At 56.6% G+C, this 115,343-nt stretch carries 93 protein-coding genes and 1 pseudogene (2 of these 94 running past the window's edge); 46 read left to right on the top strand and 48 right to left on the bottom strand.

Annotated elements, in window-relative coordinates:
• From cyoB to ACSPHG_RS18415, 5 genes are all read left to right on the top strand, one after another.
• Nucleotides 1–434, top strand: the 3' end of a protein-coding gene (gene cyoB / locus ACSPHG_RS18395; RefSeq protein ID WP_435954917.1) for a cytochrome o ubiquinol oxidase subunit I. 1,558 nt of this gene lie to the left of the window's left edge; 434 of the gene's 1,992 nt are visible here — the last part of the coding sequence; its start codon lies off the left edge, out of view; it ends in the stop codon at nucleotides 432–434.
• Nucleotides 424–1,038, top strand: a complete 615-nt coding sequence (locus tag ACSPHG_RS18400) for a cytochrome o ubiquinol oxidase subunit III (RefSeq protein WP_435954918.1) — start codon at nucleotides 424–426, stop codon at nucleotides 1,036–1,038. Before cyoB ends, ACSPHG_RS18400 begins: the two co-directional genes overlap by 11 nt.
• Nucleotides 1,038–1,367: a cytochrome o ubiquinol oxidase subunit IV gene (locus ACSPHG_RS18405; RefSeq protein WP_435954919.1), complete on the top strand. Its 330-nt coding sequence runs from the start codon at nucleotides 1,038–1,040 to the stop codon at nucleotides 1,365–1,367. Before ACSPHG_RS18400 ends, ACSPHG_RS18405 begins: the two co-directional genes overlap by 1 nt.
• Before the next feature lie 11 nt (nucleotides 1,368–1,378).
• Entirely contained in the window at nucleotides 1,379–2,266 is an 888-nt protein-coding gene (gene cyoE / locus ACSPHG_RS18410; RefSeq protein ID WP_435954920.1) for a heme o synthase, read from the top strand.
• Nucleotides 2,267–2,413: 147 nt separating this feature from the next.
• Nucleotides 2,414–3,781 (top strand): MFS transporter, encoded by a 1,368-nt coding sequence (locus ACSPHG_RS18415; protein ID WP_435954921.1) that lies wholly within the window; start codon nucleotides 2,414–2,416, stop codon nucleotides 3,779–3,781.
• Between the two features lie 80 nt (nucleotides 3,782–3,861).
• Here the strand turns inward: ACSPHG_RS18415 and ACSPHG_RS18420 are convergent, their stop codons facing one another.
• Nucleotides 3,862–4,353, bottom strand: a complete 492-nt coding sequence (locus ACSPHG_RS18420; RefSeq protein ID WP_034457969.1) for a YajQ family cyclic di-GMP-binding protein — start codon at nucleotides 4,351–4,353, stop codon at nucleotides 3,862–3,864.
• Nucleotides 4,354–4,491: 138 nt separating this feature from the next.
• On the opposite strand from ACSPHG_RS18420, the gene panE reads away from it, so the two are divergent.
• Nucleotides 4,492–5,406: a 2-dehydropantoate 2-reductase gene (gene panE, locus ACSPHG_RS18425; RefSeq protein ID WP_435954922.1), complete on the top strand. Its 915-nt coding sequence runs from the start codon at nucleotides 4,492–4,494 to the stop codon at nucleotides 5,404–5,406.
• Complete coding sequence (gene yajL / locus ACSPHG_RS18430) at nucleotides 5,366–5,962, top strand: protein deglycase YajL (RefSeq protein WP_435954923.1); 597 nt, start codon at nucleotides 5,366–5,368, stop codon at nucleotides 5,960–5,962. Before panE ends, yajL begins: the two co-directional genes overlap by 41 nt.
• 84 nt (nucleotides 5,963–6,046) lie before the next feature.
• On the opposite strand, the gene thiI is transcribed toward yajL, so the two are convergent.
• Entirely contained in the window at nucleotides 6,047–7,495 is a 1,449-nt protein-coding gene (gene thiI, locus ACSPHG_RS18435) for a tRNA uracil 4-sulfurtransferase ThiI (protein WP_435956059.1), read from the bottom strand.
• Nucleotides 7,496–7,710: 215 nt separating this feature from the next.
• On the opposite strand from thiI, the gene xseB reads away from it, so the two are divergent.
• The 4 genes from xseB to ACSPHG_RS18455 all read left to right on the top strand — a co-directional run bounded on the left by xseB (nucleotide 7,711) and on the right by ACSPHG_RS18455 (nucleotide 11,817).
• Nucleotides 7,711–7,953: an exodeoxyribonuclease VII small subunit gene (gene xseB, locus ACSPHG_RS18440; protein WP_435954924.1), complete on the top strand. Its 243-nt coding sequence runs from the start codon at nucleotides 7,711–7,713 to the stop codon at nucleotides 7,951–7,953.
• Nucleotides 7,954–7,955: 2 nt separating this feature from the next.
• Nucleotides 7,956–8,855 carry a (2E,6E)-farnesyl diphosphate synthase gene (gene ispA / locus ACSPHG_RS18445; RefSeq protein ID WP_435954925.1) on the top strand — a complete coding sequence of 300 codons (900 nt, stop codon included), beginning with the start codon at nucleotides 7,956–7,958 and terminating at the stop codon, nucleotides 8,853–8,855.
• Nucleotides 8,856–8,925: 70 nt separating this feature from the next.
• Complete coding sequence (dxs, locus tag ACSPHG_RS18450; protein WP_435954926.1) at nucleotides 8,926–10,788, top strand: 1-deoxy-D-xylulose-5-phosphate synthase; 1,863 nt, start codon at nucleotides 8,926–8,928, stop codon at nucleotides 10,786–10,788.
• 54 nt (nucleotides 10,789–10,842) lie between these two features.
• Nucleotides 10,843–11,817, top strand: coding sequence for an aldo/keto reductase (locus tag ACSPHG_RS18455; protein ID WP_435954927.1), 975 nt, complete (start codon nucleotides 10,843–10,845; stop codon nucleotides 11,815–11,817).
• Between the two features lie 29 nt (nucleotides 11,818–11,846).
• Here ACSPHG_RS18455 and pgpA read toward each other — a convergent pair whose 3' ends face one another.
• The 6 genes from pgpA to nrdR form a co-directional block, all read right to left on the bottom strand.
• The gene (gene pgpA / locus ACSPHG_RS18460) at nucleotides 11,847–12,362 is read right to left on the bottom strand and encodes a phosphatidylglycerophosphatase A (protein ID WP_435954928.1); all 516 of its coding nucleotides are present in this window, start codon (nucleotides 12,360–12,362) and stop codon (nucleotides 11,847–11,849) included.
• Nucleotides 12,340–13,317, bottom strand: a complete 978-nt coding sequence (gene thiL / locus ACSPHG_RS18465) for a thiamine-phosphate kinase (protein ID WP_435954929.1) — start codon at nucleotides 13,315–13,317, stop codon at nucleotides 12,340–12,342. Before thiL ends, pgpA begins: the two co-directional genes overlap by 23 nt.
• Nucleotides 13,318–13,431: 114 nt before the next feature.
• On the bottom strand, nucleotides 13,432–13,851 hold the full coding sequence (nusB, locus tag ACSPHG_RS18470) for a transcription antitermination factor NusB (RefSeq protein WP_167612083.1): 420 nt from the start codon (nucleotides 13,849–13,851) through the stop codon (nucleotides 13,432–13,434).
• Nucleotides 13,852–13,872: 21 nt separating this feature from the next.
• Nucleotides 13,873–14,343: a 6,7-dimethyl-8-ribityllumazine synthase gene (gene ribH / locus ACSPHG_RS18475; protein ID WP_271122595.1), complete on the bottom strand. Its 471-nt coding sequence runs from the start codon at nucleotides 14,341–14,343 to the stop codon at nucleotides 13,873–13,875.
• An 85-nt stretch (nucleotides 14,344–14,428) separates the two neighbouring features.
• Complete coding sequence (ribD, locus tag ACSPHG_RS18480) at nucleotides 14,429–15,538, bottom strand: bifunctional diaminohydroxyphosphoribosylaminopyrimidine deaminase/5-amino-6-(5-phosphoribosylamino)uracil reductase RibD (RefSeq protein ID WP_435954930.1); 1,110 nt, start codon at nucleotides 15,536–15,538, stop codon at nucleotides 14,429–14,431.
• 5 nt (nucleotides 15,539–15,543) lie between these two features.
• Entirely contained in the window at nucleotides 15,544–15,993 is a 450-nt protein-coding gene (gene nrdR, locus ACSPHG_RS18485) for a transcriptional regulator NrdR (protein ID WP_064516598.1), read from the bottom strand.
• Between the two features lie 152 nt (nucleotides 15,994–16,145).
• On the opposite strand from nrdR, the gene ACSPHG_RS18490 reads away from it, so the two are divergent.
• A complete protein-coding gene (locus ACSPHG_RS18490; protein ID WP_435954931.1) occupies nucleotides 16,146–16,682 on the top strand; it encodes a SadB/YajI family lipoprotein in 537 nt (178 codons plus the stop codon).
• 403 nt (nucleotides 16,683–17,085) lie between these two features.
• The gene (locus ACSPHG_RS18495) at nucleotides 17,086–17,970 is read left to right on the top strand and encodes a nucleoside-specific channel-forming protein Tsx (RefSeq protein ID WP_435954932.1); all 885 of its coding nucleotides are present in this window, start codon (nucleotides 17,086–17,088) and stop codon (nucleotides 17,968–17,970) included.
• Nucleotides 17,971–18,162: 192 nt separating this feature from the next.
• On the opposite strand, the gene secF is transcribed toward ACSPHG_RS18495, so the two are convergent.
• The 5 genes from secF to queA all read right to left on the bottom strand — a co-directional run bounded on the left by secF (nucleotide 18,163) and on the right by queA (nucleotide 23,650).
• Entirely contained in the window at nucleotides 18,163–19,134 is a 972-nt protein-coding gene (gene secF / locus ACSPHG_RS18500; RefSeq protein ID WP_435954933.1) for a protein translocase subunit SecF, read from the bottom strand.
• 10 nt (nucleotides 19,135–19,144) lie between these two features.
• Nucleotides 19,145–20,992, bottom strand: a complete 1,848-nt coding sequence (gene secD, locus ACSPHG_RS18505; RefSeq protein ID WP_435954934.1) for a protein translocase subunit SecD — start codon at nucleotides 20,990–20,992, stop codon at nucleotides 19,145–19,147.
• A 26-nt stretch (nucleotides 20,993–21,018) separates the two neighbouring features.
• Entirely contained in the window at nucleotides 21,019–21,351 is a 333-nt protein-coding gene (gene yajC / locus ACSPHG_RS18510; protein ID WP_435954935.1) for a preprotein translocase subunit YajC, read from the bottom strand.
• A gap of 21 nt (nucleotides 21,352–21,372) precedes the next feature.
• Nucleotides 21,373–22,500 carry a tRNA guanosine(34) transglycosylase Tgt gene (tgt, locus tag ACSPHG_RS18515; protein ID WP_435954936.1) on the bottom strand — a complete coding sequence of 376 codons (1,128 nt, stop codon included), beginning with the start codon at nucleotides 22,498–22,500 and terminating at the stop codon, nucleotides 21,373–21,375.
• A 79-nt stretch (nucleotides 22,501–22,579) separates the two neighbouring features.
• Nucleotides 22,580–23,650: a tRNA preQ1(34) S-adenosylmethionine ribosyltransferase-isomerase QueA gene (queA, locus tag ACSPHG_RS18520; protein ID WP_435954937.1), complete on the bottom strand. Its 1,071-nt coding sequence runs from the start codon at nucleotides 23,648–23,650 to the stop codon at nucleotides 22,580–22,582.
• A 103-nt stretch (nucleotides 23,651–23,753) separates the two neighbouring features.
• Here queA and acpH point away from each other — a divergent pair, with 103 nt between their 5' ends.
• Both acpH and ACSPHG_RS18530 read left to right on the top strand, forming a co-directional pair.
• Nucleotides 23,754–24,335 carry an ACP phosphodiesterase gene (acpH, locus tag ACSPHG_RS18525; RefSeq protein WP_435954938.1) on the top strand — a complete coding sequence of 194 codons (582 nt, stop codon included), beginning with the start codon at nucleotides 23,754–23,756 and terminating at the stop codon, nucleotides 24,333–24,335.
• 201 nt (nucleotides 24,336–24,536) lie between these two features.
• Complete coding sequence (locus ACSPHG_RS18530; protein WP_167612035.1) at nucleotides 24,537–25,139, top strand: peroxiredoxin C; 603 nt, start codon at nucleotides 24,537–24,539, stop codon at nucleotides 25,137–25,139.
• A gap of 136 nt (nucleotides 25,140–25,275) precedes the next feature.
• Here ACSPHG_RS18530 and malZ read toward each other — a convergent pair whose 3' ends face one another.
• Nucleotides 25,276–27,093 (bottom strand): maltodextrin glucosidase, encoded by a 1,818-nt coding sequence (gene malZ / locus ACSPHG_RS18535; RefSeq protein WP_435954939.1) that lies wholly within the window; start codon nucleotides 27,091–27,093, stop codon nucleotides 25,276–25,278.
• Nucleotides 27,094–27,915: 822 nt separating this feature from the next.
• Between malZ and ACSPHG_RS18540 the strand changes: the two genes are divergently transcribed.
• The 6 genes from ACSPHG_RS18540 (at nucleotide 27,916) to ACSPHG_RS18565 (ending at nucleotide 50,520) form a co-directional block, all read left to right on the top strand.
• Nucleotides 27,916–28,725 carry a hypothetical protein gene (locus ACSPHG_RS18540; protein WP_435954940.1) on the top strand — a complete coding sequence of 270 codons (810 nt, stop codon included), beginning with the start codon at nucleotides 27,916–27,918 and terminating at the stop codon, nucleotides 28,723–28,725.
• A gap of 1 nt (nucleotide 28,726) precedes the next feature.
• Nucleotides 28,727–29,983: a hypothetical protein gene (locus ACSPHG_RS18545; protein ID WP_435954941.1), complete on the top strand. Its 1,257-nt coding sequence runs from the start codon at nucleotides 28,727–28,729 to the stop codon at nucleotides 29,981–29,983.
• Nucleotides 29,984–29,985: 2 nt separating this feature from the next.
• Nucleotides 29,986–31,326, top strand: a complete 1,341-nt coding sequence (locus tag ACSPHG_RS18550) for a TolC family protein (protein WP_435954942.1) — start codon at nucleotides 29,986–29,988, stop codon at nucleotides 31,324–31,326.
• Nucleotides 31,323–32,594 carry a beta-barrel domain-containing protein gene (locus ACSPHG_RS18555; protein ID WP_435954943.1) on the top strand — a complete coding sequence of 424 codons (1,272 nt, stop codon included), beginning with the start codon at nucleotides 31,323–31,325 and terminating at the stop codon, nucleotides 32,592–32,594. The genes ACSPHG_RS18550 and ACSPHG_RS18555 overlap by 4 nt, the downstream gene beginning before the upstream one ends.
• Before the next feature lie 18 nt (nucleotides 32,595–32,612).
• On the top strand, nucleotides 32,613–48,344 hold the full coding sequence (locus tag ACSPHG_RS18560) for an Ig-like domain-containing protein (protein WP_435954944.1): 15,732 nt from the start codon (nucleotides 32,613–32,615) through the stop codon (nucleotides 48,342–48,344).
• 67 nt (nucleotides 48,345–48,411) lie between these two features.
• Nucleotides 48,412–50,520, top strand: coding sequence for a peptidase domain-containing ABC transporter (locus tag ACSPHG_RS18565; RefSeq protein WP_435954945.1), 2,109 nt, complete (start codon nucleotides 48,412–48,414; stop codon nucleotides 50,518–50,520).
• Nucleotides 50,521–50,712: 192 nt separating this feature from the next.
• Here ACSPHG_RS18565 and proY read toward each other — a convergent pair whose 3' ends face one another.
• From proY to phoB, 4 genes are all read right to left on the bottom strand, one after another.
• Nucleotides 50,713–52,083 carry a proline-specific permease ProY gene (proY, locus tag ACSPHG_RS18570; RefSeq protein ID WP_435954946.1) on the bottom strand — a complete coding sequence of 457 codons (1,371 nt, stop codon included), beginning with the start codon at nucleotides 52,081–52,083 and terminating at the stop codon, nucleotides 50,713–50,715.
• A 69-nt stretch (nucleotides 52,084–52,152) separates the two neighbouring features.
• A complete protein-coding gene (gene brnQ / locus ACSPHG_RS18575) occupies nucleotides 52,153–53,475 on the bottom strand; it encodes a branched-chain amino acid transporter carrier protein BrnQ (RefSeq protein ID WP_435954947.1) in 1,323 nt (440 codons plus the stop codon).
• Nucleotides 53,476–54,187: 712 nt separating this feature from the next.
• Nucleotides 54,188–55,480 (bottom strand): phosphate regulon sensor histidine kinase PhoR, encoded by a 1,293-nt coding sequence (gene phoR, locus ACSPHG_RS18580; RefSeq protein WP_435954948.1) that lies wholly within the window; start codon nucleotides 55,478–55,480, stop codon nucleotides 54,188–54,190.
• Nucleotides 55,481–55,502: 22 nt separating this feature from the next.
• Nucleotides 55,503–56,192 (bottom strand): phosphate response regulator transcription factor PhoB, encoded by a 690-nt coding sequence (gene phoB / locus ACSPHG_RS18585; protein ID WP_435954949.1) that lies wholly within the window; start codon nucleotides 56,190–56,192, stop codon nucleotides 55,503–55,505.
• Between the two features lie 185 nt (nucleotides 56,193–56,377).
• Between phoB and sbcD the strand changes: the two genes are divergently transcribed.
• Both sbcD and sbcC read left to right on the top strand, forming a co-directional pair.
• Nucleotides 56,378–57,595, top strand: coding sequence for an exonuclease subunit SbcD (gene sbcD / locus ACSPHG_RS18590; protein ID WP_435954950.1), 1,218 nt, complete (start codon nucleotides 56,378–56,380; stop codon nucleotides 57,593–57,595).
• Complete coding sequence (gene sbcC, locus ACSPHG_RS18595) at nucleotides 57,592–60,747, top strand: exonuclease subunit SbcC (protein WP_435954951.1); 3,156 nt, start codon at nucleotides 57,592–57,594, stop codon at nucleotides 60,745–60,747. Before sbcD ends, sbcC begins: the two co-directional genes overlap by 4 nt.
• 95 nt (nucleotides 60,748–60,842) lie before the next feature.
• Here sbcC and mak read toward each other — a convergent pair whose 3' ends face one another.
• On the bottom strand, nucleotides 60,843–61,754 hold the full coding sequence (mak, locus tag ACSPHG_RS18600) for a fructokinase (RefSeq protein WP_435954952.1): 912 nt from the start codon (nucleotides 61,752–61,754) through the stop codon (nucleotides 60,843–60,845).
• A 126-nt stretch (nucleotides 61,755–61,880) separates the two neighbouring features.
• Here mak and rdgC point away from each other — a divergent pair, with 126 nt between their 5' ends.
• Entirely contained in the window at nucleotides 61,881–62,792 is a 912-nt protein-coding gene (rdgC, locus tag ACSPHG_RS18605; protein WP_435954953.1) for a recombination-associated protein RdgC, read from the top strand.
• Between the two features lie 78 nt (nucleotides 62,793–62,870).
• Here rdgC and ppnP read toward each other — a convergent pair whose 3' ends face one another.
• The 4 genes from ppnP to aroL all read right to left on the bottom strand — a co-directional run bounded on the left by ppnP (nucleotide 62,871) and on the right by aroL (nucleotide 64,967).
• Complete coding sequence (gene ppnP, locus ACSPHG_RS18610; RefSeq protein ID WP_435954954.1) at nucleotides 62,871–63,164, bottom strand: pyrimidine/purine nucleoside phosphorylase; 294 nt, start codon at nucleotides 63,162–63,164, stop codon at nucleotides 62,871–62,873.
• Nucleotides 63,165–63,245: 81 nt separating this feature from the next.
• Nucleotides 63,246–63,923, bottom strand: coding sequence for an AroM family protein (locus tag ACSPHG_RS18615; protein WP_435954955.1), 678 nt, complete (start codon nucleotides 63,921–63,923; stop codon nucleotides 63,246–63,248).
• Between the two features lie 283 nt (nucleotides 63,924–64,206).
• Nucleotides 64,207–64,398, bottom strand: coding sequence for a YaiA family protein (locus tag ACSPHG_RS18620; protein ID WP_435954956.1), 192 nt, complete (start codon nucleotides 64,396–64,398; stop codon nucleotides 64,207–64,209).
• Nucleotides 64,399–64,442: 44 nt separating this feature from the next.
• Entirely contained in the window at nucleotides 64,443–64,967 is a 525-nt protein-coding gene (gene aroL, locus ACSPHG_RS18625; protein ID WP_435954957.1) for a shikimate kinase AroL, read from the bottom strand.
• A gap of 350 nt (nucleotides 64,968–65,317) precedes the next feature.
• Between aroL and ACSPHG_RS18630 the strand changes: the two genes are divergently transcribed.
• Nucleotides 65,318–66,016 (top strand): DUF2076 domain-containing protein, encoded by a 699-nt coding sequence (locus ACSPHG_RS18630; protein WP_435954958.1) that lies wholly within the window; start codon nucleotides 65,318–65,320, stop codon nucleotides 66,014–66,016.
• On the opposite strand, the gene ACSPHG_RS18635 is transcribed toward ACSPHG_RS18630, so the two are convergent.
• The 3 genes from ACSPHG_RS18635 to ACSPHG_RS18645 are packed head-to-tail and all read right to left on the bottom strand — an operon-like array spanning nucleotide 66,013 to nucleotide 67,455.
• A complete protein-coding gene (locus ACSPHG_RS18635) occupies nucleotides 66,013–66,474 on the bottom strand; it encodes a YaiI/YqxD family protein (protein ID WP_435954959.1) in 462 nt (153 codons plus the stop codon). The two genes, ACSPHG_RS18630 and ACSPHG_RS18635, sit on opposite strands and share 4 nt — an antisense overlap.
• A complete protein-coding gene (locus ACSPHG_RS18640) occupies nucleotides 66,474–66,929 on the bottom strand; it encodes a DUF421 domain-containing protein (RefSeq protein WP_435954960.1) in 456 nt (151 codons plus the stop codon). Before ACSPHG_RS18640 ends, ACSPHG_RS18635 begins: the two co-directional genes overlap by 1 nt.
• A gap of 10 nt (nucleotides 66,930–66,939) precedes the next feature.
• Nucleotides 66,940–67,455 carry a hypothetical protein gene (locus tag ACSPHG_RS18645; protein WP_435954961.1) on the bottom strand — a complete coding sequence of 172 codons (516 nt, stop codon included), beginning with the start codon at nucleotides 67,453–67,455 and terminating at the stop codon, nucleotides 66,940–66,942.
• 95 nt (nucleotides 67,456–67,550) lie between these two features.
• Here ACSPHG_RS18645 and proC point away from each other — a divergent pair, with 95 nt between their 5' ends.
• The gene (proC, locus tag ACSPHG_RS18650) at nucleotides 67,551–68,360 is read left to right on the top strand and encodes a pyrroline-5-carboxylate reductase (RefSeq protein ID WP_435954962.1); all 810 of its coding nucleotides are present in this window, start codon (nucleotides 67,551–67,553) and stop codon (nucleotides 68,358–68,360) included.
• A gap of 152 nt (nucleotides 68,361–68,512) precedes the next feature.
• On the opposite strand, the gene adrA is transcribed toward proC, so the two are convergent.
• The 6 genes from adrA to ACSPHG_RS18680 all read right to left on the bottom strand — a co-directional run bounded on the left by adrA (nucleotide 68,513) and on the right by ACSPHG_RS18680 (nucleotide 74,169).
• The gene (gene adrA / locus ACSPHG_RS18655; RefSeq protein ID WP_435954963.1) at nucleotides 68,513–69,631 is read right to left on the bottom strand and encodes a diguanylate cyclase AdrA; all 1,119 of its coding nucleotides are present in this window, start codon (nucleotides 69,629–69,631) and stop codon (nucleotides 68,513–68,515) included.
• A gap of 99 nt (nucleotides 69,632–69,730) precedes the next feature.
• Complete coding sequence (locus ACSPHG_RS18660; RefSeq protein ID WP_435954964.1) at nucleotides 69,731–70,039, bottom strand: PsiF family protein; 309 nt, start codon at nucleotides 70,037–70,039, stop codon at nucleotides 69,731–69,733.
• 106 nt (nucleotides 70,040–70,145) lie between these two features.
• Nucleotides 70,146–71,612 (bottom strand): alkaline phosphatase, encoded by a 1,467-nt coding sequence (phoA, locus tag ACSPHG_RS18665; RefSeq protein WP_435954965.1) that lies wholly within the window; start codon nucleotides 71,610–71,612, stop codon nucleotides 70,146–70,148.
• A gap of 39 nt (nucleotides 71,613–71,651) precedes the next feature.
• Nucleotides 71,652–71,912, bottom strand: a complete 261-nt coding sequence (iraP, locus tag ACSPHG_RS18670; protein WP_435954966.1) for an anti-adapter protein IraP — start codon at nucleotides 71,910–71,912, stop codon at nucleotides 71,652–71,654.
• 268 nt (nucleotides 71,913–72,180) lie between these two features.
• A complete protein-coding gene (locus ACSPHG_RS18675) occupies nucleotides 72,181–73,398 on the bottom strand; it encodes a multidrug efflux MFS transporter (protein ID WP_435954967.1) in 1,218 nt (405 codons plus the stop codon).
• A gap of 72 nt (nucleotides 73,399–73,470) precedes the next feature.
• A complete protein-coding gene (locus tag ACSPHG_RS18680; RefSeq protein WP_435954968.1) occupies nucleotides 73,471–74,169 on the bottom strand; it encodes an extensin-like domain-containing protein in 699 nt (232 codons plus the stop codon).
• A 133-nt stretch (nucleotides 74,170–74,302) separates the two neighbouring features.
• Between ACSPHG_RS18680 and ddlA the strand changes: the two genes are divergently transcribed.
• Complete coding sequence (gene ddlA, locus ACSPHG_RS18685; RefSeq protein ID WP_435954969.1) at nucleotides 74,303–75,403, top strand: D-alanine--D-alanine ligase; 1,101 nt, start codon at nucleotides 74,303–74,305, stop codon at nucleotides 75,401–75,403.
• A 3-nt stretch (nucleotides 75,404–75,406) separates the two neighbouring features.
• Here ddlA and ACSPHG_RS18690 read toward each other — a convergent pair whose 3' ends face one another.
• Nucleotides 75,407–75,640 (bottom strand): DUF2754 family protein, encoded by a 234-nt coding sequence (locus ACSPHG_RS18690; protein WP_435954970.1) that lies wholly within the window; start codon nucleotides 75,638–75,640, stop codon nucleotides 75,407–75,409.
• Between the two features lie 269 nt (nucleotides 75,641–75,909).
• Here ACSPHG_RS18690 and ACSPHG_RS18695 point away from each other — a divergent pair, with 269 nt between their 5' ends.
• Entirely contained in the window at nucleotides 75,910–76,239 is a 330-nt protein-coding gene (locus ACSPHG_RS18695) for a DUF2755 family protein (RefSeq protein WP_435954971.1), read from the top strand.
• Between the two features lie 70 nt (nucleotides 76,240–76,309).
• Here the strand turns inward: ACSPHG_RS18695 and tolA are convergent, their stop codons facing one another.
• Together tolA and ACSPHG_RS18705 are read right to left on the bottom strand one after the other, a co-directional pair.
• Nucleotides 76,310–76,690: a cell envelope integrity protein TolA gene (gene tolA / locus ACSPHG_RS18700; protein ID WP_435954972.1), complete on the bottom strand. Its 381-nt coding sequence runs from the start codon at nucleotides 76,688–76,690 to the stop codon at nucleotides 76,310–76,312.
• A gap of 102 nt (nucleotides 76,691–76,792) precedes the next feature.
• Nucleotides 76,793–77,902: a DUF1615 domain-containing protein gene (locus ACSPHG_RS18705; RefSeq protein ID WP_435954973.1), complete on the bottom strand. Its 1,110-nt coding sequence runs from the start codon at nucleotides 77,900–77,902 to the stop codon at nucleotides 76,793–76,795.
• A 135-nt stretch (nucleotides 77,903–78,037) separates the two neighbouring features.
• Between ACSPHG_RS18705 and ACSPHG_RS18710 the strand changes: the two genes are divergently transcribed.
• The 3 genes from ACSPHG_RS18710 to ACSPHG_RS18720 are packed head-to-tail and all read left to right on the top strand — an operon-like array spanning nucleotide 78,038 to nucleotide 81,241.
• Entirely contained in the window at nucleotides 78,038–78,493 is a 456-nt protein-coding gene (locus ACSPHG_RS18710) for a MarR family transcriptional regulator (protein ID WP_435954974.1), read from the top strand.
• 23 nt (nucleotides 78,494–78,516) lie between these two features.
• On the top strand, nucleotides 78,517–79,695 hold the full coding sequence (locus tag ACSPHG_RS18715; protein WP_435954975.1) for an HlyD family secretion protein: 1,179 nt from the start codon (nucleotides 78,517–78,519) through the stop codon (nucleotides 79,693–79,695).
• Nucleotides 79,696–79,705: 10 nt separating this feature from the next.
• The gene (locus ACSPHG_RS18720) at nucleotides 79,706–81,241 is read left to right on the top strand and encodes a DHA2 family efflux MFS transporter permease subunit (RefSeq protein WP_435954976.1); all 1,536 of its coding nucleotides are present in this window, start codon (nucleotides 79,706–79,708) and stop codon (nucleotides 81,239–81,241) included.
• Between the two features lie 139 nt (nucleotides 81,242–81,380).
• Here the strand turns inward: ACSPHG_RS18720 and sbmA are convergent, their stop codons facing one another.
• The gene (gene sbmA, locus ACSPHG_RS18725; RefSeq protein WP_435954977.1) at nucleotides 81,381–82,598 is read right to left on the bottom strand and encodes a peptide antibiotic transporter SbmA; all 1,218 of its coding nucleotides are present in this window, start codon (nucleotides 82,596–82,598) and stop codon (nucleotides 81,381–81,383) included.
• 180 nt (nucleotides 82,599–82,778) lie between these two features.
• Nucleotides 82,779–83,705 carry a kdo(2)-lipid IV(A) palmitoleoyltransferase gene (lpxP, locus tag ACSPHG_RS18730; RefSeq protein WP_435954978.1) on the bottom strand — a complete coding sequence of 309 codons (927 nt, stop codon included), beginning with the start codon at nucleotides 83,703–83,705 and terminating at the stop codon, nucleotides 82,779–82,781.
• 315 nt (nucleotides 83,706–84,020) lie between these two features.
• Between lpxP and ACSPHG_RS18735 the strand changes: the two genes are divergently transcribed.
• Nucleotides 84,021–84,308: a hypothetical protein gene (locus ACSPHG_RS18735; RefSeq protein ID WP_435954979.1), complete on the top strand. Its 288-nt coding sequence runs from the start codon at nucleotides 84,021–84,023 to the stop codon at nucleotides 84,306–84,308.
• Nucleotides 84,309–84,470: 162 nt separating this feature from the next.
• Nucleotides 84,471–85,631 carry a D-alanyl-D-alanine-carboxypeptidase/endopeptidase AmpH gene (gene ampH / locus ACSPHG_RS18740; protein WP_435954980.1) on the top strand — a complete coding sequence of 387 codons (1,161 nt, stop codon included), beginning with the start codon at nucleotides 84,471–84,473 and terminating at the stop codon, nucleotides 85,629–85,631.
• A gap of 37 nt (nucleotides 85,632–85,668) precedes the next feature.
• Here ampH and ACSPHG_RS18745 read toward each other — a convergent pair whose 3' ends face one another.
• Entirely contained in the window at nucleotides 85,669–86,289 is a 621-nt protein-coding gene (locus ACSPHG_RS18745; protein ID WP_435954981.1) for a helix-turn-helix domain-containing protein, read from the bottom strand.
• Between the two features lie 122 nt (nucleotides 86,290–86,411).
• The gene (locus ACSPHG_RS18750) at nucleotides 86,412–89,207 is read right to left on the bottom strand and encodes an autotransporter YaiT-related protein (RefSeq protein ID WP_435954982.1); all 2,796 of its coding nucleotides are present in this window, start codon (nucleotides 89,205–89,207) and stop codon (nucleotides 86,412–86,414) included.
• A gap of 498 nt (nucleotides 89,208–89,705) precedes the next feature.
• Here ACSPHG_RS18750 and ACSPHG_RS18755 point away from each other — a divergent pair, with 498 nt between their 5' ends.
• The 3 genes from ACSPHG_RS18755 (at nucleotide 89,706) to dcuR (ending at nucleotide 93,671) form a co-directional block, all read left to right on the top strand.
• A complete protein-coding gene (locus ACSPHG_RS18755) occupies nucleotides 89,706–90,986 on the top strand; it encodes a DUF445 domain-containing protein (RefSeq protein ID WP_435954983.1) in 1,281 nt (426 codons plus the stop codon).
• 346 nt (nucleotides 90,987–91,332) lie between these two features.
• Entirely contained in the window at nucleotides 91,333–92,955 is a 1,623-nt protein-coding gene (locus ACSPHG_RS18760) for a sensor histidine kinase (RefSeq protein WP_435954984.1), read from the top strand.
• The gene (gene dcuR / locus ACSPHG_RS18765; protein WP_435954985.1) at nucleotides 92,952–93,671 is read left to right on the top strand and encodes a two-component system response regulator DcuR; all 720 of its coding nucleotides are present in this window, start codon (nucleotides 92,952–92,954) and stop codon (nucleotides 93,669–93,671) included. Before ACSPHG_RS18760 ends, dcuR begins: the two co-directional genes overlap by 4 nt.
• Here the strand turns inward: dcuR and ACSPHG_RS18770 are convergent.
• Entirely contained in the window at nucleotides 93,652–94,620 is a 969-nt protein-coding gene (locus ACSPHG_RS18770) for an FAD:protein FMN transferase (RefSeq protein ID WP_435954986.1), read from the bottom strand. The genes dcuR and ACSPHG_RS18770 overlap by 20 nt on opposite strands.
• Nucleotides 94,621–95,035: 415 nt before the next feature.
• A complete protein-coding gene (locus ACSPHG_RS18775) occupies nucleotides 95,036–97,813 on the bottom strand; it encodes a flavocytochrome c (protein WP_435954987.1) in 2,778 nt (925 codons plus the stop codon).
• A 629-nt stretch (nucleotides 97,814–98,442) separates the two neighbouring features.
• Here ACSPHG_RS18775 and ACSPHG_RS18780 point away from each other — a divergent pair.
• Together ACSPHG_RS18780 and fumA are read left to right on the top strand one after the other, a co-directional pair.
• The gene (locus ACSPHG_RS18780; RefSeq protein WP_435954988.1) at nucleotides 98,443–99,954 is read left to right on the top strand and encodes a DASS family sodium-coupled anion symporter; all 1,512 of its coding nucleotides are present in this window, start codon (nucleotides 98,443–98,445) and stop codon (nucleotides 99,952–99,954) included.
• Between the two features lie 55 nt (nucleotides 99,955–100,009).
• Nucleotides 100,010–101,659, top strand: a complete 1,650-nt coding sequence (fumA, locus tag ACSPHG_RS18785; protein WP_435954990.1) for a class I fumarate hydratase FumA — start codon at nucleotides 100,010–100,012, stop codon at nucleotides 101,657–101,659.
• 63 nt (nucleotides 101,660–101,722) lie between these two features.
• On the opposite strand, the gene ACSPHG_RS18790 is transcribed toward fumA, so the two are convergent.
• The 3 genes from ACSPHG_RS18790 to ACSPHG_RS18800 form a co-directional block, all read right to left on the bottom strand.
• Nucleotides 101,723–102,802 (bottom strand): YncE family protein, encoded by a 1,080-nt coding sequence (locus ACSPHG_RS18790; protein WP_435954991.1) that lies wholly within the window; start codon nucleotides 102,800–102,802, stop codon nucleotides 101,723–101,725.
• A gap of 238 nt (nucleotides 102,803–103,040) precedes the next feature.
• Nucleotides 103,041–103,685, bottom strand: a complete 645-nt coding sequence (zinT, locus tag ACSPHG_RS18795) for a metal-binding protein ZinT (RefSeq protein ID WP_435954992.1) — start codon at nucleotides 103,683–103,685, stop codon at nucleotides 103,041–103,043.
• A gap of 99 nt (nucleotides 103,686–103,784) precedes the next feature.
• A complete protein-coding gene (locus ACSPHG_RS18800; RefSeq protein ID WP_435954993.1) occupies nucleotides 103,785–105,203 on the bottom strand; it encodes an MFS transporter in 1,419 nt (472 codons plus the stop codon).
• A gap of 289 nt (nucleotides 105,204–105,492) precedes the next feature.
• Here ACSPHG_RS18800 and ACSPHG_RS18805 point away from each other — a divergent pair, with 289 nt between their 5' ends.
• Nucleotides 105,493–106,407, top strand: a complete 915-nt coding sequence (locus ACSPHG_RS18805; protein WP_435954994.1) for a LysR family transcriptional regulator — start codon at nucleotides 105,493–105,495, stop codon at nucleotides 106,405–106,407.
• Here ACSPHG_RS18805 and ACSPHG_RS18810 read toward each other — a convergent pair.
• Together ACSPHG_RS18810 and ACSPHG_RS18815 are read right to left on the bottom strand one after the other, a co-directional pair.
• On the bottom strand, nucleotides 106,391–106,984 hold the full coding sequence (locus ACSPHG_RS18810) for an L-threonylcarbamoyladenylate synthase (protein WP_435954995.1): 594 nt from the start codon (nucleotides 106,982–106,984) through the stop codon (nucleotides 106,391–106,393). The two genes, ACSPHG_RS18805 and ACSPHG_RS18810, sit on opposite strands and share 17 nt — an antisense overlap.
• A gap of 36 nt (nucleotides 106,985–107,020) precedes the next feature.
• Nucleotides 107,021–107,800, bottom strand: a complete 780-nt coding sequence (locus ACSPHG_RS18815) for an L-threonylcarbamoyladenylate synthase (protein ID WP_435954996.1) — start codon at nucleotides 107,798–107,800, stop codon at nucleotides 107,021–107,023.
• A gap of 233 nt (nucleotides 107,801–108,033) precedes the next feature.
• Here ACSPHG_RS18815 and ACSPHG_RS18820 point away from each other — a divergent pair, with 233 nt between their 5' ends.
• The 7 genes from ACSPHG_RS18820 (at nucleotide 108,034) to ACSPHG_RS18850 (ending at nucleotide 114,682) form a co-directional block, all read left to right on the top strand.
• The gene (locus ACSPHG_RS18820; RefSeq protein WP_435954997.1) at nucleotides 108,034–108,516 is read left to right on the top strand and encodes a YbhB/YbcL family Raf kinase inhibitor-like protein; all 483 of its coding nucleotides are present in this window, start codon (nucleotides 108,034–108,036) and stop codon (nucleotides 108,514–108,516) included.
• Nucleotides 108,517–108,526: 10 nt separating this feature from the next.
• Entirely contained in the window at nucleotides 108,527–109,756 is a 1,230-nt protein-coding gene (locus tag ACSPHG_RS18825) for an HlyD family secretion protein (RefSeq protein ID WP_435954998.1), read from the top strand.
• A gap of 12 nt (nucleotides 109,757–109,768) precedes the next feature.
• A complete protein-coding gene (locus tag ACSPHG_RS18830) occupies nucleotides 109,769–110,371 on the top strand; it encodes an L-threonylcarbamoyladenylate synthase (RefSeq protein ID WP_435954999.1) in 603 nt (200 codons plus the stop codon).
• Complete coding sequence (locus ACSPHG_RS18835; protein ID WP_435955000.1) at nucleotides 110,365–111,570, top strand: MFS transporter; 1,206 nt, start codon at nucleotides 110,365–110,367, stop codon at nucleotides 111,568–111,570. Before ACSPHG_RS18830 ends, ACSPHG_RS18835 begins: the two co-directional genes overlap by 7 nt.
• A 128-nt stretch (nucleotides 111,571–111,698) precedes the next feature.
• Nucleotides 111,699–113,051: a 3-isopropylmalate dehydratase large subunit gene (locus tag ACSPHG_RS18840; RefSeq protein ID WP_435955001.1), complete on the top strand. Its 1,353-nt coding sequence runs from the start codon at nucleotides 111,699–111,701 to the stop codon at nucleotides 113,049–113,051.
• Nucleotides 113,044–113,583 (top strand): LeuD/DmdB family oxidoreductase small subunit, encoded by a 540-nt coding sequence (locus ACSPHG_RS18845; RefSeq protein ID WP_435955002.1) that lies wholly within the window; start codon nucleotides 113,044–113,046, stop codon nucleotides 113,581–113,583. Before ACSPHG_RS18840 ends, ACSPHG_RS18845 begins: the two co-directional genes overlap by 8 nt.
• 88 nt (nucleotides 113,584–113,671) lie before the next feature.
• A complete protein-coding gene (locus tag ACSPHG_RS18850; RefSeq protein WP_435955003.1) occupies nucleotides 113,672–114,682 on the top strand; it encodes a taurine catabolism dioxygenase TauD in 1,011 nt (336 codons plus the stop codon).
• Between the two features lie 104 nt (nucleotides 114,683–114,786).
• Here the strand turns inward: ACSPHG_RS18850 and ACSPHG_RS18855 are convergent.
• Nucleotides 114,787–114,891, bottom strand: a pseudogene (locus tag ACSPHG_RS18855) (type VI secretion protein ImpA); the annotation flags it as partial.
• Between the two features lie 10 nt (nucleotides 114,892–114,901).
• Nucleotides 114,902–115,343, bottom strand: the 3' portion of a protein-coding gene (locus ACSPHG_RS18860; protein ID WP_435955004.1) for a type VI secretion protein ImpA. It continues 623 nt past the right edge of the window; 442 of the gene's 1,065 nt are visible here — the last part of the coding sequence; its start codon lies off the right edge, out of view; the stop codon is at nucleotides 114,902–114,904.

Genomic DNA, 115,343 nt, shown 5'->3' on the forward strand with positions numbered 1-115,343 from the left:
TTCGTGACCGTGAGCAGAACCGCGATCTGACCGGTGACCCATGGGGTGGCCGTACGCTGGAGTGGGCAACTTCTTCTCCACCGCCGTTCTACAACTTTGCTCATCTGCCAGAAGTTCACGAACGTGATGCTTTCTGGGAAATGAAAGAGAAAGGCGAAGCGTATAAGCAGCCAACTCATTACGAAGAAATCCACATGCCGCGTAACAGCGCTGCGGGCATCATCATTGCCGCATTCGCTACGGTATTTGGCTTCGCAATGATCTGGCACATCTGGTGGATGGCGATTATCGGCTTTGCCGGCATGATCGTGACCTGGATTGCGAAAAGCTTCGACGAAGATGTGGATTACTACGTTCCGGTTGCGGAAGTCGAAAAACTGGAAAACCAGCATTTCGATGAAATTACCAAAGCAGGGCTGAAAAATGTCAACTGAAACTCTGACACAGACACACGCCCACGCCGCTGAGCATGGGCACCACGATGCGGGAACCAATAAGGTCTTTGGTTTCTGGATCTACCTGATGAGCGACTGCATTCTTTTCTGTTGCTTGTTTGCTACCTATGCCGTTCTGGTGAACGGCACTGCCGGCGGTCCGGCAGGGAAAGACATTTTCGAACTGCCGTTTGTGCTGGTCGAAACTGCCCTGCTGCTGTTCAGCTCCATCACTTACGGCATGGCGATCATCGCCATGAACAAAGGCAACAAAAGCCAGGTTATCTCCTGGCTGGCGCTGACCTTCCTGTTCGGTGCGGGCTTCGTCGGGATGGAAATCTATGAATTCCATCATCTGATCGCTGAAGGCTTCGGGCCGGATCGCAGCGGCTTCCTGTCAGGGTTCTTTGCTCTGGTAGGCACCCACGGTCTGCACGTGACTTCCGGTCTGGTGTGGATGGCGTTCATGATGATTCACGTGGCGCGTCGCGGTTTGACTAACACCAACCGCGCTCGCCTGATGTGCCTGAGCCTGTTCTGGCACTTCCTGGACGTAGTTTGGATCTGCGTATTCTCGGTCGTTTATCTGATGGGGGCGATGTAATGAGTCATTCAACTGAACACAGCGGCGCCCACCACGGTAGCGTTAAAACCTATATGACCGGTTTTATCCTGTCTATCATCCTGACGGCTATCCCGTTCTGGATGGTCATGTCAGGTACCGCCTCCCACGCCACTATTCTGGGCGTGGTGCTGGTTACCGCAGTCGTACAGATTCTGGTGCACCTCGTGTGCTTCCTGCATCTGAACACCTCGTCGAGTGAGCGTTGGAACCTGGTGGCCTTCGCCTTTACGGTGCTGATTATTGCCATTCTGGTGGTCGGCTCGATCTGGATTATGTGGAACCTCAACCAGAACATGATGGTTCACTAAGAGCGACGTGTATGATTAAGCAATACCTGCAAGTAACAAAACCAGGAATTATTTTCGGTAATTTAATTTCTGTCATTGGGGGATTTTTACTGGCCTCGAAGGGCAGTATTGATTATCCCCTGTTTCTCTACACCCTGGTGGGGGTGTCGCTGGTGGTGGCATCAGGTTGTGTTTACAACAACTTCATCGACCGCGATATCGACCGCAAGATGGAGAGAACCAGGAATCGGGTGCTGGTTAAAGGCCTGATCTCGCCGAAATCCTCGCTGGTATACGCCACCTTGTTGGGTATTGCTGGTTTCATGCTGCTGTGGTTTGGCGCGAATCCGTTAGCCATGTGGCTTGGCGTGATGGGCTTTGTGGTTTATGTCGGCATCTACAGCCTGTACATGAAGCGCAAATCCGTTTACGGCACGCTGATTGGCAGCCTGTCCGGCGCGGCTCCTCCGGTTATCGGCTACTGCGCCGTCACCAACGAGTTCGACGCCGGTGCCCTGATCCTGCTGGCTATCTTTAGCCTGTGGCAGATGCCGCACTCCTATGCGATTGCCATCTTCCGCTTTAAAGATTACCAGGCCGCCAACATTCCGGTGTTGCCGGTGGTTAAAGGGATTTCGGTCGCAAAAAACCATATCACCGTGTACATCATCGCCTTCGCCGTTGCCACGCTGATGCTGTCCCTGGGCGGCTACGCTGGCTACAAATACCTGATTGTCGCCGCCGCCGTAAGCGTGTGGTGGCTGGGTATGGCGCTGAAGGGCTACAAGGTGGAAGACGATAAGGTCTGGGCGCGCAAGCTGTTCGTCTTTTCTATCGTCGCCATCACCTCGCTTTCCGTGATGATGTCCGTCGATTTCATGGTGCCAGATTCACACAATCTGCTGACCTACGTCTGGTAGGTTGATAAAGGCATAAAAGGGCGCGTTCGCGCCCTTTTTTATTAGTATCATCAATAATTCCGCGCTGTAATATTTATTAAATAACCAGACGTTTACCCTCCCCTCCCTACGCACTACACTATGTCCGGTTTTTCATCTGAGGTGGTAATGAACGATTACAAAATGACGCCCGTCGAGCTACGTGCGACGTGGGGTTTAGGCACGGTGTTTTCACTGCGCATGCTCGGCATGTTTATGGTGCTGCCGGTTCTTACCACTTACGGAATGGCGCTACAGGGCGCAAGCGAAGCGCTGATTGGCCTGGCAATTGGCATCTATGGCCTGGCGCAGGCGATTTTTCAGATCCCCTTTGGCCTCGTTTCTGACCGCATTGGCCGCAAGCCGCTTATCATCGGCGGATTACTCATTTTCGTACTCGGCAGCGTCATTGCAGCGCTCTCGACTTCCATCTATGGCGTTATCCTTGGCCGCGCGCTACAGGGTTCCGGGGCAATTGCCGCCGCCGTAATGGCATTACTTTCCGACTTAACCCGCGAACAAAACCGCACCAAAGCAATGGCGTTTATCGGCGTCAGCTTTGGCGTAACCTTCGCCATCGCCATGGTGCTCGGCCCGATCGTCACCCATTCACTCGGCCTGAACGCGCTGTTCTGGATGATTGCGGTTCTGGCCGCCTCCGGCATTTTGATTACCCTTTGGGTGGTGCCGAACACCGATAACCACGTGCTTAACCGCGAATCCGGCATGGTAAAAGGCTGCTTCCGCAAGGTTATCGTCGAGCCAAAACTGCTGAAGCTGAACTTTGGCATTATGTGTCTGCACATCATGCTGATGTCCACCTTCGTTGCCCTGCCGGGCCAGCTTGAACAGGCGGGATTCCCCGCCGCGCAGCACTGGAAAATCTATCTTTGCACCATGCTGATAGCCTTTGCCTCCGTTGTGCCTTTCATTATCTATGCCGAAGTGAAGCGCCGCATGAAGCGGGTATTTGTCGGCTGCGTGGCGCTGCTGCTGATTGCCGAAATCGTGCTGTGGGGCTCAGGCCCGCACTTCTGGGAGCTGGTCATCGGCGTGCAGCTGTTCTTCCTCGCCTTTAACCTGATGGAAGCTATCCTGCCGTCGCTTATCAGCAAAGAGTCCCCCGCGGGCTACAAAGGCACGGCGATGGGGATTTATTCCACCAGCCAGTTTATCGGCGTGGCCATCGGCGGCTCGCTGGGCGGCTGGCTCGACGGGATGTTTGATTCACAAACGGTATTTTTAGCGGGCGCGCTGCTGGCGATGGTCTGGCTGCTGGTGAGTTCCACCATGAAAGAGCCGCCGTACGTGACCAGCCTGCGCATTGAACTACCTGAAAATGCAGCAAACGATGCGCAGCTTAAGGCGAGACTGCTCGCGGCTCCGGGCGTGAGCGACGCGAATATCATCGCGCAGGAGCGCAGCGCCTACGTGAAGATCGACAGTAAGTTAACGAACAGATTTGAAGTAGAGCAGTTGGTGAAAGGAAAGCTGTAAAAGGCGGATGGCGCTGGGCTAACCCGCCCTACATTTGATACCTGGGGTGGATAAGCGTTGAGCGCCATCCACCCGCATGATCAGTCGCGGAAGTTCTTGAACTGGAACGGCTGTCCCAAATCACCGCCACGAACCAGCGCCATTGCGGCCTGCAGATCGTCACGAGATTTCCCCGTTACGCGCAGCTCTTCGCCCTGGATTTGCACCTGAACCTTCGCCTTGCTGTCTTTAATCAGCTTAACGATTTTCTTGGCGATGGCGGATTCGATGCCCTGCTTGAGCTTCGCTTCCACGCTCCAGGTTTTACCGCTGTGCACGAACTCTTCCGGCACGTCGATGGAAGCGCCTTCGATACCGCGCTTGAGCAGCTTGGCACGAAGAATATCCAGCAGTTGGTTAACCTGGAAATCGGATTCGCTGGCAACTTTAATAGACTGATTTTTCTCATTCAGCTCAAAAGTGGCCGGCACGTTGCGGAAGTCGAAACGAGTTGCAACCTCACGTTCCGCGTTTTCAATCGCGTTACGGACTTCCTGGATATCAATTTCAGACACGATGTCAAAAGATGGCATGTTTTCTTCTCCCTCTCTTTTTTGTTGCGTTGCATAATACCCGCTGGGCCGCGCAAAACAACCCGTTAAAGCACGAGAGAGCCCTATATAATATAGATTAAGCAAAACATCTGCGCAGTTTGCAGGTGGGGAGGCAAAATGAAAATCACCGTATTGGGTTGCGGTGCGCTAGGCCAACTGTGGCTGGCATCACTTTATAAGCAGGGACATGAAGTCCAGGGCTGGCTACGGGTGCCGCAGCCTTTCTGCCATGTCAATCTGGTGGAAACGAACGGCAGCGTCTTTAACGAATCCCTCACCGCTAACGATCCTGAGTTTCTTGCCAGCAGCGATATGCTGCTGGTTACGCTGAAGGCCTGGCAGGTTTCCGTGGCGGTTAAAACGCTGGCCGCGTCGCTGCCCGCCTCAAGCCCGATACTCCTGCTGCATAACGGCATGGGGACGCTGGAAGAACTTACCTCGCTTCACCAGCCGTTGCTTCTGGGCGTGACAACTCACGCCGCAAAGCGCGACGGTAACGTCATCGTACACGTGGCAAATGGCACCACCCACATAGGGCCGGGTAACGCGGCGGGTAGCGATTTCAGCGGGCTGGCGGATATCCTGCACCACGCCCTGCCGGACGTCGCCTGGCACGACAATATTATTCCGGCGAGCTGGAAAAAACTCGCGGTTAACTGCGTGGTCAATCCGCTGACCGCCCTTTATAACTGCCCAAACGGCGAGCTGAAGCACCATCACGACGAAGTGGTCAGCATTTGCAACGAGGTGGCGCTGGTGATGGAGCGCGACGGGCACCACACCTCGTCAGAAAGCCTTCTCTACTACGTAGACCAGGTTATCGACAGCACGGCGGCGAACATTTCGTCGATGCTGCAGGACGTGCGCGTACAGCGCCACACTGAAATAGACTATATCACCGGGTATTTACTACAGCGCGCGCGGGCCCACGGCCTTGCGGTGCCGTTCAATAGCCGCCTGTATGAGCTGATTAAGCGTAAGGAGAATGAATATGAGCGCTCAAGCTCTGGTCTGTCTGGCTCCTGGGACTGAGGAGATGGAAGCCGTTACCACCATTGATTTGTTGGTACGCGGCGGCATCAGGGTCACTACGGCAAGCGTCGCAAGCAGCGGCGAGCTTACGGTGACCTGTTCGCGGGGCGTAAAACTGGTTGCCGACGCGCCGCTGGTTGAAGTCGCCGACGGGGATTTCGATATAATCGTCCTGCCCGGCGGCTTAAAGGGCGCGGAATGCTTCCGCGACAGCCCGCTGCTGGTGGAAACCGTACGTCAGTTTCATCTGTCCGGGCGCATCGTTGCCACCATCTGCGCCGCGGCGGGCACGGTGCTGGTGCCGCACGAACTCTTCCCGATCGGCAATATGACCGGCTACCCGGGCTTAAAAGACAGCATTCCGGAAGATCAGTGGCAGGATAAGCGCGTCGTCTGGGATCCGCGGGTGAATTTACTTACCAGTCAGGGGCCGGGCACGGCGATAGATTTTGGCCTGAAAATTATCGATCTGCTGGTCGGGCGCGAGAAAGCGCACGAGGTGTCGCAGCAGCTGGTAATGGCGGCGGGGATTTATAGCTACAGGGATTATCAGTAGAGATAGCGTCGGGTAGCGGCTTGCGCCTTACCCGACCTACGGCATTTCGTAGGGTGGATAACTTGCGCCATCCACCTTCCGACTTTAAGCGCGGTAAACCTTCACGTTATTAAAGCCCTGCTCGCGCAGATACAGCGCCTGCAGGCGGCTCATCACACCACGCTCGCACCACAGCAGGTAGGTTTTGCTCTGATCGAGATCGCCAAACTTAGTGCTCAGCTTGTAGAACGGCAGCGAGGCAACCGTCACGCCTTCTGGCTTGAACGGCTTCTCATCCTGCTCGTCGATAGAGCGGATATCCAGCAGCACGTCGTTCGGGCCAAATTCGCCTACCGTTTCGACTTCAGTAACCACTTCTTTAGTCTGGGTCGCGATATCGCGGATATCGATGTTGGTCGCTTCTTCGATAACCTTATCGAGGATAGAGAAATCGAAGTTAGCTTCTTCCGCCTCAATCTTCGCCTTCACCGCCTTCACGGTTGGGCTTTTTGAGATCACGCCGCAGTATTCCGGCATGGTACGGGCGAAGTCAGCGGTGCCGATTTCGCGTGCCAGATCGATAATGTGCTCTTTGTCGTGGGAGATCAGCGGGCGCAGAATCAGGGTATCGGAAACATTATCGATAAGGCGCAGGTTGGTCAGCGTCTGGCTGGAAACCTGGCCCAGCGCTTCACCCGTAACCAGCGCCTGCACGCCGTAACGCTCGGCCACGCGGGACGCCGCGCGAACAAACATACGTTTGAGCACCACGCCCATCTGGCCGTCTTCGACTTTCTCGAGGATTTCGCCAACCACCGGCTCGAAGTTAATCGCCACAAAGCGCACGCGGTGGGAGCTGCCGAAGCGGCTCCACAGGTAATGCGCCACCTGCTTCACGCCGATTTCGTGAGCCGCGCCGCCGAGGTTAAAGAAGCAGTAATGCACGCGGCAGCCGCGGCGCATCAGCATATAGCTGGAAACGCCGGAGTCGAAGCCGCCGGAAATCAGCGACAGCACGTCTTCCTGGGTGCCGATTGGGAAACCACCGATACCTTCATAGCGGCCTTTAACCAGCAGCAGGCGATCGTTTTCGATCTCCAGATTTACCGTTACTTCCGGGTGGGTCAGCTTCACGCGCGCGGACTCGATATGCTGGTTTAAACCGCCGCCAACATAGCGTTCCACTTCAATAGAGCTAAACTCATGCTTACCGCGACGCTTAACGCGCACGCAGAAAGTTTTGCCTTCCAGCCGATCGCGATAGAGTTCCAGCGCCTGTTCGAAAATGTTGTGCAGGTCGGTATAGGGCACATCTTCGACTTCAAGAATATGGTGGATGCCCGGAATACGGGTTAAGGCTTCGCGGATAGCGATACGCTTGCCTTCATCTTTGGCGCGAACTTCGATATTGTCCCAGTGGCGAACGACCGCCAGGTCTTCATCGTAGTGTTTTAAAACGTTACGAATGTTCCCGGTGAGCATCTTAATAAAGCGTATGCGCACAGATTGGCTCTTGATGGTGATTTCCGGGAACAATTTAATGATAAACTTCATGGCGCTCATGATTTGTTGGTGAGCCATGCATGAGATGAATCATGCGGGCTGGAAGACTTAAAGATTTGCAGAAGCGTGCGCCCCTACATCCGAGGCGCGAAAGTATATCACTAACGCCTGCTAACCGACATGCCCATGCTTGCTTACTTGCTTATACGATTGAGTCCGCTACCATGGCGGCGTCGCACAATCATTTATTAGAGTCAGACATTCATATGCCGAAAAAAACCGAAGTCCCCGCCAGCTTTGAAACCGCGCTTGTGGAACTTGAGCAGATTGTCACTCGTCTGGAAGGCGGCGAGCTGCCTTTAGAAGACGCGTTAAATGAGTTTGAACGCGGGGTGCAGCTGGCCCGCCAGGGTCAGGTAAAGCTGCAGCAGGCCGAACAGCGCGTGCAGATCCTGCTTAGCGATAACGAAGACGCACCGCTCAAGTCATTCACGCCGGACGCCGAGTAAAAATGGATTTAAATCACGAACTTCAGGCCCATGCTGAGCGGGCCAACGACGCTCTGCTGCGCTTCTTAACGCCGCTACCGTTTCAGAACAGTCCACTGGTTCAGGCGATGCATTACGGCGCATTATTGGGCGGTAAACGCCTGCGTCCGTTCCTGGTTTACGCGACCGGGAAAATGTTCGCCGTGAACGACGTTGCGCTGGACGCGCCTGCTGCGGCAGTTGAATGTATCCACGCCTACTCGCTGATCCACGACGATCTTCCCGCCATGGACGATGACGATTTACGCCGCGGGCAGCCGACCTGTCACGTCAAATACGGCGAAGCGACGGCGATTCTTGCCGGTGACGCCCTGCAAACGCTGGCGTTCTCTATACTGAGTGATGCGCCAATGCCCGGCGTGGCAATAACCGACCGCCTGGCGATGGTAAAAGAACTCGCTACCTCAAGCGGCGTAGCGGGTATCTGTATTGGACAGGCTCTGGACCTCGATGGCGAAGATAAGCAGCTGGATCTTGCGGCGCTTGAGCAAATTCACCGCCATAAAACCGGCGTATTGATCCGTGCCGCCGTTCGCCTTGGCGCATTAAGCGCGGGTGAAGCAGGCCGCAAAGCGTTACCCCTGCTCGACCGCTACGCCGAAAGCATTGGTCTGGCCTATCAGGTGCAGGACGATATTCTCGATGTGATTGGCGATACTGCGACGCTCGGCAAACGTAAAGGTGTCGACGCCAGCCACGGTAAAAGCACCTACCCGGCGCTGCTCGGGCTGGAAAATGCCAAAACAAAAGCGTGGGATCTCTATCAGGAATCTCTCCAGGCGCTGGACGAACTTGCAAGCCAGTCGTTAGACACAACGACACTGAAAGCGTTAGCGAGCTATATCATCCAGCGCGATAAATAATATTAATTTAGCCTTCGCATCCGCGCTGCGTGCAGCCGAAGCCAGAAGGATAAAAATGAGTTTCTAATTGATGAGCTTTGATATTGCCAAATACCCGACCCTTGCACTGGTAGACTCCACCCAGGAGCTGCGCCTGCTGCCTAAAGAAAGCTTACCGAAGCTGTGCGACGAGCTGCGTCGTTACCTGCTCGACAGCGTGAGCCGCTCCAGCGGGCACTTTGCCTCCGGGCTTGGCACGGTTGAACTGACCGTGGCGCTGCACTATGTCTATAACACGCCGTTCGATCAGCTGGTCTGGGACGTTGGCCATCAGGCTTATCCGCATAAAATCCTGACCGGACGCCGCGATCGCATCGGCACCATCCGTCAGAAAGACGGCCTGCACCCGTTCCCGTGGCGTGCAGAAAGCGAATATGACGTGCTGAGCGTAGGCCACTCTTCTACCTCTATCAGCGCGGGTATCGGGATTGCCGTAGCGGCGGGTAAAGAAGGCAAAGATCGCCGCACGGTTTGCGTGATCGGCGACGGCGCAATTACCGCAGGCATGGCGTTTGAAGCGATGAACCACGCCGGGGATATTCGCCCCGATATGCTGGTGGTGCTTAACGACAATGAAATGTCGATCTCCGAAAACGTCGGCGCGCTCAACAACCATCTGGCGCAAATCCTTTCCGGCAAACTTTACTCGACCCTGCGCGAAGGCGGCAAAAAGGTCTTTTCCGGCGTGCCGCCGATCAAAGAGCTGCTTAAGCGTACCGAAGAACACATCAAAGGCATGGTCGTGCCGGGCACCTTGTTTGAAGAGCTGGGCTTCAACTATATCGGGCCGGTAGACGGCCACGACGTCGTTGGTCTGGTCAACACGCTGAAAAACATGCGCAGCCTGACCGGCCCACAGTTCCTGCACGTGATGACCAAAAAGGGCCGCGGCTACGCGCCCGCTGAAAAAGATCCGATCAGCTTCCACGCGGTGCCAAAATTCGATCCGAAGAGCGGAACGCTGCCGAAAAGCGCGGGCGGCCTGCCGAGCTACTCAAAAATCTTCGGCAACTGGCTGTGTGAAACCGCAGCCCACGACGAAAAACTGATGGCCGTGACGCCAGCCATGCGCGAAGGCTCCGGTATGGTGGAGTTCTCGCGCCAGTATCCGCAGCAGTATTTCGACGTAGCCATCGCCGAGCAGCACGCGGTGACCTTCGCCGCAGGCCTTGCGATCGGTGGCTACAAGCCGGTTGTCGCTATTTATTCGACCTTCCTGCAGCGCGCGTACGATCAGGTCATTCACGACGTGGCGATCCAAAAGCTACCGGTGCTGTTCGCCATTGACCGCGCGGGCATCGTCGGGGCCGACGGGCAAACCCACCAAGGCGCCTTCGACCTCTCCTTCCTGCGCTGCATACCGGACATGGTCATCATGACGCCAAGCGACGAGAACGAATGTCGCCTGATGCTCCATACGGGCTATCACTATAATGACGGCCCAAGCGCGGTGCGCTACCCGCGCGGCAACGGTACGGGTGCCGAAATGCAGCCGCTGGCATCGCTGCCGATTGGCAAAGGCGTGAAAAAGCGTGAAGGCGAGAAAATCGCGCTGCTGAACTTCGGCACCCTGCTGGAAGAAGCCACCGCGGTGGCCGAAGCGATGAACGCAACGCTTGTTGATATGCGCTTCGTGAAGCCGCTCGACGAGTCGCTGATTCTGGAGCTGGCCGCCAGCCACGATTCGCTGGTCACCATCGAAGAGAACGCCATAATGGGCGGCGCGGGCAGCGGAGTTAACGAAGTGCTGATGGCGCATCGCAAAGCCGTTCCCGTCCTCAACGTTGGGCTGCCCGATTTCTTTATTCCGCAGGGCACCCAGGAAGAGGCGCGCGAGGCGATTGGCCTTGATGCCGCAGGCATGGAAGCGAAGATCCGCGCCTGGCTTAACTAACCCCCTCCTCCACTCCTGCTATGCTTAAAGCATCTAAATAGCAGGAGTGGAACCATGCAATACAACACGTTAGGAAAAACAGACCTCAGGGTTTCCCGCCTTTGCCTGGGCTGTATGACCTTTGGCGAGCCAGACCGGGGCAAACACGCCTGGACGCTTCCCGAAGAGAGCAGCCGCCTCATCATCAAGCACGCCGTCGATAACGGCATTAATTTCTTTGATACCGCCAACAGCTATTCCGACGGTAGCAGCGAAGAGATTGTCGGGCGCGCGCTGAAAGACTTCACCCGCCGCGAAGACGTGGTTATCGCCACCAAGGTCTATCACCAGGTGGGCGACCTGCCGGAAGGCCTGTCGCGCGCGCAGATCCTGCGCTCCATCGATGACAGCCTGAAAAGGCTTGGCACCGACTATGTTGACCTGCTGCAAATCCACCGCTGGGACTACAACACGCCGATAGAAGAAACGCTGGAAGCGCTGAACGACGTGGTTAAAGCGGGGAAAGCGCGCTACATCGGCGCGTCGTCGATGCACAGCGAACAGTTTGCCGAGGCGCTGGCGTTACAGGATCGGCACGGCTGGGCGCGGTTTGCCACCATGCAGGATCACTACAATCTGATCTACCGCGAAGAAGAGCTGGGCATGCTGCCGCTCTGCTATCGCGAAGGCGTTGCCGTGATCCCGTGGAGCCCGCTGGCCCGCGGCAAGCTGACCCGCCCGTGGGGCGATACCACGGCGCGCTCGGTGTCCGACGAGTTCGGCAAAACGCTCTATGAGGGAAGCAGGGATAACGACGCGGTGATTGCCGAGCGGCTGGCGAACGTCGCCGCAGACAGAGGCGTATCGCGCGCTCAGGTTGCGCTGGCCTGGCTGCTAAGCAAGCCGGGCATTGCCGCGCCGATAATCGGCACCTCGCGCCAGGAGCAGCTGGATGACCTGCTGGGCGCGGTGGATTTAACGCTCAGGCCCGAAGAAATCGCCGAGCTGGAAACGCCCTACCAGCCGCACCAGGTTGTGGGATTCAAATAAGCAAAATGCCCTCGTTTGAGGGCGTTTTTTTAAATCAAACCTATTGGCCAGTGGTGGCCTACCAGGTAAATAATCCCCGCCGAAAACACCCCGGCGACGATATCATCCACCATGATCCCCATCCCGCCGTGAACGTTGCGGTCAAACCAGCGGATCGGCCACGGCTTCCAGATATCAAGGATGCGGAAAATCAGGAAGCCTGCGGCAACCCAGCGCCAGTCATTGATCGGCAGCGCCATCAGCGTAATCCACATGCCGATAAACTCGTCCCACACGATGCTGCCGTGGTCGTGAACGCCCATGTCGCGCGCGGTCTGATGGCACAGATAAACGCCGATACAGATGCCCAGCATCACCACCATGGAATAGAGCTGCCACGGCAGGAATGTCATGAGATACCAGAACGGGATCGCCACAAGCGAGCCTGCCGTTCCCGGCATGATTGGGCTTAGGCCGCTGCCGAAGCCGGTCGCCAGCAGATGCCACGGATTGAGCAGGTTAAGGCGGCTTTTTGCCACATCCTTAGAGCGAGGCAAAATGGTCATATCCTTTTAAATCAACGGTAACAGGCTTGCCGTTCTCGAAGAATTGCAGCCCTTCAGAAGCCGGGCCAACCTGCCCGATGCAGGTAAACGGCACGCCCAGATTGCCGATGGCGACGTCTAACGCGCCGCGATTGAGCTCCGGAACCGTGAAGCAAAGCTCGTAGTCTTCGCCGCCGGAAAGCGCCCATTTCAACGCCTGTTCAGGCGAGACGTTTTCACGCATCGCGTCGGAATAAGGCAGAGAATCCAGAGTGATGCGCGCCCCGCAGTCGCTGGCTTTCAGGATGTGTCCGAGATCGGAAACCAGGCCGTCGGAAAGATCGATAGCGCTGCTCGCCAGGTCTCGTAACGCCTGACCGTGCAGCACGCGCGGTTTTGGCCTCAGATGGCGCTTCACCAGATAGTCTGCCTGCTGCGCGTTCGCCACCTTCAGCCGATCCTGCAAAATCGCAAGGCCTGCGGCGCTATCGCCCGGCGTACCGGTGATATAAATCCAGTCGCCGGCGCGGGCACCGCTGCGCTTCAGCGCGCGTCCTGCCGGAACCAAACCGTGAATACCCAGCGTCATCGACAGCGGCCCACGCGTGGTATCGCCGCCAATCAGCTGCATATCGTAGTAATCAAGCTGTTCAAAGAGACTGTCGCTAAAGGCTTCAAGCCAAGACTCGTCGACTTCCGGGAGGGTGATGGCTAGCGTTAACCAGCTGGGATCGGCGCCCATGGCGGCCAAATCGCTTAAGTTAACAGCCAGTGCTTTGTAGCCCAGATCGCGCGGATCGATGTCCGGCAGGAAGTGAATACCCGAAACGAGCGTGTCGGTGCTTATCGCCAGCAGCTGTTTATCAGCTACCGTCAGCAGCGCGCAGTCGTCGCCAATACCGGTTTCAACATCTCGACGGGCGCTTCGTACGCGATCGAAATAACGGGCAATTAAGGAAAACTCACCGCATGCCATGCGTTATGCCTCTGAATATACCTATCATCCTTCAAGTTGAAGGGGTGTTGGCTGCAACTCGAATGCTAAAGGGTAAAAAATAAAGAACAGGCCGGGATTAACCGGCCAGAGAGATTACTTTCTGTGGGGACGGATCTGCGGAGCGGCTTTATCGAGTACACCGTTGACGAACTTGTGGCTATCTTCGGCACCGAAGGTTTTCGCCAGATCGATGGCTTCGTTAATCGCCACTTTGTACGGCACATCATCACGTTTTGACAGTTCAAACAGTGCGATACGCAGAACCGCTTTTTCTACCTGGCCCAGCTCTTCAAGCTGACGTGACAGGTAAGGCTTCATCAGCCCATCCAGATACGCGCTGTTAGTAGCCACCCCGCTCAGCAGTTCGCGGAAATAGTTAACGTCAACGTCTTTGACGTCTTGTTCCGCCAGGAACTGGTATTCGACATCGGCGATGTCGTTGCGAGATAACTGCCAGGAGTAAAGCGCCTGAACGGCACACTCACGGGCACGGCGACGAGCAGCAGGTTTCACAGATTTCCCCTTACAAAAAAATCAGGCCTTAATGGCCTTCAATACATTAATCATTTCAAGCGCGGTCAGTGCAGCTTCTGCACCTTTGTTACCAGCTTTTGTGCCAGCGCGTTCGATTGCTTGTTCAATACTTTCGGTGGTCAGCACGCCGAAGGCCACTGGAATCCCAGTTTCCTGCGCGACGTGAGCCAGGCCGTTGCTGGCACCGCCGGCAACGTATTCGAAGTGAGCAGTGCCACCGCGAATAACCGTACCCAGCGCAATAACCGCGTCGTAACGCTTGGTTTTTGCCAGCGCGTCGGCGGCAAGCGGCAGCTCATAAGCACCCGGAACCCAGACGACGGTAATGTTTTCATCTTTAACCTGGCCGATACGCTTCAGGGCGTCGATAGCACCTTCCAGCAGGCTGTCATTGATGAAGTTGTTAAAACGCGCGATGGTGATGGCGACGCGAGCGTCTGGAGTAGCAACGGCTGCTTCAATAATGTTCATAATCTTCCTTTACGGGTTCTGTTTAGCCCCGCAGGGGGGCGGATTTTATCATAATCTTTCGGCGACTGCTTACGTTTTACAGGGTCTAATAAAGCGGCGTCAAATGCAGGCACAGATCCGGCCCAACCTGCCGTACGGTGCTGAATGTAAACTCGGGCGCGTCGGCTAATTTATCAAGCCCCGGCAGGTTGCACAGGCCGCGCGCATCGTTGCCTAACAGCTTAGGGGCGACGTAGACGATAAGCTCATCGACCAGCCCCGCCTGGAGCAGCGCGCCGCCAAGCGTTGCGCCCGCTTCCACCCACACGGAGTTAACCTGGCGTTTGCCGAGCAGCATCATCATCACCACTAAATCCAGGTGACCGTTGTGCTCAGGCACGATGAACTGCTCCACGCCTTGCGGCCAGGTGTGTTCATCTGCGCGGCGGCGGGCAAGCCAGGTTTCCCCCGGCTGCGAGACAAGCTTATGCTGCGGCGTGACGCGGTTTTGGCTATCGATAATAATGCGCGTTGGCTGGCGTAGGTTCTCTTCGGCGTAGATTTCCCGCGTGGTGCTATCTAATTCATTCCAGCGAACCGTCAGCGAAGGATCGTCCGCCAGCACGGTTGCGCTGCTGCTGAGGATGGCGGCGCTTTGCGCCCGCAGACGCTGCACGTCGCGGCGGGATTCGGGAGAGGTAATCCACTGGCTTTCGCCGTTTGACAGTGCGGTGCGGCCATCAAGCGAGGCACCCAGCTTAAGCTGGATGTACGGGAAGCCGGTGCGCATGCGCTTGAGGAAGCCGCGATTCAGGGCTTCCGCCTCGTCCATCATCAGCCCGTGGCTTACGTCGATGCCCGCCTGCTGCAGGCGGTACAACCCACGCCCGGCAACCTGCGGATTCGGGTCCTGCATCGCCGCAACAACGCGCGTTACGCCTGCGGCGATTAAGGCATCGCAGCACGGCGGCGTGCGCCCGTGATGGCTGCAAGGCTCGAGCGTAACGTAGGCGGTTGCGCCACGCGCCTTTTCACCCGCCATACGCAGCGCGTGAACTTCCGCATGCGGTTCGCCCGCCCGGAAGTGATACCCCTCGCCCACGATCTCGCCATCTTTAGCAATCACGCACCCGACATTAGGATTTGGCATGGTGGTAAAGCGGCCGCGTTTGGCAAGCTGCATCGCGCGGGCCATGAATTTTTCGTCAAGCGACATCAGGGTCAGTCCTGTAAGCGGGCGATTTCTTCGCCAAATTCGCGGATATCTTCAAAGCTGCGGTAAACGGAGGCAAAGCGGATATAGGCCACTTTATCGAGCTTTTTAAGCTGTTCCATCACCAGATTGCCGATCATTTTGCTCGGCACTTCGCGCTCGCCGGTGCCGCGCAGCTGCGATTTGATGTGGTTGACCGCCATTTCTACGTCGTCAGAGCTTACCGGCCGTTTCTCCAGCGCTTTCAGAATACCGCTGCGCAGCTTGTCTTCATTGAAGGGTTCGCGAACGTCGTTGCTCTTCACCACGCGCGGCATCACAAGTTCGGCCACTTCAAAGGTCGTGAAGCGTTCGTGGCAAACCAGGCACTGCCGGCGGCGACGCACGGAAGATCCTTCGCCAACAAGACGGGAGTCGATCACTTTGGTGTCTACTGCGAAACAGAATGGGCAATGCATGGCGCGTCCTGTGGGATTATACAATTGGGCAACAGTTTACCGCGAAGTTACGGGAGTACAAAGGTAACGACTGGCGTAAGCGGTGAAATATGACTTTTTCTCCGCAAAGAGCTACGCTTAACAAAGGATTATCGTGTAAGGAATTACAAGCCATGACAAAGACTTACCTAAGATTTTTCCTGGTAGGCAGCCTGATGAGCCTCACCGCATGCGCCCAGCAAACCGAAGTGCGCCAGATGCGACACGAGGTGGGTTCTCTGAACCAGGAAATGATGAAGCTTAGCGACCAGACGGTGAAGCTCACCCAGCAGAACGCGCTGAACGCCAAATCCACTACCGGCGTTTATCTGCTGCCGGGCTCCAATACGCCAGCGCGCCTGAACAGCCAGATCGGCAATTTGCAGATGTCATTGAGCAACGTCGCAGCGGAGGCTAACGGCACGCGGGCCACGCTGACGATTAAAGGCGAGTCCAACGAGCCGCTCCCGGCGTTTACGGGGAAAGTGGAATGGGGCCAGATCCAGGGCACCACGGACAGCTTCCAGGAAGTCAACGTGCAAACACAGCAGATCGACGCTCCGGCCAGCATTCTGGCGCCGAGCGATGTCACCCTTCCTTTGCGCCTGTCGGGAATTACGCCAGACCAGCTCGGTTTTATACGGATTCACGATATTCAGCCTGTGCAGTAATAAACCGCATTAGCGCCGTCTGCCACAAAATGCCGGACGGCGCTGGCACTTATCCGACCCGCCCCAGCCAAAGCATGCTGTTACATATTCCCGCACCTTTCGCTAAGCAATTTATCATTTCCTTCTCTTATCGCACTTCGTGACACCCATCACATTTACTTGTAACGCCCGGACATCGATTTGCTTAATTTGATGAACCCGGTACAATCGCGCCGTTTTTAATGTGCGCAATCGTGAACGCAATCGATTACGTGTGTGATGATAATGTGAAATGAAACATATTTTTGTGAGCAGGGATTTCTATAATAGGCGCGCCAATTAAAAACCAGGTGAATGGTTGATGGCTTCGGGTGGCGACTCACCTCCTCCCCTCACGGGAATCATGTAAACAGTGGCAAATAATATGAAAAAAATTATTCTGGCGGCCGGCACCGTTCTGGCACTTTCAAGCTCTTTCTCCGCAAGCGCGGAAGACACTAAAAGCAGCGAATACCTTTCCGACTGGTGGCACCAGAGCGTAAACGTGGTGGGCAGCTACCACACCCGCTTCGGGCCGCAGATCCGCAACGACACCTATCTGGAATATGAAGCTTTCGCCAAAAAAGACTGGTTCGATTTTTACGGCTATATGGATGCGCCGGTTTTCTTCGGCGGTAACACCGACGCGAAGGGTATCTGGAACCACGGTTCGCCACTGTTTATGGAAATTGAGCCTCGCTTCTCTATTGATAAGCTGACCGGTGCCGACCTGAGCTTCGGCCCGTTCAAAGAATGGTACGTGGCTAACAACTATATCTACGACATGGGCCGCAACAAGTCCGGTCGTCAGAGCACCTGGTACATGGGTCTGGGTACCGACATCGACACCGGTCTGCCAATGAGCCTGTCGATGAACGTGTATGCCAAATACCAGTGGCAGAACTACGGTGCCGCAAACGAAAACGAATGGGACGGTTACCGCTTCAAGGTGAAATACTTCGTGCCGATTACCTCCCTGTGGGGCGGTAACCTGAGCTATATCGGCTTCACCAACTTCGACTGGGGTTCCGATCTTGGCAACGACGACTTCCGCGACCTGAACGGCCGTAAAGCACGTACCAATGATTCTATCGCCTCTAGCCACATCCTTGCGCTGAACTACGATCACTGGCACTACTCGGTGGTTGCCCGTTACTGGCACAACGGCGGTCAGTGGAACGACGACGCTAGCCTGAACTTCGGCAACGGCGACTTCAGCGTTCGCTCTACAGGCTGGGGTGGTTACCTGGTTGTGGGCTATAACTTCTAAGACCTGCTATGTCGGGTGACGCTGCGCTTACCCGACCTACGAGCCCTGAATTTGTAGGGTAGATAAGCGAATACGCCACCCGACATAACAGCTAAAGCCAGCTTAACCGCTGGCTTTTTTACATCTGTCGCATGCTTCAGGCGAAAAAAAACCGCAGCACGTTGGCTGCGGTTTTATCTGACATCAAATCAATCAAGGCAGAATGGACGGCTGGTCCGCGCCTTCTTTCTCTACTTTCTGCTGCAGCATGTGCTCGCGCTTCATGCCAAGCTTCAGCGCCAACGCGGACGCAACGTAGATAGAAGAAGCTGTACCGATCGACACACCGATTAGCATCGTCAGGGAGAAGCCTTTCAGCATCGCACCACCGAAGAGATACAGCATCAGGATAACCACTAATGTGGTACCGGATGTGATCAATGTACGGTGCAGCGTCTGGGTCAGGGAAACGTTAAAGATTTCGTAAGGCGTACCGCGACGGATCTTGCGGAAGTTCTCACGAATACGGTCCGATACCACGATGCTGTCGTTAAGCGAGTAGCCGATAACCGACATCAGTGACGCGACGATGGTTAAATCGATTTCGATATGGAACAGCGACAGCACGCCCATGGTGATCACCACGTCGTGCGCCAGCGCGATAACCACACCGGCCGCCAGGCGCCATTCGAAGCGGAACCCAACGTAAACCAGGATGGAAATCAGCGCGGCCAGCAGAGCCAGCGCGCCGTTCTGCGCCAGATCGGCACCCACGCTAGGCCCCACGAATTCAATACGCTTAACGGCGGCGTTTTGGCTGGTCGCTTCGTTAATCACGCTCAGCACCTTGCTGCCCAGCACCTGCCCGCCGGTTTCACCCTGAGCAGGAGGCATGCGCACCATGATGTCACGGCTGCTACCGAAGTTCTGAACCAGCGGCTCAGCGAAGCCCGCCTTTTCTAACGCCTGGCGCATCTGGTCCAAATCCGCTGGTTTTTCCAGCGAGATTTCGATGACCGTACCGCCGGTGAAGTCCAGACCCCAGTTAAAGCCCTTCACGCCGATAATCACCACGGAAAGGATTAGCAGGAGTCCGGAGATACCGAACGCCCAGAAATCCCAGCGCATAAAGTCGTAGACTTTACGGCCATGGTTTAATTGTTCAACAGTATATTCCTGTGCCACAACGCACTCCTCAGATAGACAGCTTGGTGATGCGTTTGCCGCCGTACACCAGGTTTACGATGGCACGGGTACCGACGATCGCGGTAAACATGGACGTCGCTACACCAATACCGGTCGTGATCGCAAAGCCTTTAATAGCCCCGGTGCCTACGGCATACAGGATGATGACCTTGATAAGCGTCGTGATGTTGGCATCGAAAATCGAGCTGAACGCGCCCTGATAACCTTCGTTGATAGCCTGCTGTACCGAACGGCCGTTACTAAGTTCTTCCTTAATACGTTCGTTAATCAGTACGTTAGCATCGACCGCCACCGCAAGGGTTAGGACGATACCCGCAATACCCGGCATGGTAAGCGTCGCTCCCGGCAGCAGGGACATAATACCGACGATAAGTATCAGGTTTACCAGCAGCGCAGAGGTCGCAATCAGGCCAAACTTCTTATAGAAGAACAGCATGAAGATGATGGAAACCGCAAGACCAGCAAGACACGCTTCCAGACCCTGTTTGATGTTTTCCATACCAAGCGTTGGGCCGATGGTACGTTCTTCAACAATTTGAATCGGCGCAATCAGCGCACCGGCGCGCAGCAGCAGAGAGAGCTGACGAGCTTCATTCGGGTTGTTAATACCGGTGATGCGGAAGCTGTTACCTAAGCGCGACTGAATGTTCGCCACGTTGATAACTTCTTCTTGTTTCACCAGCACGGAACGACCGGCTGCGTCTTTCTTACCGCTGTCTTTATACTCCACGAACAGGGTCGCCATCGGTTTACCGATGTTGTCCTTGGTGAAGTTAGACATGATGTTACCGCCAGCGCCGTCCAGGGAAATATTAACCTGCGGCTGGTTGTACTCATCGGTGCTGGAAGTGGAGTCGGTGATATGGTCACCGGTGAGGATCACACGCTTGTAAATAACAATCGGCTGGCCTTCACGGGTTTGCTTCACTTCGGAATCACCCGGCACGCGGCCTGAAGCGGCTGCGGACTGGTCAACGTTGGTGTTTACCAGACGGAATTCCAGCGTTGCGGTCGCGCCCAGAATTTCTTTCGCACGCGCGGTGTCCTGGATACCAGGCAGCTCAACGACGATACGATCGGCACCCTGACGCTGAACCAGCGGCTCGGCAACACCAAGCTGGTTTACGCGGTTACGCAGGATGTTGATGTTCTGCTGAACCGCATATTCACGCGCTTCGCTCAGACGAGCATCGGACATCACGGCGCGCATCACGTTGCTGCCCTGGTTGGAAATCACCAGGTCGCGATGGCGCGGGGCCAGGTAAGCGGCTGCCGCATCGCGGGCTGCGCTATCGCGAAAGACAACGTCGACACCATAGTTATCGGCTTTACGCACGTTGGTGTAGGCAATGCCTTTTTCACGCAGGTCGCTACGCAGGCCTTCAATGGTTTGTTCCTGCAGTTTGCCAAGCGCGGTGTCCATGTCTACTTCCATCAGGAAGTGTACGCCGCCACGCAGGTCAAGACCGAGTTTCATCGGCTCTGCAGCAATTTTAGTTAACCAGTAAGGGGTTGCCGGGGCGAGGTTAAGTGCAACGACATATTTGTCGCCCAATACGCTCATCAGCGCTTCACGCGCGCGCAGCTGCGTATCGGTGGTGTCAAAGCGTGCAAGAATCGCACCCTCTTCCAGAGCCACAGACTTAGCGGTAATTTTTTCTTCTTTTAAGGTGTTCTGGACCTGGATCAGCGTTTGTTCACTGGCGGCGACTCCGCGCGCACCAGTGATCTGTACTGCCGGATCCTCACCATATAGGTTGGGAAGTGCGTATAGCAGGCCGACGATAATCACGACGACCAGCATGATGTACTTCCACAAAGGATAGCGGTTTAACACGGTAGTTCCCTTAGGGAAAACGAATATTACAGCGCCTTCATGGTGCCTTTCGGCAGAACGGCAGCTACGAAATCACGTTTGATGACCACTTCAGTGGTATCGTTCAGGGCAATAGCGATGTAGCCAGTATCAGCAACTTTCACTACGCGACCTACCAGACCACCGGTTGTCAGCACTTCATCACCTTTACCGATGGAGTCCATCAGTTTCTTGTGCTCTTTGGTACGTTTTTGTTGCGGACGCAGGATCATGAAATAGAAAATCAGACCAAACACCACCAGCATCAGGATCAAAGAGTACGGGCTACCCTGCGCTGGAGCACCTGTTGCAGCTACCGCATCAGAAATGAAAAAGCTCATTAAAATTCCCTCATTATTAAATTAATCAACGTTCAAAGGTGGAACTGGTTTACCCGTCCGCTCGTAGAAATCACTCACGAAGTGCTCTAATTTACCCTCTTCGATAGCCTTGCGTAAACCAGCCATTAAGCGTTGGTAATAGCGCAGGTTATGAATGGTATTGAGCCGTGCGCCGAGTATTTCGTTGCAACGGTCAAGATGATGCAAGTAGGCACGTGAATAATTGCGACATGTATAGCAATCACACTCGGCGTCCAGCGTAGAAGTATCGTCCTTGTGCTTCGCATTGCGAATTTTCACCACGCCATCGGTGACAAAGAGGTGACCGTTACGCGCATTACGCGTTGGCATAACGCAGTCAAACATATCAATACCGCGACGTACGCCTTCGACCAGGTCTTCCGGTTTCCCTACGCCCATCAGGTAACGAGGCTTGTCAGCAGGGATTTGCGGGCAGACATGCTCCAGAATGCGGTGCATATCGTCCTTAGGTTCGCCTACAGCCAGGCCGCCGACAGCGTAGCCATCAAAGCCAATCTCTACCAGACCTTTTACCGAGATATCTCGTAAATCTTCGTAAACGCTGCCCTGGATAATGCCGAACAGCGCATTTTTATTACCAAGCGAATCAAAGCGATCGCGGCTACGCTTCGCCCAGCGCAGGGACATTTCCATTGAACGCTTCGCGTAATCCCAGTCCGCCGGGTACGGCGTACATTCGTCGAAAATCATCACGATGTCGGAACCGAGATCGTATTGAATTTCCATCGATTTTTCTGGATCGAGGAAGATCGAATCGCCGTTGATTGGGTTGCGGAAATGCACGCCCGCTTCGGTGATCTTACGGATATCCCCAAGGCTGAAGACCTGGAAGCCGCCGGAATCGGTCAGAATCGGGCCTTTCCACTGCATAAAATCGTGCAGGTCGCCGTGCAGCTTCATGATTTCCTGACCAGGGCGCAGCCACAGGTGGAAGGTATTACCGAGGATAATTTGCGCCCCGGTATCCTGCACCTCTTCCGGCGTCATCCCTTTAACGGTGCCGTAAGTGCCCACAGGCATGAAGGCTGGCGTTTCAACTACGCCACGGTCAAACACCAGGCGGCCACGGCGTGCGTGTCCGTCGGTGGTATCTAATTCAAATTTCACATTTCCTCCAGCATCAGAGAGACAGTCTGATGATTAAGACAAAAACGCCGTCGGGATAGCCGGCGGCGCGGTATTCGTTTTAAGCGCCGGGGCGCTCGTTAATCGCCTGCGGATTGTACGTGATATACATCGCATCGCCGTAACTAAAAAATCGATATTCAGCATTTACAGCGGCCTGGTAGGCATTCATGGTGTGTTTGTAGCCCGCAAAAGCGGACACCAGCATGATGAGCGTTGATTCCGGCAGGTGGAAATTGGTCACCAGCGCGTCGATAACTTTGTACTGATAGCCCGGATAGATAAAGATTTGCGTGTCGCCAAAGAACGGTTCAATCACGTCTTTTTTGGCTGCCTGCGCGGCGCTTTCCAGCGAACGCACGGACGTGGTGCCCACGGCGATAACGCGGTTGCCGCGCGCTTTACAGGCCAGCACGGCGTCTACGACATCCTGGGGCACCTCGGCGTATTCGGAGTGCATGATGTGGTCTTCAATGCTGTCGACGCGCACCGGCTGGAACGTCCCCGCCCCGACGTGCAGCGTGACAAACGCCATATCAATGCCTTTATTACGCAGCGCTTCCAGCAGCGGCTCGTCAAAGTGCAGGCCCGCTGTTGGTGCCGCAACCGCGCCGGGCTTCTGGCTATAAACGGTTTGATAAAGCTCGCGGTCTGCCTCTTCATCAGGGCGGTCGATATACGGCGGCAGCGGCATATGGCCGATGCTGTTGAGGATATCCAGCACGCTGCGTTCATCTTCAAACTGCACTTCGAACAGCGCGTCGTGGCGCGCAACCATGGTGGCGTGTACGCTTTCATCATCGCCCAGCAGCAGTTCAGCACCCGGCTTGGGAGCTTTTGAAGCGCGGATATGCGCGAGGATGCGTTTGTCATCCAGCATGCGCTCCACCAGCACCTCAATCTTGCCGCCGCTGGCCTTGCGGCCAAACAGGCGCGCGGGGATCACGCGGGTATTGTTAAAGACCAGCAGATCGCCAGGGTTGAGCTTATCCAGCAAATCGGTGAAAGTGCCATGCGTTAAATCACCCGTTGGCCCGTCGAGCGACAGCAGTCGGCACCCGCTGCGTTGCGCCTGCGGATAGTGAGCAATCAGGGATTCTGGTAATTCAAAGGAGAAATCGGCAACACGCATGGCTTAAAAACTCAGACTCAAAAAGTGGCGGTACAGTCTAGTGCCAGGGGGCATTCCCTGCAACCAATAAGCCGCCTAAAGCTCAATACGGACAAAGTAATTTATGAATTTTCTCGCCCATTTGCATCTCGCAAGCCTCGCGCACAGCTCGCTGCTGGGCAACATTCTGGCGGATTTTGTTCGCGGCAATCCGGATGAAAGCTTTGCACCGGATATCGTGGCAGGCATTTATATGCACCGACGCGTAGACGTGTTGACGGACGCGCTGCCGGAAGTCGCGACCGCCAAACAATGGTTTCGCCCCGAAACGCGCCGCGTTTCACCCATTACGCTCGACGTCATGTGGGACCACTTCGTTTCACGCCACTGGTCGAAACTCAGCCCGGAAATCGACCTGGTGGATTTTATCGCGCACGCCAGGGCAAGCATTGAACCGCACCTGCCGGATACGCCGCCGCGCTTTATCAATCTGAATAATTATCTCTGGCAAGAGCGCTGGCTGGAGCGCTACAGCGACATGGCATTTATTGCCAACGTTCTCAATGGCATGGCGTCGCGTAGACCAAAACTCGACGCACTGCGAGCCTCCTGGCAAGACCTGGACGCGCATTATGACAAGCTTGAAGTCCTGTTCTGGCAGTTTTATCCGCGCATGATGGCGTTGGCAGAACAAAAAAGTTTGTAAGCGATCCCAAGCCGGGCATTAACTTCTTGCCCTTTTACAAAAAAGGGCTATTTTGGATGGCTGCTCTGCAAATATTCGATTTTTGATAGGCAAATCCTATCTGATTAATCGGTGCAGGACGCTTGAGTTGCAGGGAATGCAGCCCCTATACTCCCCCCCGTTGCGTTAACATTCACTTTAACAAAATTAACAGGAGTACATATGGTCCTGGTTACTCGTCCAGCCCCTGACTTTACCGCAGCTGCCGTACTTGGCAGTGGCGAAATCGTTGAAAACTTCAACTTCAAAGCACACACCAATGGTAAACCAACCGTTGTGTTCTTCTGGCCTATGGACTTCACCTTCGTTTGCCCGTCTGAACTGATTGCGTTCGACAAGCGTTACGAAGAATTCCAGAAACGTGGCGTAGAAGTCGTTGGTGTATCTTTTGACTCCGAATTCGTTCACAACGCATGGCGTAAAACCCCTGTTGAAAACGGCGGCATCGGCGAAGTGAAATACGCGATGGTTGCAGACGTTAAGCGTGAAATCCAGAAAGCTTACGGCATCGAACACCCGGAAGCGGGCGTTGCGCTGCGCGGCTCCTTCCTGATCGACAAAGCCGGTATCGTGCGCCACCAGGTTGTTAACGACCTGCCGCTGGGCCGTAATATCGACGAAATGCTGCGCATGGTAGACGCGCTGCAGTTCCACGAAGAGCACGGCGAAGTGTGCCCGGCTCAGTGGGAAAAAGGGAAAGAAGGCATGAACGCGTCTCCGGACGGCGTTGCCAAGTACCTGAGCGAAAACGTTGCTAAACTATAATCGCTAAAAGCATTGAAGAAAGGCCGCGCAAGCGGCCTTTTTTATTGCTCAATTCGCCTGATATGTCGGGTGGCGTTGCGCTCACCCGGCCTACGCCACGTAGCTTTGACAAGCGAAGCGCCATCAAACAACTAACCTACAAACTCCGCCACACCGCCACGGACACGCCCGGCAACGAAAGCTCGCGATTGTCCAACCCTGCCTCGCCCTCCAGCTGTGTCCAGGCCCTGCCGCTCAGCAGCGGGTTCCAGGGCAGCGTAATACTGGCCTGCGGGCCGCGGTTTATCGCCACCAGCACGCGTTCGTTTTGATACACGCGTACAAACACCACCACGTCACCTTCGGCATACACCACCTGGCAGCCGCCCTGGCGTAGCGCCCTGCTTTGACGGCGCAGCTTGCCCAGCCGCTGATAAAGCCCGAACAGATCCAAATCCCATTCGCGCTTGTTCCACGGGAACGGCTTGCGGCAGAACGGATCGTTGTTGCCGTCCAGCCCCACCTCATCGCCGTAATACACGCACGGTACGCCCGGCCAACAATACAGCCACACCACCGCCAGCGGCAGGCGGGCTACGTCCTTGCCAAGAATCGACTTGAAGCGCGCCGTATCGTGGCTGTCGAGCTGGTTAAACATGCGCAGCTGCTGCTGGTGCGACAGGCTGGCGCGATATTGGTCCATCCACGCCACGGTCGTTTGGGCGTCGATATGCTGCGGATCGTAGGAGATATCGGTGTTCGCGAGGAATCCCCAAAGCGGGAAGGTGAAGCCACGGTAGTTCATCGCCGCATCTTCTGCATCCACCTGTAGCCACTGGCGCGCGTCGCCAAAATGCTCGCCCAGCACGTAGGCATCCGGCCTGGTCTCTTTCGCCGCTTTGGTAATGCCGCTCACGTGCAGCAGGTTATTCTTCGCGCCGCCCGCTTCGCCCAGCATATGCACCACGTCCAGACGCCAGCCGTCCATGCCCCACGGCTCGCGCAGCCAGTGGCGCACCACGCTGTCCTCGCCCTGGTAAATCTCATCAACGAGGTTTTCTGAACGATAATCAAGCTTCGGCAGGCTGGAATAGCCGAGCCAGTCCAGCGCCCGCCCTTCCTCAGAGAAGCTGTAGAAGTCACGCCACGGCGACTGCGGATTGTTGCACGCGCCGGCTTCGGCATCCTGGTGGCGGTCAAACCACGGGTGCGTATCGCCGCTGTGGTTAAACACGCCGTCCAGCACGAGGCGCATCCCCTGCTGCTGCGTGTTGTTACGCAGGCGCAGCAGCGCGTGGTCGCCGCCAAACTGCTCGTCGACGTGGCGATAGTCCTGCGTATCGTATTTATGCACGCTCGGCGCGGTAAACACCGGGTTGAGGTACAGCGCCGTGATGCCGAGCTTTTTAAGGTACGGCAGCTTCTCGCTAATACCGTCCAAATCCCCGCCGTAAAACGTTGAGCCGCCCGCCTCGCCTTCCAGCGGATCGTCCCAGTCGCGCAGGATGATTTCTCGCCTTGCGGCGTGGTGATAGTAGATTTTGTCCTGCCCCGGCTTGCGCGGCTGGCTGCGGGCGAAACGGTCGGGGAAGATCTGATAAAACACCTGATCCTGCACCCACTGCGGCCCTTCATCCGGCGCATCGAAAGCAAACTGTTCCAGGCGCGCAGGCGGGATTTTCCCCAGCCCCAGCGGGGTAAGCCAACGTTGTTTATCAAGCCACAGCAGCTTAAAGCCGTAGCGACGGCGCGGCTGGCCGTGGCTCAGGTCAATCGCTCCGCTCCAGGCCACCACGCCCTCGTAGGGCGCGTTCTTCTGGCGGATCATGGTCACCGATGTCTCTTCGTTGTCTCTTTCGCAGCGCATCACGACGCGTTCCGGCAGGTCGTCGCCGGAGAGCCAAAGGGTGATATGCAGCTTTTCTTTGCGGATTTGAACGAAGGGTGCGACCGGAAGGTGCCAGGCATTCAACATAGTAACTTCCCCAGGATTAAAATTGACGCCACCTTGCCACAGAGGTGCGCTGAGTCACTCCTCATTATCATCAAAATTGGGGGCGGAAGGCGGGGGCGGAGAGACAAGTTTAGTCGCAAAAGGATAAACGCTCTATGCAGAAGACAGAATCAACGATATTAAAAGTTAAGATAACTTAAATCATTATTAATGAGCGGTTAATTATCCATTCATTAACCTAATATCATTCATTTTATATAAGTATCATTTTTGTCAATAACCCATAATCACCGATGATTCCAAAACAGAAAACCTTATACCTCAACACATTAAGAAAATTCTTACGCAAAAAGGAGAATACAAAAACATCCCTTTCTATGAATCCACGAAATTATGTGAGATACACCCAACATTTATATAACATTTTCACTGCACTTATGGACATTAGTTCGATTGACAGGCATGGCAATCTTCCGCAAAATCCCGTCATTCATAGCTTTTCATGATAAGAACCGAAATTAACTAATATACAAATTATGCATAAATAACATGCACACCATTGCCGATAGTTAATAACCCCCCGAAATACATAATTCAAAATTATTATTTCGCCTGTTTGTTATCCCAAATGGACAATTTATATCAACACCTAAGCTTATGGATGTAGCGCAGTTGTGAATGACAGGAAAATCTATTCCCGCCGTTAATCCCACACGCTTGGTTATTATCCTGGCTAGCAGAGACCTACCCTAAATTCGGTTTATCGTTTTGGTATCGAAGAAATACGCCTGATATCAACCGACAGATTTCATTAATGCATCACTCTTTACTGCGAGATTCTTTATGGAAGAAAGTAACCCGTGGCCAACGTTCGTTGACGCATTTTCAACGGTACTGTGTATTTTTATCTTTTTGATGCTGATCTTCGTGCTTAACAGCATGCTGATTATGTTTGAAAGCTCAAAAAAACATTACGTGCCAAATACCGGCGCCACCCACTCCCAGGCTGCCAATATCACGTCCACAGACCCAACCGATTCGCCATCGGTAAGCCCTGAAGATCTGGAAGCTGATAAGTCCAGCGCATCAGGCGCGCAGGCTGACAACACGCCGAGCAAACCTGTTCAGCTCAGCAAGCAGGCGATCAAATCAGAAGTGTTAAGCCAGAAAAGCCAGTCGGAAACGCTGTCGCAGGCAACGACCGATAACACCACGGCGCAGGACAGCAACACCGAAAGTGAAAAAGACCCTACGCAAACGGTTATCGCCCTCGCGCAAAACCAGCGTTCTGCCGACATCAAAGGTTTAGAAACCGGGCGTTTTGATACAACAGAAAAGACGCCGCGCACGCATGAAATTAAAGGTGACCAGTTCATCATTTATTTCAAACAGGCTGAGCAGGGCTATACCGCCGAGGTAATGGAAGAATTAAGCAAATGGCTCGCGGCGACGGGTAAAAAGCCTGTTTCCGTCACCCTCTATACCCCAAATATCCCTTCAGTATCGGTTTCTGACGCCATGCGTTTAGCCTACCAGCGCGGGATTATTCTGCTTAAAACGGTGAAAAAACCGTATCCAGGGCAGGAAGTTTCTATTTCGGTTGTTAACGATTCCAGCATCGTTAACTGCGCCATCGTCACAGTGAGTGAATAAAATGAATTTTTTAAGAAATCATAAAGAGCTGTTTGTTTCCCTTCTATGCGCCGCGTTGCCGCTGATCGCGATCCTATTCCCGTCGATTCGTGAATATGTCATCGGAAACTATTATGTTTCAGCCACCTATAACACGGCGATTATTTTTGTTTATTTAGTCGGCTGTTTCCTGGTCTTCTTCTCATTCCTGGAACTGACTAAATGCACCGTTATCCTGCAACAAAAGAACAGCAGCAACCCCGCGCCTTTATTGGGTGATGCGAACAAAATCGTTTTCTCCCCGAACCACGGTCAAAGCGATGACACGCTAGCCTCGCTCTATGAAAGCATGAAAGAGAGCGTTAACAGGAAACAGCAGCATCGCCTGTCGGCGATTCAGAACTGCGCCAACATTTCCACCATGATCGGCCTGCTGGGGACCTTCGCCGGTCTGTCCATCACCATCGCGTCCGTTATCACCCTGCTCGAGCGTTCACAGATTAGCGGCAACACCAACGACGCCGATATGCTCGGCGTTATCGTAAACGTGGTGTCCTCGCTGTCTGAGCCGCTCAAAGGGATGAACACCGCGTTTGTATCCTCGATTTACGGGGTGGTCAGCGCCATTCTGCTGGGCATCATGTGCTCATTTTTACGCAGCTCCTTTAACAAGCTGAGCGTTACGCTGCGCGATGCGAACCTCGATTTTCTGCGCGAAGTGAAGACCCGCCAGGTCGACGGCAAAGTACGTATTTTGCAGATCGAAACGGTGGTTGACGAACTCGTGCGCGAGATGAAAACAGACCTCACCGCCTTCCACCAGTCGACGCTTGCCCTACAGCAGGAAAAACGCGGCCTTCTGGTTTTACTGATCGAAAAAATGGACGAGTCCCACCAGCGCCGCGCCGCGTTTGAAGACAGCCTTCTCACAAGCGTCGGCTATCACGCCGAAGGTCTTGGCTACATCAGGGAAGCCGTTGACTGCGCCAATCAGCAGCTGGCTACCCAGCACCTTGTCGTTGAGCAGATCAAAGACAACGGAACCGAGCAAAACAAAGCGCTTAACCTGATTAATGAGCAGCAAAATCAACTTGTTGAGTTGGAAATAAGCCAGCAGGAAACCCTTGCGCACTATCAGCAGGCAAACGTTGAAAACCATCAGCGTACCCAGGCGACGCTTGAAAGCCACGTCGAGACTTTCCCACCGCTCTTTAGCCAGGTTGCAGGCATGCAGCAGTCGCTGACAAAAGACATCATTATGTTGAAAAACAAGGAATAATAATGAAAAGGAAACTTCTTGCATCCTGCATGGCGCTGCTGATGAGCCCGCTTGCAGGCCACTGCGCTACCGCTGATGACCAACCGCTGTTATCCCTGAACCTGCTGGTGCAGCACGCGCTGGAAGCGCAGCCTTCGGTGGCGATTGCGTCGTACGAAATTGAACGACGCAGCCAGGAAACCAACATGTCGAAAGCTGCGCTGTACCCGACGCTTGATATCAGCTCCGAAGCGTCGCAAAAGAACACCAGCGACAGCGGCAACGAGCAGAATATCGAAAACAGGGCAGCGCTAAACTATCGCATCACCGATTTTGGCGTGCGCAGTTCGACTATCGAAAAATCCGAGCATATCGAAGACAGCAGCCGCTTCGATTTTATGCAGACGACCATGCTGACCTCCAGCCAGACGGCCGCCAGCTTTATGCGCATCGAAAAGCTGAAGAAAATCCTCGCCATTATCGAGCAGGAGAAAGTTTTCTATAAAAAAATGCTCGGTGATTTTTCAGAACTGATCGGCTCTGGCGTAGCGATGCAGTCCGATATGCGTAAAGTTCAGGTTTCCATTGATACGCTCAGCACCCAGGAGCTGGGCTATCGCTCACAGCTGGAAACCGAAATTGCGAAAATGCGCAATTTAACCGGCGATAGCGTGACGGAAAATAACACCCAGCGCCTGCCTGATATCTTCGAAAAGTATAAGTTCGTCACTAACAAGCAGGAAGTGATGGATGAGATCAAGCACGACAGCAATACCTACAGGTCGCTTGCAAAAAATATTGACGCGGCCAAAGCCGATATTGAAGCAGCGAAAAGCAGTAATTACCCAACCATTGACGCAAGCGCGGGCTATAGCAAAAACAACCCCTCCTCCAGCGCCAACCCGGATGATTACAAAGACGAATTCAAAGTCGGTATTAAAGTCGGTTTAAATATCTTTAACGGTTTTAAAAACCAGTCTGAAGTCGGCAAGTTTTCGGCGCGCTACGCCCAGTCAAAGCTTGAGCTGGACGAGTTTTTAATCAAAACCCAAAATGATATTGATGCGAACCAGTCAAAATATCAGGCCAACGTGCAGGCGATGGAAATAGCCAAGCGCTCTTACGAAAACGCCGACAAACTGACTGAGCTTTATAAAGAAGAGTTTAAGCTGGGGCAAAAATCACTGCTCGATTTAGTGTCCAGCCGCAGCGAATCTTTCCAGGCACACATCACGATAATCGAAACAACCTACGGCATCTACGAAATGAAGCTGGAGCAGATGACGCAGCTGTCAACGCTGCTTACGCAGCTTGCCATAGACAATAAAAACCTCCGCATTGGCTCGAGGTCTTTACTGCGATGAACCGTAAAGAGAGCGATTATCTGATGATGATCATCATGGCGATGACGCTGCTGATAATCTTTTTGTTTAGCGTGATAAAGATAAACGCCGTGGTGCACGGTGCTGGCGTTATTATCACTAAAGACAATACGCAGATCGTATCGCTCTCTAAGGGCGGTACGATTAAACGCATCTTCGTCGCGGAAGGTGACTTCGTAAAAAAAGGCCAGGTGCTTGCCGAAACGGCAAACCTGGACCTTAAAAAAGAGTACGAACACCATAAGGTGCAGGCCACCTATCTGCAGGGCTACACCCACGAACTAAACCTCGTGCTTAGCCATACAGGCCCGGCTTATGAAGCCGATATCAGCAAGCTTAAAGACAAGAAAATCATCAGCAATATCCAGTCCGTAAAAAGCAGAGTCGCCACTAAAGACGTCAAAATCAACGGCCTTTCTTCGGACATCATCGGTATGGAAATCACGCGCATCAGCAAACAGAGTGAAATGAACCTGCTGCGTGAAGAAATAAACATACTTCGTCCACTCGTGAAGAAAGGCATCAGTTCTTACACCAACCTGCTCAATAAAAAGCAGATGGAAATACGTTTAAAGTCAGAGATCTCAGACATCGACAATCAAATTTCATCCAAAAAAGATGAAACGCGAGTGGTGCAAAACGAGATTAAAAATGACGACTTCGAATTTCGTCATCTGCTTTCAAAAGACCTCACGGACGCGCAAAAAGAATTAAGCATGAGCGAGTCTGCGCTCCAGATCTTAAACCAGCAGGTTGAAGAGGCCAGCGTCGCCTCGCCGGTGGATGGTATTATTTATCGTATAAATAAAAATGCCTCAACCCAAGGCGGGGTAATTCAGGCCGCAGATTCGCTTTTCGAAATAAAGCCGCTGTCTACGACAGTACTGGCGGAAGTTAAAATACAGCCTAAAGACAGGGATCAAATTTATATTGACGGTGACGTTAATATCAACGTCCTGTCCTATTTGCGATCCGGCACCAAGCCGTATCAGGGCACTATCGAACAAATCAGTCCCGACTCCTATGAAGAGTCGGTTAATGGATCGATGGTGCGTTATTACAAAATGGTCGTGAAGTTTAACGTCACCGCAAAAGAATTAACGATGGTTAAACCCGGCATGACGGTAGACGCCAGCGTTATCACAGGGAAGCATAGCATCTTGCAATATTTGGCCTCGCCTCTTTTAAAAGGGTTCAATCATACTTTTTCTGAACCCGTCCTGCCCGCTAACAAATTAAATGCTAATTAATGCCTGGAAGGTAATATCATGATTAATAAAACTATATTCATTAACGATAGTTCTAATGTCGATTTATCTGCCTTCGGCAGCATGAAAAAGGCAAGTTTAACTATTAGCGGCACCGACCTGACTTTTATTTTTGATGCTGCCACCACCGTCAACATTGTTAACGGCGCGCTCTATTCCAGCCTTGAAAATAGCCAGGTCACCTTTAAGTTTAGCGACGGCTCCGTCGTAGCGGGCAAAGAGCTGCTGAAATCCATCGACCTGAGCCACCTTGAGCTGGAAAGACTCGACGCCTCCCTTTCGGAAAGCCGTCAGGAACGCGTGATTCAGGGCAACCTCGAACAAACCGTTGCAGAGCAGGAAAAGCGCCTCGAAGAGATTAAAAAAGAGGCGCAGGAAGTAAAAAAAGAAGCAGAAAAAATGCAGGCCGAAGCGCAGGAATCACGCAACGCCGCGCAGGAAATTGAAGAACAGCTTCAGGAAGTCCTCGAAGAGCAGAGCAAGAAAAAAATCATCACCAGCAGCAGCGGCCAGAGCGAGATTGAAGGTGACGATCCCTTCGCCCTCGGTAAAAAAACCAAGAAATATGATGACGATGCGGTAGATATTGCCCGCCAGCTGAAGCTCAATGACGATTCTTCCTCCTCGTCATCGTCCTCCTCTGCCTCGAAATCGTCTGAATCCGATGTCGTGGTTGAGAAAAAAATCGATATCAGCCTCAAGCTTGATGAGGCCAGCGACAGCGGCATTAAAAACGACCGTATCACCAACGTGACGTCGCCGGTCTTTGTCGGTTCCACCGAACCCAATCTGACCCTCTCCTTCAAGGTAGACGGCATCGTCGTCGGGACTGAAGTTTCTGATGCGATGGGCAATTTCTCCTTCACCTACCCCGGCACCCTCGTCGACGGCGAATATACGGTAGAGGTTGAAGTCACCGACGGCAAAGGTGGACGCGGCACCGCGTCGGTTGCGGTAACTATCGATACCCTGACCGATACGCCAACCTTCGAGCTGGACGCGCAGTACGGCATTCCTCTTGAAGATCAGATCCCCGGCGAAAACCTGACGCGTTTCCCGGACGCGCAAATCAACGGTACCGCCGAAGCCAACACCCAGGTTGATGTCCAGGTCAACGGCAAATCGGTCGCTACCGTAGCCGTCAACGGTGAAGGGAAATGGAGCTATCAGTTCAGCGCCAACCAGCTGGCAGAAGGCGAAAACGCCATTGAAATCATCGCGGAAGATAAAGCAGGCAACCGCGCCTCTGTCGACGGTCTGATCACGCTCGACACCATTCCGCCCGAACAGCCCTCCATCATTCTTGATGAAGCGAGCGACAGCGGCACCTGGCATGACGACAGGCTGACTAACGACACCACCCCCGCCTTCCACGGAACCGGCGAGCCTAACAGCAAGCTTGAGCTGTTTATCGATAACAAGAAAATCGCGAATGTCGTCGCCGATGGCTACGGCAAATGGAGCTATGTTCTCAGCGATAATATCGCGCTGGCTGACGGCCTCTATCGCGTTGAAGTAGTAGCAAAAGACCGCGCCGGCAACAGCGCTAAACAAGCGCTCGAGGTTGAAATCGACACCGATATCGATCTCTTCACTATCAAAATGGATAACGCCAGCGACAGCGGCATCGCGGGGGATAACTACACCAATAACGTTACGCCGGGCTTCTCCGGTAAAACCGATCCCTCAGGCCTGATCAAAGTCACCAATATCACCACCGGCGAGAGCATTGAGGTGCAGGCCTCAGAGTCCGGGAATTTCTCATTTACCAGCCCGGGCACCTCGGTTGAAGGCCTCAACGAGCTGAGCATTTCCGTCACCGACCTTGCCGGAAACAGCGCCACCTACAGCGTGTCGTACACCATTGATACCGTGCCGCCCGAGGCACCAACGCTTGTGCTGGAAGAGTACGTCAATTCGCAAACGGGCAAAATTCTCACCAGAGACACCACCCCGACGCTGACCGGCACGGCGGAAGCGGGCAGCAAAGTCATCATTTATCTCGATGGCAAAGCCATTGACAGCGTCACCGCCGATGCCAATCAGCAGTGGAGCTACACGCCAACGTCTACCTTTAACGAAGGCGAACACACGTTAAGCGCCGTCGCCCAGGATTTGGCGGGCAACAATTCGCCGCCGTCGCCCGACTACACTTTCTCCGTCGATACCATGACGCAGGCACCGCAGGCGCAGCTTGACGCCAGCGACGACACCGGCGCGCGCCAGAACGACTGGATCACCAACCACAACGATAACCTGCTGGTGAACGGCAGCGCTGAGCCCTACGCGTCGCTGACCCTCAAAATCGACAATGAGGTTGTCGGCACCGCAACGGCGGATGCCAGCGGCCGGTGGAGCTTCGAAATCGATCCAAACCCCGCGCTCGCGGACAAAGTCTACGAACTTACCGTTACCGCTACCGATGAGGTGGGCAACCAGGCCTCCAGCAGCTTCCAGCTCACCATCGATACCATGACCCAAACGCCGATCGTACAGCTAGACGCCAGCTCGGACACCGGCAGCGCCAGCGATGACGCCATCACCAAAGACAGCCAGCCCCTGCTAAAAGGCACCGCCGAAGCGGGCGCGCAGGTGGAAGTCTTTATCGACGGCGTTTCCTGCGGTTCGGTGATTGCCAACTCGGAAGGGGTATGGAACTACCGCGTGCCGGGCGCCAGCAAGCTCGCGGACGGTGACCATTCGGTGACGGTCACCGCAACGGACGTGGCCGGTAACGTTGCCAACTCCATCCCGTTCCAGCTGCACATCGATACGAAAATTGACCAGCCAACCGTCACGCTGTCCAACGATAGCGGCGACAGCAGCAGCGATCTGCTGACTAACGAAAAGCTGCCTGCTTTCCGGGGCGAGGCTGAACCGTTCTCGAGCCTTGTGCTCTACCGCGACGGCGTTAGCGTCGCCAAAATGAGCGCTAACGCTTCCGGCCAGTGGCAGTACGTCTTCAACGACACGCAGGCGCTTGACGACGGGAGCTACATTTTTTACGTCGTTGCGACCGACATCGCGGGCAACAGCGCCACGTCCGAACGCATTCAGGTTGTGGTGGACACCACGATTGCCATGCCGGTGGTCGATCTGGACAGCTCGTCCGACTCCGGCTATCTGAACGACGATCGCCTGACCAACGACACCACCCCGACGTTCATCCTGACCAAAGTCGATCCTGACGTTACGCACGTGCAGATTAGCGTCGACGGCGTGAGCTACGACGCAACGCTCAACGCGGGCGTTTGGACGCTCACCCTGCCTACGGCCCTGAGCGAGGGCCAACATCAGATTACGGCAACGGCGACCGACAGCGCGGGCAACAGCGCCACCTCGACCGTGCTCGATATCCGGGTTGATACGCAAACCAGCTCGCCGCTGATTACGCTCACCGATGATACCGGCGTTAAGGGTGACAACGTGTCAAACGACACCACGCCGGGCTTTGCTATCGTTACCGACCGCGACGTCATGCAGGTTAGCGTGTCGATGGACGGTGGTGCCGCCGTTGTCGCGACGCAGGACAGCGAAGGCAGCTGGCACTACAACATGACCGAGGATCTGACCGACGGCGCGCATACCCTGTCCGTCACGGTGACCGACGCCGCGGGCAACACCCAGCAAAATAGCCTGACGTTTACCATTGATACCCAGCTGCAAACGCCGACCATCGATCTGGTAGACAGCGCCGACACCGGCGTCAGCAGCGCGGATGACCGCACCAAAAACACGCAGCCGTCTTTTGCCCTGGGTAACATGGACGCCGACGTGGTCGCCGTGGAGGTGCTGATCGACGGCGTCAGCTACAGCGCGGTCAATACGGCCGGTACCTGGAGCTTCACGCCGGATGCTCCTCTGCCGGACGCGGTTTACAGCTTCCAGGTGCGGGCGACCGACGCGGCGGGAAACAGCCGAACCTCCAGTCCGCTGCTGGTCACGATTGACACCGTCACCGCTGCGCCAGCCATCACCCTGACCGATGACAGCGGCCAGCCCGGCGATAATTTAACCAATGTCGTTACCCCAGGTTTCGCTATCACCACCGACGGCGACGTCGTGCAGGTTAGCGCGATTCTCGATAACGGCACCGCGCTTGCGGCAACGCAGGACGGCGAAGGCCGCTGGCATTTCTCTCCCCCGAGCGCGCTCGCAGACGGCACGCACAGCCTGACGGTGACCGTGACAGACAGCGCGGGCAATACCAATCAAAATACCCTGGCGTTCTCGGTGGATACGCAGCTGCAAACGGCAACGGTAGACCTGGTTGACGCCTCCGACAGCGGCATTAGCGCTACGGACAACTGGACGCAGGACTCTACGCCAACCTTCGCACTTGGCAACGTGGATAGCGACGCGGCCTCCGTCGAGGTTCTCATCAACGGCATAAGCTATGCGGCGGAAAAAAATGGCGCCAGCTGGAGCTTCACGCCGAACCCGGCCCTGCCTGACGCGGTTTACGACGTCCAGGTCCGCGTAACGGATATCGCGGGCAACGTGACCACCTCCGCCCCGATGCCGGTGACGATTGATACCACCACGGCCCTGCCAGCCATCACCCTGAGCGACGACACCGGCGTGCTGGGCGACAACCTCAGCAATAACGTTACGCCGGGCTTTAGCATTGCGACGGATGTCGACGTCGTTGAAGTGATGGTGCAGTTGGACAACGGTGCCGCCGTTGCCGCGACGAAAACCCGCGACGGCCAGTGGCAGTACACCGTGCCTGCCGCGCTGTCGGACGGGGCGCACACGCTGTCCGTAAGCGTGATGGATGGGGCGGGCAACAGCCGTCAAAACGCCCTGTCGTTTAACATCGACACCCGGCTTGCGACGCCAACGCTCGATCTGATTAACGCATCCGACACCGGCAACAGCGCATCCGACGGCTGGACCCGCGACGCGACCCCGTCCTTCGCCATTGGCAATATCGACGCCGACGCCGTGAACGTGGAAGTGCTGATTAACGGCGTCAGTCATAAGGCGACGCAGGATAATAACGGCAGCTGGGAATTCACGCCGGACAGCGCGCTGCCGGACGCCCGCTACGACGTGCAGGTTCGCGTGACCGACGCCGCGGGCAACGTCGCCGCCTCCTCCACGCTGCAGGTGACCATTGATACCGTCACCGCCGCGCCGGACATCACGCTTAACGACGATACCGGCGTGAAAGACGACAACCTGACCAATAGCGTGACGCCGGGCTTCGCCATTGCCACCGACGCCGACGTGGTGCGCGCCACCGTCACTCTCGACAACGGCACGCCGGTTTCGGCGGTCAAAGACAGCGATGGGCACTGGCATTACAACGTCCCGGCCGCGCTGACCGAAGGGGAACATACCCTGACCGTCACCGTTACCGACGGCGCGGGCAACACCAACCAGAACTCGCTGTCGTTCACCGTCGATGTGGCGTTACGCACGCCGACCGTCGATCTGCTGGACGGCTCCGACACGGGCACCAGCAGCACGGACAACCTGACCCGCGACACCACGCCGTCGTTTGCCATCGGCGATATCGACAGCGACGTGATTAGCGTCGACGTGCTGGTTGACGGCACCCGCTACGCCGCCACCAAAACGGGCGATGCGTGGAGCTTCACTCCGGCTACCCCGCTGTCCGACGGCGAGCATGAGATTCAGGTTCAGGTAGCCGATGCGGCAGGCAACACCGCCACGTCAGCTGCGCTGACCATCACCGTCGACACCGTCACCGCCGCGCCCGTTATCACCCTTAGCGATGATACCGGCGTTAAAGGCGACAACATCACCAACGACACCACGCCGGGCTTTGCCATCGCCACCGACGATGACGCGGCGCAGGTGACGGTGACGCTGGATAACGGCACGGCATTCGCCGCCACCAAAGACAGCGACGGACGCTGGCATTACAACGTGCCCACGGAGCTTGCCGACGGGGCGCACACGCTGACGGTCAACGTCACGGACGGGGCGGGCAACACCAGCCAGAACGCGCTGGCCTTCTCGGTCGATACCACTATCAGTATCCCGACGGTCGATCTGCTCGACGCCTCCGACAGCGGCACCAGCCGCACCGACAACTGGACGAACAGCACCCTGCCGGGCTTTGCCATCGGCAACGTCGACGCCGACGTGGTCACCGTGGACGTGCTGATCGACGGCGTCAGCTACAGCGCGGTCAATACGGCCGGTAGCTGGAGCTTCAGCGCGACCTCCGCGCTGGCGGACGGCGATCACAGCGTGCAGATCAGAGCCACCGACGCGGCGGGCAACACCGCAACGTCGGCCTCGCTGACCATCAATGTCGACACGGTTACCGCCGCACCGGGCATCACGCTGAGCGATGACTCCGGCATTAAAGGCGACAACGTCACCAACAGCACTAAACCAGGCTTCGCTATCACGACCGATACCGACGCGGCGCAGGTCATGGTGACGCTGGATAACGGCACCGCCCTCGCCGCCACCAAAGACAGCGACGGCCTGTGGCGCTTCGCGGCCCCGGCGACCTTAACCGACGGCGCACACTCCCTGTCCGTCACCGTTACCGACGGCGCGGGCAACGCCAATCAAAGCTCGCTCTCCTTCACCATCGACACGCAGATCCAGACGCCAACCGTCGATATGCTTGATAGCGCCGACAGCGGCGTAAGCAGTACCGACAACTGGACGAACAACGCGAAGCCGACCTTCAGCGCCGGTAACCTCGACGCCGACGTGGTGGCCGTGGAAGTGCTGATCGACGGCACAAGCTACAACGCCGTCAACGCAAACGGCAGCTGGAGCTTTACCCCGAACGCGCCGCTGCCGGACGGCGACCGCCAGATTCAGGTCAGAGCCACGGATGCGGCGGGCAACACCGCAACCTCCGCAACGCTTGTCGTTAAGGTCGATACCGTCACCGCCGCGCCTGCGATTACCCTCACCGACGACAGCGGCGTCAAAGGCGACAACATTACTAACGACACGACGCCGGGCTTCGGCATCGTGACGGACAGCGACGTCGCAACCGTCATGGTTTCCATCGACGGCGGCGCGGCCGTTGCCGCCGTGAAAGACAGCGATGGCCGCTGGCATTACAACGTTCCCGCCGCGCTCGGCGACGGCGAGCACGATATCCAGGTCATGGCGACCGACGGCGCGGGCAACACCAGCCAAAGCTCGCGGGCGTTCACCGTTGATACCGGCATCACCGCGCCGACTATCGATCTGGTCGATTCCTCCGACTCGGGCATCAGCACGTCGGATAACTGGACGAGCGACACGACGCCAACCTTCGCCATCGGCAACGTTCAGCCGGACGTGGTGAACATTGACGTGCTGATTGACGGCGTCAGCTATCCGGCAATTAAGAGCGGCGACAGCTGGAGCTTCACGCCGGGCACGGCCCTGAACGACGCGACCTACAGCGTGCAGGTTCGCGCGACCGATGCCGCAGGCAACGTGATTACGTCGGCCCCGCTGTCCGTCACGGTCGATACCGTCACGGCCGCGCCCGCGATTACGCTCAGCGACGACACCGGCGTAAAAGGCGACAACCTGACCAACGACACCACGCCGGGCTTCGCTATCACAACCGACACCGACGCCGTGCAGGTGCTTGTCTCGCTGGATAACGGTACGCCGGTCGCGGCGCTTAAAGGTAGCGACGGCAACTGGCAGTTCTCCGTGCCCGCCGCGCTGGCAGAAGGCGATCACGCGCTATCCGTAACGGTCACCGACCGGGCCGGAAATACCCAGCAAAGCTCGCTGTCATTCAGCGTGGATACCACGCTGTCTCTCCCAACGCTTGCGATCGCCGTGAGCGACGATTCCGGCTACAGCGACAACGACGGGATCACCCGCGAAACGAAGCCAAAATTTGTCATCGGCAACGTCGACGCCGACGTGCACAGCGTGAAGCTGAATATTGGCGGCGTTGAGTATCAGGCCGTGAACAACGCGGGCGTCTGGTCGTTTACGCCGGGCACCGCCCTGCCGGAAGCAACCTACGACGTTACGCTCACGGTCACCGACGACGCGGGTAACCAGAAAACCGTCACCCAGACCGTCAAAATCGACACCCACACCAGCGTGGACAGCGTTACGCTTACGGATGACACCGGCTTACAGAATGACTGGCGCACCAATAAAAAAGACTCGGCCTTTAGTATTGACGCGCCTGCCGACGCCTATACGGTAACCGTTGCGCTGGACAACGGCCAAAGCCGCAGCGCGGTGCTGATCGGCGGCAAGTGGGTCTTTACGCTGTCGGACACCACCGCCGACGGCACGCACGTTCTGCACATCACGGTGAGCGATCTGGCGGGCAATAGCGCCACGCTCGATCAAAACTTCGTCGTTGATACCGAGCTGTCCCCGCTGACCATCGATCTGCTGACCGCCGACGACAGCGCAAACGCCACGGACAACATCACCAACGTGAGAACGCCGCGCTTCGCGTTCGGCAACATTCCTGCGGACGTGATAAGCGTGACCGTTACGCTTGACGGGCAGACCACGGTGATACGCCCGCAAAGCGACGGTACCTACACGTTTATGCCGTCGGTCGCCTTAGCCGACAACAGCTACGAGCTGGTGGTGAACGTGACCGATACCGCGGGAAACACGCGCAGCAGCTCCCTGAGTTTTGAAGTGGATACCGTCACCGCCGTCAACACCATCACGCTGATGAACGACTCCGGGGATTCCGCGACCGACAACGTGACAAACGCCAGCCTGCCGAAATTCTCGGTGACCACACCTGCGGACGTGCAAACCGTTGTAGCAACGCTCAACGGCCTGCCTTGCACCGTTACGCAAACCGGCAGTGGCGTGTGGGAAGTCACCGCCCCGACGCTCACCTCGAGCGGGGATTACACCCTGGTCGTCGTCGCGACGGACGTTGCGGGCAACCAGGCGACCAGCAGCAAAACCATCACCTTTGATAACCAGATCTCGCTTCCGACCATCGCGCTTGCCAGCGCCGATGACACCGGCTTTGACGCAAACGACCGGCTGACCATGAACACCCGCCCCTCGTTCGTCATGACCAACGTCGATGCCGACGTGACCCGCATGATGGTCACGCTGAAAGGCAACACCGTTGAAGTCACGAAAGACGCTAGCGGCAACTGGATTTATCGCCCCGCCAACAACCTGACGGACGACACTTACACCCTGCAGGTTGAAGTGCGGGACGCGGCGGGCAACACCCGCAGCAACAGCCTGGATTTTGTAGTCGATACCCGTGTTAACGCACCGGTTATCGACATGCTCACCGCATCCGATACCGGCGACAGCAGCAGCGATAATAAAACCCGTAACACCACGCCGCAGTTCTCATTCAGCAATCTGGATACCGACGTGCACACGCTGCAGGTATCGCTGAATAACGTCACCTACAACATCGTGAAGGACGCGGGCGGCAACTGGTCATGGACCGCGCCAGCCCTGACCGACGGCAACTATAAGTTAGTCGCCACCGCGACGGACAAAGCGGGCAACGTTGCCAACGCCGAGCTGAACTTCGAGATCGATACCGCCGTCACCATCAACAACGTGGTGATGACCGTGGACAGCGGCTACGCCGACAGCGACCGCCTGACCAACGACACCAGCCCTTCGTTTGAGATTCAGGTGCCTGCCGACGTCACCCACGTTTCCGTCAAGCTGGACAACGGATCGGAAATCGATCTGGTCAAAACGGGCGGCAAGTGGACCTTCCCTTGCAGCGCCTTAGGCGACGGCGCGCATACGCTGCTGGTGACCGCGCAGGACGACGCGGGCAACAGTACCTCGCAGACCATCTCCTTTGAGATCGACACCACGCTGCTGCCCGTCACCAGCGATCTGCGCGATGCGGATGATACCGGCATCAGCGCTACGGATAACTACACCAGCAACGGGCAGCCGACCTTCCTGTTCACCAACGTCCCAACGGATGCCTGGAGCATGAGCGTTCGGCTGAACGGTCAGGACTATCCGGTATCGCTTAGCACGCTGCCGGTAAGCTTTAAGCCTTCGGCACCGCTTGCCGACGGCAGCTACACGCTGGTCACCACGATTACCGATAAAGCGGGCAACACCGCAGAAAGCTCGCTGACCTTTACCGTGGACACCACCACCACCGTCGCCGTTGATTTTATCGAAGGCGACGATACCGGCTATTCCAACAGCGACAACTACACCAGCGTCAATGCCCCAACCTTCGAGATTTCGGTACCGGCGGACGTGGTTTCCGTGACCGCCGTGCTTAACGGCGTGTCCTCGGTCGTCACCAAAAATCCGTCAGGAAAATGGATGTTTACCGCGCCGACCCTGACCGAAGGCGACCACACGCTGGTGGTGAACGTCACCGATCGCGCGGGCAATAACGCCAGCACGACGCTGCCGTTCACGGTGGATAAAACCATTGAAACCCCGGCACTCGATTTGGACACCAGCAGCGACACCGGCTACTCGTCAACGGATAACCAGACCAAGGACACCACGCCGTCCTTTACCGTCACCGGCGTAGGCGCTGCGGATATTCACCTGGTCACCATTACGCTTAACGGCAAGGTTTACGACGTGCAGAAGACCGGCGGTCAGTGGACCTTCCAGCTGCCCTCCGCCGACGCGCTTGCTGACGGCCAGTACGACGTTTCGGTGCGCTCCGAGGACAACGCGGGTAACAGCAAAACCGGCAGCATGACGATCGTCGTCGACACCCAGTGCCCTGAGCCTGTCGTTGCGATGCGCGATGCGGATAACACCGGCGTCATCACCGACACCATCACCTATCAGAAGCACCCGCGCTTTACCATCGGCGGCGCGCCGTCAGACCTCAACAGCATTACCGTTGAGCTGAACGGCCAAAGCTATAACGTGAGTAAAAGCGCCACCTGGTGGGATGTTCCGGCTAACGTGAACCTGAGCGACGGCGATTACGAGCTGAGGGTGACCTTCACCGATAACGTCGGCAACCGTGGCACCACCAGCTATAACTTCACGCTGGATACCGCAGTCCAGGGCGCGGAAATCGTGCTAATGGATGATTCAGGGAGCAACGCCAAAGATAACCTGACCAACGTTAACGTGCCGCGTTTCGAAGTGCGGGCCGGGGAGCCGCTGTCGGCCGTCACCGCTACGCTGAACGGGAGCACGGTGCAGCTGACGAAGAATGCCCAGGGACGCTGGATTTACACCGCAGAACGCACGCTGAGCGACGGCACCTACACGCTGGTTACCGAACTGACCGACGTGGCGGGTAACAAGACGCAAAGCAGCCTGACCTTTACCATTGATACCCAGATCCCGACGCCAACTATTGATATGAATAGCAGCAGCGACACCGGTATCAGCTCGTCGGATAACCTGACGAAAAACAATCAGCCGATCTTCACGCTCAATAACATCCCGTCGGACATCGACAGGGTGCAGGTCGCCATTGGCGGTTCGAACTTTAACGCCACGCAAAACGGCCAGGGCGTGTGGACCGTACAGCCGAGCAGGCTCAGCGACGGCAGCTACACCGCCGTCGTGACCGCCACCGATAAGGCCGGTAACCAGGCGCAAAGCAGCCTCAGCTTTACCATCGATACCACGATTGTGCTGTCGGTCGATCTGGCGGCATCATCGGATTCAGGGGTCTCGCAAAACGACAAGCTCACCAACGACACCACGCCAACCCTCCAGGGCATGACGGATGCGGGCGCGACGCTGCAGCTGACCGTTCGCGACAAGCAGGGCGCACAGGTGGCGACGCAAAACGTCACGCCTAACCCGGACGGAAGCTGGAGCGCGACGCTTAACGCGCTGGCCGAAGGCGAGTACACGGTGACGGTGAGAGCGGAAGACGCCGCGGGCAACGAGAAAACGCAAAGCCTGAATATTGTTATCGATACCACGACCGCGACGCCTTCCGTGGCGCTGACGATGTCCGACCCGTCCAACATGCATGAAGCGCTCGACCTGACGCCGGAATTTAGCGGCGTTGCCGAGGCGGGCGCGACGCTGCGCATCAAGATTGACGGCGTAGCGGTCGCAAGCGTTACGGTGGACAGCACCGGCACATGGCAATGGACGCCGCCGGATGCCCTGCTTTCCGGCGATCACCTGGTGACGGTGCAGGCCACCGACCGGGCGGGCAACGTTTCGCCGGAAGCCTCGTTCGACTTTATTATTCCGATTGTCGATATCACGCCGCCTTCGCTGATGCTCGTTAACTCAACGGATTCCGGCGCGCTGGGCGATTTTATTACTAAATTCAGCGCCCCTACGCTCACCGGGGTTACGCTGCCGGGCACCACCGTCACCGTTTACCTTAACGGCCGGGCGGCGGGCACGACGCAAACGGACTCAACGGGCCGCTACAGCTTCGCGCTGCCGGCCCAGGCCGAGGGCACCTATTCGGTTAAAGTCAGCATCACCGACCCGAACACCAAGCTGCCGATTGATTCCGACGTTGCCCAGCTGGTGATTGATACCCACGTCAATGATATGACGTGGAACATCCCGGCGCTGAACGAGAACGGCTATCTGAATGACAAAACGCCGCTCGTCAACGGCGTTTCTGAAGCGGGCGCGCGCATCGCCGTGATGGTTGACGGCAACGTGGTGATTGATACCGCCACCGCCAACGACGGATCGTGGTCGGTCACGCTGCCGAACATGGGCGCGGACGGCGCGCATAACATCAGCCTAAGAGTCACCGACGTTGCCGGAAACGTGCGCACCTTCCCGGCTCAGAATGTCGTGCTGGATACGCAGATGGCGGCGCTGACGGTCAGCCTGCGTGCGGCTGACGACACGGGTGCCAGCAACAGCGACCGTATTACCAGCAAAACGTCCGTCACCCTGGAAGGCACCGCCGAAGCCAATGCGAAGGTAACTATCTTTAACGCAGCGGGAACCGCCATCGGCAGCGTAACCGCGGGTGCAAACGGCAGCTGGTCGCGTCAGATAACCTTAACGAAGGGCCAAAATAATTTTGTGGTGAAGGCGGAAGACGCCGCGGGCAACGCCACGCAGAAAAACTTCAGCATTGAGTGCGATACCCAAAACGACATTACCGACATCAGCCTTACCCGCGACAGCAACAGCGGCGACGTCTACGACCTGATCACCAACGACAAAACGCCTTCGGTATCCGCGCTGACCGACCCCGCCGCGTCCGTGGATGTCTACGTCAATAATGTCAAAGTGACCACGATCGTCGCCGATGCCAGCGGCATTGCGACCTACAGCCTGGGCAACCGCGCTGACGGCGCATACAGCGTCAAATTTATCTCAACCGACCTTGCCGGAAACGTTGCCGAGTCGAATGTCGCAACGGTAGTCGTCGACAGCGTGATTAGCGACTTTACCGTCAGCTCGCTGCCCGCGCTGACCAAATCGCAGGCACAAACGATGAGCGGCACCGGGGAAGTGGGTGCGCGAGTGCAGGTAACGGTCAACGGCAAAGTGGCCGCGGAAACCAACGTTGGGAACAACGGCGAATGGTCGATTCCGGTGGTGCTTAAAAACGACGGCGATTATACAGTTTCGGTCACCATCACCGATATTGCCGGTAACCAGGAAACCAGCCCTGAACAATCGATTAAGCTCGACAGCCGTACTGCCTACCCCACCATTTTGCTGGACGATAGCGCCAACTCGGGCAGCAAAAGCGACCTGATCACCAACGTCAAAATGCCGTCCTTCCACGGTACCGCCGAAGCGGGCGCAACGGTGTCGATTCTGATCAATGAGCGGGTCGTTGATACCGTTACCGCCGACGGCAACGGCCAATGGACGTGGCAGCAGCCGAACAATCTGGCGGACGGTGAATATTCAGTTCGCGTCGTCGCCGAAGACGCCGCGCTGAACACCGCCGACTCGTCGCGACTGCTGGTGGTCATCGACACCGTTACGGAAATCAGCATCACCAAGTTCACCAGCGATAACGGCATTTATAGCGATGACCGCGTAACCAACGCTAGCCGTCCGGTCTTTGAGATCCAGGGCGAAGTGGGGCAGCCGGTGCGGGTCACCATCGACGGCGTTTATATCGAAACGGTAACCCTGAGCGGCCGAAGCCTGAGATACACCGCCCCTACCGCGCTTGCCGACGGCCAGCACAACATCGAATTTTCCATTACCGATGCGGCGGGCAACACGGCCAGCAGCGGCAGCTATAGCTTCACGGTGGACACCGTTAACAACACGCCGATTACCCTTGATACCGTGAACGGTTCAGACGCGGCGGACCTGACCACAGGCGGCGTTATCTATATCAACGACGTTTCCCAGAATCTGCAGCTGTCCGGGCTTGCGGAAGCCGGAAGCATGGTGCGGATCGCGTTCAACGGCCTGCAGGTGGGTGAGGTCTGGGCGAACGCCCAGGGGCGCTGGTCGACAAGCGTGAATAAAATTGCCCTTGCCGAAGGGGATATCAGCGTCACCGTGTCCTCTAATGACCGCGCGGGGAATGCTAAATCGGCCTCCTTCAGCATGGTTGTCGATACCCAAATCAGCGAGTTCACCGTGGACGTCACGGATAACAAAGGCACGTCTGATAAATGGGCGGTAAACAGCGCCACCACGACCTACTTTGGCCGCGGCGAGGCGGGCGCGACCGTTACGCTGATGCTGGCGGGCGCGATCGTTGCCTCGGTAGCGATTGCCGCAGACGGCACCTGGCAGCTGACCGCACCGGCCTTAAGCGAAGGGGATCATTCGCTCACCTTTACTATGACCGATAAGGCACGCAATACCCAGACGCTCGATCGCGACATCCTGGTGGACTGGACTGCGCCAAACGTGCCGACGATTAGCAGCTCAACCTATATCGAAGACAGCGGACTTTGGGTGTTCTCCGGTAAAGGCGAAGTCGGTTCTACGCTGGTTATCAAGGACGGCCGGGGTAACGAAATTACCTCGACCAAAGTGGACGGCACGGGGAGCTGGCTTGCGGTGTTTGACTATCCGGCAGACGGCAAGCTGACGCTTGTGATGCAGGACGAGGCCGGAAACGCCAGCAGCCCGTTACAAATCGACGATATGGAAACCCATCCGGAAATCCAGATGTCGGCGGCTTCGGACAGCGGCGTGGCGGGCGATATGCGCACCAACGACACCACGCCGACCTTCATGCTGAGCAACATCGACAGCGATGTTACTGAGGTCAGGGTCTCGCTTAACGGCAATGACTATCAGGCAACGCTTGAGAACGGCAGCTGGCAGTTCACGCCGATAGCTGCGCTGGCGGACGGGCAATATACCCTGAACGTCACGGCCACGGACGGTAGCGGCAACAGCACCAGCAGCCGTGTCGATTTCACCGTTGATACCACGGCAGAAGCGGCCAGCGTTTCTTCGGCGGACGATGCTGACGGCACGGCAGGCGCGCCGCTGGTGCTGGAAAGCAGCCAGCCGACGCTGCAGTTTGACTTCCCGGCGGATACCCAGCAGGCAAGCGTGACGTTCAACACCGAGCAGCACAGCCTGACGCTCGACGCTAACCATCAGGCCATCTTCGAGATACCGACCGCCCTTCTCGACGGGCCGTACAGCCTGACCGTTAGCTCAACCGACACCGCCGGAAACAGCCAGATGCAAACCGTCGAATTTACCATCGACACCTCGTCGGGCCAGATTCTGAAAGCGATGGCCGACGAGCCGAAGGAAGACCAGGTTGAAGCCTCACAGACGGGTAATCCTGCCGTAAATCAGCAGATCTTTGTTAACGAAGCAATGAGCTCGCTGCCGGTCGATGAATTAACCGACGGCGACCATCACGCATAACGGGGCTGAAAGCTCAGACGACATAACCTCTGCCGCTCCGGCGGCAGAGGCATAAGGAAATAGGTTCATGAATATCGATCTGTCCAGCTACGATCTCAAACTAAACGGAGCGCTGGCCTATATTGCTCGCAGCCACGGCTCGAGTATTGAAATTAATGACGAGCAAACGTCTATCGACCTTAAAGAATATGTTCAAGGCAACTTTGAGCACGATACGCAGATAAAAAACCATTTTCTGTCCCTCGGCCTGTCGATAAACAGCGTGTTTTTTTCACAGGCTGACGACCTGCTAAATGAAAGCATGCCGCTGCTGCTGTTGACCCCTTCGCTACAGTGGCTGGTTTGCGTCGGCTGCATTGAAGGGCAGCTACAGCTGGTAACGCCCGACCAGGAAACCGAGCTGGTTTCGCTTGAGCCGCAGGCGCTAAGGCAGCTCGCCGCCTACACGCTCCAGCCGCTGACCAACGTGGTCGACAGCATCCAGCTGGGCCATATCCTGAAAAAGGGGCTGAAGGAAAACAAAACCTTCTACGCGAAGTATTTTTTCTCTTCGCTGTTTATGGCGCTTTTCGCCCTGACCATCCCGGTTTTCAGCAACCTCTATTATGACAAGCTGGTGCCCAGCGCCTCCTATTCGTCGCTGTTTGGCGTCGCCGCCATCGTGCTGGTATTCATTATTTTTGAATTTCTGCTGCGCTCGTCAAAAGATATCTATCAGTCCATCGTTTCGCGCCGCGAAGATATCAGCATTGATGTCTCTTTTCTGGAAGCCCTTTTCTACAACGGAAAAAAAGGCGGCTCGATGTCCTCGGCGTTTATTTTGTGGAATGAATTTCAAAAAATTAAACCCGTCCTGCTCAACTCGCTCTTTCAGCGCGCCGCGGATATTCCCATATTTCTAATTTTCGTCATCGTTATTTATATCAACCTTGGCGTGCTGGTCGTCGTGCCGCTGCTTATTCTTGCCCTTTCGTTAGGCATGGCGTATCTGAATTACCGTTACACCAACGTGTTGATGGATCGGGTTAAAGACAACCAGTCCAACCGCAACGTGTTCATCACCGAAGTGCTTTATTCCATTCGCATGATCCACACGATGAACAACCGCAGCCTGATGACCAGCTGGGTGAACAGCTCCAACGAGCAGTCCTTCCTCAGCCTGCAAATCCGTAAAGCCAACGTGTTTTACCAAAGCGGGCTGGCGGCGCTGTCTAACCTCAATCAGATCCTGTTGATGCTGTTCGCCTTCTTTATGGTGATTCGCGGGGAAATTACTACCGGCGCGATTATCTCTTCGGTCATCGTTTCCGGGCGCATGTCCGGCATTATTTCCGGCATGTCGTCCACGCTGCTGACCGTGTTTACCTCGCGTAAAAGCATCAACGATCTGATGAAGATCTTTCTTCCGCAAACCGACCAGGAGCCGGTGGTTTTGCAAACCGTGGGGAGCGTAGAGGGGAATATTTCGCTTAAGGGCGTCAGCTATCAGTACGACCCGCAGACGCCGCTCGTTATCGATAACCTTAATCTGGAGATCCCTGCCGGGCAGAAAGTGGCGATTATCGGCGAATGCGGCGCGGGAAAAAGCTCGCTGATGTCGCTGCTTTCCGGTTTCTGCATGCCGACGCAGGGCGTGGTGATGTACGACGGTTTTAACACCCGCCACCTGGCGCAGAACTTCTACTCGCAGTTTATCAGCATGGTCACCAACCACGACGCGCTGTTTACCGGCACCGTGGAGAGCAACCTGCAGCTGAAGAGCGGCAGCGATCGTCAAAAAGTGGTCGCCGCGCTACAGGCCGCCCGCTGCGGTTTCGTGCTGCAACACCCGATGGGGCTGCGCTATCCGGTAAGCTTTATGGCCAAAAACCTGTCATCGGGCCAGAGCCAGCAGCTGCTTCTTGCGCGCAGCCTGAGCAGCGACGCCCGCGTTTTCCTATGGGATGAGCCGACCTCAAACCTCGACGAGCAGACCGAGCAGCATATTTTCGATAATCTCGACCAGTTCATCGGCGGGAAAACGCTGCTGATGGTGACGCACCGCCGCTACCTGTTGAAATACTTTGACCGTGTGCTGGTGGTTAAAAACGGCAAAGTGATCCGAGACTGCGCCCCGGATAAGCTGCTGGCACAGAACGCGCCGAAAGCGCAGGTGACGGTCGTACCGCTAAAATAAAAAAGGCCTCGAGCGAGGCCTTTCAGAGTGAAGATCATTTTCGGCGGATGGCGCTTCGCCCCGTTGTAGGGCGGATAAACGCAGCGCCATCCGCCGCAAGTTTCAGCCCTGGCAAAAAGCCCGCCACGTCCAACCCAAAGTCCGAGCCGTAGGGCGGATAAGCGCAGCGCCATCCGCCATTAAGCTCAGAACTTACCGGCTTTCGCAGGCCACCGCGCGGCGGCGTTTAAACACCCATCCCACCAGCAGCAGGGCAATCCACGCACAGCCGACGTACAGCGAAATGCGGGTTTCCGGGTGCCAGCCGATCAGCGCGATGATAAACACCAGGAACACGAGGCCAACAACGGTGGTTGCCACGCCGCCCGGCACCGGGAACTTCAGCTCCTTCGCCTCTTCTTTTGACAGCCTGCGGCGGAAGGCAATCTGGGAAAGCAGGATCATAATCCACACCCAAACCGTCGCGAAGGTGGCAAGGGACGCAATCACCAGGAAGACGTTTTCCGGCATGATGTAGTTGAGGTACACCGCCAGCAGCATGGCGAGGCTCATCACCAGCACGGTAACGAACGGAATGCCGTTGCGGGAAGTCTTAGCAAACACCTTAGGCGCGCTGCCCTGCTCCGCCATCCCGTGCAGCATACGGCCAACGCCGAACACGTCGCTGTTAATCGCAGAAAGCGACGCGGTGATCACCACGAAGTTCAGGATCCCCGCCGCGATGGTAATACCCATATGCTGGAAGGTCAGCACGAACGGGCTGCCGGAGGTGCCCACCTGGTTCCACGGATAAATGGACATAATCACAAACAGCGTGCCCACGTAGAACACCAGGATACGCAGCGGAACGGAGTTAATGGCGCGCGGAATGGATTTCTGCGGGTCTTTTGCTTCCCCGGCGGTGATACCGATGATTTCGATACCGCCGTAGGCGAACATCACCATCTGGAGCGACATCACCATGCCTATCCAGCCGTTGCTGAAGAAGCCGCCGTTGGTCCACAGGTTGTGAATGCCCGTCGCCTGGCCGCCGTTGCCGATACCCCAAACGATAATGCCGATCCCGGCAAGAATCATAATGATGATGGTGGCGACCTTAAAGAACGAGAACCAGAACTCCAGCTCGCCGAACACCTTGACGCTCATCAGGTTGACGGCGCAGATAATCAGCACCACGCTCAGCACCCACACCCAGTGCGGCACCGCCGGGAACCAGACGCCCATATAAATCCCGAACGCGGTGACGTCGGCGATGGCGACAATCAGAATCTCAAAGCAGTAGGTCCAGCCGGTAATGTACCCGGCAAGCGGCCCCAGGTTGTCCTGAGCGTAACGGGAAAACGAGCTGGCCGCCGGGTTATGCACCGACATCTCGCCCAGCGCGCGCATGATGATATAAGCCGCCACGCCGCCGATAATGTAAGCCAGCAGCACGCTCGGGCCCGCCATCTTGATGGCGTCTGCCGAACCGTAAAACAACCCCGTGCCAATTGCTGAACCCAGCGCCATAAAGCGTATGTGCCGGGTGCTCAAACCACGCTTGAGCTTATTCTGGTTTTCCATCGTTCCGTACACTCTCAACAAATAAAAAACCACGGAGCATTGCCCCGTGGTTAAACAACAAACAAATTTTTAGTGGGCGTTCGAAGTAACCTGTCGCCCTGCTGCGCGGTCCCAAACCACGGCGATGACAACCATCGCGACGGTCGGTAATACCCACGCTAAACCTTGATCCGCAAGCGGTAAGCGCGCAGTCCATGCTGGCAGCATATCGCTGATGGCCGAAGCCTTGATCCCGTCAATGATACCAAACAATGTGCTGATGAGCATCGCCGGTGCGATCACACGCGTTGAGTTGTGCCACCACGGACGGGTAAAGCTCAACACCACCAGCGCGATACATGGCGGATAAATCGCCGTCAGCACCGGAATGGAAACCTGAATCAGGTGGCTTAAGCCGAGGTTCGACACCACCATGGAGAACAGGCCGAGGATAAAGACCAGCGAGCGGTAGGACAGCGGCAGATACTGGCTAAAGAACTCTGCGCAGGCGCAGGTCAGGCCAACCGCCGTCACCATACAGGCGAGGAAAATCAGCGCGGCGAGGAAGAAGCTGCCCGCGCCGCCGAAGGTGTGCGCTACGTAAGCGTGCAGGATCGTCGCGCCGTTAGCGTTCTGGTCAGCAACCAGCGTCGCGCTGTCGGAACCCAGACGGAACAGCGTCAGGTAAATCAGCGTTAAGCCAACGCCTGCAATCAGGCCAGCCCAGATGGTGTAGCGCGTCAGCAGACGGGATTCGGTCACGCCGCGAGAGCGAGCGGCGTTCACAATGACGATACCAAACACCAGCGAGGCCAGGGTATCCATCGTCAGGTAACCGTTAACAAAGCCGTTGGAGAACGCCGCGTTCTGATAGGCTTCGGTCGCGGTGCTCACGCCACCGGCAGGCCACAGCAGCGCGCCCGCAGACAGCACCAGCAGCGCCACGATTTTCACCGGGGCCAGCACGTGGCCGACGGTATCCAGCAGCTTGCCGGGATAAAGGGAAATGCCGATAACCATCGCGAAATAGACCAGGCTGTAGATAAACAGCGGCAGCTCGCCCGCGCCGGTCAGCGGCGCAATCCCCACTTCAAAAGAAACGGTTGCGGTACGCGGCGTGGCGAACAGCGGGCCTACGGCCAGATAGCAAATCGTTGCCAGCAGCACGCCTGCGCGGCGGCCAATCGGCGAGCTTAGGCTATCAATGCCGCCGCCCACGCGGGCAATAGCGACGATGGTCAGCACCGGCAGACCTACCGCGGTCACCAGGAAGCCAAGAGAAGCCCACCAGACGTGCTCACCGGCCTGCAAGCCAACCATAGGGGGGAAAATGATGTTGCCCGCACCGACGAAGAGCGCAAAGGTCATAAAGCCCAGTGCGATGATGTCGCGAGATTTTAAATGATGGGTCATAAAATATTTGCAGCCTGTGGATGTGTGGTGTTGAAAGTATTCAAATTTTTCTGCCGTCCAGCGTGGCAAAAAAGTGGCAGTTGCAGATGACGACCGCAGAAAACACTGTTCCCGATCGGTGGCGAAGAATAGTTGGTCGAATTACCACGCAAATTCAGTCGTATGCTAATGCCAGGGGCGCAATTAAAACGCTTATAGCGTTTGAAGACAAGAAGGGATCCGGAAACCAGATTGATATCCTTAAATTAACCACAAACATAGTGGATAAATTCAATTATTAGAAATTATTATGGTGCATCATGCGGTCAAAACTTCGCCAGAAGACGCGTTTTGGTTAACGAGAGGGTAAAAAACGCGCAGCGGGAGAGAAATGGAAAGGGAGATTGACAGTTTTGGTCAATAAATGTTCAGCGCGCGTTAACCTGTTGGGCGAATAACGCAGGTCGGATAACGTAAGCCGAATACCGTAGGTCGGATAAGCGCCAGCGCCATCCGACGCAATCGTTGGACAGCGCAACTTCATTACTCCCCCGGCGCAATCAGCACCTTAGGTTGAATAACGTAGGTCGGATAAGCGCCAGCGCCATCCGACGCAATCGTTGGATAGCGCAACTTCATTACTCCCCCGGCGCAATCAGCACCTTAGGCTGAATAACGTAGGTCGGATAAGCGCCAGCGCCATCCGACGCAATCGTTGGATGGCGCTACTTCATTACTCCCCCGGCGCAATCAGCCGCTCGGGCAGCACAAAAGAAAACGTCGTCCCCTTGCCGAGCCTGCTTTCAATATCCAGCCGCGCCTCGTGATGGCTCAGGGCGTGTTTAACTATCGCCAGCCCCAGCCCGCTGCCGCCGGTCTGGCGAGAACGCGCTTTGTCCACGCGGTAGAAACGCTCGGTCAGGCGCGGAATGTGCTCCGCCGAAATGCCCGGCCCGTTGTCCGCCACGCTGAACTTCGCGCCCTGCGCCGTTTTGTGCCAGCTCACCGTAATGTGCGTGCCTTCCGGCGTGTGGTTTACCGCGTTGTAGACCAGGTTGGAGATGGCGCTGCGCAGCTGTTCTTCATTGCCGAACACGCGCAGCGACGGATCGACGTCAAACTGTAACGTCTGTTTCTGCTGGCTTAGCGTCTGCGCCTCGCGTTCCACGACGCGCAGCATCAGCGGTACGTCGATTTTTTCATTAAGCACCATCGCCGGCGCCGCCTCGATGCGCGAAAGCGTCAGCAGCTGCTTCACCAGCCCCTCCATGCGCGACGTCTGCTCGCGCATGGTGCCAAGCGCTTTATCCCGCAGCGGCCCTTCCAGGCTCTGGTCCTGCATCATCTCCAGGTAACCTTGCAGCACGGTTAAAGGCGTGCGCAGCTCGTGGCTGACGTTGGCAAAAAAGTTGCGCCGCGCGCCTTCCAGCTGGTGCATCTGCGTCACGTCGCGCGCGACCAGCAGCCACTGCTCGTCGCTGTAGGGCATCACGCGGAATTCCAGATGACGACCGTTATTCAGCACCAGCGTCAGCGGGCGAGTGAACTCTTTGGCGGTCAGATAGCGGGTAAATTCGGGGTAGCGCAGCAGGTTTAAAATATTCTGCCCGTTATCGTCCGGCCAGCGCAGGCCGAGATGCTGCTGCGCCAGGCCGTTGCACCAGAAAATCGTCCCTTCATGGGTAGTCAGCACCACCGCGTCCGGCAGGGATTCCGCCCCGCTGCGAAAGCGCTTAATCAGGCTGCCCAGCTCCTTGCGCCGCTTTTTATTGCGCAGCTGCATCTGATGCAGGCCGTAAAGCAGGGGTTCCCAGCTGCCGCGCCCCGGCGGCGGCGTCATGCTGCGGTCAACCCACAGCCACCAGGACAGGCGCAGTAAATTCCAGAAATGCCAGGCCAGCAGCGCAACAACCGCGCCGAGTAAAAACCAGGGAAGATGGCCGAAAATCAGCCCGAGGATGGCGGCCGGGATGCAGCAGAGCAGCAGCTCCAGCACCAGCCTTTTCCATGACAACCGTTCCAGCACGCGTCACACTCCTTTTGGGAAACTAAAAACGGGTCGAAAAGCGATAACCCGTGCCGCGTACCGTTTGTACCATGCGGTCGTGACCGCTCGTCTCCAGCGCCTTGCGCAAACGTCGGATATGCACGTCCACCGTGCGATCCTCAACGTACACATTGGTGCCCCACACGTGGTTAAGCAGCTGCTCGCGGCTGTAAACGCGCTCCGGGTGCGTCATAAAAAAGTGCAGTAGCTTGAATTCGGTCGGGCCCATATCGAGCGGGTTTTCGCCGGTCATCACGCGGTGCGAGGACGGGTCGAGGCTCAGCCCCTGCATTTCGATAACCTCTTCCACCGCCATCGGCGATATACGGCGCATCACGGCTTTGATACGCGCCACCAGCTCTTTAGGGGAAAACGGCTTGGTGATGTAGTCGTCGGCGCCCACCTCAAGGCCGCGCACGCGGTCTTCTTCTTCGCCACGGGCGGTCAACATCATTACGGGGATTTCACGGGTCAGCGCTTCGCGCTTGAGGTGTTTAATAAACTGAATGCCGGAACCGCCGGGTAGCATCCAGTCCAGCAGAATCAGGTCGGGGAAAGGCTCAATTAATAGATTTACCGCACTGTCATAGTCTTCTGCTTCTACCGGCTGAAAACCGTTTTGTTCGAGCACAAAGCTCACCATTTCGCGAATTGGAGCTTCATCTTCTACGACTAAAATGCGTCTTGCCATGATTTACCCTGTTGAAAAGAGGCCGACTCTTAGTGATTGTGCGCCAGTATGCGTCAGATTTGTTACAGATTTATGAAAAGTATGACGGCCAGATGACTCAACGTTTTTAATTATGACGTGTCGATGGGCCGTGGGCAGCGACTCCTTTATAATCCCCCTCACGCTTTTTTGCCACAGGACGGATTATGCGCATCATCCACACATCGGACTGGCACCTCGGTCAGAACTTTTACACCAAAAGCCGCGGGCCGGAACATCAGGCTTTCCTCGACTGGCTGCTGCAGGCTGTCGTTCTTCATAGCGTGGATGCGATAATCGTGGCGGGCGATATTTTTGATACCGGCTCGCCGCCGAGCTACGCCCGCGAGCTGTACAACCGTTTTGTGGTGCAGCTGCAAAGCACCGGCTGCCAGTTGGTGGTACTCGCCGGAAACCACGACTCCGTGGCGACGCTCAACGAATCCCGCGAGCTGCTCGCCTGCCTGAACGCCCGCGTTATCGCAAGCGTACGGCACGACGCCTGCGAACAAACTTTAGTCCTGAATAAGAAAGACGGCACGCCGGGCGCGATCCTCTGCCCGATCCCGTTCCTGCGCCCGCGCGACATTCAGAGCAGCCGGGCGGGGCTTAGCGGCCATGAAAAACAGCGCTCGCTGATGGAAGCCATCACCGAACATTATCAGCAGTGTCACGCCGCGGCCGTCGCCGCGCGCGGCGAGCAGAAGCTGCCGATCATCTCCACCGGGCATTTAACCACCGTCGGCGTCACCAAAACGGACGCGGTGCGCGACATCTATATCGGCACGCTCGACGCCTTCCCGGCGCAAAACTTCCCGCCCGCCGACTACATCGCGCTTGGGCATATCCATCGCGCCCAGCTTATCGGCGGCACGGAACACATTCGCTACAGCGGCTCCCCCATCCCGCTCAGCTTCGACGAAACCGGCAGGCCGAAAAGCGTTTACCTGGTTGAATTTGCCGACGGCGCTTTAAAAGAAGTGACCGCGCTCCCCGTTCCCGTCAGCCAGCCGCTGGCGGTGATAAAAGGCTCGCTCGCTGAAATCGAAAAGCAGCTGGAACAGTGGCGCGACGCGGCCCCGGAGCCAAAGGTCTGGCTGGATATCGAAATCGCCACCGACGAATACCTGCACGACATGCAGCGCCACATCCAGCAGCTCACCGAAAGCCTGCCCGTAGAGGTTGTGCTGCTGCGCCGCAGCCGCGAACAGCGCGAACGGGTCATCGCCCGCCAGCATAAAGAAACGCTGAGCGAGCTAACCGTGGAAGAGGTGTTTGAGCGCCGCCTGGCGCAGGAAGAAACAACCGAAGAACGCTCCCAGCGCCTGCGTACCCTGTTCGCACAGACCGTAGCAGGCCTGCACGACGCGGAGGAGCAAGCATGAAAATCCTCAGCCTGCGCCTGAAAAACCTCAACTCGCTGAAGGGCGAGTGGAAAATCGACTTTACCCAGGAGCCGTTCGCCAGCAACGGCCTGTTTGCCATTACCGGGCCAACCGGCGCGGGGAAAACCACGCTGCTGGACGCCATCTGCCTTGCGCTCTACCACAAAACGCCGCGCCTCAATACCCTTTCCCAGTCGCAGAACGACCTGATGACGCGCGACACCGCCGAGTGTCTGGCGGAGGTAGAGTTTGAAGTCAAAGGCGTGGCCTACCGCGCCTTCTGGAGCCAGAACCGCGCGCGCAACGCGGCGAACGGCAACCTCCAGGCCCCGCGCGTAGAGCTGGCCGAGGTCGAAACCGGCAAAATCGTCGCCGATAAGGTAAAAGACAAGCTCGACGCCACGGCCAAACTCACCGGCCTGGACTACGACCGCTTCACCCGCTCGATGATGCTCTCGCAGGGGCAGTTCGCGGCCTTTTTAAACGCCGATGCCAACGACCGCGCTTCGCTGCTCGAAGAGCTAACCGGCACCGAGATATACGGCACCGTCTCCGCCGCGGTGTTTGAAAATCACAAGAACGTGCGCGGCCAGCTTGAGAACCTACAGGCGCAGGCCGCAGGCGTCGCCCTGCTAGGTGAAGAGCAACAGCAGCAGCTTACGACAGGTTTGCAGGCGCTTACTCTGGAGGAGAAAACGCTGCTGGAAGAACAGCAGAAACTCCAGCAAAACCAGCAGTGGCTGAGCCAGCTGGCCCAGCTTACGGGCGGCCATCAGCAGGCAAAACAGGCGCTTAGCGCATCTGAACAGGCGCTGCAGGACGCGGCACCGTGGCTTGAAAAACTGACCCGCGCCCAGCCCGCAGAAAAGCTGCGCCCGCACTGGCAAAGCTTACAGGAGCATCAAAAAACGCTGCAAAGTACGCGGGCTAAGAGTGATGAAGTAAATGCTCGCTTACGGCAGGCAACCCAGCGCCGCCAGCAAATCCGCCAGCTTGCGGCCAGCCAGTCGGCAAAGCTCAGGGATGAAAGCGAACGACTGCACGCGTGGTTAAAAATGCACGACAGGTTCAGGCTGTGGGGCGCGGAGCTTGCCGGGTGGCGCATGGCGTTTACCCAGCAGCAGCGCGACGCCGCCCAGCTCGAGGCGTTAAGCCGCGACATTGCCGCAGGCCAGCAGCAGCTTCAGGCGCAGCCTGCGGTTGAGCTTGTTCTCGCAGGGGAAGAAGTAAGCGCTCATTTACAGGCGATAACCGCCGCCCGCCCTAAGCGCCAGCAGCTCGCCACGCTACAGCCGCAGTTCGCCTCGCTGGCCAGGCGCAAATCTCAGCATTTGCAGGAGATCGCCGCTCTCGACCAGCAGATCGCCCAGGGCGACGCGGAGCTGGCGATCAAGCGCCAGCAGTACAAAGAGAAGCGCAGGCACGAAGAGGATCTGGCGAAGGTCTGCGAGCTGGAGCGGCGAATCGTCAGCCTCGAAGCCGAGCGCGCGCATCTTCAGCCCGACCAGCCCTGCCCGCTCTGCGGTTCCACGCAGCACCCGGCGGTGGCGGAATATCAGGCCATGCATCCCGGCGAGAACCAGCGGCGGCTGGTCGCCCTCCAGCAGGAGGTATCGGCCCTTGCAGAACAGGGTTCGGCGGCCAAAGCCCTGTTGGACGCCCAGCGACAGCAGCAGGAGAAAATCACCGCCGCCGCCAGGACGCTCGATGAAGAAGAGGCCACGCTGCGCGCCCGCTGGCAGCAGCTTTGCGCGGAGCTGCACATTGCCCTGACGCCGGAGGACGATCTCAACGAGTGGCTGGAAGGCGAAGAGCGCCGCGAGCAGCAGCTCAATCAGCTAAGCCAGCGGCTTGTCCTTGAAGAGCAGCTTGCGAAAGCGCAGCTTCAGCACGGCAGGCTGGAAGCCGAAATCGCCTCCGGGCGTAGCGAACTGAACGCCGCACTCGAAAAAGCAGGCTTGCAGCACCCCGCCCACGGCGAAGAGAACGCCTGGCTTGCACAGCGGCAGCAGGAATCCCAAAAGTGGCAGCAGCACCACGAACGCCTGCCGCAGCTCCAGCAGCAGCTTGCCACGCTGGATAGCGTGCTGGAGGCGTTTGCCGATGACGGCAGCGCGCCGCCTGCGCTAACGGAGGCGGAACAGGCCCAGGCGCTGCAAGGCTGGCACAGGCTTCACGCCGAATGCATCTCGCTGGAAAGCGAGTGGAAAACGCTAGGGCAGCAGCGCGAGCAGGAAGAGGCGCGCGTCGCCCAGGCGCGTGAACAGTTCATCAACGCGCTGGCCGACAGCCCGTTCAGCGATGCGCAAGCCTTCCAGGCCGCGCTGCTGGACGAGGGCGAACGCCAGCGGCTCGAGCTGAAAAAACAGCAGCTTGAACAGCAGCACCAGCAGCAGACGATTCTTTGCCAGCAGGCGGAAAAAGCGCTGGCCGAGCATCTGGCCGCCCGCCCAACGGCGCTTGCGGATGACGCGGAGCTTGCCGCCCTGCAACAGCAGCTCCAGCAGCTAAACCAGCAGCTGCGCGACAACACGACGCGGCAGGGGCAAATCCAGCAGCAGCTTCGCCACGACGCGGAAAACCGCCAGCGCCAGCAGGGGCTGATGCTGGCCATCGCCGAATGCCAGCAGCAGGTGGAGGACTGGGGCTATCTCAACGCGCTGATTGGCTCCAAAGAGGGGGACAAATTCCGCAAGTTCGCCCAGGGGCTAACGCTCGACAATCTGGTGTGGCTGGCGAACAACCAGCTTACCCGCCTGCACGGCCGCTACCTGCTCCAGCGCAAGGACAGCGAGGCGCTGGAGCTACAGGTGGTGGACACCTGGCAGGCGGACGCGGTGCGCGACACCCGCACGCTGTCCGGCGGCGAAAGCTTCCTGGTGAGCCTTGCGCTGGCGCTGGCGCTGTCGGATCTGGTGAGCCACAAAACGCGCATCGACTCGCTGTTCCTCGACGAAGGCTTCGGCACGCTGGATGCGGAAACGCTCGACACCGCGCTCGACGCGCTGGATACCCTGAACGCCAGCGGCAAAACCATCGGCGTGATAAGCCACGTCGAGGCGATGAAGGAGCGTATCCCGGTGCAAATTAAGGTGAAGAAGATTAACGGGCTGGGGGTCAGCCGTTTAGCGAAGGAGTTTGCCGTCGGGTGACTTGCGCAGTGTCGGATGGCGCTTCGCTTATCCGACCTACGTCAGGCCTGGTATTTGTAGGGTGGATGGCGCTTGCGCCATCCACCTTATAAATCTTACTTCTCCACCGGCCAAAGCCACGCCGCGCCGCGCACGCCGCTGGAATCGCCGTGTACCGCCTTGCGGATCGGCGTTTCAAATTCGCCGCCAAACACCCACGGCTTCACCAGCTGCGGCACCGTCTTGTAAAGGCGCTCGACGTTACTCATGCCGCCGCCCAGCACGATGACGTCCGGATCGAGGATATTAACGATGTGGGCCAGCGATTTCGCGAGGCGCGTTTCGTAGCGGCTAATCGCCAGCTCCGCGAGCGGGTCCTGCTGCTCGGCGAGGTGCATAATCTCGTTGCCCTTAAGCTGTTTTCCGCTCAGGCGCTGGTAATCAAGCGCAAAACCGGTGCCGGACACGAAGGTTTCGATGCAGCCCTGCTTGCCGCAGTAGCACGGTACCTCTTCGCGATGGCGCAGCTCGTCTTCGTCCATCCACGGCAGCGGGTTGTGCCCCCACTCCCCGGCCGTACCGTTGCCGCCAATCAGGCTGCGGCCGTTGATGGCGATACCCGCACCGCAGCCGGTGCCGATAATCACCGCAAAGACCATTCCCGCGCCCGCCGCCGCGCCGTCGATGGCTTCGGAAACGGCGAGACAGTTTGCGTCGTTGGCGAGACGCACTTCGCGCTGCAGGGCGTCGGACAAATCTTTATCGAAAGGCTGGCCGTTAAGCCAGGTTGAGTTAGCGTTTTTCACCACGCGGGTGTACGGCGAAATAGACCCTGGAATGCCAAGCCCTACCGTACCGCGCTCGCCCGTCGCCTCTTCGGCCAGACGCACCAGCTCGACAATCGTCGCGATGGTTTGCTGATAATCATTTTTGGGAGTGGGCAGGCGGTGGCGAAAGCGCTGTTTGCCGTCGTCCGCAAGCGCAATCACCTCGGTTTTGGTGCCGCCTAAATCAATGCCTATACGCACAGAAAATTCCTCATTTGATGAGCATTATCAACAGAGTAGAAGTACAGCGCCGTTTAGGCAATGAAACCCGGCGGCTGATTCGCTATCATGCCCGCTGCGTTTCACTGACCTGACCGGGAAAAAATCATGCTGTGGTTCAAAAATTTAATGGTTTACCGTTTAAGCCGCGACATCACGCTTAACGCTGATGAAATGGAAAAACAGTTGGCCGCCTTCACCTTCAGCCCTTGCGGCAGCCAGGATATGGCAAAAACCGGCTGGGTGCCACCGATGGGCTCGCACAGTGATGCATTAACCCACGCCAATAACGGGCAGATTGTGATTTGCGCCCGCAAAGAAGAAAAAATCCTCCCGTCGCCGGTTATCAAACAGGCGCTGGAAGCCAAAATCGGCAAGCTCGAAGCCGACCAGGGCCGCAAGCTGAAGAAAACCGAGAAAGATTCCCTGAAGGACGAAGTGCTGCACTCTCTGCTGCCGCGCGCCTTTAGCCGCTTCAGTCAGACCATGATGTGGATCGACACCGTTAACGGCCTGATCATGGTTGACTGCGCGAGCGCCAAAAAAGCCGAAGACACGCTGGCCCTGCTGCGTAAAAGCTTAGGTTCACTGCCGGTTGTGCCGCTGGCGCTGGAAACGCCAATCGAACTGACGCTCACCGAATGGGTGCGTTCCGGGGACGTGCCGGCAGGCTTCGCGTTGATGGATGAAGCCGAGCTGAAAGCGATTCTTGAAGGCGGCGGCGTTATCCGCTGCAAGCAGCAGGATCTGGTGTGCGACGAAATAGCCACCCACATCGAAGCGGGGAAAGTGGTCACTAAGCTGGCGCTGGACTGGCAGGAGCGCATTCAGTTCCTGATCGCGGACGACGGCTCCATCAAGCGTCTGAAGTTTGCCGATACGCTGCGCGAGCAGAACGACGATATCGACCGCGAAGACTTCGGCCAGCGTTTTGATGCTGATTTTATTCTGATGACCGGCGAGCTTGCGGCGCTGATTAAGAATCTGGTTGAGGCGTTGGGCGGGGAAGCACAGAAGTAATCACGTAAAGAGCGGTTCGCCCTCACCCCGCCCCTCTCCCCCAGGAGAGGGAGGATAAACGGAGTGAGGGTAAAATGATTATTTATCAGCCAGGTAGCGGCAAAGATAAGAGGTTGGCTCAGCGACCTGCAGATGGAACTCGCTGTGGCCCGGCACGTTGAAAACATCGCCTGCCGAGTAGGTCTTCCACTCGGTTTCCCCCGGCAGCAGAACGTGCAGCGCGCCGCTGACCACGGTCATCTCTTCAGGCTGTGCGGTACCGAAGTTATATTCCCCTTCCGCCATTACCCCTACGCTTGCTCGGCCAGTGCTGCTGCTGGTAAATCCAATGGATTTCACTTTGCCTGAGAAGTACTCATTACTTTGTAGCATGGACTGGTCCTTTTAAAAATTGTTCAGAAAAACAATATAGAGGCCAACCTTAGAGGCTGTCACGCGAATTGTTGCCCGCCGTCAGGCAAGCAGTTCCGAGGCCAGGCGAGCAACCAGAACGTTCGATAACAATACCGGCACTTCCAGCGCTTTTTGCAGCATATCGCGGTGCTTTTGGTGATAGCCAAGGCAGTCCAGCACCAGCACATCCGCGCCCGCAAAGAGCAGTTTTCGCGCCGCATTGAGCAAATCTTCGTCCGTACCGTGTACCGGATTCGCCAGCTCGTAAAGCGGCTGATGCTTCAGCTGCTGCCATTTTTTATGCTGCGATTTCAGCAGTTCCGGGATAGGTAAAATTATGCCTACCTGGTGCCCGTCGACAATCGAGGCCACCAGCGGTGGAATAATGCGTTCAGGCTCCAGCAGAATGCCGTTGCGCGCTGAGAGATTGCTGAAGCGCTCGGTGCTCATCAGCAAAATAACGTCGTAATCCTGTTTATCCAGCAGCGCGATCACGCCCTGCAAAGCCTGTTCGACCCGGAGTTTGCTGACGTGAATGATGGTGCGGTCAGACAGCAGGGTAAGGATCTCTTCTTCGCCCGGCTGCGGGCCAAATTCAGCGGTCACGTCCTCACGCGACATGTTGCCCAACAGCGTAACGTGTTTAATCTGCTCTTCAGAAATATGTTCGGTTAACAGCGGCAGAATTTCACTGACGGGAACCACGCCGATGGTGAGAATGGCCAATGCTGGTTTCATGTTTCGTTCCGCCTCTATCTCGTATCAGCCCCTTGTGCTGCGCTGGTACTTTTTCCACTTGATGATGTTGGCCGCAGGGGTCGCTTTATTATTAACCACAAAGCGTAGCAGCATATCGCAGGCGCATCCCCGATCCTTTAACGAAACGTCAATGACATCTCTACATAACATTATCGTAATGATTTTTTAACTGTATAAGGGGATAAAAAATGTGATTGCGCAGTGGGAGAGCATTTTTTTGAGATAATTCGCGGGAGAGTTTCGGCATCCGTGCCGGTGTGCATCAGGTTTTATCCGGGTCTTCATAACGCCGTTTGGCATCCAGCGCTTCCTGCTCGGACTGATGTTCGCTGATCAGCGTATCCGGGTGGGGATGGTCAGCCCTAAGTTGATACCAGGTCACGGTTTCGGTTTGTGAACCCTTCTGGACTTCAACTATGCGCGCCTGTCGCGGGTATGGAGGTTTGCTCGCCATCGCTCTTCCTTCAGTCATGGATGAGCGTTAAGTATAGACGAGGATTAACTGGCGCGGGCCATCTGCAAAGCGGCAAGTACCGCATCTACAACGGCTTCCGGCGTGCGGGCAGCATCAATGACGTGATGCGCGGCCTGGCGATAGAGCGCTTCGCGGGCGGCCAATACCTCGACGATTTCGTCGGTAATCGGCTTGCCGGTTAACGTTGGGCGCTGCCCTTCTTCAGGGAAAGCTTCGAGGCGATCAGCGAGGATTTGCGCCGGAGCGCGCAGGTAGATCACCACGCCCTGCTCGCGCATAAACTGGCGATTGCCTTCGGCCAGCACCATACCGCCACCGGTCGCCACCACCACGCCCGGCGCGGTGACGCTTTTTAGCGCCTGAGATTCACGCGCGCGAAAACCGTCCCATCCTTCCTGCGCCACGATATCCGCCACGCTCATGTTGGTGCTGGTCAGCAGGTAGTTATCGGTATCGACAAAATCGCGGCCCAACGCCTGCGCTAAAGCCGTGCCAACGGTGGTTTTACCGCAGCCGCGCGCGCCGACCAGAAAAATGGGTTGAGTCATCAGGAGCTATTCCTCAGCAGTAAGCCTGGGTGGTAATCACTATGTCTAAAAACGAGCCCATCATACCAGCAAACTAGTACGCGAGATAGGTGTAAGAAAAACGTTACAAACAACATTTCTGCTACATCGCTTTTACAGAAAAGCTTGCGGCAGCAAGCCTGAAACCTGTAAAGGAAATCTACCAGTAAATCTGTGCGCCACCTTACTTGAAAGCCCCGGTGAAAAACAACCCCAAAGAAGTTGGGATCCAGTAACACATTTCTGCACAGCTTTACCCTCGTCCGATTTTACAGATGACGATTCTGAACCAGACTGAAGTGTGAGAACTCATGATGACAGAGGAATGAACCATGCAATCTGAAGAGCAACGTCTGATAGACGGGCTTTTTGGCCGTCTGAAACAGGCCGAAGAGAACAGCAGCCCGCGGGACAGCGCCGCAGAACAGCTTATCGCTCAACATCTTGCCCAGCAGCCGGGAGCCGCCTATTACATGGCGCAAACGATCCTGATTCAGGAAGCGGCGATGAAACAGCTCAACGCGCGCGTTCAGGGGCTGGAAGGCCAGATAGCACAGCTCCAGCATGCGGCACGCCAGCAGCAGAGCAGCGGCGGATTCCTGGCCGGGCTGTTTGGTTCAGGTTCTTCGCGTGTTGCGGACCCTATCCCCGGCGCGCAGCAGTACCAGAACATGCAGCCCGGCAGCTATAACGCACCGCAGCAAACGGCACCGGGCTACGCCGCCGCGCCGCGCGGAAACGGCTTTATGGCCGGGGCGCTGCAAACGGCTGCGGGCGTGGCAGGCGGGGTGATTATGGCGGATATGCTGACCAGCATGTTCCACCACACGCAGCCCGAGGAGCTGGTGAACATTATCAACGAACCGGCCCAGCCGGTGGACAACTCGGCGGTCAACGCCGTTGAAGACTACAACCAGGCGGACGACAGCCAGTTCCTCAATCAGGACGCGGGCCTGCCGCAGGACGACGCCAACGACTATTACGATCCGGGAAACGACGATTTTGGCAATGACGACGACAGTTTGATTTAAGCTTTTTTGGCCCGCGCGGCGGCCAGCAGCCATTTTTCCAACTCGTTGGCAAACTGCTGGCGGTCGCGCTGGTTCAGGCTGTCCGGCCCGCCCGTCTGCACGCCGCTCGCCCGCAGGGTATCCATAAAATCACGCATGGTTAACCGTTCGCGAATGGTGGCGGGCGTATAGCGTTCGCCGCGAGGATTCAGCGCCACGGCGCCCTTTTCAATGACGTCTGCGGCGAGAGGAATATCGGCGGTGATCACCAGATCGCCGCTTTCGCAGCGGCGCACGATTTCGTTATCCGCCACGTCAAAACCCGTCGCCACCTGAAGCGTGCGAATAAAGCGCGACGGCGGCGTTTTCAGGCCCTGATTCGCCACCAGCGTCACCATAATCTGCGCGCGGTCGGCGGCGCGAAAAAGCACTTCCTTGATGACTTTTGGACACGCGTCGGCGTCCACCCAAATTTGCATTACGACTCCTGATCTTCAGCGGGAATGATGGCGATCTTGCCGTTCTTTTCCAGAATGGCAAATTTTATCTGATCCATCCGTTCCAACCCCTGGCTTATGCGCGCCGAAGAGAGAATGTCCTCATCGGAAATGCCCGCCTTGCGCATTCGCTTGCCGAGCGGCCGCCCGTGCTCCACCAGAATCAGCGGCGATCCGTCGATAAACAGCTCGACCTTCGGAAAGCGCTCTTTGATTTTGCCAAACACGATATCCATCGCGATCAGCGTGATAATGGTGATCGCAGCCCCGGTAAAGGAAAAGTCATCCCCCAGCAGCGCCTGCTGCGTGGCCTCGCTGATTATCAGCAGCAGAATAAAATCAAACGATGTCATCTCCAGCAGCGTGCGTCGCCCGGCGATTTTCAGCACGATCATCAGCAAAACGTACATGCCCACGGCACGTAATACGCTATCCATGTTCGATTCCTTAGGGGAGAACCCACTGGCTTAACGTCACGGGTTCCGCCCCTTTGTGGGTGATAGTGGAAGTGAAATGCCCGGAAGACTGCGGCTGCGCGGTTAGCCACATCGCCTGTTCGCGGTTCGGGCTGGCGGGCCAGGTCAGCACCATCTCATGCAGGCTGGTATGGGTGACCAGCGGCTGCGGCTGTAGCGTTTCGATTTCAAAGTTATCCATAAAGTCGCGCCCGAGGGTCAGTACCGTCGGCTCGCCGGTCAGGGCCTTAATGCGAAAGGTGTAGGTTTCATTGGTCATCGCGCGCATCACCCGCTGGTATTCAACGCTCAGCGTCCCGTCTTTGTTGACCGCCGTGGTTTGGCTTAGCGGCCCGTCGGAAAATGCTCCGAATAGCGCCAGTATCACCAGCGCAATCAGCACCCTGCTGCCCCACTTCTCCAGCTGCCACTCCTTCATTTGCCAGTGCATATCTTCCTGCACCGGGCTGCTGCGGCTGGCGTATTCATCTTGAACGCGCTTTCCCATGGCTTACCTCCGACTGTTTTGCTTAAGCGTAGCCGAATCGCCTGAAAGCGCGTTAAGCTATAGCCCTGCAAACATCACAGACATGGAGCGACGCTTTGGACAAGAAAATTGGTTTTATTGGCTGCGGCAATATGGGCAAGGCCATTCTGGGAGGCTTAATCGCCAGCAAACAGGTGCTGCCGGGCAACATCTGGGTCTACACCCCGTCGCCGGATAAAGTAGACGCGCTGCGCGAAGAGTTCGGCGTCAACGCCGCGCAGAGCGCCCAGGAAGTCGCGCAGATTGCCGACATCGTTTTTGGCGCGGTGAAGCCTAATGTGATGCTAAAAGTGCTCGGCGAAGTCACCTCCAGCCTGAACAAAGACACGGTGGTTATCTCTATCGCCGCGGGCATCACGCTCGACTCGCTGGCAACCGCGCTGGGTCACGACCGTAAAATCATTCGCGCGATGCCAAATACCCCCGCGCTGGTCAACGCCGGCATGACGTCGATCACGCCAAACGCGCTGGTCACGCCGGAAGACATCGCCGACGCGGTCAACATCTTCCGCAGCTTCGGCCAGGCCGAAGTGGTCAACGAAGCGATGATCCACCCGGTCGTCGGCGTCAGCGGCTCGGCCCCGGCCTACGTGTTTATGTTTATCGAAGCGATGGCGGATGCGGCAGTCCTCGGCGGAATGCCGCGTAAGCAGGCCTACCAGTTCGCCGCGCAGGCGGTGATGGGTTCCGCGAAAATGGTGCTGGAAACCGGCAAGCATCCGGCAGAGCTTAAAGACATGGTTTGCTCACCGGGCGGCACCACCATTGAAGCGGTAAAAGTGCTGGAAGAGAAAGGCTTCCGCGCCGCGGTGATGGAAGCGATGGTGAAGTGCATGGCGAAGTCAGAGCAGTTGGGTAAGTCTTAATTTCTGTTGATGGCGCTCTCCCCTCTCACTCCGGGAGAGCGGTAGTTTTGTAGGGCGGGTAAGCGCAAGCACCGCCCGCAAATAGGTGGATGGCGCGTGCGCATATCCACCCTACGTTTTCCTCAATCCCCCCTTTCACAAAGCAAAACCCGTCAGGCGGCGGCTTCGATGCGCCCGCGTCCGGCATTTTTTGCTTTGTAAAGAGCGACGTCCGCGGCTTTTAACCACTCGCGATAGCTTGTCATCCGATGGTCGAACTCCGCCACGCCCACGCTAATCTGCAACGTGACCTGCGGCGCGCACGGCAGTCGGAAGGTGTCCAGGTGCTCGCAGACGCGGATCATCGCCTGGATTGCGCTGTCCTGCGCCGTACCGGACATGATCACCCCGAACTCATCGCCGCCGAACCGCCCCACCACGTCCGTCATGCGCAGGGTAAGCTGCAGGTGATCGGTGATGGCGACGATCGCCTCATCGCCCACGTCGTGGCCGAAGGTATCGTTGATGGATTTGAAGTGATCGATATCGATCAGTAAGAGGGTAGCGTTGCGCTCGTATCGCTTGCAGTTGTCGTACTCGCCGTGCAGCAGGTGTTCCCAATGCCGTCGGTTGTAGACGCCCGTCATGCCGTCGCGCGTGCTGAGATGCATCAGCCGTCGCTTATGCTCCGCGAGCTTGATTGCCGTTCGATAGCTGACCAGCCCGTAGTACACCGGGTAGATAATCAGCATCGGCAGGCAGATCCACACCTGGGAAGGCATGGTTTCCAGATTGAGCGGAATATGCGACAGGCCCAGGGTTATCGCGCAGGCGCAGGCCAGCAGCCCGAGGCCGGACATGAACAGCTTTACGCCGCCGCAGCCCATATTGTTCATTCCCATCATGGCGACGATAAGCGCCGACGGCAGCGCGTTTAGCCCCATCACGGCGACCCACACGCCGCCCATCAGCGAATCGATCAGCAGGTTGCGGATCTCGGCCTTTGCCGGGTCGGCCGCGCGGTCTGCGATTTGCCAGGCCAGATGCGGCCAGATAAAGCCGTTCGCCACCAGCAGCAGCCACCACCAGCCGGAAATCGGCTGCTGAACCATCACCGAAGCGACGCAGAAAAACCCCGTTGCCAGCCCTATGACTCTGGGCAGATAGACCCTGCGGGCAAATCGCCGCGCTGAGCGATGCCTGTCTTCATTGAGGTGGGTCGGGCAGTCCATAGATCCCCCGGAAAACCATCGTCTGAAATCGTATTCATCGCTCATGATAATTAGGAACATTCTGAAACATTTGCCGTAATTATAGGAAGGGGTTGGCGGAGGGAAGTATGATATTTCGGGTGAGCCAGCGGGCCGGCTCACCCATTGGGACTACTTAGCTTATTTTTTCAGGCAGTTACTCATGAAGGTTTTTCTCGCATCGCCGGTCAGGGTTTGCTTGCCCGCCTCTGCGTTACAGGCCTTCATTTTTTGCTGCTGGGGGGTGAGGCTTTTTTCCGCAGGAGCTGACTGGCTGTTCTTCAGGCAGTTGCTCATATAGGTTTTACGCTCGTCCCCTTTCATGGTCTTCGCCGTAGCCTGCTGATTACAGGTCGTCATGCGCTGCTGCTGCGGGGTCATGGCTTTATCCGCCGCGGCCGCCGAGCCGACTACGCCTGCCAGTAACACCATCACTAAAGCAATTTTCATAGCACCGTCCTTTTTGTTATATGGCGCTTTAATTCTGGTCGGCAGCGGACAAAAAGGCCAATCCCGACCAGAAGCTTTTAGACATTACCGCGAAAAACGCTTTCGCTTACGGCAGTTCCATCGCCGCCTTCATGGTGTAGAACAAATCGGTTTGATCGGTCAGGCCAACGACGTTTGCCGCGTGCGGGCCGTAGGCCGCGATACGCAGCTGGGTGCCGGTATGCTCCTGCGATTCCCCTTCCGAGTTACCGTAGCTGATGACCATTACCGAGCCGTCTTTGGTGTTCAACGCCTGGGTCAGGCCCGGTGCCTTGGTATCCGGGGCGACGATTTGGCTGGAGTGGGCGTGGTCGGCGGTGACCACCACCAGCGTGTTGCCATCCTGACGGGCGAACTCCAGCGCTTTCTGTACCGCCTCGTCCAGATCGACGGTTTCACCAATCTGGCCGCAAGGGTTTGCCGCGTGGTCCTGCTTATCAATCGACGCGCCTTCCACCTGCAGGAAGAAGCCCTTCTCGTTGCCTTTGAGCAGCTCGATGGCTTTGTCCGTCATCTGGGCGAGCGTCGGCACGCTGGCATCGCGCTTCGGATTTGGCGTACAGGTTACGGCAGGCTGGTCGATGTTGCCGTGATAACTGGCCTTCGGCCCTTCCCAGCGCACCGGCATATTGCCCGGCGCGAACATGCCAATCAGCGGTTTTTGCTGGTTGGCTTCGGTGATGGCCGCAAGGCCTGCGGCGTTATCCGCCCACTGGTAGCCGCGAATATCCGCCTGCTCGCGCAGCGTCTTGCCGTTCCATTCGCCTGCTTTCGCGGTTTCAGAGAAGGTTTTCGCCCCGCCGCCGAGCGTCACGTCTGCCCTTGCGTTCAGCAGCTGCTCGGTAATCGAGCCTTTGCCGCCGTTTTCCAACGCGTTGGCCGCGCACTGCTCGCTGGTGACCGTCGGGCCGTAGCATTTACGCGAGGTCACGTGGGATATCAGCGCCGCCGGGGTCGCATCCTGAATTTCAGCGGTCGAAACGTTGCCGGTGGCTTTGCCCGCCGCTTTCGCCAGCTCAAGGATGGTGACGTGGTCCTTGCCGTTGACGTCCACGCCCAGCGCGCCGTTGTAGGTTTTCACGCCGGTGCTCCAGGCGGTGGCCGAGGCGGCAGAATCCGTCACGTAATCCGGCTTGTGGGATTTTTTATCCAGCGAGTAATGCGTGTACTGACCGGTAAGCGGCAGCGCGTCGATCCCTTTGAAGAAACCGCCCGCCCCTTCGGCATAGTTACGCGCGGCGGTAATTTCCGAATCGCCCATGCCGTCGCCGATCAGTAAAATGACGTTCTTCGCGGGCTTGTTGATTAACGAAGCGCGTAGCGCTTCTGTCCGATCGCTATTAATACGGCGCGCGCCGCCGGGCTGGGTGATATCCCCTTGAGCCGCACGCGTATCCAGAGGAGATGATATATTTTCTGCCAGCGCTGCCGGGCCGCTTAACAGCAAAGGGAATAAACTTATAATTATGGCGCTCTGTTTCACTTTATTTCTCCGTGTAAAAACTACAGGCTTAAATAAAAACAGAGCAACCATATAAATATTGCGTGACAGAAAAATGACAGTTTAAAGGATTCAGCTGCGGGGGTGTGTCAGCAGCTTCTCTAAATATTGCTGTAATAATTCAGTGTCATGGGGCGAGACTTCCTTCTTTGGCTGTGCATCGTGCATAGCCGCCTCGATACTGGTAATCAGAGCCTGTTGTTCACTCTTTTCCATACGGCGCAGCAAGGCGGTCACCACAATTTCCAGGGCTTCAATCTGTGCAACAAACTCTTTCGACTCTTCTTCTTTTTCGGCGAGTTTAACCAGTAACTCAGCAATGAGGTTTTTCATGGCGCATGTCCCTAAGGAGTTGAAGCCAGACGGTAACATTACGTTTTGAACATGCCTAGTGGGCGGCACGACTATTTTTATATGACAGTGAAATATTGTGCGAGACCGCAAAAAATACAGGACTATTTTTGCAAAATAACCACGCGCGCTGCGGTAATTATTCCATTTTTCTAATGACGAAGAATAATAACGTGAGTGAGCGTTTATTTAGACGCTGCTCGCAAACGCAAATACAAAAGCCGCGCTTATTTCCGCGCGGCCCACAGGATTAACGCTGTTGTTTTCGCTGTTCGTCTTTTTGACGCTTGCGCCGCAGGGCAACGCCCAGCTGCCAGACGTTTATCAGCACCACCAGGGCGGTGGCAACAAACACCCAGCGGAACCCGGCCATTGCGGAAACCCCTGCGCCCATCAGCGGCCCCACCACGTTGCCAAGATACATAAACGACTGGTTATAGCCGAATATTCGCCCGGTCACCTGGTCGCTTGAATATTTGACCAGCAGCGTCTGCACCGCGGGCAGCATCGCCCCGTCGGCAAAGCCCAGCAGGAAGCGCAGCACCGCAAGCTGCATTGGCGAGGTGACGAACGACATGGCGAAAAACAGCACCACGGCGAAGACAAGCGTCGCCATTAAGACCCGCGCGGTGCCGATTCTGTCTCCCAGCTTGCCAAGCTTGGGCGCGGCGATGAGCGCGGAAATCCCTGGAACGGCGGCGATAAATCCGCTCATGAAGGCAATATTCGAACTGTCGGGGGAAAGGTGTTTGATAAACAGCGCCAGAATCGGGCCGATCGAGCCGTTGCAAAGCTGGATCACAAGCGTGGTGACAAACAGGCTCAGCATCAGCCACGGGTAGGGCAAGGTAGCGAATACCGCCTTGCCGGAGAGCCTTTCAGACTTGCTGATACGCGGCCGCACGCCTTCTTTTATCAGCAGCAGCGTGACCGTAAAGCTCACCATCAGCAGGGCGGCGGTGACGAAAAAAACCATCCGCAGCCCGAGATGGTCGGCCATATAACCGCCCATCAGCGGGCCGACGATCACCCCGCTGATTTGCGCGGTGGAAAGCGTGCTGAGCGCCCAGCCGCTGCGCTCGCGCGGCACCTGCGAGGCCACCAGCGCCATGGCGTTCGGAATATAGCCGGAGGTCAGCCCCATAATGGCGCGCAGGATAAACAGCTGCCAGACGTTGGTGGCGAAGGCCTGAAGCAAAATCGCCACCGCCATGCCGAGGGAGGCGCGCAGCAGCATCAGCTTGCGGCCTTTGCGGTCGGCGAGGCTGCCCCACATCGGCGAAACGATGGCGGAAACCAGGAACGTCACGCTGAAGGTCAGCCCCGACCACATCGACAGCGCCTCGTGCGAGGTGACGCCAAGCTGCTCGACGTAGAGCGGCAGGAAGGGAAGAATTTGGCTGATGGCAAGCCCGGTAAAAAAGCAGCCGAACCACACCGAGATAATATTGACCTTCCAGGATTCCATACTTTTGCGCTTATTTATTAGAGTGATGATAATAACGTCTGCAATAACCGAAGTTTATCATACAAATTTGCTTTATCGACACAGCCCGTAGCCGCGCATGCCGAGGTGAAAATGGTTGGCGTGGGCCGCGTTATAATCCGGGCCGAGCGAGTTGCCAAAGAACGGGCAGCCGCCGTCGAAAACGGCATGCAGGAATCCCCCGCCCTTGCCGGTGGCGTTCCACCCCTTCAGCACGCTCACCTGCTGCCCGTTGGCGAAGCCGAAGCCGCTGACGTCCAGCGCGTCTGCCGTGGCGTGTTCGCTGAGCCTTGCCCCCGGCCGGTTGTAAATATTGCGGCACGCGTAGCTGCCGAGGTGGTTAACCTGCGTCAACCGGCTGCCGAACTCCGCCTGCGCCAGCGGCACGGCGCGCTGATGGATAAACATCGTGCTGCTTAACGCCAGTGGACAGCTGGCGAGAAAGCTGCTGCTGAGCCGCACGTTGCCGAAGCTCTGCACCCGCACCACGTCGCTCAAAGGACAGTTTCCGGCCACGTTCGGTACGGTTCGAAAACTCAGCTGCCTGCGCTCTTCAGCCTGTTGCAAAAGTGCGAGGCAGGCCGCAGGATTGTTCACCATCTGGCGCAACTTGTAGCGCGTGACGAGCGTCGGCGGGTCGTCGATCGACAGCGGAGCAAATGGGTTGTACTGCGCGGGCAGGCGCTCGTAGAGCCAAAATCCCGCCAGCGCGGTCACGGTTAATCCCAGCAAAATTTTTACTCCTTTCGCCATTCCCCGGCCCTTATTTGCTTAATGAATAATCAGTATAGAAGTCAGGGCGTTTTAAGCGGCAGGAAGCACATGAATCCGCGTTATGAGCGTGGTATGTTGTCCGCCTTCGTAATGATTAAGGATGGGTTCGGGCATGGCAAAACTGCGGGTTGGTATCGTGTTTGGTGGCAAATCGGCGGAACACGAGGTGTCGTTGCAGTCGGCAAAAAATATCGTCGACGCCATTGATAAATCGAAGTTTGACGTCGTGCTGCTGGGCATCGATAAACAGGGCCAGTGGCATATCAACGACGCCTCCAACTATCTGCTCAACGCGCAGAACCCGGCGCTTATCGCCCTGAACCGCTCCGAGAAAAACGTCGCTCTGGTGCCTGGGCAGACGCACAGCCAGCTGATCGAATCCAGCTCCGCCGAGCAGCTTGCGCAGATCGACGTGATTTTCCCTATCGTTCACGGCACGCTCGGCGAAGACGGTTCGCTACAGGGCATGCTGCGCGTGGCGAACCTGCCGTTCGTCGGCTCCGGCGTGCTGGGCTCGGCGGTGAGCATGGATAAAGACGTCACCAAACGCCTGCTGCGCGACGCCGGTCTGAACGTCGCACCGTTTATCACCCTCACCCGCGCTAACCGCGGCAAAATCAGCTTTGCGGAAGTGGAAAGCAGGCTCGGCCTGCCGCTGTTTATCAAACCGGCAAACCAGGGCTCGTCCGTGGGCGTAAGCAAGGTAAACAACGCGCAGCAGTATGAAACCGCCGTCGCGCTGGCCTTCGAATTCGATCATAAGGTCGTGGTAGAAACGGGCATTAAAGGCCGTGAAATCGAGTGTGCCGTGCTCGGCAACGATGACCCGCAGGCGAGCACCTGCGGCGAAGTGGTGGTCAACAGCGACTTCTACTCCTACGACACCAAATACATCGACGACAAAGGCGCGCAGGTTGTGGTGCCAGCGGCGCTGTCTGCGGAAATTAACGATAAGATCCGCGACATCGCCGTGCGCGCCTACCAGACGCTGGAATGCAGCGGCATGGCGCGCGTCGACGTGTTCCTGACCGAAGATGACGAAGTGATTATCAACGAAATCAACACGCTGCCTGGCTTTACCAACATCAGCATGTATCCAAAACTATGGCAGGCGAGCGGCCTGGACTATCAGACGCTTATCACCCGCCTGATTGAGCTGGCGCTGGAACGCCACCGCGCAGACGGCGCGCTGAAAAGCTCCATCACCGCCTAAGTATTACTCTTTTGCCGCGCCCGGCTGCGCTTCAGGCTCCGGGCGACGGCGAATGACCAGCCCCGCAAGCCAGAAACAGATAACCCACGTCACCAGCCCCACCGCGTAGCTCTGCCAGCCCTCGGTTTTCAGGCCCAGCAGGCCAATCACCCCGTTCATGATGAATATCAGGCCGATCGCTACCGCATAGTAGTGCCAGTCGCGACGCATTTTTAAGCTCAGGGTTTTCGCAGTCATGTGTCATCCATCAGATGAATAGGTTTGGCGCATTGTCGCATAGCCTACGACGAGAAAGCGCACGTTAATCGCCCACGGCGGGCGATAATGTTACAAAAATTTCATTTAAGTTACAGAAATGTGAGTTCCTGCAAAAAATAGCGATTCAGGACGATTCCACCTGCCAAATTACCAACAATCTGATATTGACAATGCTGATGACCTGCCACACTTCGCTTTAATCATCGGGCGAAAACCCGAGCGGCGTTAGGGTTCACTGGGAGGTCATGATGGCTGAAATCACTCTGTCGAAACGCGTTGTCCCGGCAACGATCCCCGTTTCTGCGACGAAATCAGGTGGCGCAACCCTGAGCAATATCGCCTACGCGGTATTTATCCTGTTCTGCTTCTGGGTCGGTTCCCAGCTGCTCAACCTTGTGGTTCACGCCCCCGGCGTGCTGGAACATCTGGCACAGGGTAACGACGCAACGCGCCCGCGCATTGAAATGGGCCTCGCCGTCAGCACGGTATTTGGGCTGGTGCCCTTCCTGCTAGGCTGCGCGCTGCTTGGCGTGATTGCCCTGGCGGTCAAATATCGTCACCGACACTACTACTATTAAGATGGCGTCGGGTGGCGCTGCGCTTGCCCGACCTACAATTTTCTCGCCAGATTCCGCTACTTCCCCTGCACTACGGTCTGAAATCCAGCGGCGCATTTTTGAAAACCTGATAGACACCGTCATTTTTGGGCGCAGGGAACGTTGTTTCAGCTACGGCTTTCACTGCCGCCTGGCAAAGTGCGGGATCGCCGCCCGTCGCTTTAACGTCTAGCAGCATACCGTCTGGTGCGAGCCTGATGTGAAGGTTGCAGGCCTTGCCTCGGTAGGCATCTATATTTGTAAAACTCTTCTCGACCGCCTTTTTTACCAGGCTGGCATATTCGCTCAGCTCGGCTTCTGATGCCACATGTGGCGGGACAGGGCTGCTTGCGGCGAGCTGTTGGCCTGATTTGTGCGGGCTACAGGCGCTTAGCGCTAATGCAGATATAGCTATCATTATGAATTTTTTCATTATTATTCTCTTACCGGCAAAGGCGAATTACAGATTATCGGCGACAACCCGGCCTGGTAGGGTGGATAAGCGCCAGCGCCATCCACCGCTTATTCCCTCGTTTTACAGTTTCATGCACGCCGCGCGGCGGTCATCGACCCGTTTTGCAAACCATGCGGTGGTGAGGCTGCGGGTGATTTTCGGGCTTTCCAGCGTAATGCCCGGCAGCATTTCTCGCGGCAGCTTCTTGCCGGTTTTCTTCTCCGCGATGGCGTAGACCTGCTCGTAGAGATCGGTTTTCTCGAAGTCGATGCTGTCGCCTTTTTGCAGCGCGCGGTGGATCTGGCTGTCGCTCATGTCCAGCCTGGCGGCGAGCTTGCGAACCGCCAGCTCGGTGCTGCCCGGCTTGTCCGTGTTGTAAAGAATCAGATCGCCGTCCAGCGCCAGCTTTGTGCCCGTCGCTTTGCTTACCGCGTTCTGGAAAGCGGCGTTGCGGCTCGCATACCAGCCGGCGTTAAAGTCCGCAAAGCGATACAGCGGCTGGGTGTAGTTCGCCGGGTAGTTCAGCAGATGGTACGTCCCGAACCACAGCCCGCCGCGACGGGTAAAGACTTCCTGGCGCACCGTGCCTTCCATTTTCCACGGATAGCCGCCGGTGTGCTGTTCGGCAAAGGCGATGCTGACCTGCATCGGCCCGCCGGTATGCACCGGGTTAAGGCTGCCGAACAGCTTCTGCCCCATCGGCACCATGTCGATGAAATCGTCGAAAATCGCGCTCAGCTGCCCTTCGGTTTTGACGTTATCGAGCCGCTCGCTGTAGCTTTTGCCGTTCGGGGACTTGATAAGCAGCGCGGTGCGCACCAGGAACGACGGGATGTGCATTTTTTCCGCCCGCCGGTCGATCTCTTTCCAGGCGATTTTATTGAGATTCGGCACCGCCGGGTCGGCCACGAGGTTGGACTCCTGCTGCGCCACGGCCAGCACCGAACAGATGTTTTCTTCGCTTGGCGCGATGTCCTGACTCTTGAACGTCGTCGCGAGATCTTTGGCCCAGCTGCTGCGGTCTTTCTGGCTCGCCGGAAGCTTACGCTTCACCACCGTTTCGACATCCACCGGCTTGGCGGTTTCAGAAACCGGCGCGGTGGATTTGCTGGTACAGCCCGCAAGCCACATCATGGCAAGAAAACTCAGGCAAACCGCCGGACGCGGCGCGCTGAAAATGTTGACCGTCATAACATCCCTTTCCCTTAAAAATCAGACGCCCTAACCCTGCCAGTTTTTCACTCCGTGCGATAGCGGAAATTCCCTGATTGACAAATAGATGCCTGGTCAGTAATTTCACTCGCAATTACTGACCAGGCAAATATCATGAGTAACCATCCGGGTATTATCAACAGCAAGCTTCATCTCGGTCTGCTTATCCATCTGGCAAACCAGTTTAAAGACCAGCTTATCGGCCAATACTTCTCCGGCGCGGATATCACCGCTCCGCAGTTTAAGGTGCTGATTAGCATATATAAAGGTTTCACCAGCCCGGTTGAAATCAGTAAAAATCTGGTGATGGACGCCGGTGCCATGAGCCGCATGGTGGACCGCATGGTGAAGCGCGAGCTGATCCTGCGCACCCCCAATCCGCAGGATAAACGCCAGGTGATTCTGGCGCTGACGGATAAAGGCCTGGCCATCTGCGATCGCTTTGAGAAAGAGGCGCTGACCTCGATAATCGGCGACCTCACCGTACGCCTCACCCCCGACGAATCCCGTTTGCTGGTACAGCTCATCGCAAAAATGCTGCCGGACGAGATCCTCGCTCCTCATCGCTAAGTCTTCATAAAGGTCGTCACAAGATGGAAACCACATCTGCAGAGCAGGTCCAGCGCGGCAGCAAGCGCAAACGTAACTTACTCATTTTACTGTTGATCCTGGTGCTGGCCGCCGCAGGCTGCCTGGCGTGGTATCTGCTGTATGCCCGCTACTACGAATCCACCGACGACGCCTACGTCAACGGCAACCAGGTGACCTTAACGCCGCAAATCGGCGGCACGGTAACGCAGGTCACGGTAGACGAAGGTGATTTTGTCCAGAAGGGGCAGCCGCTGGTGCTGCTCGACCCGAGCGATACCGAAATCGCCCTACAGCAGGCGGAAGCCAACCTCGCCAACACGGTTCGCCAGGTGCGCGGGCTGTACAGCACGGCGGATAACTACCGCGCGCAGGTCGCGGCGAAGCAGGTTGCCCTGCAAACGGCGCAAAACGACTATGCGCGGCGTCAGAAGATCTTCTCAACCGGCGCTATCGCCGCGGAAGATTTGTCGCACTATCGCGACGCGGTAACCAGCGCGCAGAACGACCTGGTGGCAGCGAAACAGGCGTTACAAACCAATTTTGCGATGGTGGATGACACGGTGATCGACAGCCATCCGGAAATCAAAAGCGCCGTCGCCACTCTGCGCCAGCGTTTCCTGGAAAACTCGCGCAGCACGATTGTCGCGCCGGTTAGCGGCTACGTTGCCAAGCGCGCGGTGCAGCTCGGCATGCGCGTCGATTCCGGCACTACGCTGCTTGCGATCGTCCCGCTGAATGAAGTGTGGGTGGACGCTAACTTCAAGGAAAGCCAGATGAAAACCATGCGTTTGGGGCAGAAAGTGACGCTCAGCGCGGATCTCTATGGCGACGACGTGGAGTACAAAGGCACCATTGAAAGCCTCGGCATCGGCACCGGCAGCGCCTTCTCGCTGCTGCCCGCGCAGAACGCCAGCGGCAACTGGATCAAGATCGTTCAGCGCCTGCCGGTGCGCATTACGCTCGATCCGCACGACATGCAGAAGCACCCGCTGCGGATCGGCCTGTCGATGAACGCGCAGGTTGATATCCGCAATACCGACGGACATCTGCTGCCGCAGCAAACGGTTAGCGCCCCGCGTTTCACCACGGATGTGTATCAAAACCCGCTGGCAGAAGCGGATAAGCTGGTGGCAAAAATCCTCCACGACAACAGCAAACCGGCAGCCGTAAGCGCCCGTTAAGAGAGACGTTATGCAAGATAAGGCGGCGTTTACGCCCCCTAGCCTGTGGCTTGCGACGCTCGCGCTGTCGCTGGCGACCTTTATGCAGGTGCTGGATTCCACCATCGCTAACGTCGCGCTGCCCACCATCGCCGGAAACCTCGGCGTCAGCGCCGATCAGGGCACCTGGGTTATCACCTCGTTCGCGGTGTGTAACGCCATCGCCCTGCCGCTGACCGGCTGGTTCACGCGGCGCTTTGGGCAGCTCAAGCTGTTTATCGGCTCGGTGGCGATGTTCACCCTCACCTCGTTCCTGTGCGGCTTCGCCCACAGCATGACCGAGCTGATTATCTTCCGCGCCATGCAGGGCTTTTTCGCCGGGCCGATGTTCCCGATGTGCCAGACGCTGCTGCTGGTGATTTTCCCGCCGATGAAACGCGGCATGGCGCTGGCGCTGCTGTCGATGGTGACCGTCGTTGCGCCCATCGTCGGGCCGATTACCGGCGGCTGGATCACCGATAACTACTCCTGGCCGTGGATTTTTTACATCAACGTGCCGATTGGGATTTTCGCCGCCCTCGTGGTCTGGGCGCAGCTGCGCGACCGGGAAGAAACGACGACGACCTCGCCCATCGACTACATCGGCATTGGCCTGCTGATTATCGGCGTGGGGCTGCTGCAGGTGGTGCTGGATAAGGGCAACGATCTCGACTGGTTCGCCTCACCGGAAATTATCATCATGTCGGCGATCTCGGCGATTGGCCTGGTGGCGTTTGTTATCTGGGAGCTGGGCGAGCGCCATCCGATAGTCAACCTGCGGCTGTTCAAGGAGCGCAACTTTGCCATCGGCACGGTTTCGCTGATGCTGGGCTACGCGGCGTTCTTCGCCATCAACATTATTCTGCCGCAGTGGCTGCAAACGCAGATGGGCTATACCGCCATTTGGGCCGGGATGGCCGCCGCCCCGATGGGCTTCCTGCCGCTGCTGCTGACGCCGATCGTTGGGCGCTACGCGGGCCGAGTGGATTTGCGTATTCTCGCCTCGCTGTCGTTCCTGACGATGGGCGCGTCCTGTCTGCTTCGCGCGCAGTTCAACACCAGCGTGGACTTCCGCACCATTGCGGAGGTGCAGATGTTTATGGGCATCGGCGTGGCGTTCTTCTTTATGCCGCTGACCACCATTATTCTGTCGAACCTGCAGGGCGCGGAGGTCGCGGAAGGCTCTGGGCTTGCAACCTTCTTCCGCGTGCTCGGCGGCTCGTTCGCCTCGTCGCTGACCACGTGGATCTGGTCACGTCGGGAGGTGTTCCACCACGCGAACCTTACCGAGAGCGTGTCGATTTATAACCCGGCGGCGGTGGACTACCTGCACAAAATGGGCGGCGCGACGCAGCAGCACATGGCGGCGATAGACAAGACCATCGAGCAGCAGGCGTACATGATGTCGACCATCGACTACTTCTGGATTTTAGGCTGGGGGTTTATGGGGCTGATCGTGATTATCTGGTTCGCCCGCCCGCCGTTTATTCGTTCGGGTGCGCCAGGTGCGCCGGCGGCGGGACATTAAACTATGCTGATTATCCCCGAGAGAATACCGGACGATCCCCTCTCCCTTAGGGAGAGGGTTAGGGTGAGGGGGACGTTCAGAACGCCCTCATCCCAGCCTTCTCCCCCAGGAGAAGGAGAAGATCGGTGATGATTGCTGGTTACAACACTTCGCCCGTCTGCGGCACCGGAATATCCTGCAACGTATGCTCAAAGCTGCGCAGACGTTTGTAGATAGACATCAGCTCCACAAGCGTGGTCCACGAGCTAATCAAATACTGGAACGAGCTGCGCACCTGTCCAAAGGCGTTGGTGATCTGCTGCATCAGGCCCAGCGTGATGGCCCCGGCAACGATCGACGGGAACAGCAGGAACAGGCCAAACACGTTATCCACCTGCAGATAAAGAATGCGCGCAATGTTGAAGTAGGTGTAATGGAAATAGAGGCGGAAGTAGTTGTGGCGCACCGCGGCGAAAAGCTCTTTAACCGTTGGCGGCGCCGCGCGTGACGCGTCGTCTTCGCCGTAAACCAGCTCCTTACGATACGCCGCTTCCACTTTCTGATTGTTAAACTGCAGCCCCGGCAGCTTGATGCCCACCACCGCCAGCACGCCGGTTCCCACTAATGACCAGACAATCGCCGCAATCACCAGGCCGTAAGGAATATGGCCGATAATCGGCAGCTCCTGCACGTGCGGCGACAGCGCCACCAGCACCGGCAGGAAGGCAATCAGCGTCATAATCGACTGCAGCAGGCTCACGCCCATATCTTCTAACGTCGCCGCGAAACGCATGGTGTCTTCCTGCACACGCTGGGCAGCACCTTCGATATGGCGCAGCATCTGCCAGTGTTCCATATAGTATTCGTTCATCGCGGTACGCCAGCGGAACACGTAATGGCTAATGAAGAAGTTGTTCAGCACGGCGACCGTCACCGAAATCAAAGCGATGCCGAGGAACACGCCGGTTTCCCGGTAAAACTGGCCGATAGTGACCTTGTGCGGCGAACTGAGCGCCGTCTGGATCAGGTCAAAGAACGGCGCATACCAGGCGTTCACCGCCACACCAACCTCGACCAGGAACCAGGTCACGAAGACGATAAGCGCGGAGCCAAGAATCGACCAGTTTTGCCAGCGGTGCGGGCTGTAGATAAACCAGAACAGCGCAAACAGGCCGACGCAGGCGGCGTAATAGGCATAAAAGACCAGCGCTTTTAGCGTCCAGAAACGCGTTGCGTTAATAGGAATCTGCTGGCTTGCGCCGACGAAATCTTCCAGCCAACGGCCCCCGCCAGCCTGCCAGAAAATCACTGCTAACAGTGCCCAAATAAATGCCGACAAGAAAAACGCCGTCGGGCGCGGGAAAAACGACTTGAACATTACGACACTCCTGAACTCACATTCTTGTAGTTATACGGTTGTTCGAACCGCCTGGTTATAGCAGATCCCGGCACAATAAGGCTTGAGGAATGTTGTTTCAAGGAGTGAAGGCGTCCGAAAAAGTCTATCTTAGCGGGGTAGCTGGCGGCTAAGTGCATGTAGTCACTCGCCGCCAGACGATCAAGCGGTGTAGAGTTTATCCTTGCCGAACGGACGGGTTTTGAAACGGCGATGCAGCCACAGATACTGCTCCGGCGCGCGCATGATCTCGTGTTCGATTTTACGGTTCATGTACTCGGCGGCGGCCTGTTCGTCGTCGACCGGGTAGTCGGCAAGCTCGGGTTCAATCACCAGCTGGTAGCCGGAGCCGTCGGCTTTGCGAATCAGCACGGTGGTCAGAATAGCGGGCTTCGCGAGGCGGGCGATGGTGTAGGTGCCGTTAGTGGTAGCTGCCTGCTGCACCGCGAAGAACGATGCAAACGAGCTGCCTTTCGGGCCGTAGTCCTGGTCAGGCGCGAACCACACGGCCTCGCCGGATTTCAGCGCTTTCACCATGCCTTTCAGGTTGCGTCTGTCGATCATTGCTTTATTAGAGCGCGAGCGGCCGAGGGTCTGCACAAACTCCATCGCTTTGTTATTGTGCGGGCGGTACATCGCCATCATTGGGCGGCAGATGCCCATCACGCGGCCACCGAGTTCCAGCGACATGAAATGCACGCCGATAACCATCACGCCACGGCCTTTTTCGCAGGCGGCGTTCAGGTTTTCCAGGCCGCGCACGTCAAACCATTTGCGCACGCGTTCATCGGACCAGAACCAGGCCATGCCGGTTTCAATCAGGCCCATGCCCAGCGAGGCAAAGTTTTGCTTAACGATCGCGTTAATGTGCGCATCGGAATAATGCGGGAAACAGAGTTTCAGGTTCTGGCGTGCGATAGACACGCGGCGCTTTAAAAAGCGCATCGAAAATTCGCCGATCAGGCGACCCATCTTGAGAAGTACGGGGTAAGGCAGCTGTACCCAGAGCCACAAAATGGCCAGGCCAAACCAGGTCAACCAATAACGTGGATGAAGCATAGATTTGCAAAACAGCGGTTTAGTAGACATATATCAGCTTCTTAATGCATGGAAATTGCGTATCGCCTATGGGACTGAATCATTAGCGGTACAGCAGAGGACTGTTACTTAGACGCCAGCAGACGTGGATAGTTGCAGTACAGTAATAAACTTGCGTGATGATATCCGTTTTCTGCTAAGGCTATGTATAGGACATGTCAGTTTTTTTACGTCTTTTCTCACTTTTGGTAAGAAGCGCCTTTTATACCTGCTTAATCGCTCATAAAACAAACAATAAAAGTTATGATTTCGGATTTTTCAGCTAATACTTAGAGTGCCTCCCTACACATAACAGGAACCCAAAAGATGAAAAAAATCACTCTGGCTTTACTCTCGGGCACTTTCCTTTTCGCAGCCGCAGGCGCGATGGCGCAGAACCCGGCCAACAGCACCTCTACCATGCAGGCTGAAAAAGAGCAGCTGAACAATCCGGGCCATATTATCGACGACTGCCGTGCGACCGAAGGTCAGGCAAAAACGGACTGCAAGTCGGCCCACGAAATGAAAAAAGAGCATAAAAACGACGATAAAATGCTCAAGCAAGGCGATACCAAAGACGACGTAGAGCAGCAGGATACCCAAAAAACGAACTAACGTTCAGGCGCACGTTCGGCGTGCGCCTGGCCTTAAATAAGCTTCGTAATGCCGCGTTACGCTTTTTCTTCTCACAATCCTGCATTTCCCCGTTTGCGCAGCGCCAGAGAGTAGTATAAATACGGTGAATCTCGCCCCACTTTGTTAAATGGATTACTCGCGTTGAAAATTCGACTCCCGCGCATCGCCGCGCTAGCCCTTGCCGTGCTGCCCATTTTAGGTTTTGCCCAAACCTCTCCCGACCCCGTTTTCGCCTCAGAAATTGCCGAGCGCTACGCCAACCATATTTTCTATGGCAGCGGCGCTACGGGCATGGCGATGGTGGTGATTGACGGCAACCAGCGCGTCTTCCACAGCTTCGGTGAAACGCGCCCCGGTAATAACGTGCGTCCGCAGCTGGATTCGGTGATCCGCATCGCCTCGCTGACCAAGCTGATGACCAGCGAAATGCTGGTAAAAATGCTCGATCAGGGCAAGGTAAAGCTTAACGATCCGCTGAGCAAATACGCCCCAGCCGGCTCCCGCGTGCCGACATTTAATGGCCAACCTATTACTTTGGTGAATCTGGCGACCCATACCAGCGCCCTGCCCCGCGAACAGCCTGGCGGCGCGGCGCACCGTACCGTCTTCACCTGGCCGACGTACAACCAGCGCTGGAACTGGCTTTCGACCGCTACCCTGAAAGCCGCGCCGGGTTCTATCGCTTCGTATTCCAACCTGGCGTTCGACCTGCTCGCCGATGCCCTTTCCCGCGCAGCGGGCAAGCCCTACGCCGCGCTGTTCGATGAGCAAATCGCCCGTCCGCTTGGCATGAAGGACACCACCTTCACCCCTTCGCCGGACCAGTGCAAACGCCTGATGGTGGCGGAAAAAGGCGCAAGCCCGTGTGACAACACGCTGGCCGCCGTCGGCAGCGGCGGAGTTTATTCGACGCCCGACGACATGATGCGCTGGATGCAGCAGTTCCTGAGCTCCGACTTCCACAAGCGCAACAATCAGGCCGACCGCATGCAAACCCTGATTTATCAGCGCCACCAGCTTCACAAGGTGATCGGCATGGACGTGCCGGGCAAGGCGGACGCGCTGGGCATGGGCTGGGTCTATATGGCACCGAAGAACGGCCGGCCGGGCATCGTGCAGAAAACCGGCGGTGGCGGCGGCTTTATCACCTACATGGCGATGGTTCCGCAGTCTAACGTCGGGGTCTTCGTGGTGATCACCCGTTCGCCGCTCACGCGCTTCGTTAATATGAGCGACGGGGTGAACGATCTGGTGACGGAATTAAGCGGTTACGGCCAGCCACAGCTCATTCCAACCTCATAGTTCTACAGCGGCGGGCTTGGCGTTTAAGCCTGCCGTATTAATATTGTTGCGGGAGCCGGTTCACGCTGACGAGTTTGCCTTTATTCATTTCGATATACCCGCCTTTGCGCAAAGCGGAGAGCATTTCCGCAATGACCGAGCGAGAGATTTTCGTTTTCTTTTGAATAAAGCTAATCACGCCAATCTTCTCACGCATTCCCGGGTTCCATTGCTCCATCGTCAAAAGAGTTGTTCTTATCTGCGAGTAACAGCTGGCGCCTACAAAGCGCATATCCCGCAGCTCCAGACTGCGAACGATATAAGAAAGCCATATCGATAAAGATTCCCAAAGCTGATGGCTGTTAATTAACTCTCTGGCCTTTTCTAAGCTGAGGGAAAATCCTTGGCATGGGGTGTTAGTCACGATGGTGTAGTAATATTTTTGCGGATAGAGAATGCTGACGATGCCCAATATCCAGGGGGAGTTAATGACGTCGATGAGTAAATCATCTTCCTGACGATATAAAAAAACGCTCCCGCTATTCAGAAACCAAATAGTTGGCTCGCTGTTAAACCGTGAAGTATTGAGTTCATATCCCTGCGGTACGGTAAACGCCTTACCAAAAGCCGATAAACAATCCCGCAATTGTTCCAATTGTGGTAATGGCTTCATTAACATTACTGGCCACTCCATTGCCGTTATCAATAAAATGCCCATCTTTCCCAGACGGGCATTGGTTCAGGTTGGTTTATTTCAGCGAAGTAAAAGCCACGGCTCGCGCCGTGGCTAACGCGTCTTTATTACCAGATGTATTTAACACCCACGTTAGCAGACCAATCCTGATCGACGTCACCGCCGCCCAGATAATTGGTATCTGCATAGGCACCAAAGTTTTTAGCGAAGTCGAACTGACCGCCTAAACCAACGCGCACGGCGGAACCTTTAACACCGTTGTCGATGTCATCGCCATTCACATCAGCGCTATTGCTGGCGTCGTCGTAAACATAGGCCAGTTTAAAGTACGGCGTCATCGCCTGGTCACCGAAGTTCATGGTGTAACCCGCGTCCATACCCACTTCGTAACGCATGCTATCGTAAGACTGGCTGCCGACCTTCATGCTGTTGCTCAGCTTATAGCTATCACCGTCCTGGAACAGGCCGGAAATAGAGGCATACGGCGTCAGATAAGCCTGCTGGTTAATCAGCCAGTCGTAGCCCATTTTAACACCAAGACCCCATGCATCAGAAGAAACGTCACCGCTAACCGCATCGCCGTTGCTCATGGTCGCGGTCAGATCGTTGCTGTAATGGCTGTAGCTCAGGGTTGAATCCAGGAAGACATTGTTCTGGAAACGCGCTGACGAGTAAATGCGCGCAGACTGGCTGTCCTGATCGACGCTGCCGCTGTTGTCGCTGATATCGCCTTTAGCAAAGCCTGCCGCCGCACCGAGCGTCCATTTCGCATAGTTGCCGTCGATCTGCTTATCCAGGCCGACCATGATGCCATTCACATCCTGATCGTAATTTATCGTACCGTTGTCGCCGGAGAAGCCGCCGCCAAGATAAGTCACCCACGCACCGCCGGTATCACCCGCTGGCGTATGACGACCGTTTGCCAGGCGAGTTGCCAGCGCGTCCTGCTCCAGATTCCAGATATTGGCGTTCGCGGAAGGAATGCTCAGCGCCATGTTAGCGTAGTCGGTCAGGTTATCTTGCTTCAGTACAACGGTGTCGCCCTGCTGCTGTGCTTCATAGGTGTAAGCACCCAGGTCCGCACGGTTTGCCGCGGTGAAAGCCGCCTGGGTGTTAGCATTGTTGTCGTAAACACGCACGATTTCGTTGTTTTTGTAATCCGCAACGGAACCTGCGCCGGTGGCATTATCAATACGAACTTTGTAGTTACCCGCCACATCGCCGGTCACCGCCAGATGGCCGTCGGAGTTCAGCGCGACAACACCGTAGTCATAGGCAGCCTGATGAATATCGTTCGTGACATAGCGACCGTTGTTGAGGTCTGAATTCAGAACATAATCGCGGCTAGCAACATTCAGCACGCCGCCATCGGTCAATACGACGTTATCAGCGTCAACCTGCCCCATGCCCAGCGCCAGTTCACCGCGGTTAGAAACGGTGATGGTGTTGGCGTAAAGCTCTGCGGTTTCTTCGGTCAGGTTAACCTTGCTGTAGCTATCAACGTTCAGCGCGTTGGTCGCAACGGAGCCGGAATCACCGATGTTCATTGAAGAGCTGTTGGTAAGCGCGATGCTGTCAGCCAGCAGGCTTGAGTTTTCAACGTTGACCTGTGAGGCATTATTAACGGTCAGCGCGTCGATATTCGACTCTTTGCGGGTATCCCACTCAGAGCCGTTATTGAGCGCAACGTTGAAGATACCGCTCTGGTATACAGCGTTGCCAGAAACATGGCTGGCTTCGTTATAGGCGCTGTGCTGGTCATCAATCCCATACACGGAACCTGGCCAGATGCTGTTCGCATTTACGCTGTACAGCTCAGCGGTAGCTTCCACATCGGAGACAGCCGCACCCACCCATTTGCTGCCGTTGTTCAGGGTCAGATCCAGGCGGTCAGTACCATCCCAGCCGTTTGAATCCAGCACGCCATCGGCGTTGAGATCCCAGGCGTTAACGTGAGTGGTCGTGCTCATGCCGTTCGCGTCAACGGTGGTGCGGTTGTAGCCACCAAAATTCTCATCAAAGGTACTGACGAAAACCACATCGCCGGAAAGCGTAGAGTTATCGAAGGTCGCCGCAGTCTGCATCGCATTGTCAGCCGCAGAGTTGGCAACAACCGCCAACGCAACGTCATCCGCGGTGTAGCTGTTGTCGTAGTCGCTGGCTTTACCCGTGTGGCCGTAGAATCCACTGGTCCCCTGATCGCTCAAAGAGCCGGAAGTAACGACGGAATCTTTAACGGTAAGGGTGTTATTAAAAACTTCAGCGCTGTTAGCGCCGTCGGTAAAGCTTACGTCGTTATGATCTTCCCACTCGTAGCCTTGCGCCAGAGTAATACCCGCAACGTGGGAGTTATTCTGGATAACGATATCAGACTCTTGATCGAGGGTGATTGCGGTGCCCAGGCCAAAGGTGTCTAAGGTCGTGGTGTTATAAGTGCCATCACCGTTCGCGCTGTAATAATTAAAATGCTCAAAATCATCATCGATGGTTGAATTATCAACGGTCAAGGCCAGGCGGTCGTAGACATAACCGTCGGTGGTGCGTGCCGTGCAGTCGGTGGTCATGCACTCGGAGGTGATCATGCCGTGGATATTGCTGTTGCTAATCGTTAAGGCATTCGGATTCGTATTGGTCGCAACGCCGTTATCCAGATAATAAGTGGAAATAACGCCATTTACGCTTGAGTTATTTATAACTGGATAAATGTTGCCATTGTAAATGCTGTCCGTACCGTAGTTATTCCAACCGGCATAGCCCTGATACTGCGCGCCACCCGTTGCATCATAGTAAAAAGTATCAAACGATTTGTTGGAGATATCTGCTGCTGAAGCCTGAGAAGCGATGGCCATAGAGCAGGCTAATGCTAATTGTGATAATACGAGTTTGCTTTTCCAAGAGTGCATTTGTCATCCCTCCTCAGGGATATAATCTTATGTTGTTCCATCAATACAAAATGCATTTCGCCCATACACAAAGTTATATAAGCGGCCGAATTATGAGATTAAAAAACCTTAATGGACAATTAACTTTTCTTAAAAAGTCCGAATCCGAACACATCTAAAACAGGCTTGCTTTCTTTAACAGACAAATACCTGAGAACATGAACCCCATTAATTAAACACTCTTGATAAAAAACCAAAATGTATTAAAAAAGACTTTTAAAGAATAAATATATCATTCGCTTTTCAAACATCCACGAAACATTATATAAGTCACAACCAATTTCAGATGTATATTATTATCTATTAAAATTTCACAAACTATTCAAAAAATTCAAATAAACACCATTACATTTCCAATAAATATAAAAAATGCAGGATTTACAGGGCATGGAAAAATCTATGGACATTTAAGAGAAATATCCGCTTCCGATTCTTTCCAGCCGGTTCTATGCTTAAGCCATGGAAAAATTAGCTGAATTAAAACGAACCAAGCGCCTGGCGCTTTCTTTGTTGCTGATTGCTGCGGCAGTTTTTGTGACGACCCTCTTCTTACCGCCGAGTTTTTGGGTGAGCGGGCTAAAGGCGATTGCCGAAGCGGCAATGGTCGGCGCGCTTGCCGACTGGTTCGCGGTGGTGGCGCTGTTTCGCCGCGTGCCCATCCCGTTTATCGCGCGCCACACGGCGATTATCCCGCGCAATAAAGACCGCATCGGCGAAAACCTCGGTCATTTCGTGCAGGAAAAATTCCTCGACACCCAGTCGCTCATCGCCCTGATCCGTCGCCACGAACCGGCGCAGATGATAGGCGTGTGGTTCAGCAAGCCGGACAACGCCCAGCGCGTCGGCCAGCACCTGCTGCAAATCATGAGCGGCTTTCTGGATATGACGGACGATTCAAGGATTCAGGGGCTGCTGCGGCGCGCGGTGCACAAGGCCATCGACAAGGTGGATCTCACCCGCACCAGCGCCCTGATGCTGGAGAGCATGACCAAAAATAACCGCCACCAGGTGCTGCTCGACTCGATGATTGCCCAGCTGCTGGCGCTGCTTAACCGCGACAGCACGCGGGAGTTTATCGCCCGCCAGATCGTACACTGGCTGGAAACCGAGCATCCGCGCAAATCACGGGTGCTGCCCACCGAATGGCTGGGCGAGCACAGCGCGGATATGGTCGCCAGCGCCGTGAACTCGCTGCTTGACGACGTGAGCGAGGACCAGGGCCACCAGCTGCGCCTCGCCTTTGACCGCGCCATGGTCAAACTCATCGACAGGCTGAAAAGCGACCCTGAAATGGCGGAGAAAGCCGATAGCATCAAAAGCTATCTCAAAGAGGACGAGGCCTTTAACCGCTACCTGAGCGAGCTGTGGGGCGACCTGCGACGCTGGCTGAAGGACGACATGAACAGCGAGGATTCGCGCATCAGGCAGCGCATTGCCGAAGCGGGACAGTGGTTTGGCGAAACGCTGGTTAACGATGGCGCGCTGCGCGCCTCGCTCAACGAACATCTTGAGCAGGCGGTCAGCAAAGTCGCGCCGGAGTTCGCGGCCTTCCTGACGAAGCACATCAGCGATACGGTAAAAAGCTGGGACGCGCGCGATATGTCGCAGCAGATCGAGCTGAACATCGGTAAAGACCTGCAGTTCATTCGCATCAACGGCACGCTGGTCGGCGGCACCATTGGCCTGGTGCTTTACCTGCTTTCGCAGATCCCGCTGCTGGTAGCCTTGGTGAGGGGCTGAGGGCTGGCGAAAATGTCGGATGGCGCTGTGCTTATCCGACCTACAGCTCCATCAGCAATCATCGCAAATTGTCGGATGGCGCTGCGCTTATCCGACCTACAGCTCCATCAGCGACCATCCTAAATTGTCGGATGGCGCTGCGCTTATCCGACCTACAGATCCATCAGCAACCATCGCAAAATGTCGGATGGCGCTGCGCTTATCCGACCTACATCTCCATCAGCGACCATCCTAAATTGTCGGATGGCGCTGCGCTTATCCGACCTAAAACTCCCCCACTACCCGCCTTTCAAAACCCCGCCCCATCGGCGATAATCACCGTTTGCCCTAATTTGGCGGGAGTACGGTGAGCGACGCACAACAACACCCGGCGGCGAATAAACGCCCCATGAAACTGAGCACCTCCGTCACGCTGATGCTGTGCGGCGTGATTGGCTCCGTCCTGCTGGTGGTTTTCGCGCTCTATTTCGTGCAGATCAGCAAGGCGACGCGCGATGGCGTAAAAGAAACGGCGCTGGCCGTAGCCCGCACGCTCGCTTCATCGCCGCTGGTGAGAGAGGGCCTCGAGCAGCCTTCCGAAAAAACAATCATTCAGCCGCTGGCTGAAAGCGTGCGCGAGCGCAACGACCTGCTGTTTGTGGTGGTCACCGACATGAACGGCATCCGCTACTCGCACCCGAACGCGGGCACCATCGGCTCGCGCTTTATCGGCGATGACCTGCTCCCCGCGCTGCAGGGCAATGAAAATGTCTCGGTTAACCACGGCGTGCTGGCCGAAGCGCTGCGCGTCTTCACCCCGGTTTACGACGGGAACCACCGCCAGATTGGCGTGGTCGCCATCGGCATCACGCTCAGTAAAGTCGAGCAGCAAATCAACCGCGCGCGCTGGAGCGCCCTGTGGACGCTGCTGTTCAGCGCGCTGGTCGGCAGCCTGGGCACCTGGGCGCTGGTGCGCGTGCTCAAGCGCATCCTGTTCGGCCTGGAACCCTACGAGATCTCCGCGCTGTTCGAGCAGCGCCAGGCGATGCTGCAATCCATGAAGGAAGGCGTGATCGCCGTTGACCGCGACGGGCGCGTGACGCTAATCAACCACGCCGCGCGCAAAATGCTGCTCTCGCCGAGCGACTTTATGGCGGGCAAAGGCGTCGCCCCAGGGCCGCTGGTCGCCAATCTGTGCGAAGTTCTGCGCACCGGCGTGGCGGTTCACGATAAAGAAATCATCAGCTACGGGCGGCTGGTGCTGTGCAACGCGGTGCCGATCCGCAGCGGTGACAGGATAATCGGCGCGATCAGCACCTTCCGCGACAAAACGGAAATCAGCCAGCTGATGCAGCGCATGGACGGCATGGTGAACTACGTCGACGCGCTGCGCGAACGCTCGCACGAATTTATGAACAAGCTGCACGTTATCCTCGGCCTGCTGCACATGAAGCGCTACGACAAGCTCGAGGATTATATTCTGCAAACCGCCGACAGCTACCAGGAAGAGATCGGCGCGCTGCAAAGCAAAATCAAATCGCCGGTGGTCGCGGGCTTCCTGCTCAGCAAAATCAACCGCGCAAGGGAAAGCGGGCAGATGCTAACGCTCGCCGACGACTGCCTGGTGCCGGACAATCCGAACGAGCAGCAGGTCACCGTGCTTATCACCGTGCTCGGCAATCTCATCGAAAACGCGCTCGACGCGATGGCCGACCAGAAGGACGGCGAAATCGACGTGCTGCTGCATTACGAGCAGGACAGGCTGATTGTTGAGGTCAGCGACGACGGCCCCGGCATTGCGCCTGAGCATATTCAGGCTATTTTTGAGAAAGGCTACTCCACGAAAGGCGAACAGCGCGGCGTCGGGCTATTCCTCGCGAAGCAGCAGCTTGAAAGCCTCGGCGGCAGCATCGCGGTAGAGTCCGAGCCGGGCGTGTTTACCCAATTTTATGTTCAGCTACCCTGGGATAGTGAAAGGAAGAGTGCGTGATAAATGTATTAATTGTTGACGACGATGCGATGGTTGCCGAACTGAACCGGGCTTACGTCACCCAAATCCCGGGCTTCACCTGCATTGGCAGCGCGTCTAACCTCGCTCAGGCGCGGGCGATGATTAGCGATCCGGCGTTGACCATCGATCTTATTTTGCTCGATGTTTACATGCAGCAGGACAACGGGCTGGATCTGCTCCCTTCCCTGCGCGAAGCCGGAAAATCGATCGACGTGATCGTCATCTCTTCCGCCTCCGATGCGGCAACCATTCAGAAATCGCTGCACTACGGCGTGGTGGACTATCTGATCAAACCCTTCCAGTTCCCGCGCTTTGAAGAGGCGTTGACCGGCTGGCGCGAAAAGAAAGACCTGATGGGCACCCATAAATACTACGAGCAGGCCGACGTAGACCGGCTGATGCACGGCGGCGCGCCTGCGGTAGCGGACGCCAAACGCCTGCCGAAGGGGCTGACCCCGCAGACGCTGCGCACCATTTGCCTGTGGATTGACGCCCACCCGGCGGAGGAATTTTCTACCGACGAGCTGGCCGCTGCGGTAAATATTTCCCGCGTGTCCTGCCGTAAATACCTGATCTGGCTGGCCCAGGTCAGCATTCTGTTCACCAGCATTCATTACGGCATGACCGGCCGCCCGGTTTATCGCTATCGGCTGCAGGCGGAGCAGATTGGCCTGCTCAAGCAGTACTGCCAGTAACCAGCCGGTAGCCGTCGTCCAGCAGCGTAAAGCGGAACAGGTCTGCGGACGACAGCACCACCTCCCCGCCCTTAGTGACAAAAATCGCCTCGATGTCGGGGCGGTTTCGCAGCGCCCGGCAGCCCTTCTCAACGCCCATCCCGTAGGCAAGCGTGGTCCAGATATCGCCGTCGATGGAGTCGGTGGAAACGATCGTTACGCTGTCGAGCTCGTTGTCCAGCGGGTAGCCCGTGCGCGGGTCGAGGATATGGTGATAGCGCCTGCCGTCCTGCTCGAAGAAGCGCTCGTACACGCCCGACGTCACCACCGATTTGTTCGCCACCTCAATGGAGCCAATCAGCGCGTCGGCGGCGGCAAACGGCTTTTTCAGGCCGATTGACCAGCCGCCCTCCGGCGAGCCGAGCGTCTGCACGTTGCCGCCGAGGTTAATCAGCCCCTGCTGCACGCCGCGGCGCGCTAAGAAGTCGCGCACCCGGTCGGCGATATAGCCTTTGGCGATGGCCCCGAGATCGATTTCCATGCCCGGCTGCGTGAGGAACACCGTTCCGGCGTCGCTATCCAGAACGACGTTTTCCGGGCGCGTGCGCGGCAGCAAAGCGGCAATCTCCTCGGCGGGCGGCACGCTGTCGCCCTTAAAGCCGATGCGCCAGCGTTTCACCAGCGGGCCGATGGCAAGATTGAAGGCGCTGCCGGGCACCGTGCTGGCGGCTTTGGCGCATTTAACGAGTTCGAACACCGGGCGGCTTACCGCCACGGGATTGCGCCCGGCGGCGTGGTTAATATCCATCACCTCGGAGGCCGCGCGGTTGACGGTCAGCAGGTCTTCATATTGTTTGATCAGGCGAAACGCGTCGGCGGCGAGCGCCTCGTTGTGCTCGAAGAGCTTGAGGAGAATGGGGGAGCCCATTAATACGGCGGAATAGCTGTAAACGCGTGCGGTTTGCGGCATGGCGGCCCCTTTTTGGATGCGTCGGGTGGCGTTTGGCGGGTCGTGTTTATCGGGTGGCTTTTGTCGGGTGGCGCTCACGCTTACCCGACCTACAAACCCATTCCAGCAGTTCGGGTAAGCGCAGCGCCACCCGACCGACAAAACCAACCATAACGCAAATGTGCAAAACGTACGTCGGGTAAGGCGTGAGCCGCCACCCGACCGATAAAACCAACCATAACGCAAATGTGCAAAACGTAGGTCGGGTAAGGCGTGAGCCGCCACCCGACCGGTAAACCAACCATAACGCAAATGTGCAAAACGTACGTCGGATAAGGCGTGAGCCGCCACCCGACCGACAAAACCAACCATAACGCAAATGTGCAAAATGTAGGTCGGGTAAGGCGTGAGCCGCCACCCGACGCTATCACATAAACTACCGTTTCGCCCAGCTCGCCGCCTGGCTGCCCGCCAGCGTGCCGAACAGGATAATATCCGCTACCGCGTTGCCGCCGATGCGGTTACCGCCGTGAACGCCGCCTGCCACTTCCCCTGCGGCATACGCGCCCGGAATCACCTGCTGCTGTTTATCCAACACTTCGGTCTGCGCGTTAATGGTCACGCCGCCCATGGTGTGGTGCACCCCCGGCGCGATGCGGATCGCGTGGAACGGCCCGTCTTTGATCGGGTTACGCAACGCGGTCTTACGGCCAAACTCCTCGTCGAACTGCTTCTCGACCGCGCCGTTGTAGCGTTCAAGCGTGGCGAGGAAGGTGTGATAATCCATCCCCAGCTTTTCCGACAGCTCGCGCGGGCCTGCGGCGCTCACGACAAAGCCCTTGGCGATGTATTCGTCGGCGGCCTTGTTTTTAGCGCGGACGTTTTCATCAAACACGATATAGGCATATTTTTCCGGCAGGGCGATGATCTGCGCGGAAACCTTGTCGCGGGTATCCATCTCATTGTAGAAGCGCGCGCCCTGCTGGTTCACCAGAATCGCACCGCCGCCGCGAATGGATTCGGAAATCAGGTAGGAGGTGGTCTGCTCTACGGTCGGGTGGATCTGAATTTCGCCCATGTCCACGGTGCCCGCGCCGATTTTCTCCAGCAGCGCGATGCCGCCGCCGGTTGCTCCCCTGTGGTTGGTGGTGACGAAGCCTTCCAGATCCGGGCGGTATTTCACCACCATCTGGCTGTTGGCGCTAAAGCCGCCGGTCGCCATCACGACGCTCTTCGCGTGGATGGTCAGGGCTTCTTTCTCTTCTGTCAGCAGCTGCACGCCGCTTACCGCGCCCTGCTCGAAGAGGATTTCGGTCACCGCGGTGTCCATCATCACGTCGATGTTGCGCTTGTTGATGTTGCGCAGCAGGCCGCTAATCAGGTAGCCGCCAACCGCCGATCCGTCACGCGGACGGTGGGTACGGTCGATGCTCATGCCGCCGGTGGTGGTGATATCGTTCAGCATGATGCCGCGATCCGCCAGCCACTCAATCGCCAGCGGCGCGTTTTCCACGAAGCGGTGCAGCAGCTCGGGGTTATTCTTGTTGTAGCCGCCCTTCAGGGTTTCGGCATAGAACAGCTCTTTGCTGTCGTGGATGCCCTTCACGCGCTGGAAGCGGGTTTCGGCAGCGTTCATCCCGGCGGAAGCCTTGACGGTATTACCGCCGATGGACGGCATTTTCTCAACGATCAGCACGCTCGCGCCTTCGTCACACGCCTGAATCGCCGCCGCAAGGCCCGCGCCGCCGCTGCCGACCACAACCACGTCATAGCTTTTCGTCACGGCCTGGCCGCCGCTTTCCTCAAAGGCCTGCTGCTTGCTGGATTTCACCATCGCTTTGGAAACGGCTTTTTTCACCGCCTCGCTCTGGGAGGTCGCGCCGGAAATCGCGTCCACGAACGGCGAATTGGCGGTCAGGATGCGGGTGCGGATCTCTTCGAAGTTGGTGGTGAACTCCACGTCGCCCTGCGGGCCGGATGCCAGTTCAATCTCGGCAATGCGATCGGTTTCGAGGCTGACGTTGATCGTCAGCTCGTTAACGTCGTCGTGCACGGTTTCTTCGAACACGCCCGGCTTAAATTTGCCGACGTTCATGCTCATATCGCGGATCATCGCCTCCACCAGCGAGAAGCGCCACAGCGGTTCCGGGATGGTCAGCTCTTCGCGTTTGGTGCTGTCCATAAACAGCTCCAGCGCTTCGCCGTTGGCAATGCGTTCGGCCCAGTCCGGGTAAGCGATGCAGGCGCGGCCGACGGCAATCAGATCGTAGCCGTGCTCCAACGCCGCGGCGGCGTCGGCTTCGTTAACGATACCGCCCACGCCCATCACCGGGATCTGCGCCAGGGTTTCGGAACGCAGCTCGCAGTATTTGCTGATAAGCGGCGTGGGATCGTCGGTTTCCACGATGGACGGACGCAGCGCGTAGCCCAGCGAGAAGTGCAGGTAGTCCAGGCCGCGCGCGGCCAGTTTTTCCAGCAGATACATGGTGTCGTCGAAGCGGATGCCGGGCACTTCCAGCTCTTCCGGCGAGAAGCGGTAGCCGATAATAAAGGAGTCATCCGCGTACTGGCGCACCATCTGATGGGTGATATCCAGCACGGCGAGCGGGAATTTCGCGCGGTTATCGCGGCTGCCGCCCCATTCGTCGTCGCGCTGGTTGGAGTTCGGGGAGTAGAACTGCTGAATCAGGTAGGTGTTGGCACCGTGGATCTCCACGCCGTCGAAGCCCGCCTGAATCGCGCGGCGCACGCCTTCACCAAATTTCACCACCATGTCCGCCACTTCCTGCGTGGTTAACGCGGCGGGGGTTGCCGCGCCGTCACGCGGGGCCGCCAGCGCGCTTGGCGCAACCGGCGTGCGGCCACCGATAAGCTTAGGTTCGACCATGCGCCCACCGTGGTAAATCTGCAGCACGGCGCGGGAGCCTTCGGCCTTGATGGCGGCGGCGATTTTCGCCAGCCCGGCAATTTTCTCGTCGTTGTCGATGCCGATTGCGCCAGGGAAGGCGAGGCCGAGATCGTCGATAAAGCAGCATTCCACCACGATTGTGCCGATGCTGCCCGCTCGGGCGCGGTAGTATTCCACCAGTTCGCTGGTGACGGTGCCGTCAAAGTAGCCGGTACAGGTTGTCATCGGCGCCATCAGCAAACGGTTTTTTAATGCGGTTCCATTGGGTAAAGTAAATGGGCTAAACATGCGCTCTTTACTGCTCATAATATCCACTCCAAACTTTTAAAATTTAAACTTGCGAATTCGGTTGCGGGCGTTATTTTCGTTATGGTTATTTGCCTGATGCATGCAACCAATATAATTCTATTTTTAGTTACAAAAGTATTTACGTTAGTTATAAAACTATTAAATGAAGCTAATAACAGAGTTACTCCCAAGTGGTTATACATTTAAAAATAAACCCATTACATCCCACTTATTTAATTTAACTTTTGCATTACTTCATCACTTTGTGTGGCACAGCGCCCCGCGCCGCGCCAGACAAGGCACGCATGAACCTCAAGCCGTTCAGCACCAATAACAGAAGATTAACAACTCACTTCTATTGATAATTATTATCACTAATTAACCTTATATTTAGATGGAGTATTAATTATTTTTAAAATAGCCACATCTCTGCCAATTATTGATTTTGATCAATTGCAACCTACCCCGAAAGCGCAATATATAAATATCACTTTATTTTTATTCACCGCATGAAAAATGCGCTGAATCGCTATTTCCTGAACAGACTAACCGCACTCTTTAATTAATAAAGAAAGTTAAAAAACTAAAGAAAGTGAATTATCAGGAAACAGTAAAACGAATCCTTAACTACTTATAACGGTGTTTTTATGACTGTAATGACCACCAATCTGCCGCCCGCGAAAGCGGAAGGCGCTAAAGCGAGGAAAAACAGCCGCTGGCTAATGATGGCGCTGCCGTTTATCGTTGCCGCGCTGCTGATGCTTGTTCCTGTTCCGGCGGGGCTTTCGCCTTACGCCTGGCACTTCTTCGCTATCTTCGTCGGCGTGATCGTCGGCCTGATCTTTGAACCGCTGCCGGGGGCCGTTATCGGCATGACCGGTATCGTGGTGATTGCGCTCGGCAGCCAGTGGCTGCTGTTTAGCCCGGAACAGATGGCGGCACCCGGCTTTAAGCTTGCGGGCGCTTCCTTCAAGTGGGCGGTGAGCGGCTTTAGCAACTCCACCGTGTGGCTTATCTTCGGCGCGTTTATGTTTGCCGCCGGCTACGATAAAACCCAGTTCGGCCGCCGTCTGGCGCTGATTCTGGTGAAATACCTTGGCCGCCGCAGCCTGACGCTGGGCTACGCCATCGCGTTTGCCGACCTGCTGCTGGCTCCGTTTACCCCGTCCAATACCGCGCGCAGCGGCGGGACAATCTACCCGATTATCGCCAACCTGCCGCCGCTGTACGGTTCAAAACCCAACGACCCAAGCGCGCGTAAAATCGGCTCTTACCTGATGTGGGTGGCGATTACCGCAGCCTGTATCACCAGCTCCATGTTCCTCTCCGCGCTGGCCCCTAACCTGCTGGCGCTGGCGCTGGTGAAAAGCATCGTCGGCATTAACATCTCCTGGGGCATGTGGTTCCTGGCGTTCCTGCCGCTCGGCCTGCTTCTTCTGCTGACCATGCCGCTGCTGGCCTACTGGCTCTACCCGCCGGAAGTCAAAGTCAACGACGAAGTGCCGAAGTGGGCAAGCCGCGAGCTGGAAAAACTGGGCAAGCTGTCCCGCAATGAAATCCTGCTGCTGGTGTTCGTGTGCTCGGCGCTGATGATGTGGATCTTCGCCGCCAGCTGGATTGAACCGGCGCTGGCCGCCCTGCTGGTTATCGTCCTGATGCTGTGGACCGGCGTGCTGAACTGGAACGACATCACCGGCAACAAGGCCGCGTGGAACACCTTCGTGTGGTTTGCAACGCTGGTTGCGCTGGCCGACGGCCTCTCTTCCACCGGCTTCATCGGCTGGCTGGGTAAAGAAGGCGGCGTGCTGATGAGCGGTATCTCCCCGGGCACGGCGACCATCGTCCTGCTGCTGGCGTTCTACCTGCTGCACTACCTGTTTGCCAGCACCACCGCGCACACCACCGCGCTGCTGCCGGCCATGCTGACCATCGCCTCCACCATTCCGGGCATGAACATGGAAGTGTTCTGTCTGCTGATGGTGACTTCACTCGGCGTGATGGGGATTATCACCCCGTACGGCACCGGCCCAAGCCCGATTTACTACGGCAGCGGCTACCTGCCAACCAAAGACTACTGGCGTCTTGGCACCATCTTCGGTGCCATCTTCCTGGCGGCGCTGCTGGTGATTGGCTACCCGTGGATGTCGATGATCTTCTGATTCAAAACCGCTGGAGGGCAACTTCCGGCGGTTAATTTTTATGGAGTAATGCGCTATGTCGAACAAACCCTTTTACTACCAGAACCCCTTCCCGCTCGCGAAAGACGAAACCGAATACTATCTGCTGACCCGCGATCACGTTTCCGTAAGCGAATTCGAAGGCCAGCCCGTGCTGAAGGTTGAGCCGCAGGCGCTGACCCTGCTGGCTGAACAGGCCTTCCACGACGCCTCTTTCATGCTGCGCCCCGACCACCAGCAGCAGGTCGCCGATATTCTTCACGACCCGGAAGCCAGCGAAAACGATAAGTACGTCGCGCTCCAGTTCCTGCGCAACTCCGAGATTGCCGCGAAGGGCATTCTGCCGACCTGCCAGGACACCGGCACCGCCATCATCATGGGCAAAAAAGGCCAGCGCGTGTGGACCGGCGGCGGCGACGAGGCCGCGCTGTCGCAGGGCGTGTACAACACCTTTATCAACAATAACCTGCGCTACTCGCAGAACGCCGCGCTGGACATGTACAAAGAGGTGAACACCGGCACCAACCTGCCCGCGCAAATCGACCTGTATAGCGTCGACGGCGACGAGTACAAGTTCCTGTGCGTGGCAAAAGGCGGCGGCTCCGCGAACAAAACCTATCTGTATCAGGAAACCAAAGCGCTGATCACGCCTGCGAAGCTGAAGGATTATCTGGTTGAGAAAATGCGCACGCTGGGCACCGCGGCCTGCCCGCCGTACCACGTTGCTTTTGTTATCGGCGGCACCTCGGCGGAATCGACGCTGAAAACCGTTAAGCTCGCCTCCACCCACTACTACGACGGCCTGCCAACCGAAGGCAACGAGCACGGCCAAGCGTTCCGCGACGTGCAGCTCGAACAGGCGCTGTTGGAAGAAGCGCAGAAGCTCGGCCTCGGCGCGCAGTTCGGCGGTAAATACTTCGCGCACGATATCCGCGTCGTTCGCCTGCCGCGCCACGGCGCGTCCTGCCCGGTAGGCATGGGCGTCTCCTGCTCCGCCGACCGCAACATCAAGGCGAAAATCAACAAAGACGGCATCTGGATCGAAAAGCTGGAAAGCAACCCTGGCAAATACATCCCAGAAGCGCTGCGTCAGGCGGGCGAAGGGGAAGCCGTGCAGGTTGACCTGAACCGCCCGATGAAAGAGATTCTGGCGCAGCTTTCCCAGTACCCGGTCTCCACGCGCCTGTCCCTGAGCGGCACGATCATCGTTGGCCGCGACATCGCCCACGCCAAGCTGAAAGAGCGCCTGGACAACGGCGAAGGCCTGCCGCAGTACGTGAAAGATCACCCGATTTACTACGCTGGCCCGGCGAAAACGCCGGAAGGCTATGCGTCAGGCTCGCTCGGCCCGACCACCGCAGGACGCATGGATTCCTACGTGGATCAGCTACAGGAAAACGGCGGCAGCATGATCATGCTGGCGAAAGGCAACCGCAGCAAGCAGGTGACGGACGCCTGCCACAAGCACGGCGGCTTCTACCTCGGCAGCATCGGCGGCCCGGCGGCGGTGCTGGCGCAGCAGAGTATCAAGAGCCTTGAGCTGGTGGAATACCCGGAGCTGGGAATGGAGGCTATCTGGAAAATCGAGGTGGAGAACTTCCCGGCGTTTATCCTCGTGGATGACAAGGGCAACGACTTCTTCGAGCAGATTCAGAACAAGCAGTGCGCGGGCTGCGCCAAGCGCTAGTCGCTAATCCGTAAAAAAACGGCGTCTGGGTTTTAGCCCAGACGCCGTTTTTATTTCTGCGACCTACAGCTGCGCTAAAGGCACGCGAACGATGCTGTCCGGGCCTTTCGTGGAGTGGTCTTTGTTAAAGCCCTGCTTGACGGTGACGTACAGGGTTTGCCCGTCCGCCGACAGCAGCAGGCTGTTCGGGTGCGGCGGTAGGTCGAGCGTTTTCTTCACCGCGTAGCGGGTGCCGTCGAGGATCAGCAGCTTGCCGGACTCGCGCTGGGTGAGGTAAATCTCGTTGCGTTTGGCGTTAAACTTCACCGCCAGCGTATCGCCCGTCGCCAGGTCTTTCAGCACCTCGCCGGTTTTGATATCCAGCACCAGCGTGGTTTTCGCCTTCGAGTTGTCGGTGACGAACAGGCGGCCCGTCGCCGGGTCTTCCGCCATGTTCAGCAGCAGCGCCTCTTTCTCGCCGAGCGGCTTCCAGCGTTTCTCGATACGGTTGGTTTTCGGGTTAATGACCAGGATCTCGCCGCCGCCGTTGGCCGCATAGATACGCTGGGTTTGCTCGGAGTACAGCAGGCCGGTCACCCATTTACCCGCGTTGTTAATGCGCTTCTTAAGCTTCATGGTTTTCGCATCAACGACCCAAATCACCGCCGGGTCGGCCACGCCGCCGACGTACAGCAGGCCTTCGTGCAGGATGATTTCACGCGCGCCAAACGGTAAACCCTTCTCGTTGCGGTCGGTAAACATCAGGCGGCTTAAGACCTTGCCGTCCTCAACGTTAATCGCGCTGATACCACCGTCCAGCGAGTTGGTGACGTACAGCGTCTCCCCGGTCGGGTCCATCACCGCGCCGAAATTTTTCAGGTCGGTGTGCGACCGGCCGGTGGTTTTCAGCGAAACCGGGTCAAGCTTGTAGACCACCCCGCCCTGCACGTCCTTAAAGCCCTGGGCGGTCGCGACATACAGCGCGCCGCTGCGCTGGCTGATGGCCATTTCGTACACGCCTTCCGACAGCTCGCGTTTTTCAAGCGGGCTTTTCTGCTCGGCGGCCACCGCCGGAGCGGGCTTGGCGGTAGAGGTTTTGTGCGCGCTACAGCCGGTCAGCGCCAGCGCCACCAGCAGAGCCAGCGCCGTTGTTTTCTTATTCATTAAAGCATCCCTTTGAAACGTAATAATTTACCGCGCCGGTGAAATACCGCTGCGGCATAAATGCAAATGAGAAACATAAGCATTTATTGTTTGAATGTAAAACGTTATCGCCGGGACGCGGAATCTTAGTCGACCGCACTTAACATCCTCGCGGTGGATGCGCTGAAAGCTATCGAAAGCGAGTTAAAAGCGGGCTAAGCCAGCTGCGGCAGCGGGCCATTCCCGCTGCCAGGCTCGCCTAGTGGTGCAGCATATCGTCCACGACCTGCGCTTTGGTCATGTTGTACGGATAGTAGGTCGGCCAGTTATCCATCTCTTTGAGCAGCGCGTCCTGCGAGGTGTTTCCCATAAAGATATGGAAATGCTGGGACTGGCGCGGGGCGATGGTATGGTCGCTAAACTGCACGAATTTCGGCGCGCCGGATTTGGCGTCTTTGCACTCAAACAGGTAGCGCACGCCCTTCTTGCCCGAGGTGTAGGTGAGGATTTTGTAGCCCGCGTAGTCGTACTGGCAGGACTTCACCTCTTTACCGACGTGGAATTCCATCACGCTGTTTTCGATGCCAATCATCTCAACGTCCGTCGCATAGCCCTTTTTATAATATTCACGATATTCCTCGACGGTTTTGTCGCCCTTTTTCGCCTTTTTCGCCAGAACCGGGTCCAGATCCCCGTTCAGCAGATAGGTGTTCACCGACTGCCACACGCCGTCCCAGTCTGAAAGCGGCCTGTCCTTGACGTCTTTGTTATCAAACACGCCTTCGCTCGCCCTGCGCTCAATCTCCGTCAGCGGTTTGCCGTGGTGATGGCCGTGCGCAAAGGCCTGGCTGCCGCTCAGTAAAACCCCCATGCCGAGTAAAAAAGCCGACTTCTTCATAATCATAACGTTTTCCCTGGTGATGACCGACAAATAAGTTATACGTTATAACATAACAATAAACGATAAAAAAGAGAGGAAGCCGTACGGCTCCCCCACGGCAATCTAAATATCTTCCAGGTCGAGTCCCCTGGTTTTCGGCCCGAAAATGCCGATGGTCAACATGACGATCAGCATACTGACGACGATAAAAGCGATAACGCCGGTCGAGCCGCTGTATTGCAGGATCAGGCCAATAAGAAGGCTGCTAAAAACCGTGGACAGGCGGCTGAAGGAGTAACAAAAGCCGACGGCTCTGGCGCGGATCCGGGTGGGAAACACCTCCGACTGGTAGGAATGGTAGCTGTAGGTAAGCCAGGCGTTGGACCAGGTGATAAAGAAGCCGCAAAGAACCAGCCACACGGGGTTGTTTTGCATCGCAAACAGCGAACCAAACACCACGGTGGTCAGGCAGGAGAAGACGATCTGCCATTTATTCTCCATCCTGTCCGCATAGCGGCTACAGACAAGCGAGCCTAACGGATAGGCAAGCGTAATAAAGAAGGCGTAGAGCAGGCTGTGGGTGACGGATGCGCCCTGGCCTGACAGCAGCGCCGGGAGCCAGTTTCCGAAGCCAAAGAAGCCGATCGCCTGAAAGAAGTTCATCACCACCAGCATCACGGTGCGCCCCCGGTAGCGCGGTGACCAGATATCCCTGAACCGCCCTTTTTCAGGCGCCTGATGCGATGCTGCCTGCCGCCGAACGGGGAACGGGGCGGCGTCAGGCAGCCCGCAGCGCGCCTCCATCGCCCACATCACCTCCCGCGCCTCCTGATAGCGCTTCTGCTGAATCAGCCAGCGGGGCGACTCGGGCAGCCCTTTGCGCACCAGCCAGATAATCATCGAAGCCAGCGCCCCCGCGATAACCACATAGCGCCAGCCGCTCAGGCCCAGGATGGTCTGCGGCACCAGCCACCAGGACATCAGCGCCACGGCGGGCACCGAGAGAAACTGAATGAAAAACGCGAAGGCAAACGCCCGGGTTCGCAGATGCGCCGGGGCCCACTCGGTGAGATAGGTGTCGATGGTCACCAGCTCAATCCCAAGCCCTACGCCCACCAGAAAGCGAAAGAAGATGATCCACTCCGCCTGATGCTGGAAAGCCATCAGCAGGGAAAACAAGCCGTACCAGGCGAGGGCAAACATGAAGGTGGCCCGCCGTCCCAGGCGGTCTGCCCACGGGCTAAGCAGGCTGGCACCGATAAACAGGCCGAGGAACGTGGCGGAGGCAAACGCGGCCTGATCGGCTATACCAAACACGCCCCGGCTCCCCGCGTGAAAGATGCCGTCGGCCAGCAGCCCGCTGCTGATATAGCCGGTTTGAAAGAGATCGTAGAGTTCAAAAAAGCCGCCCAGCGACAGCAGCATAATAAACCGCCATAGCCCGGCGGACGCGGGTAAGGCGTCGATCCTTGCGGCTAAATCCTGCTCGTGCAGCGTTGACCGATCGCCGCCGCCCGTATCCGCAACCAAAACATCACTCATCGTTTACCTCTTGGTAACATTTAACCCTGCAGCTATGCTAGTGGCTGCGCCGTGGATTTAAATTTTTATTTCTTCAGCTATAAAAACAAAATAAGAATAAAAAACTACCGCTTCCCCTTTTGGGGGTGAGATTAAATCTCTTTATCTTTGCGTAAAACGCCAGAAGCTATTTCGCGTTTCTTTCTCAACAAAAAACAACGGCTTTATGAAAGAATATATCCTTGACCCGCCCGCGCAGTTTTGGCACTAATTATCAGGTCGCTTAACGGTTCCTGTGTGCAGGTGTGAAATGGAAAGGGTCGAGAACTTAATTCCTATGGTCGTTTTCGCCAGGGTGGTAGAAACGTTAAGCTTTACCGAGGCAGCGCTTTCTTTGGGGATGTCCAAATCCTCCGTCAGCCGCGATATTGCCGCGCTTGAGAAGCGTATTGGCGCGATGCTGTTAAAGCGCACCACGAGAAAAATAGAAATAACCGAGTTAGGGCTGAGCTATTACCAGCACTGCTTTCGTATATTAAATGAGCTAAGAGCATCCGAGCGCTTTATTAAAGAGTATTACGAAGAACCCACCGGCACGATTAAAATTCTGGCACCGGTTACCTTTGGTAAGCAATATATCGTCCCGGCGTTAAACTCTTATTTAGACCGCAACCTGATGGCCAACGTCGATTTGGATCTGTCTGACAAAGAGGTGGATATTAAAGACGGCGCTTACGACCTGGCGATTACCATTTCTCAGGATACGCCCACCCACGAACATACGAAGTTTTTGTGCTCAATACACTGGGGGCTATACGCCACCCCGCAGTGTATTGCGACCATGAAGCCGATCCTGACGCCCAAAGATCTGCCTTCGCATAATTACATTCTGTTCCGAGGCGTTGCCCGCACCGTGTCGCTGACCTTTCGCAAAGAAAAACAGAAGGTCAGCATCGACGTGCCGAGCCGCTTTCGCAGCAACAACAGCGTCGCGCTGGTAAATATGGCGCTGTCCGGCTTAGGGATCGCCTATCTGCCGAACTATATCGCCCGCGAGCACGTTGCCGCCGGTAATTTGTCGCGGATATTGCCCGGCTGGCAGATGGACGAATATAAAGTGTGGCTGCTGTCGAAATCGAAAAGCACCATCACCTCCGGAATCAAACGCTTTAGCGACGAGCTACAGCAGCGCATCAGCAGCACCGAATCTAAAGAAAATCGCTGATATCAAGCTCGCCCGGCCGAATCAGGGTGACGATATCGTTCAGCAGGGAGATGTGCGTCGTCGCCTGCCGACAGGTATTTTTGCTGTTGGAAGGCACGACCAGATCGACGATATCCCCCAGCCCCTCGCGGGCGAGCGTAAAGCTCACCAGCGGCCCTTTTTCCGCGAGGCTTGCCGCTGGAATAACCACCAGCGGATGGTCAAACGCCGCGATGATGCCCCTCAGCAGGGTGTTCTTCACGCAAACGACGGAAAGCTCGTCCCCCGCGGGCGAATAGGGCAGCACGCCCCTTTGCCTGCGCAAGGTCATTTTCAGCGCGCCGGGCCAGTACAGCTGGCTTAGCAACTCTATTTTCAGGCGCTGCCAGGGCGTGACCTCTATCCAGCGCCATATCCCGCTGACCTCGTTGAAGCAGTAGGTCATCTCATCCACCCGCAGCGTTTGCTGCAGCGCGGCGAGCTTTTCCATGGCGTGCTGGCAAAGCGGATTGGCCGCTAAAGCATAGTGGGTATCCGTAGGCACCAGGATCACCCCTTCGTTTCTCAGAACCGTAACCGCTTTTTCAATGAATGACATAACGATCCCGCAGACGCCAGCGCGCCACAAGGTGGATTAATAGTAGTCGCCGTGACGGTAATCCCAGCTGTTAAAGCGCGCGGACATGAGGTTAATAATTTTATTCACGTCCAGCCCTTTGCGAATTAATACCGGGCAAGGCTTAACCTTGCGCTCACCGGCCTGTTCCGGCACCAGCCTGCCTTCTTTATCGACCATCGACACCATGACGCCCTGCTCGTAGCGGCTGTCCTGGCTTTCTTCCGGCTGGATTGATTTCACGTAGTCGTTGGCGCAGACGATTAAATCAGCCCGCTCTTCGATGCGTTCGCCAATATATTCAACCATTCCGCGGTTCCCTTTGCCCGACGGGTTGGCGGAGCTGGCGAAGGTGAATTTTCCATGATCTTCCCACAGGGATTTAGCAATCATTTCGCCGGGTTTGCCAAACTTAATGACGAAGCAGCTGGTTTCACGGCCGTCCATCATTAATTCCCGCAGGCCGTCGTCCGGCAGATTATTAATCGCCTCTTTTTTCCACGGCAGGATGCAACCCAGCAGAATATCCGCGTCCCAATGGCTTTGATAAAAAGCTTCGATTTCAGGATTCAGCTCGGCCAGGGATTTCAGCTGCTCCATGCTGCCGCACAGCACCACGCCGGGCTTGTTGCGGTTGCGCTGCTTCGCTTCGAATTTACGCTCCAGCCCCTGTTTATCGGACGTCATAATGATGTAGCCCACCTTCGTCGGGCAGACGATCATCCCGCCCTCCGCGCGCAAAATGTCCATCGCTTCCGGCTGGATGCCGCCATTCCAGTTTACTTTTTTCGTCGCCATAGCTGTTCCTGTCTCGCTGGTATCGGGGAGTGAGAGGCAGCATGAATTTTTCAAAAGCCTGGCGCAATCGAAGCGCCCGTTTGCCCGGAATTGTTTCCGTGCTGGAACAGTAATGCGCTATTCCAGCCAAATAACGCCGCTTTCCTGATTCCATTACCGGGCGGGTAATCAATCAGTTACCAATATGTTCGTGCGCAGAATTTCGCATCTATAAACCCACTCAGGAGTTCATCATGCAATTAACGGTAACGGGCCTTGCCCCCTACGGCTTTCTTGGCAAAGAAAATGAATTTAACGCCTTCGGCGGTAACGGCGAGAATATTTCCCCGGCGTTAGACTGGGAAAACGTCCCGGAAAATACCAAAAGCTTCGCCATCACGGTTTACGATCCGGACGCCCCAACCGGCAGCGGCTTTTGGCACTGGGTGGCATACGATATTCCCCGCACCGCGCGCGGACTTGCCGCAGGCGCAGGCAGCCAGGTTGAGATTGCAGGCCAGGCGATTCGTCAGGCGAAATCCGACTTCGGCCAGCCTGGCTACGGCGGCTGTTGCCCGCCGGAGGGCGCGCAGGCGCACCGCTACATTTTCACCCTGCACGCCCTCGGATGTGAAAACCTGGGCATCGACGCGGAAATGCCGAACGCGGTTATCCGCTTCATGATCCAGATGAACAGCCTCCAAAGCGCAAGCGCTGTCACGCTCTACCAGCGTTAACGGACGACGTGTGGAAAATCGCATTAAGCAGACCCTTTCCGGGGTGCCGAAAAAGAAAGCCGTCGTGGCGGGCGGCGTGCTTGTCGCGCTGGTCGTCACCTTCTGTTACCTGGGCGGCGGCACCACCAGCAAAGAGGCTTTTATTAACGGACGCCTGCTGACGGTGCTTTCGCCGCTGCCGGGCGTGCTCAGCATGGCGAAGGCCATGGCCCCCGGCGACAGCGTGCGCGCGGGCCAGCGCCTCGGGGAAGTGGTGACCACGGAGGCGAACGATCAGATCCCCCAGCTTATGGCGCAGCGCAGCCTGCTGGATATTGAACTGGCCGGGCTTGATAAGCAGGTCGCGGGGCTGGATAGCCGCCTGTCCCGCTACCAGGGCCAGCTGGTTCAGTACCGGGCGGAAAGCCAGGTGCAGCATGACCTGGGCAAAAAGCAGAGCGCGGCGACCTTTCAGCAGCTGAAACAGGAGCTGAAGGCCATCCGCGCGCAGACGGCATTTTCAAGCCAGCAGCTAAAAAGCTACGAGGATCTCTATCAGCGCCATTTCATCAGCCGTATCGAGTTTGAACAGCGCAGGAGCGAGAATCTGGTTCTCAAGGCCAGCCAGCAGGCCAAGGCGGCCGAGCTTGAACAGCGCCTGCTGGATCAGGATGCCGCGCTCTCCGGGTTACAGCTCAGCGGCCCGCGCACGCTGGATGCTCCCCAGCAAAACCAGCGCGATTTAGCGCTGACCATCGAAAACATGACGCAGGAAAAGTTACGGCTGCTGGCGCAGCAGGCCGCCACGCGGGAGAACCTTCGGCAAATCGTGGCGCTGTTAGCCTCACGTCAGCAGGCGGCGCTGCAAAGCTCCGCAAGCGGCGTGGTCTGGAACGTGGTGGCGGAAAACGGCGCAAGCGTGCAGGCCGGAGGGCCGGTTATGCAGGTGCTGGACTGCCAGTCCCGCTGGGTCGAAGCCTTCTTTGACGAGGCGGACGCAGGGAAGCTCAGGCCGGGGCGGCAGGTGAAGGTCAAACTCACCGCATCCCCGGATTCGCAGTGGGCGGGCACCATCAGAACGGTTCGCGCAGGTTCGGGGCGGGTAGCGGTTGGCGAGCGGACGGCCCTGCCGCCGCCTGAAATCGCCCGCCGCCAGCTGCCGGTAAAAGTGGTCACCGCCCATATCGATATCGACTGGAAAACCGCGCCGGAACCGGCAACATTTTGCCTGACCGGCCGTAGCGTTACGGTCGCTCTTTAACTAAGGAAAACAATGAATCACGTTGAAAATACGGTTGCCGCCCTGCGGCGCGGGGACGTTGTGCTGGTGCCAACCGACACCAATTACGCGCTGGCCGCAGACCCCTGGAACGAGCAGGCCTGCAAAAAAATCTTCGATCTCAAAAAGCGCGATAGGAATAAGCCGCTGACGCTGTTCGTCGCCGAACCGGAGGACGTCTGGCGCTACACCGACCTCACGAAGCTCAGTCAGCGGATCCTGCTGGAAAAGCTGGTCGCCTCGATGCCGGGGGCAATCAATCTGGTGGTGCCGAAATCCGCTAACGCGCCGGCTCACCCTTTTATCAAGCCGGATTCTGTCTCCATCGTCTGCAATAAGCAGTCCGTGCTGCGCGAGGTTATCCGCCGGTTTGGCCGACCGCTGGGCATGAGCTCGGCCAATCTTTCCGGCATCGAAGCCACGACGCTGATTGATATTGAGCAGGCCCGCGAAACCTTCGGAGGGCGGGTCGGCTATATTCTTCCCGCTTCTGAAACGCCCACCGCTACGGTGTCGAGCACGATTGTTTCGCTGTTGGGAAGCGAGATCGAAACGATCCGCGCGGGCGATATTAACGTCATGGCCCTGCTGTGCTAGCGAGTGACGTCCTCCGTCGGGAAGAACGGAAAAATCAGCATCTATTCTTCGCCTACCGGGTGATTTCGCGCTGCTATTTTCATTTGCCGGTACTGCTGTTTTATTTCTGGAACATTGAGATCGGCATGTACCGCATCATCTTTCTGCTGGCTATTTATGGTCTGGCAAGCACCTTCAGCGCCGGGATCACCGCCGGGCTGCTTAAGGCGTTCTCCCCGCGACGCATCGTCGCGGCGGGCGAGCTGACAAAAGCGCTCGGGCTGCTGCTTTTGCTGTGGAGCACGCGGCAGAGCGAGGTGAATCTCCCTGCGCTCGCGCTTGCGCAAATTGTGGGCGGCGTTGGCTTTACCGTTGCCCTGACCACGGATGCCGGGCTGCTGCGGCAGGTGACCGGAGGGGATCAGGCGCGGTTTATGCAGATGCAAAGCGCCTCGCAAAGCTGGATGTTTATCGCCACGCTCGTCGCCGGATCGCTTGGCAGCGTGCTGTTTGACTACAACCCCCAGTGGCCGTTTCTCGCCGCTGTAGTGATGAGCCTGCTTGCCGCTGGCTGCATCCTGGCCATCGGCATTGAAGAGATCGCGCCCGGCCCGGCGACGACCGGCGTGCCACAAAAGCTGGCGGTGAGAAAAGATCAGCGCTTCTGGATGCTGTTCTACGCCATCTCACGGGCCTTTACCCTCGCGCCCTTCATCGGCTTTATTCCGTTCTATTTCATTATGGTCAACGTCGATCCGCTGCTGTTTGGCGCCGTGCTGAGCTGCTTCACCCTCTCGGCGTGGGCGGCTATCAAAGCGGGCCAACTCATTCTTTCCCGCTACGGCGTCACCGCCCTTCTGGCGCTCACCGCCCTGCTGATGATTGGCTCACTCTGGATGTTCGGCAGCAGCGAACGGCTGGCAGGCCTGGGCATCGACTATTTTCTTACCGGCCTGATAGCCCTGGCGCTGCTTGGCTTTGGCTCTGGCGCCATTCGCCCCGTGACCATGGCTAACCTTGATTTATCCGCCAATACGCCCGCTGAGCGAACGCAGATCTTCTCCCGCATGGAGCTGGACTTTGGCATCGCCAACGCGCTGCTGCTGGCGATCGGCGGCTGGCTGCTCGTCGAGCACGGCATTTTCCAGCTCATGCAGACGTTCGCCGGGCTTTATATTTTAACCGTCGGCCTGCTGGCCGCGATGAACGCCAAAAAATAATTCACCGTTCCAGTTAAGCAACAATTCATCCTCACAATGAAACTAACGATCGTTCTGAGGGAATAACGTTGAGTGCCCCTTTCTTTTCGGTTGTAATTTATTATGAAATACTTACAAAAGGGTACGCGATGAAATTTCATGATAAAAATAACGCCTGCACCGAAAAGCAGGAAACGGGCATGACGTTAACCGAAAAAATATTAGCCCGTGCGGCCGGTCGTGAAAAAGTTTCACCGGGTGAAGTGATATTTGTGAAGGTTGATGTGCTTATGTCACACGATCCCTGCACGCCCGGCGTCGCCAGCGTATTTAAAAAAGAATTTGGTGAGAATGCAAAAGTCTGGAACGCGGATCGTTTTATTATGATCCCTGACCATTTTACCTATTCCGCCGATCCGCAGGCGAATCAGAATATCCGCGTAATGCGTGAATTCGCCAAAGAGCAAAATATAAAATATTTTTACGATGTCGGCACCCCGGAATATAAAGGCGTTTGCCATATTGGCCTCGCGGAAGGCGGCCATACGCGCCCCGGCGAAGTGCTGCTGGGAACGGATTCCCACACCGTTACCGCAGGCGCGTTCGGCACCTTTGCCATTGGCGTCGGCATTACCGACGGTGCTTTTGCGCTGGGAAGCGGTGAAATCCCCTTAATGGTGCCGAAAACCCTGCGCGTAAATTACGTCGGCAAGAAAAAGCAAAGCGTGCAGGCTAAAGATTTAATTTTAGCCTTAATGAAAATACTCGGCGTGGCCGGGGCGACCTATAACGCCATCGAATTCGGCGGCAGCGTCATCGACGAGCTGTCGGTGGAAGAGCGCATGACCATTTGCAATATGGTCGTCGAATGCGGTGCCAAGAACGGCATTATGGTGCCCAACCAGGCGACCCTTGACTACTTAGCGCAGCGCACGCAGGAGCCGTGGTCTGTGGTTCGCCCGGACAACAACGCGGTTTATGAAAGGACCATCGAGATTGACGTTACGTTATTAACCAGCCAGATCGCCCGCCCCCATACGCCGGACAACGTTACGCCGGTGACCGAGCTGGAAAACGTTGCTATCTCGCAGGCCTATATCGGCTCCTGCACCGGCGGGAAAACCGAGGATTTCATCGCGGCGGCGAAAGTGCTGAACGGCAGGAAAGTCACTATCCCGACCTTTGCCGTTCCGGCGACAAAAGAGGTGTTCCATAACCTGATTACCACCCGCATTGGCGATCTCTCCGTCTATGAAATCCTGACGCGCGCGGGCGTAAAGCTTTCGTCGGAGCCGGGCTGTGCCGCCTGCTGCGGCGGGCCTGCGGACACGTTCGGGCGCGTCAACGATCCTATCAGCGTTATCTCGACCACCAATCGCAACTTTGTGGGCAGAATGGGGCATAAGGGCGCGATGGTTTATTTAGCCTCGCCCTATGCCGTCGCGGCGGCGGCCATCGGCGGCGCTATCACTAACCCGGAGCGGTACTTAAACAATGACTAATCAAACTGTTTTACGCGGCAAGGTTTACGTGCTGGGCGATAACATCGACACGGATCAGATTATCAGCGCGGAATACCTGAAGGTTAACCCGGCCTCCCCGGAGGGGCGCGTCCAGCTTGCCGCCCTCGCCATGTGCGGCCTGCCGGAAGGCTCGGCGCCGTTTATCGACCCGGCAACCGGCGTGTCCGCCTACGACATTATCGTCGCGGGGAAAAATTTTGGCTGCGGCTCGTCGCGCGAGCATGCGGTCGTAGCGCTCGGCGCGTCGGGTGTAAAAGCGGTGGTGGCGGAATCTTTTGCGCGGATATTTTTCAGAAACTGCGTGTCGACCGGCCAGCTGATGCCGGTATCGCTGGAGTCGGGCCAGCACGCTGACGGTTTGAAAACCGGCGATACCATTGAAATAGACTTAGAGGCTCATCGCATCAGCACCGCTGATGGGGCTCTTTTGACGGCTCCCGTAGGAGAATTAGCGAACATTGTCGCCGCCGGTGGCCTGTTCGCCTATGCAAGACAGGTTGGCAAGATGTAATCCCTCACTTCACAAAAAACTCAAAACAAGGCGCCTTACTTTCTCAGGGTGCAGCGCCTGTTTTGAGCGAACATAAGGCAATCATAATATGATCACCCAGCTAGAGTTTAACGATCTTCAAAAAGATGAGCTATCAAAACTTATCGGCAGCGTCACCGTGAGTCCTTATAAAGATTATAAAGCCTTTAAACAGGCAATTACCCACTTAATTACTAATGGATTAGTGCCGACTTTTTTTAGCGAAGCCTGCCTGCGCGTAAAACAGGAACGCGAGGAAAGCGGAATTAATGCCCATTTACTGAGGAATGTTCCTCTTGATGCCATTATTCCGGAATTCGATCAGGCCGATCCGGTCAATGATAAATACGCCAAGAAATTAACCTTTATTGGCGAAGGGCTGCTGGAAATGTTCGCCCAGTTGACCAACTCTCCGCTGCTGGCCTATCGCACGCGTAATAACGGCGATTTTTTCCATGACGTCTACGCCCATAAAAAATACAGCAATACCCAAACGCAAAAGACCGATGGAGAACTCTATTTTCATAATGACCGCACCGCGCATCCCGTCCGGGCGGATTTTCTGAGTCTGTTAGGCATGCGCTGCAGCGAGGCAAACCTGATTTTTACCGGCTATCTCGACGGTAAGGCCATTCTGGACCACCTGAAGCCCGAATCGCAGGCCTGGCTGAGAAAAGCCCTGTTCATGACGCCGTTTGATGAATATTCCCGCGATTCGAACACCACGCAGGTGGATTCGGATTTGCACCCGATACTGGAAAATATCCATACCTTCCGCTATTACGACACCAGAACCACCTACGCGCCGGATGCTCCGGCGGAAGCGGTCAAAGCGCTGGTCGACCTTAAGGTGGCGATCACCAAAGCGACCAAAGGCCGGGTGGCCATCAATAAAGGCGACCTGTTCTCGTTTGCCAATCAGGACTCGTTGCATAACCGGGAAATCATCCAGGTCAACGACCCCTATAGCGCGGAGAAGCGCTGGCTGCTGAAAACCTACAGCTTCCGCAACCCGGAGGTGATGCAGCGCTACAACGACTTTTTCGAAACGGATTTACCCGGCTTTGTCGTAGCCGAATAGGCCCACGTTGAAATCTGCTCCGTGCGGATAAAACGGCTTAGGGGGCAAACGCCCCCTGAAATTTAGGGGCAATCTGTGGGAGAGGTGCTCAATTCTGGACAGTTGTGAGCATCGATGTAGGCAATAATCGCATCGCGAGTTTCCGTGTAATGTTCAGCAGAGACAAATTTCTCCAGCAAATAACATTCCTGGGGATGTAAAACGGCCATATCATCACCCTCAATTATTGTTCTCTGGCGGAACAAACACGCTGCCTTTGTCATCACGCTTCAGCAGCTTCCAGCAGGCACGATGCTGCTTGCCGTATTTATCCACAAAGGTCGGCATTTTCTGCCCTTCGCGCGTCTGGATATACTCGGTGGTGCCGTTAACAATCGTTGCCCACTGTCCGGCGTGGGGCGCTATTTCGTCGGTCCAGCGGGTGATGCGTACCATTTTTTCCTGCTGACGATCCTGCTCACGCTGCGGCCAGCTATAGAGCTCTTCTGGCTTTCCTGCCGGGAAAAAACCTTCCCGGGGGACGTCGATAAATTCGCCTTCGACACGGCGAATCAGCGTCCAGCCGGTTTTGGCCCATTCGGATTCTTTCCAGCTAAAATTACGTTTTCCCTCCTTACTGACATAATCACTGCGCTTGACTCCAAGCCAAGTTTCTGGAGGC

It is taken from the genome of Dryocola baronae (assembly GCF_051297175.1).
Lineage (GTDB): Bacteria > Pseudomonadota > Gammaproteobacteria > Enterobacterales > Enterobacteriaceae > Dryocola.

Coding starts and splice junctions, on each gene's coding strand:
- ACSPHG_RS18400 (WP_435954918.1), top strand. CDS start 424: ATGTCAACTGAAACTCTGACACAGACACACGCCCACGCCGCTGAGCAT.
- ACSPHG_RS18405 (WP_435954919.1), top strand. CDS start 1,038: ATGAGTCATTCAACTGAACACAGCGGCGCCCACCACGGTAGCGTTAAA.
- cyoE (WP_435954920.1), top strand. CDS start 1,379: ATGATTAAGCAATACCTGCAAGTAACAAAACCAGGAATTATTTTCGGT.
- ACSPHG_RS18415 (WP_435954921.1), top strand. CDS start 2,414: ATGAACGATTACAAAATGACGCCCGTCGAGCTACGTGCGACGTGGGGT.
- ACSPHG_RS18420 (WP_034457969.1), bottom strand. CDS start 4,353: ATGCCATCTTTTGACATCGTGTCTGAAATTGATATCCAGGAAGTCCGT.
- panE (WP_435954922.1), top strand. CDS start 4,492: ATGAAAATCACCGTATTGGGTTGCGGTGCGCTAGGCCAACTGTGGCTG.
- yajL (WP_435954923.1), top strand. CDS start 5,366: ATGAGCGCTCAAGCTCTGGTCTGTCTGGCTCCTGGGACTGAGGAGATG.
- thiI (WP_435956059.1), bottom strand. CDS start 7,495: ATGAAGTTTATCATTAAATTGTTCCCGGAAATCACCATCAAGAGCCAA.
- xseB (WP_435954924.1), top strand. CDS start 7,711: ATGCCGAAAAAAACCGAAGTCCCCGCCAGCTTTGAAACCGCGCTTGTG.
- ispA (WP_435954925.1), top strand. CDS start 7,956: ATGGATTTAAATCACGAACTTCAGGCCCATGCTGAGCGGGCCAACGAC.
- dxs (WP_435954926.1), top strand. CDS start 8,926: ATGAGCTTTGATATTGCCAAATACCCGACCCTTGCACTGGTAGACTCC.
- ACSPHG_RS18455 (WP_435954927.1), top strand. CDS start 10,843: ATGCAATACAACACGTTAGGAAAAACAGACCTCAGGGTTTCCCGCCTT.
- pgpA (WP_435954928.1), bottom strand. CDS start 12,362: ATGACCATTTTGCCTCGCTCTAAGGATGTGGCAAAAAGCCGCCTTAAC.
- thiL (WP_435954929.1), bottom strand. CDS start 13,317: ATGGCATGCGGTGAGTTTTCCTTAATTGCCCGTTATTTCGATCGCGTA.
- ribH (WP_271122595.1), bottom strand. CDS start 14,343: ATGAACATTATTGAAGCAGCCGTTGCTACTCCAGACGCTCGCGTCGCC.
- ribD (WP_435954930.1), bottom strand. CDS start 15,538: ATGTCGCTTGACGAAAAATTCATGGCCCGCGCGATGCAGCTTGCCAAA.
- nrdR (WP_064516598.1), bottom strand. CDS start 15,993: ATGCATTGCCCATTCTGTTTCGCAGTAGACACCAAAGTGATCGACTCC.
- ACSPHG_RS18490 (WP_435954931.1), top strand. CDS start 16,146: ATGACAAAGACTTACCTAAGATTTTTCCTGGTAGGCAGCCTGATGAGC.
- ACSPHG_RS18495 (WP_435954932.1), top strand. CDS start 17,086: ATGAAAAAAATTATTCTGGCGGCCGGCACCGTTCTGGCACTTTCAAGC.
- yajC (WP_435954935.1), bottom strand. CDS start 21,351: ATGAGCTTTTTCATTTCTGATGCGGTAGCTGCAACAGGTGCTCCAGCG.
- queA (WP_435954937.1), bottom strand. CDS start 23,650: ATGCGTGTTGCCGATTTCTCCTTTGAATTACCAGAATCCCTGATTGCT.
- acpH (WP_435954938.1), top strand. CDS start 23,754: ATGAATTTTCTCGCCCATTTGCATCTCGCAAGCCTCGCGCACAGCTCG.
- ACSPHG_RS18530 (WP_167612035.1), top strand. CDS start 24,537: ATGGTCCTGGTTACTCGTCCAGCCCCTGACTTTACCGCAGCTGCCGTA.
- malZ (WP_435954939.1), bottom strand. CDS start 27,093: ATGTTGAATGCCTGGCACCTTCCGGTCGCACCCTTCGTTCAAATCCGC.
- ACSPHG_RS18540 (WP_435954940.1), top strand. CDS start 27,916: ATGGAAGAAAGTAACCCGTGGCCAACGTTCGTTGACGCATTTTCAACG.
- ACSPHG_RS18545 (WP_435954941.1), top strand. CDS start 28,727: ATGAATTTTTTAAGAAATCATAAAGAGCTGTTTGTTTCCCTTCTATGC.
- ACSPHG_RS18550 (WP_435954942.1), top strand. CDS start 29,986: ATGAAAAGGAAACTTCTTGCATCCTGCATGGCGCTGCTGATGAGCCCG.
- ACSPHG_RS18555 (WP_435954943.1), top strand. CDS start 31,323: ATGAACCGTAAAGAGAGCGATTATCTGATGATGATCATCATGGCGATG.
- ACSPHG_RS18560 (WP_435954944.1), top strand. CDS start 32,613: ATGATTAATAAAACTATATTCATTAACGATAGTTCTAATGTCGATTTA.
- ACSPHG_RS18565 (WP_435954945.1), top strand. CDS start 48,412: ATGAATATCGATCTGTCCAGCTACGATCTCAAACTAAACGGAGCGCTG.
- proY (WP_435954946.1), bottom strand. CDS start 52,083: ATGGAAAACCAGAATAAGCTCAAGCGTGGTTTGAGCACCCGGCACATA.
- brnQ (WP_435954947.1), bottom strand. CDS start 53,475: ATGACCCATCATTTAAAATCTCGCGACATCATCGCACTGGGCTTTATG.
- phoB (WP_435954949.1), bottom strand. CDS start 56,192: ATGGCAAGACGCATTTTAGTCGTAGAAGATGAAGCTCCAATTCGCGAA.
- sbcD (WP_435954950.1), top strand. CDS start 56,378: ATGCGCATCATCCACACATCGGACTGGCACCTCGGTCAGAACTTTTAC.
- sbcC (WP_435954951.1), top strand. CDS start 57,592: ATGAAAATCCTCAGCCTGCGCCTGAAAAACCTCAACTCGCTGAAGGGC.
- rdgC (WP_435954953.1), top strand. CDS start 61,881: ATGCTGTGGTTCAAAAATTTAATGGTTTACCGTTTAAGCCGCGACATC.
- ppnP (WP_435954954.1), bottom strand. CDS start 63,164: ATGCTACAAAGTAATGAGTACTTCTCAGGCAAAGTGAAATCCATTGGA.
- ACSPHG_RS18615 (WP_435954955.1), bottom strand. CDS start 63,923: ATGAAACCAGCATTGGCCATTCTCACCATCGGCGTGGTTCCCGTCAGT.
- ACSPHG_RS18620 (WP_435954956.1), bottom strand. CDS start 64,398: ATGGCGAGCAAACCTCCATACCCGCGACAGGCGCGCATAGTTGAAGTC.
- aroL (WP_435954957.1), bottom strand. CDS start 64,967: ATGACTCAACCCATTTTTCTGGTCGGCGCGCGCGGCTGCGGTAAAACC.
- ACSPHG_RS18630 (WP_435954958.1), top strand. CDS start 65,318: ATGCAATCTGAAGAGCAACGTCTGATAGACGGGCTTTTTGGCCGTCTG.
- ACSPHG_RS18635 (WP_435954959.1), bottom strand. CDS start 66,474: ATGCAAATTTGGGTGGACGCCGACGCGTGTCCAAAAGTCATCAAGGAA.
- ACSPHG_RS18640 (WP_435954960.1), bottom strand. CDS start 66,929: ATGGATAGCGTATTACGTGCCGTGGGCATGTACGTTTTGCTGATGATC.
- ACSPHG_RS18645 (WP_435954961.1), bottom strand. CDS start 67,455: ATGGGAAAGCGCGTTCAAGATGAATACGCCAGCCGCAGCAGCCCGGTG.
- adrA (WP_435954963.1), bottom strand. CDS start 69,631: ATGTTCCTAATTATCATGAGCGATGAATACGATTTCAGACGATGGTTT.
- ACSPHG_RS18660 (WP_435954964.1), bottom strand. CDS start 70,039: ATGAAAATTGCTTTAGTGATGGTGTTACTGGCAGGCGTAGTCGGCTCG.
- phoA (WP_435954965.1), bottom strand. CDS start 71,612: ATGGTTGCTCTGTTTTTATTTAAGCCTGTAGTTTTTACACGGAGAAAT.
- iraP (WP_435954966.1), bottom strand. CDS start 71,912: ATGAAAAACCTCATTGCTGAGTTACTGGTTAAACTCGCCGAAAAAGAA.
- ACSPHG_RS18675 (WP_435954967.1), bottom strand. CDS start 73,398: ATGGAATCCTGGAAGGTCAATATTATCTCGGTGTGGTTCGGCTGCTTT.
- ACSPHG_RS18680 (WP_435954968.1), bottom strand. CDS start 74,169: ATGGCGAAAGGAGTAAAAATTTTGCTGGGATTAACCGTGACCGCGCTG.
- ddlA (WP_435954969.1), top strand. CDS start 74,303: ATGGCAAAACTGCGGGTTGGTATCGTGTTTGGTGGCAAATCGGCGGAA.
- ACSPHG_RS18690 (WP_435954970.1), bottom strand. CDS start 75,640: ATGACTGCGAAAACCCTGAGCTTAAAAATGCGTCGCGACTGGCACTAC.
- ACSPHG_RS18695 (WP_435954971.1), top strand. CDS start 75,910: ATGGCTGAAATCACTCTGTCGAAACGCGTTGTCCCGGCAACGATCCCC.
- tolA (WP_435954972.1), bottom strand. CDS start 76,690: ATGAAAAAATTCATAATGATAGCTATATCTGCATTAGCGCTAAGCGCC.
- ACSPHG_RS18705 (WP_435954973.1), bottom strand. CDS start 77,902: ATGACGGTCAACATTTTCAGCGCGCCGCGTCCGGCGGTTTGCCTGAGT.
- ACSPHG_RS18710 (WP_435954974.1), top strand. CDS start 78,038: ATGAGTAACCATCCGGGTATTATCAACAGCAAGCTTCATCTCGGTCTG.
- ACSPHG_RS18715 (WP_435954975.1), top strand. CDS start 78,517: ATGGAAACCACATCTGCAGAGCAGGTCCAGCGCGGCAGCAAGCGCAAA.
- ACSPHG_RS18720 (WP_435954976.1), top strand. CDS start 79,706: ATGCAAGATAAGGCGGCGTTTACGCCCCCTAGCCTGTGGCTTGCGACG.
- sbmA (WP_435954977.1), bottom strand. CDS start 82,598: ATGTTCAAGTCGTTTTTCCCGCGCCCGACGGCGTTTTTCTTGTCGGCA.
- lpxP (WP_435954978.1), bottom strand. CDS start 83,705: ATGTCTACTAAACCGCTGTTTTGCAAATCTATGCTTCATCCACGTTAT.
- ACSPHG_RS18735 (WP_435954979.1), top strand. CDS start 84,021: ATGAAAAAAATCACTCTGGCTTTACTCTCGGGCACTTTCCTTTTCGCA.
- ACSPHG_RS18745 (WP_435954981.1), bottom strand. CDS start 86,289: ATGTTAATGAAGCCATTACCACAATTGGAACAATTGCGGGATTGTTTA.
- ACSPHG_RS18750 (WP_435954982.1), bottom strand. CDS start 89,207: ATGCACTCTTGGAAAAGCAAACTCGTATTATCACAATTAGCATTAGCC.
- ACSPHG_RS18755 (WP_435954983.1), top strand. CDS start 89,706: ATGGAAAAATTAGCTGAATTAAAACGAACCAAGCGCCTGGCGCTTTCT.
- ACSPHG_RS18770 (WP_435954986.1), bottom strand. CDS start 94,620: ATGCCGCAAACCGCACGCGTTTACAGCTATTCCGCCGTATTAATGGGC.
- ACSPHG_RS18775 (WP_435954987.1), bottom strand. CDS start 97,813: ATGAGCAGTAAAGAGCGCATGTTTAGCCCATTTACTTTACCCAATGGA.
- ACSPHG_RS18780 (WP_435954988.1), top strand. CDS start 98,443: ATGACTGTAATGACCACCAATCTGCCGCCCGCGAAAGCGGAAGGCGCT.
- fumA (WP_435954990.1), top strand. CDS start 100,010: ATGTCGAACAAACCCTTTTACTACCAGAACCCCTTCCCGCTCGCGAAA.
- ACSPHG_RS18790 (WP_435954991.1), bottom strand. CDS start 102,802: ATGAATAAGAAAACAACGGCGCTGGCTCTGCTGGTGGCGCTGGCGCTG.
- zinT (WP_435954992.1), bottom strand. CDS start 103,685: ATGATTATGAAGAAGTCGGCTTTTTTACTCGGCATGGGGGTTTTACTG.
- ACSPHG_RS18800 (WP_435954993.1), bottom strand. CDS start 105,203: ATGAGTGATGTTTTGGTTGCGGATACGGGCGGCGGCGATCGGTCAACG.
- ACSPHG_RS18805 (WP_435954994.1), top strand. CDS start 105,493: ATGGAAAGGGTCGAGAACTTAATTCCTATGGTCGTTTTCGCCAGGGTG.
- ACSPHG_RS18810 (WP_435954995.1), bottom strand. CDS start 106,984: ATGTCATTCATTGAAAAAGCGGTTACGGTTCTGAGAAACGAAGGGGTG.
- ACSPHG_RS18815 (WP_435954996.1), bottom strand. CDS start 107,800: ATGGCGACGAAAAAAGTAAACTGGAATGGCGGCATCCAGCCGGAAGCG.
- ACSPHG_RS18820 (WP_435954997.1), top strand. CDS start 108,034: ATGCAATTAACGGTAACGGGCCTTGCCCCCTACGGCTTTCTTGGCAAA.
- ACSPHG_RS18830 (WP_435954999.1), top strand. CDS start 109,769: ATGAATCACGTTGAAAATACGGTTGCCGCCCTGCGGCGCGGGGACGTT.
- ACSPHG_RS18840 (WP_435955001.1), top strand. CDS start 111,699: ATGAAATTTCATGATAAAAATAACGCCTGCACCGAAAAGCAGGAAACG.
- ACSPHG_RS18845 (WP_435955002.1), top strand. CDS start 113,044: ATGACTAATCAAACTGTTTTACGCGGCAAGGTTTACGTGCTGGGCGAT.
- ACSPHG_RS18850 (WP_435955003.1), top strand. CDS start 113,672: ATGATCACCCAGCTAGAGTTTAACGATCTTCAAAAAGATGAGCTATCA.